The organism is Nocardiopsis alba DSM 43377 (genome assembly GCF_000341225.1).
Lineage (GTDB): Bacteria > Actinomycetota > Actinomycetes > Streptosporangiales > Streptosporangiaceae > Nocardiopsis > Nocardiopsis alba.
Genome location: NZ_ANAC01000023.1, coordinates 1 through 115,343 on the forward strand (window position 1 = coordinate 1; position 115,343 = coordinate 115,343).

Annotated in this window: 98 protein-coding genes (1 of these 98 running past the window's edge); 66 read left to right on the forward strand and 32 right to left on the reverse strand. The window is 71.0% G+C overall.

Annotation, left to right across the window (positions count from 1 at the left end; all coding sequences use genetic code 11):
• Nucleotides 1-96: 96 nt before the first annotated feature.
• A complete protein-coding gene (locus D451_RS27485) occupies nt 97-276 on the reverse strand; it encodes a DUF397 domain-containing protein (RefSeq protein ID WP_017535952.1) in 180 nt (59 codons plus the stop codon).
• The gene (locus D451_RS0121720) at nt 273-1,079 is read right to left on the reverse strand and encodes a helix-turn-helix domain-containing protein (RefSeq protein ID WP_081616114.1); all 807 of its coding nucleotides are present in this window, start codon (nt 1,077-1,079) and stop codon (nt 273-275) included. The genes D451_RS27485 and D451_RS0121720 overlap by 4 nt, the downstream gene beginning before the upstream one ends.
• Before the next feature lie 677 nt (nt 1,080-1,756).
• Between D451_RS0121720 and D451_RS0121725 the strand changes: the two genes are divergently transcribed.
• The 6 genes from D451_RS0121725 (at nt 1,757) to D451_RS0121750 (ending at nt 4,914) form a co-directional block, all read left to right on the forward strand.
• Nucleotides 1,757-1,957: a hypothetical protein gene (locus D451_RS0121725; protein WP_017535954.1), complete on the forward strand. Its 201-nt coding sequence runs from the start codon at nt 1,757-1,759 to the stop codon at nt 1,955-1,957.
• A gap of 377 nt (nt 1,958-2,334) precedes the next feature.
• Nucleotides 2,335-2,592, forward strand: coding sequence for a hypothetical protein (locus D451_RS27490; protein WP_026125260.1), 258 nt, complete (start codon nt 2,335-2,337; stop codon nt 2,590-2,592).
• On the forward strand, nt 2,577-3,611 hold the full coding sequence (locus D451_RS0121735) for a helix-turn-helix domain-containing protein (protein WP_017535955.1): 1,035 nt from the start codon (nt 2,577-2,579) through the stop codon (nt 3,609-3,611). Before D451_RS27490 ends, D451_RS0121735 begins: the two co-directional genes overlap by 16 nt.
• A gap of 136 nt (nt 3,612-3,747) precedes the next feature.
• Complete coding sequence (locus tag D451_RS0121740; protein WP_017535956.1) at nt 3,748-3,954, forward strand: DUF397 domain-containing protein; 207 nt, start codon at nt 3,748-3,750, stop codon at nt 3,952-3,954.
• A gap of 193 nt (nt 3,955-4,147) precedes the next feature.
• A complete protein-coding gene (locus D451_RS0121745) occupies nt 4,148-4,669 on the forward strand; it encodes a helix-turn-helix domain-containing protein (protein ID WP_026125261.1) in 522 nt (173 codons plus the stop codon).
• A 77-nt stretch (nt 4,670-4,746) separates the two neighbouring features.
• Nucleotides 4,747-4,914 carry a BldC family transcriptional regulator gene (locus D451_RS0121750; protein WP_014910824.1) on the forward strand — a complete coding sequence of 56 codons (168 nt, stop codon included), beginning with the start codon at nt 4,747-4,749 and terminating at the stop codon, nt 4,912-4,914.
• A gap of 548 nt (nt 4,915-5,462) precedes the next feature.
• Here the strand turns inward: D451_RS0121750 and D451_RS0121755 are convergent.
• From D451_RS0121755 to D451_RS0121770, 4 genes are all read right to left on the reverse strand, one after another.
• On the reverse strand, nt 5,463-6,782 hold the full coding sequence (locus D451_RS0121755; protein ID WP_017535957.1) for a YjiH family protein: 1,320 nt from the start codon (nt 6,780-6,782) through the stop codon (nt 5,463-5,465).
• Nucleotides 6,783-6,954: 172 nt separating this feature from the next.
• The gene (locus tag D451_RS0121760; protein ID WP_014913437.1) at nt 6,955-7,980 is read right to left on the reverse strand and encodes an ABC transporter substrate-binding protein; all 1,026 of its coding nucleotides are present in this window, start codon (nt 7,978-7,980) and stop codon (nt 6,955-6,957) included.
• The gene (locus D451_RS0121765) at nt 7,980-8,762 is read right to left on the reverse strand and encodes an ABC transporter ATP-binding protein (RefSeq protein WP_014910666.1); all 783 of its coding nucleotides are present in this window, start codon (nt 8,760-8,762) and stop codon (nt 7,980-7,982) included. The genes D451_RS0121760 and D451_RS0121765 overlap by 1 nt, the downstream gene beginning before the upstream one ends.
• Nucleotides 8,762-9,892, reverse strand: a complete 1,131-nt coding sequence (locus D451_RS0121770; RefSeq protein ID WP_014911873.1) for a FecCD family ABC transporter permease — start codon at nt 9,890-9,892, stop codon at nt 8,762-8,764. The genes D451_RS0121765 and D451_RS0121770 overlap by 1 nt, the downstream gene beginning before the upstream one ends.
• A gap of 47 nt (nt 9,893-9,939) precedes the next feature.
• Between D451_RS0121770 and D451_RS0121775 the strand changes: the two genes are divergently transcribed.
• The 5 genes from D451_RS0121775 (at nt 9,940) to D451_RS0121795 (ending at nt 15,037) form a co-directional block, all read left to right on the forward strand.
• Nucleotides 9,940-10,794 (forward strand): helix-turn-helix domain-containing protein, encoded by an 855-nt coding sequence (locus tag D451_RS0121775; RefSeq protein ID WP_014909377.1) that lies wholly within the window; start codon nt 9,940-9,942, stop codon nt 10,792-10,794.
• A gap of 307 nt (nt 10,795-11,101) precedes the next feature.
• Nucleotides 11,102-12,127, forward strand: coding sequence for an iron-siderophore ABC transporter substrate-binding protein (locus tag D451_RS0121780; RefSeq protein ID WP_026125263.1), 1,026 nt, complete (start codon nt 11,102-11,104; stop codon nt 12,125-12,127).
• Complete coding sequence (locus D451_RS0121785; RefSeq protein WP_017535959.1) at nt 12,124-13,173, forward strand: FecCD family ABC transporter permease; 1,050 nt, start codon at nt 12,124-12,126, stop codon at nt 13,171-13,173. The genes D451_RS0121780 and D451_RS0121785 overlap by 4 nt, the downstream gene beginning before the upstream one ends.
• Nucleotides 13,170-14,228, forward strand: a complete 1,059-nt coding sequence (locus tag D451_RS0121790) for a FecCD family ABC transporter permease (RefSeq protein WP_017535960.1) — start codon at nt 13,170-13,172, stop codon at nt 14,226-14,228. The genes D451_RS0121785 and D451_RS0121790 overlap by 4 nt, the downstream gene beginning before the upstream one ends.
• Complete coding sequence (locus D451_RS0121795) at nt 14,225-15,037, forward strand: ABC transporter ATP-binding protein (protein WP_017535961.1); 813 nt, start codon at nt 14,225-14,227, stop codon at nt 15,035-15,037. Before D451_RS0121790 ends, D451_RS0121795 begins: the two co-directional genes overlap by 4 nt.
• Nucleotides 15,038-15,105: 68 nt before the next feature.
• Here D451_RS0121795 and D451_RS0121800 read toward each other — a convergent pair whose 3' ends face one another.
• Nucleotides 15,106-16,101: an ABC transporter substrate-binding protein gene (locus D451_RS0121800; protein ID WP_017535962.1), complete on the reverse strand. Its 996-nt coding sequence runs from the start codon at nt 16,099-16,101 to the stop codon at nt 15,106-15,108.
• A gap of 107 nt (nt 16,102-16,208) precedes the next feature.
• On the reverse strand, nt 16,209-16,976 hold the full coding sequence (locus D451_RS0121805) for a siderophore-interacting protein (protein ID WP_026125264.1): 768 nt from the start codon (nt 16,974-16,976) through the stop codon (nt 16,209-16,211).
• A 232-nt stretch (nt 16,977-17,208) separates the two neighbouring features.
• On the opposite strand from D451_RS0121805, the gene D451_RS0121810 reads away from it, so the two are divergent.
• From D451_RS0121810 to D451_RS0121830, 5 genes are all read left to right on the forward strand, one after another.
• Nucleotides 17,209-18,960, forward strand: a complete 1,752-nt coding sequence (locus D451_RS0121810; protein WP_017535963.1) for an ABC transporter ATP-binding protein — start codon at nt 17,209-17,211, stop codon at nt 18,958-18,960.
• The gene (locus tag D451_RS0121815) at nt 18,957-20,753 is read left to right on the forward strand and encodes an ABC transporter ATP-binding protein (protein WP_017535964.1); all 1,797 of its coding nucleotides are present in this window, start codon (nt 18,957-18,959) and stop codon (nt 20,751-20,753) included. Before D451_RS0121810 ends, D451_RS0121815 begins: the two co-directional genes overlap by 4 nt.
• A gap of 144 nt (nt 20,754-20,897) precedes the next feature.
• Nucleotides 20,898-21,581: a GntR family transcriptional regulator gene (locus D451_RS0121820; RefSeq protein ID WP_017535965.1), complete on the forward strand. Its 684-nt coding sequence runs from the start codon at nt 20,898-20,900 to the stop codon at nt 21,579-21,581.
• An 88-nt stretch (nt 21,582-21,669) separates the two neighbouring features.
• Nucleotides 21,670-22,941 carry an MFS transporter gene (locus D451_RS26800; protein ID WP_051067486.1) on the forward strand — a complete coding sequence of 424 codons (1,272 nt, stop codon included), beginning with the start codon at nt 21,670-21,672 and terminating at the stop codon, nt 22,939-22,941.
• A 68-nt stretch (nt 22,942-23,009) separates the two neighbouring features.
• Nucleotides 23,010-24,089 (forward strand): TIGR04222 domain-containing membrane protein, encoded by a 1,080-nt coding sequence (locus tag D451_RS0121830; protein ID WP_017535967.1) that lies wholly within the window; start codon nt 23,010-23,012, stop codon nt 24,087-24,089.
• 86 nt (nt 24,090-24,175) lie between these two features.
• Here the strand turns inward: D451_RS0121830 and D451_RS0121835 are convergent, their stop codons facing one another.
• Nucleotides 24,176-24,727, reverse strand: coding sequence for a hypothetical protein (locus D451_RS0121835; RefSeq protein ID WP_017535968.1), 552 nt, complete (start codon nt 24,725-24,727; stop codon nt 24,176-24,178).
• A 332-nt stretch (nt 24,728-25,059) separates the two neighbouring features.
• Between D451_RS0121835 and D451_RS0121840 the strand changes: the two genes are divergently transcribed.
• The 3 genes from D451_RS0121840 to D451_RS0121850 are packed head-to-tail and all read left to right on the forward strand — an operon-like array spanning nt 25,060 to nt 28,147.
• Entirely contained in the window at nt 25,060-26,319 is a 1,260-nt protein-coding gene (locus D451_RS0121840; RefSeq protein WP_017535969.1) for an ABC transporter substrate-binding protein, read from the forward strand.
• Nucleotides 26,316-27,296 (forward strand): carbohydrate ABC transporter permease, encoded by a 981-nt coding sequence (locus D451_RS0121845; protein ID WP_017535970.1) that lies wholly within the window; start codon nt 26,316-26,318, stop codon nt 27,294-27,296. The genes D451_RS0121840 and D451_RS0121845 overlap by 4 nt, the downstream gene beginning before the upstream one ends.
• Entirely contained in the window at nt 27,293-28,147 is an 855-nt protein-coding gene (locus D451_RS0121850; protein WP_017535971.1) for a carbohydrate ABC transporter permease, read from the forward strand. Before D451_RS0121845 ends, D451_RS0121850 begins: the two co-directional genes overlap by 4 nt.
• Here D451_RS0121850 and D451_RS0121855 read toward each other — a convergent pair.
• Entirely contained in the window at nt 28,137-29,087 is a 951-nt protein-coding gene (locus D451_RS0121855; protein ID WP_241463364.1) for a ketopantoate reductase family protein, read from the reverse strand. The genes D451_RS0121850 and D451_RS0121855 overlap by 11 nt on opposite strands.
• Before the next feature lie 371 nt (nt 29,088-29,458).
• Between D451_RS0121855 and D451_RS0121860 the strand changes: the two genes are divergently transcribed.
• From D451_RS0121860 to D451_RS0121935, 16 genes are all read left to right on the forward strand, one after another.
• Nucleotides 29,459-29,767, forward strand: a complete 309-nt coding sequence (locus D451_RS0121860) for a hypothetical protein (protein WP_017535973.1) — start codon at nt 29,459-29,461, stop codon at nt 29,765-29,767.
• Nucleotides 29,768-30,002: 235 nt separating this feature from the next.
• Nucleotides 30,003-31,016 (forward strand): Gfo/Idh/MocA family oxidoreductase, encoded by a 1,014-nt coding sequence (locus tag D451_RS0121865; RefSeq protein WP_017535974.1) that lies wholly within the window; start codon nt 30,003-30,005, stop codon nt 31,014-31,016.
• On the forward strand, nt 31,009-31,878 hold the full coding sequence (locus D451_RS0121870) for a sugar phosphate isomerase/epimerase family protein (RefSeq protein ID WP_241463365.1): 870 nt from the start codon (nt 31,009-31,011) through the stop codon (nt 31,876-31,878). Before D451_RS0121865 ends, D451_RS0121870 begins: the two co-directional genes overlap by 8 nt.
• Nucleotides 31,875-33,164, forward strand: coding sequence for a M20/M25/M40 family metallo-hydrolase (locus D451_RS0121875; protein WP_026125266.1), 1,290 nt, complete (start codon nt 31,875-31,877; stop codon nt 33,162-33,164). The genes D451_RS0121870 and D451_RS0121875 overlap by 4 nt, the downstream gene beginning before the upstream one ends.
• Entirely contained in the window at nt 33,161-34,300 is a 1,140-nt protein-coding gene (locus tag D451_RS0121880; protein ID WP_014912624.1) for an Ldh family oxidoreductase, read from the forward strand. The genes D451_RS0121875 and D451_RS0121880 overlap by 4 nt, the downstream gene beginning before the upstream one ends.
• Nucleotides 34,297-35,226 (forward strand): Gfo/Idh/MocA family protein, encoded by a 930-nt coding sequence (locus D451_RS0121885; protein WP_017535976.1) that lies wholly within the window; start codon nt 34,297-34,299, stop codon nt 35,224-35,226. Before D451_RS0121880 ends, D451_RS0121885 begins: the two co-directional genes overlap by 4 nt.
• The gene (locus D451_RS0121890) at nt 35,223-35,693 is read left to right on the forward strand and encodes a DUF6917 domain-containing protein (protein WP_014911186.1); all 471 of its coding nucleotides are present in this window, start codon (nt 35,223-35,225) and stop codon (nt 35,691-35,693) included. The genes D451_RS0121885 and D451_RS0121890 overlap by 4 nt, the downstream gene beginning before the upstream one ends.
• A 159-nt stretch (nt 35,694-35,852) precedes the next feature.
• Nucleotides 35,853-36,380 carry an EF-hand domain-containing protein gene (locus tag D451_RS0121895; RefSeq protein WP_017535977.1) on the forward strand — a complete coding sequence of 176 codons (528 nt, stop codon included), beginning with the start codon at nt 35,853-35,855 and terminating at the stop codon, nt 36,378-36,380.
• A gap of 85 nt (nt 36,381-36,465) precedes the next feature.
• Nucleotides 36,466-37,671, forward strand: coding sequence for a DegT/DnrJ/EryC1/StrS family aminotransferase (locus D451_RS0121900; protein ID WP_017535978.1), 1,206 nt, complete (start codon nt 36,466-36,468; stop codon nt 37,669-37,671).
• Nucleotides 37,668-38,813, forward strand: coding sequence for a DegT/DnrJ/EryC1/StrS family aminotransferase (locus tag D451_RS0121905; protein ID WP_017535979.1), 1,146 nt, complete (start codon nt 37,668-37,670; stop codon nt 38,811-38,813). The genes D451_RS0121900 and D451_RS0121905 overlap by 4 nt, the downstream gene beginning before the upstream one ends.
• Nucleotides 38,810-39,796 (forward strand): UbiA family prenyltransferase, encoded by a 987-nt coding sequence (locus tag D451_RS0121910; protein ID WP_017535980.1) that lies wholly within the window; start codon nt 38,810-38,812, stop codon nt 39,794-39,796. The genes D451_RS0121905 and D451_RS0121910 overlap by 4 nt, the downstream gene beginning before the upstream one ends.
• A complete protein-coding gene (locus D451_RS0121915) occupies nt 39,793-41,142 on the forward strand; it encodes a protoporphyrinogen/coproporphyrinogen oxidase (RefSeq protein ID WP_017535981.1) in 1,350 nt (449 codons plus the stop codon). The genes D451_RS0121910 and D451_RS0121915 overlap by 4 nt, the downstream gene beginning before the upstream one ends.
• Nucleotides 41,139-42,746 carry a class I adenylate-forming enzyme family protein gene (locus D451_RS0121920; RefSeq protein ID WP_017535982.1) on the forward strand — a complete coding sequence of 536 codons (1,608 nt, stop codon included), beginning with the start codon at nt 41,139-41,141 and terminating at the stop codon, nt 42,744-42,746. The genes D451_RS0121915 and D451_RS0121920 overlap by 4 nt, the downstream gene beginning before the upstream one ends.
• Nucleotides 42,743-44,389, forward strand: coding sequence for a CoA transferase (locus D451_RS26805; RefSeq protein ID WP_051067487.1), 1,647 nt, complete (start codon nt 42,743-42,745; stop codon nt 44,387-44,389). Before D451_RS0121920 ends, D451_RS26805 begins: the two co-directional genes overlap by 4 nt.
• On the forward strand, nt 44,386-46,005 hold the full coding sequence (locus D451_RS0121930; RefSeq protein ID WP_017535983.1) for a class I adenylate-forming enzyme family protein: 1,620 nt from the start codon (nt 44,386-44,388) through the stop codon (nt 46,003-46,005). Before D451_RS26805 ends, D451_RS0121930 begins: the two co-directional genes overlap by 4 nt.
• Nucleotides 46,002-46,802, forward strand: a complete 801-nt coding sequence (locus D451_RS0121935) for a class I SAM-dependent methyltransferase (RefSeq protein ID WP_014909436.1) — start codon at nt 46,002-46,004, stop codon at nt 46,800-46,802. Before D451_RS0121930 ends, D451_RS0121935 begins: the two co-directional genes overlap by 4 nt.
• Before the next feature lie 57 nt (nt 46,803-46,859).
• Here D451_RS0121935 and D451_RS0121940 read toward each other — a convergent pair whose 3' ends face one another.
• Nucleotides 46,860-47,306, reverse strand: a complete 447-nt coding sequence (locus D451_RS0121940; protein WP_017535984.1) for a carboxymuconolactone decarboxylase family protein — start codon at nt 47,304-47,306, stop codon at nt 46,860-46,862.
• Between the two features lie 236 nt (nt 47,307-47,542).
• Here D451_RS0121940 and D451_RS0121945 point away from each other — a divergent pair, with 236 nt between their 5' ends.
• The 5 genes from D451_RS0121945 to D451_RS0121965 all read left to right on the forward strand — a co-directional run bounded on the left by D451_RS0121945 (nt 47,543) and on the right by D451_RS0121965 (nt 52,811).
• Complete coding sequence (locus tag D451_RS0121945; protein WP_017535985.1) at nt 47,543-49,069, forward strand: acyl-CoA synthetase; 1,527 nt, start codon at nt 47,543-47,545, stop codon at nt 49,067-49,069.
• 112 nt (nt 49,070-49,181) lie between these two features.
• On the forward strand, nt 49,182-50,108 hold the full coding sequence (locus tag D451_RS0121950) for a cation diffusion facilitator family transporter (RefSeq protein WP_026125267.1): 927 nt from the start codon (nt 49,182-49,184) through the stop codon (nt 50,106-50,108).
• Between the two features lie 102 nt (nt 50,109-50,210).
• Nucleotides 50,211-50,888 (forward strand): sulfotransferase family protein, encoded by a 678-nt coding sequence (locus D451_RS0121955; protein ID WP_017535987.1) that lies wholly within the window; start codon nt 50,211-50,213, stop codon nt 50,886-50,888.
• A gap of 220 nt (nt 50,889-51,108) precedes the next feature.
• On the forward strand, nt 51,109-51,852 hold the full coding sequence (locus D451_RS0121960; protein WP_026125268.1) for a YqjF family protein: 744 nt from the start codon (nt 51,109-51,111) through the stop codon (nt 51,850-51,852).
• 101 nt (nt 51,853-51,953) lie between these two features.
• Nucleotides 51,954-52,811 carry a Rieske 2Fe-2S domain-containing protein gene (locus D451_RS0121965; protein ID WP_017535989.1) on the forward strand — a complete coding sequence of 286 codons (858 nt, stop codon included), beginning with the start codon at nt 51,954-51,956 and terminating at the stop codon, nt 52,809-52,811.
• Between the two features lie 53 nt (nt 52,812-52,864).
• Here the strand turns inward: D451_RS0121965 and D451_RS0121970 are convergent, their stop codons facing one another.
• From D451_RS0121970 to D451_RS0121980, 3 genes are all read right to left on the reverse strand, one after another.
• A complete protein-coding gene (locus tag D451_RS0121970; protein WP_026125269.1) occupies nt 52,865-53,872 on the reverse strand; it encodes a MerR family transcriptional regulator in 1,008 nt (335 codons plus the stop codon).
• Nucleotides 53,873-53,951: 79 nt separating this feature from the next.
• Nucleotides 53,952-56,339: a glycoside hydrolase family 65 protein gene (locus D451_RS0121975; RefSeq protein ID WP_017535990.1), complete on the reverse strand. Its 2,388-nt coding sequence runs from the start codon at nt 56,337-56,339 to the stop codon at nt 53,952-53,954.
• A 220-nt stretch (nt 56,340-56,559) separates the two neighbouring features.
• Nucleotides 56,560-57,414 (reverse strand): universal stress protein, encoded by an 855-nt coding sequence (locus D451_RS0121980; RefSeq protein WP_234305938.1) that lies wholly within the window; start codon nt 57,412-57,414, stop codon nt 56,560-56,562.
• Between the two features lie 159 nt (nt 57,415-57,573).
• Between D451_RS0121980 and D451_RS0121985 the strand changes: the two genes are divergently transcribed.
• Nucleotides 57,574-58,584, forward strand: coding sequence for a zinc-binding alcohol dehydrogenase family protein (locus D451_RS0121985; protein WP_017535992.1), 1,011 nt, complete (start codon nt 57,574-57,576; stop codon nt 58,582-58,584).
• A gap of 3 nt (nt 58,585-58,587) precedes the next feature.
• A complete protein-coding gene (locus tag D451_RS0121990) occupies nt 58,588-59,370 on the forward strand; it encodes an HAD family hydrolase (protein ID WP_017535993.1) in 783 nt (260 codons plus the stop codon).
• Nucleotides 59,371-59,384: 14 nt separating this feature from the next.
• On the opposite strand, the gene D451_RS0121995 is transcribed toward D451_RS0121990, so the two are convergent.
• The 6 genes from D451_RS0121995 to D451_RS28115 all read right to left on the reverse strand — a co-directional run bounded on the left by D451_RS0121995 (nt 59,385) and on the right by D451_RS28115 (nt 63,293).
• Entirely contained in the window at nt 59,385-60,275 is an 891-nt protein-coding gene (locus D451_RS0121995; RefSeq protein WP_017535994.1) for a universal stress protein, read from the reverse strand.
• Between the two features lie 52 nt (nt 60,276-60,327).
• The gene (locus D451_RS0122000; protein WP_017535995.1) at nt 60,328-60,999 is read right to left on the reverse strand and encodes a response regulator transcription factor; all 672 of its coding nucleotides are present in this window, start codon (nt 60,997-60,999) and stop codon (nt 60,328-60,330) included.
• Nucleotides 61,000-61,098: 99 nt separating this feature from the next.
• A complete protein-coding gene (locus tag D451_RS0122005; RefSeq protein ID WP_017535996.1) occupies nt 61,099-61,803 on the reverse strand; it encodes a helix-turn-helix domain-containing protein in 705 nt (234 codons plus the stop codon).
• A 118-nt stretch (nt 61,804-61,921) separates the two neighbouring features.
• The gene (locus tag D451_RS0122010; RefSeq protein ID WP_017535997.1) at nt 61,922-62,590 is read right to left on the reverse strand and encodes a DNA alkylation repair protein; all 669 of its coding nucleotides are present in this window, start codon (nt 62,588-62,590) and stop codon (nt 61,922-61,924) included.
• 98 nt (nt 62,591-62,688) lie between these two features.
• On the reverse strand, nt 62,689-62,856 hold the full coding sequence (locus D451_RS28330) for a hypothetical protein (RefSeq protein WP_014912257.1): 168 nt from the start codon (nt 62,854-62,856) through the stop codon (nt 62,689-62,691).
• A gap of 266 nt (nt 62,857-63,122) precedes the next feature.
• On the reverse strand, nt 63,123-63,293 hold the full coding sequence (locus tag D451_RS28115) for a hypothetical protein (protein WP_017535998.1): 171 nt from the start codon (nt 63,291-63,293) through the stop codon (nt 63,123-63,125).
• Nucleotides 63,294-63,398: 105 nt separating this feature from the next.
• Here D451_RS28115 and D451_RS0122025 point away from each other — a divergent pair, with 105 nt between their 5' ends.
• The gene (locus D451_RS0122025) at nt 63,399-63,968 is read left to right on the forward strand and encodes a TetR/AcrR family transcriptional regulator (protein WP_017535999.1); all 570 of its coding nucleotides are present in this window, start codon (nt 63,399-63,401) and stop codon (nt 63,966-63,968) included.
• A gap of 88 nt (nt 63,969-64,056) precedes the next feature.
• Nucleotides 64,057-65,091 carry a medium chain dehydrogenase/reductase family protein gene (locus D451_RS0122030; RefSeq protein WP_017536000.1) on the forward strand — a complete coding sequence of 345 codons (1,035 nt, stop codon included), beginning with the start codon at nt 64,057-64,059 and terminating at the stop codon, nt 65,089-65,091.
• A 58-nt stretch (nt 65,092-65,149) separates the two neighbouring features.
• Here D451_RS0122030 and D451_RS0122035 read toward each other — a convergent pair whose 3' ends face one another.
• Nucleotides 65,150-65,545 carry a VOC family protein gene (locus D451_RS0122035; RefSeq protein ID WP_026125270.1) on the reverse strand — a complete coding sequence of 132 codons (396 nt, stop codon included), beginning with the start codon at nt 65,543-65,545 and terminating at the stop codon, nt 65,150-65,152.
• A 105-nt stretch (nt 65,546-65,650) separates the two neighbouring features.
• On the opposite strand from D451_RS0122035, the gene D451_RS0122040 reads away from it, so the two are divergent.
• The 4 genes from D451_RS0122040 (at nt 65,651) to D451_RS0122055 (ending at nt 72,198) form a co-directional block, all read left to right on the forward strand.
• The gene (locus D451_RS0122040; protein ID WP_017536002.1) at nt 65,651-66,343 is read left to right on the forward strand and encodes a haloacid dehalogenase-like hydrolase; all 693 of its coding nucleotides are present in this window, start codon (nt 65,651-65,653) and stop codon (nt 66,341-66,343) included.
• Between the two features lie 101 nt (nt 66,344-66,444).
• Nucleotides 66,445-69,015 (forward strand): M14 family zinc carboxypeptidase, encoded by a 2,571-nt coding sequence (locus D451_RS0122045; protein ID WP_017536003.1) that lies wholly within the window; start codon nt 66,445-66,447, stop codon nt 69,013-69,015.
• 106 nt (nt 69,016-69,121) lie between these two features.
• Nucleotides 69,122-69,601, forward strand: coding sequence for a GNAT family N-acetyltransferase (locus D451_RS0122050; RefSeq protein ID WP_017536004.1), 480 nt, complete (start codon nt 69,122-69,124; stop codon nt 69,599-69,601).
• Nucleotides 69,602-69,714: 113 nt separating this feature from the next.
• Nucleotides 69,715-72,198, forward strand: a complete 2,484-nt coding sequence (locus D451_RS0122055) for an SEL1-like repeat protein (RefSeq protein ID WP_017536005.1) — start codon at nt 69,715-69,717, stop codon at nt 72,196-72,198.
• A gap of 51 nt (nt 72,199-72,249) precedes the next feature.
• Here D451_RS0122055 and D451_RS0122060 read toward each other — a convergent pair whose 3' ends face one another.
• From D451_RS0122060 to D451_RS0122070, 3 genes are all read right to left on the reverse strand, one after another.
• Nucleotides 72,250-72,882: an MBL fold metallo-hydrolase gene (locus D451_RS0122060; protein ID WP_017536006.1), complete on the reverse strand. Its 633-nt coding sequence runs from the start codon at nt 72,880-72,882 to the stop codon at nt 72,250-72,252.
• Entirely contained in the window at nt 72,879-73,964 is a 1,086-nt protein-coding gene (locus D451_RS0122065) for an S-(hydroxymethyl)mycothiol dehydrogenase (RefSeq protein ID WP_017536007.1), read from the reverse strand. Before D451_RS0122065 ends, D451_RS0122060 begins: the two co-directional genes overlap by 4 nt.
• A 195-nt stretch (nt 73,965-74,159) precedes the next feature.
• Nucleotides 74,160-75,641: a peptide deformylase gene (locus D451_RS0122070; RefSeq protein ID WP_051067488.1), complete on the reverse strand. Its 1,482-nt coding sequence runs from the start codon at nt 75,639-75,641 to the stop codon at nt 74,160-74,162.
• A gap of 45 nt (nt 75,642-75,686) precedes the next feature.
• On the opposite strand from D451_RS0122070, the gene D451_RS27495 reads away from it, so the two are divergent.
• The 3 genes from D451_RS27495 to D451_RS0122080 all read left to right on the forward strand — a co-directional run bounded on the left by D451_RS27495 (nt 75,687) and on the right by D451_RS0122080 (nt 79,339).
• Complete coding sequence (locus D451_RS27495) at nt 75,687-77,171, forward strand: hypothetical protein (RefSeq protein WP_206539091.1); 1,485 nt, start codon at nt 75,687-75,689, stop codon at nt 77,169-77,171.
• Between the two features lie 8 nt (nt 77,172-77,179).
• A complete protein-coding gene (cyaB, locus tag D451_RS0122075) occupies nt 77,180-77,773 on the forward strand; it encodes a class IV adenylate cyclase (protein ID WP_234305936.1) in 594 nt (197 codons plus the stop codon).
• Nucleotides 77,774-78,049: 276 nt separating this feature from the next.
• Nucleotides 78,050-79,339, forward strand: a complete 1,290-nt coding sequence (locus D451_RS0122080; RefSeq protein WP_042285332.1) for an MFS transporter — start codon at nt 78,050-78,052, stop codon at nt 79,337-79,339.
• Between the two features lie 88 nt (nt 79,340-79,427).
• On the opposite strand, the gene D451_RS0122085 is transcribed toward D451_RS0122080, so the two are convergent.
• Nucleotides 79,428-80,231, reverse strand: coding sequence for a peptidoglycan recognition protein family protein (locus D451_RS0122085; RefSeq protein WP_014912403.1), 804 nt, complete (start codon nt 80,229-80,231; stop codon nt 79,428-79,430).
• Nucleotides 80,232-80,503: 272 nt separating this feature from the next.
• On the reverse strand, nt 80,504-80,860 hold the full coding sequence (locus D451_RS0122090; RefSeq protein ID WP_014909596.1) for a DUF3817 domain-containing protein: 357 nt from the start codon (nt 80,858-80,860) through the stop codon (nt 80,504-80,506).
• A 450-nt stretch (nt 80,861-81,310) separates the two neighbouring features.
• On the opposite strand from D451_RS0122090, the gene D451_RS0122095 reads away from it, so the two are divergent.
• From D451_RS0122095 to D451_RS0122160, 14 genes are all read left to right on the forward strand, one after another.
• Nucleotides 81,311-82,078, forward strand: a complete 768-nt coding sequence (locus D451_RS0122095) for a 2,3-dihydro-2,3-dihydroxybenzoate dehydrogenase (RefSeq protein WP_017536011.1) — start codon at nt 81,311-81,313, stop codon at nt 82,076-82,078.
• Between the two features lie 70 nt (nt 82,079-82,148).
• Entirely contained in the window at nt 82,149-83,312 is a 1,164-nt protein-coding gene (locus tag D451_RS0122100; RefSeq protein WP_017536012.1) for an isochorismate synthase, read from the forward strand.
• 3 nt (nt 83,313-83,315) lie between these two features.
• Nucleotides 83,316-84,980, forward strand: coding sequence for a (2,3-dihydroxybenzoyl)adenylate synthase (locus D451_RS0122105; protein ID WP_017536013.1), 1,665 nt, complete (start codon nt 83,316-83,318; stop codon nt 84,978-84,980).
• Nucleotides 84,981-84,983: 3 nt separating this feature from the next.
• Nucleotides 84,984-85,649: an isochorismatase family protein gene (locus D451_RS0122110; protein ID WP_017536014.1), complete on the forward strand. Its 666-nt coding sequence runs from the start codon at nt 84,984-84,986 to the stop codon at nt 85,647-85,649.
• 23 nt (nt 85,650-85,672) lie between these two features.
• The gene (locus D451_RS0122115) at nt 85,673-87,232 is read left to right on the forward strand and encodes a SidA/IucD/PvdA family monooxygenase (RefSeq protein ID WP_435825284.1); all 1,560 of its coding nucleotides are present in this window, start codon (nt 85,673-85,675) and stop codon (nt 87,230-87,232) included.
• Nucleotides 87,233-87,299: 67 nt separating this feature from the next.
• Nucleotides 87,300-98,213 (forward strand): non-ribosomal peptide synthetase, encoded by a 10,914-nt coding sequence (locus tag D451_RS0122120; RefSeq protein ID WP_026125272.1) that lies wholly within the window; start codon nt 87,300-87,302, stop codon nt 98,211-98,213.
• Nucleotides 98,210-101,536 carry a non-ribosomal peptide synthetase gene (locus D451_RS0122125; protein ID WP_017536016.1) on the forward strand — a complete coding sequence of 1,109 codons (3,327 nt, stop codon included), beginning with the start codon at nt 98,210-98,212 and terminating at the stop codon, nt 101,534-101,536. Before D451_RS0122120 ends, D451_RS0122125 begins: the two co-directional genes overlap by 4 nt.
• 59 nt (nt 101,537-101,595) lie before the next feature.
• Nucleotides 101,596-105,609, forward strand: coding sequence for an amino acid adenylation domain-containing protein (locus D451_RS0122130; protein WP_026125273.1), 4,014 nt, complete (start codon nt 101,596-101,598; stop codon nt 105,607-105,609).
• A 177-nt stretch (nt 105,610-105,786) separates the two neighbouring features.
• Entirely contained in the window at nt 105,787-106,764 is a 978-nt protein-coding gene (locus tag D451_RS0122135; protein ID WP_241463367.1) for an ABC transporter substrate-binding protein, read from the forward strand.
• A gap of 27 nt (nt 106,765-106,791) precedes the next feature.
• Nucleotides 106,792-106,998 carry an MbtH family protein gene (locus D451_RS0122140; protein WP_014911161.1) on the forward strand — a complete coding sequence of 69 codons (207 nt, stop codon included), beginning with the start codon at nt 106,792-106,794 and terminating at the stop codon, nt 106,996-106,998.
• Nucleotides 106,999-107,016: 18 nt separating this feature from the next.
• On the forward strand, nt 107,017-108,411 hold the full coding sequence (gene entS, locus D451_RS0122145) for an enterobactin transporter EntS (protein ID WP_017536019.1): 1,395 nt from the start codon (nt 107,017-107,019) through the stop codon (nt 108,409-108,411).
• Nucleotides 108,408-109,214 (forward strand): siderophore-interacting protein, encoded by an 807-nt coding sequence (locus tag D451_RS0122150; protein ID WP_017536020.1) that lies wholly within the window; start codon nt 108,408-108,410, stop codon nt 109,212-109,214. Before entS ends, D451_RS0122150 begins: the two co-directional genes overlap by 4 nt.
• Before the next feature lie 144 nt (nt 109,215-109,358).
• Entirely contained in the window at nt 109,359-110,105 is a 747-nt protein-coding gene (locus tag D451_RS0122155) for an ABC transporter ATP-binding protein (protein WP_017536021.1), read from the forward strand.
• On the forward strand, nt 110,102-110,833 hold the full coding sequence (locus D451_RS0122160; RefSeq protein WP_017536022.1) for an ABC transporter permease: 732 nt from the start codon (nt 110,102-110,104) through the stop codon (nt 110,831-110,833). The genes D451_RS0122155 and D451_RS0122160 overlap by 4 nt, the downstream gene beginning before the upstream one ends.
• A gap of 1 nt (nt 110,834) precedes the next feature.
• Here D451_RS0122160 and D451_RS0122165 read toward each other — a convergent pair whose 3' ends face one another.
• From D451_RS0122165 to rpmG, 4 genes are all read right to left on the reverse strand, one after another.
• On the reverse strand, nt 110,835-111,416 hold the full coding sequence (locus D451_RS0122165) for a hypothetical protein (RefSeq protein WP_017536023.1): 582 nt from the start codon (nt 111,414-111,416) through the stop codon (nt 110,835-110,837).
• Between the two features lie 413 nt (nt 111,417-111,829).
• Nucleotides 111,830-112,000: a 50S ribosomal protein L32 gene (rpmF, locus tag D451_RS0122170; RefSeq protein ID WP_017536024.1), complete on the reverse strand. Its 171-nt coding sequence runs from the start codon at nt 111,998-112,000 to the stop codon at nt 111,830-111,832.
• A 73-nt stretch (nt 112,001-112,073) separates the two neighbouring features.
• A complete protein-coding gene (locus tag D451_RS0122175) occupies nt 112,074-112,319 on the reverse strand; it encodes a type B 50S ribosomal protein L31 (protein ID WP_014908653.1) in 246 nt (81 codons plus the stop codon).
• Between the two features lie 31 nt (nt 112,320-112,350).
• Nucleotides 112,351-112,515 carry a 50S ribosomal protein L33 gene (gene rpmG, locus D451_RS0122180; protein WP_014908751.1) on the reverse strand — a complete coding sequence of 55 codons (165 nt, stop codon included), beginning with the start codon at nt 112,513-112,515 and terminating at the stop codon, nt 112,351-112,353.
• A 908-nt stretch (nt 112,516-113,423) separates the two neighbouring features.
• Here rpmG and D451_RS0122185 point away from each other — a divergent pair.
• Nucleotides 113,424-114,344 carry a S1 family peptidase gene (locus D451_RS0122185; RefSeq protein WP_017536025.1) on the forward strand — a complete coding sequence of 307 codons (921 nt, stop codon included), beginning with the start codon at nt 113,424-113,426 and terminating at the stop codon, nt 114,342-114,344.
• A gap of 148 nt (nt 114,345-114,492) precedes the next feature.
• Here D451_RS0122185 and D451_RS0122190 read toward each other — a convergent pair whose 3' ends face one another.
• Nucleotides 114,493-115,236 carry an aspartate racemase/maleate isomerase family protein gene (locus D451_RS0122190; protein ID WP_014913187.1) on the reverse strand — a complete coding sequence of 248 codons (744 nt, stop codon included), beginning with the start codon at nt 115,234-115,236 and terminating at the stop codon, nt 114,493-114,495.
• Nucleotides 115,233-115,343 carry the final stretch of an MFS transporter gene (locus D451_RS0122195; RefSeq protein WP_014909513.1) on the reverse strand. The gene runs 1,287 nt beyond the window's last position, so the window shows 111 of its 1,398 coding nt (coding positions 1,288-1,398); its start codon lies off the right edge, out of view; the stop codon is at nt 115,233-115,235. The genes D451_RS0122190 and D451_RS0122195 overlap by 4 nt, the downstream gene beginning before the upstream one ends.

The window sequence follows — 115,343 nt, forward strand, 5'->3', positions numbered from 1 at the left end:
TGGAAGTCGTTCATCGCACCCCTTCAGAGATGGGGTGTTGCAACGACCGTTAGAACCTAAGGAGCCTGGCGGGGGTCGGTCTATGAGCAGCCTCGGTTACCTAGATGATGTCGCCCGAAGGAGCGCGCTCCACTCGACTGCGGGGAAGGAAAGATGGCCGCTCTCCCTGTTCTTGGTGTCGCGGACGTGAGTCTCACATCCCTCCGCGACCTCCACGCAGTCACCACCGCGACCGTCACTGTGGGATGACGTGTGCCAGGCCCACTGTTCGTTCATTTCAAGCCCTTCATGATGTCCTGGATTAGCTCAACGGAACGGATGGGGGACAGGGCCTCTGCTTGCAGTGCCCCGAACAACTCCGCCATCTCCTCAATCTCACCATCCTTGTCGAAGGCAGTGCCTCCCAGGGTGTGTTCCATACGGACGATCTTGCGGTTGTCGTTCATCGTCATCAGGCGAAACGGTCCGCAGAGACCACAGTGCCTTCGCACTTCGCCCGGGATCACCTGGAACCGGATCTTATCGTCCTTGGCCAGCTTGACGATGTGGTGAAGCTGCTTGTACATGATCTCCTCATCGCCGACGATCCTGTCAACGACGATTTGGTCCACTACGAACCACAGCAGAGGGCGCTGGGTAAGGTTCGGCAGCCTGTTCACGCGGAGTTCAACAACCTCCTCGATCTCCTCCTGAGTCTTCCGCACCTGCCGAGCCGTGACGAGTACACGGGTGTACTCGGGGGTCTGGAGTAGCCCTGGGATCAGGATGGGGTGGTACTCGCAGATCTTCCTGGAGCGGAGTTCGGATTCCAGCGCATCCTTGAACCATGGCAGGACATCTTTCCCCTCAACGACATCCAGCCATTGTTGTAACAGCTCGCCATCGGTAGCGAACATCTCGTCCAGTTTGCGAACATGAGCCTTGATTGGGGCCCTTGTCGCCCTCTCTAGGTGGCCGACCATCCCCCCGCTCAGGGACAGTCCTTTGCCGACCTCGGCAAGTGAAAAACCAGCTCTCTTGCGGTGTCGCCGAAGTAGTTCACCAAACCCACGCCATTCGGGTAGCACCTTGTCTCCCATGGAACTAGCTAACTACGGATGGTTACTTTTTACAACCCCTATGAAACATTGAATCCCTGATTGGTTGTATCACTGGCCCTCTGACCTGCGGCTTGGCATAGTCATCATCAGGTGCCTGCGGCACCCCCTTTGGTTCAAGAGAAACCAAGGGGAGGTTTCAGGTCAGATGCTCCCTTGCTGAGGGATTTGAGGGTTTCTGGGGCAAAGGTTCTCGTGAGCGCGATAGATCACGGGGTGACCTCCTTGGCTCTCACCCTTGGTGAGGGAGGACGATATTGGTTCGTTTCGAACAGAAGGCGCGAATCGAACTCTGAACAACAAGAACCCCGGGGGCCGAAGTCGAAGGCGGCCGCCCGGGGTTGTGACCCACCCCGATATGCCCGAGGTGAGATGCCATGAAGTGTACTGCTCTGAGGCCGCGCCACGACAGGCCTTTGTCCTTTGCCTACCAAGTGCTCCACTACCCCGATCCCGACAGGCTGGGCCTGCGGGTTCGGCACACGGTCGCGGCTCGTGCTGCCGCGCAGCGTTGGGTGCGTCGGCATGCTGCTCGGGGGATCGCCAACCCGATGGCGGCTGCTGAGATCGCGAACCGGGCGTCGTTGATCGCGTGGGAGTTGATGGACAACGCCCATCGTCATTCTCACTCGGGTGCTCCTGATCAGACGCTCACGCTGATGTTGGAACGTTCGCGGTATCTGTTGTCGATCATGGTCACCGACGCCGGACCCACCCCGGGCCGTAAGAAGCTCTCGTTCCCGGAGCAGAAGAGCCACGGCGGTGGTCTGGGGCGGGTGGCTTCACTCTCCTTCTATTGGGACTGGGACGGATGCGCAGGCCTACCGGTGACGGTCAAGGCCCGGATCGAACTTCCCTGACCAGAAGCAAGGAGCAGAACGCCATGAGCATGATCCCGACACAGGTCCGACGCACCCTCCCACCCACCACGTTCACCCCACCGGCGCAGCGGGGCACGCACGCCCAGCCGTCTCGGAGGGGCACGTATGCCCCGACAGCCCGGACGGAAACCCTCACCCCACCCAAAACCACCGACACCACCGCCGCCGCTACTAGCCCGGTCATCCCAAAGGTGCGGAAGAGCTGGTTCGGTCTTCGGCGCCGGTTCGCTCATTGGGCCGGGTTTCTTCCGACCTCCGGCGATCCTGAGCGGCCCGCTCCGCCGAAGCCTCCGGTCCCTCTTCCCCGGCGCACCCCGCGTCCCCCGTCCACCTCGCCGGCTCCTGCTTCGCGTTCGGTGGAGCAGAACGCGGCCGCGGAGTTGAGCGCGTTGCGGTTGTTGGGTCGGTTGAGTGTCCAGCAGCGGTTGGCTCGGGTCGATCACCGGTTGAGTCTGGCTCGGCTGTTGGTCGACGGGATTTTGGACGAACGCTCCCGCGTGGAACGGCAACTGCGCGAAGCCGAGCGGGCCGAGCAGGACGCCGGCACCCAAGAACTCGGCGTGGCCATACGCCGATACCTGGCGCAAGGGGGTCGGACATGGACGACCTCTTGACCCCTGGCCAGGCCGCCTCGGAGTGGGGGGTGTCGTATGCGACCGCAGCCCGCTGGGCCCGCGAAGGCGTGATCCCGGCTCTGCATGTGGGCCGTCGTTACTACTACCTCCAGGGCATCGTCGACCAGGTCCGACGCGCCAGGGCCACAGGCACCGCCCCTTACCCGAACCACGACGCGAGCGCGGGGGTAGCGATGACGATGACCTGGGGCGCGGCCCGCAGTGGAACTTTGTTGGATCGTGAGGAATGGGCGTTGACCAACGCGGCCCGGACGTTCGATTACCTGGACTACGGCAAGGACTCCTGGAGCCAGGACCGCCATGTCGCCGTCAAGATGGCCGAGGCCTCACCCGGTCTGGCGGGGCAGATGTTGGTGCACCGCAAAGCCCGCGAAGGTGTGGTCGACGCGGTCTGCCGCTCCTTCCCCCAAGTCGTGGATCTGGGCTGCGGGCTACCGACGATGCGCCGCGCCCCGCACGAGCGGGGTCGGGTGTTGTGGGGACCTCAGGCTCGGACGGTCTATGTCGACCACGATCTCGCCGCCTTGGCCGCCGCTCGGGCGTGGTGGGAGCATCCGGCTCAGGTTCGGGGGTACAACGTGCGGGTCTTGGACCTGGACCTGCGTTACCCGGGGGGCCTGACCGCCGCGTTGGGTGAGCATCTGGATCTGTCGGTGCCGGTGGGGGTGCTCTCCACCCTGACCCTGGACCACCTCGAAGACGAAGAACTGGCCGGGTTGGTGGAGGCGTTGGCCTCCCGGCTGGCTCCGGGCAGCGGCTGGGGGATCACCCATCTGTCCGGGATGAACGGCGCCGCCGATGTCTATACCGGCCAAGCCGTGGAACAGGGGGCGGATACCCGGTTGGTGGCACGCGAGCCGGAGGGGCTGCGGAAGGTCTTCGAGACCGCAGGGTGGCGGTGGCGGGCCTCGCCGCCGGATGACCCGGGCCGGGGAGAGCCGCCGATCGCCGCCCTGACCACCCTCGCCCGGCCTGACGGCTGCGTCGAGACCGGCTGATCGGGTCGTGAAAAGACTCGGTGCCCTCACCGTACGAGTGAGGGCACCGTAGAGCCCGCGTGGGCTCGTTCCCGGGGGCGGTTGCCGCCGCTTCCCGGGGTTTCAAGCGAAAACCAAAGCAGATCGAGGATATTTCATGAAGATCGTCGAGACCCAGGGCCGTAGGTCCCTGACCGCCGGGGTGTGGCACAAGGCCGAAGCCTCTCAGGGCGCTTCCAACTGCGCCGCCGCCAAGCTCATCGACGACGGGAACGTGTTGATGGGCGACACCCAGAACCCCGACCAGGTCCGACTGACCCTGCCGGGCAGCGCTTGGGACGCGCTGGTGCGCACCCTGGCCTAGCAACTCCCACCAAGACGACGGGGCACTTGCGGCCTGGCAGCAGCAACGCGTGGCCCGTCCGGTGTCCCAGGAGGCGCGCCCTCACCGGCGCCCTCCTGGGGCCCACCCCTGCTCGGAAGCACAGAGAAGCTCTCGCACCTCTTGTCCACCCGGCCCCGAACAGCCCGAACACCGTATGAACGATGACCGGCCCATGTCGGCGAAGAGCAAGGAGACCCAGGTGGATCAGGACGCGGACTCCCTGTGCACCGAGTCCAAGAAAGCATTGGGCGTCCACCTGAAACGGCTGCGCAAGAGGGCCGGGTTGAGCGGCTACCGACTCTCGGGGGTGGATCAGTCGACGGTCTCGCGGATCGAGACCGGACGCATCCGCCCCTCCCACGAGCTCCTGACCAGGCTTCTCGACTCGTACGAAGCCGATCAAGAGGGTCGGGAGCAGGCCTACCTGCTGTGGGACCAGGCCCAACTGCCGCTTCAGACCCGGCGTCGGCAGGTCGAGGGGACCCGTCCGGCGTGGGACCAGGCCGCCCGCCCGGCCTGCGGCCCCACCTTGTTGGCCGGGGCCAGCGCCGCGGAGGACGCCGCCCGCTATCTCACCCGTGCGCAGTGGGCGGGTAACAGCCCGGCCCGACGTAGCGCGCTGTTGGACGACGCCGAGGGGCGCCTGGTGCAGGTCTTGGCCGCGCTGCACGCCGCCCGGACACGGACACGTTGAACGACCACGTTTTTCCACGACCCCTGATAACGACCCCCTTTTGAGAGAAGAACATGACGCAGCCGGATGTCGACCCCATGGACCTGCTCACCCCACAGGAGGTCGCGCAGGCCTTCCGGGTGGATCCCAAGACCGTCCGTCTGTGGGCCCAGGAAGGCAGACTGCGCTGGGTTCGCACCCTGGGCGGACACCGTCGCTACTTCAAGTCCGACGTTCAACGCCTGCTCACCGAACCCGGACGATGACCCGCCGACGGACCGCGACAGCGGTGTGAAAGCCGGCGCGGCGGCGCGGTCGACCTCGGACGACACGGACCACCCCTCCGCGAACTCCGTCAAGGTCCCGTACCGCCGCGCCCACCAAGCCCCGCCGCCTTCGGGTGGCGAAGGCCTCGCCCGGACCTGGATCCGGGTGGGGTCGTGGGGGAGCGGGCCGGGGGTGTCACCACCACCTCCGGCCCCTCCACGAACCTTCGCGCAACGATGCGAAGAAGACCGCTCCGCACTCGACGGGTCGGAGCAGCCATAGATCGTGAGGGCCGGCTGGATATCGGAGCCGCGGGACTGGAGACCCGGCGGCTCCGATCGGGACCCTCCGCAGGGGGCCGCACCCGAAGCGCACTTCGGGTGCGGCCCCCGACCAACGACCACCCCACCACCGGAACGCCCCGGACGAACCCTCTTCCACGAACCCCCGGCGCATAGGGGAGGGGCCTCTTCGAAAAGAGACCGGTTCCGGCCGGAGCACGCCCCTCTTCCCCGGTGAAGCCCCACCCGCTACCGCGTGCCGAGCCTCAGGAGCCGACCAGCAGGTAGGCCAGAGGGGTGGTGATGAGGACGCTCAGGGCCACCCGCTGGAACCAGATCACCACCAGGTTCCACACCGTCAACGGGATGCTCGTGGCCAGGACGCAGGGGACCAGAGCGGAGAAGAAGACGATGGCCGACACCGACACCACCCCCACGACCAGGCGCAGGACCGCGTCCTCCGCGCCCGCGGTCATGGTCGCGGGCAGGAACACCTCGGCGATACCGGCGGAGAGGGCCTTGGCGGTCTCGGCCGGTTCGGGGAGACGGACCAGCCAGGTGAAGGGCAGGAGGAGGTAGCCCATCAGGTCGAAGACGGGGGTGTACCGGGCCAGGATCAGGCCGAATGTTCCGACCGACATGATCGACGGCAGGATGGACATCGACATCCGCACGCCCTCGACGAGGTTGGTCCGCACGCCCCGGGCCAGGGGAGGCGCCGCGCGCAGCGCCCTGCGGGCCTCCGCCCAGGCGGCCTGGAGGCGTCGTTCGTCGATCCTCTCCTCGGGATGGGCCGTCGCCCCGGGGAACGGGGTGTCGGGGATCCGGCTCAGCGGCGGGACGCGGACGAGGATCGCCGTGACCGCGTAGGTGACGAACAGCGACAGCAGGAAGTAGGTCGTCCACATCCCCATCAGGTCGAGGGTGTTGGCGATGACCACCATGAACGTCACCGAGACGGTGGAGAAGCCGACGGCGATGATGGCCGCCTCCCGACCGGTGTACCGGCCGGAGCGGTACACGCGGTCGGTGATCAGCAGTCCGAGCGAGTAGCTTCCGACGAACGAGGCGGCGGCGTCGACGGCGGACCGTCCGGGGACACGCCACAGGGGTCGCATGACGCGTTGCATGAGCACGCCGACGAACTCCAGCAGGCCGTAGCCGACCAGGAGGGCGAGGAAGACCGCCCCGACGGGGACGAGCAGGCCGACGTTGACGGCGACGGAGTCGAACAGGAACGGGGCCAGGTCCTCCTGCAGGAACCAGGCCGGGCCGACCTCCAGGACCACCATGGTGGCGGCGACCAGGCCGACGACGTTCAGGAGGGCGAACACCGTCCGGACCCGGTCGCGCCGCCACGCGCCGGTGGCGAAGGGGACCACCGTGCCCGCCGCGATGATCAGCCAGATGACGTAGGGCAGGGTCGGACCGAGGCCTTTCTGGACGAGGCCGACCAGATGGTCCAGGGGGATGGCGTTACGGTCGCCGATGGTCAAGGGCACGAAGAACATGAAGATCCCGATGCCGCTGTAGACCACCAGACGCCAGACCCCGGGCGTCCTCTCGACGGTGGTTCCCTCGCTCACCCGCGCTCCTCTCGTCGTTCCGAAACGCACGGTCCCGGCAGTGAACCAGGAGGTGACCCAGGTCACCCAGGGGGTGCGAGAGGGAAGGGTCTGATATCTCGGACGTTTCCCTTCGGAACGTGTCGCTCCGGACGCGGAGGGTGGTGGGAGGGGTGGTCGCCCGCCCCTCGGGTCAGGCCGGGTCCTCCTCCAGTGCGCGCAGGTAGTCGGCGAACCTCTCCAGCCCGTCGATGTTCCGCGGCCCGGAGATGCCCTCGTTGTAGTCCAGGACGAAGAAGTTCTCCTCCACCACCGCCGGTACCTCGGCCAGCGCGGGGAAGGAGGTGAGGAAGTCGATCTTGTCCTCGGCCGACTGCTCGCCGTAGTCCAGCACGATGATCACCTCGGGGTCGGCGTCGACCACGGCCTCCCAGCCGACCCGGGTCCAGCGTTCGTCCAGGTCACCGAAGACGTTCTCGCCCCCGGCGTGGGAGATGATGTCCTGTGGTGGCACCTGGGATCCGGCGGTGAACGCCTGGTCGGTGCCGGAGTCGTAGAGGAAGACCGACACGGGGTCGCCCTCCGGGGCCCGTTCGACCACCCGGTCCACCCGTTCGCGGTACCCCTCGACCAGCTCCTCGGCGCGTTCGGGCACCCCGAAGATCGCGCCGAGTCGTTCCAGGTCGGTGTAGAGCCCCTCGAAGGGCGTCTCCCGTTCGGGGAAGCCCGGATAGTTGTAACAGGACTCGGTGTGCATGAAGCTCTGGATGCCGAGCCCGTCCAGGATCCGCGGGGTGATCCCGCGCTCGTCGCTGAAACCGGACCGCCAGCCGGCCACCACCAGGTCGGCCTCGGCCTCCACGACCAGCTCCCGGTTGAGCAGGTCGTCGCCGAGGAACTCCACCCGGGCGTAGTCCTCGGCCCAGGGCGACTCCTCCACCGGAGGGTTGGCCGGGGGCATCACGTAACCGTGCACGTGGTCGGCCAGGCCGAGGGCGAACAGTTTGTCGGCGCTGCCGCCCTCGTAGGCGACCGCCCGCCGGGGCATGGTGTACTCCACCTCCTCTCCACAACGAAGGACGGTGGTGGTGGAGGCGGCCGTCCCGTCCTCCTCGATGCGGGCCCCGCAGGCGGTGGACAGGACGGTGAGCGCGAGCGCCGCGCAGGCGAAGGGGACGGCGGGGCGGGGGATTCTGGTGGTGGGGGAGGGGAGGGACATCAGGCTTCCTTTCGTGCGGTGGGCAGGTGGTAGAGCAGCTGGGTACGGCCGGTCCGGGGGTGGGCGACGACGGTGGCCTCGACCCCGAAGACCGTGTGGAGGAGCTCCTCGGTCAGGACCTCCTCGGGCGTTCCGACGGCCACGAGCGCGCCCTCGGAGAGCACGCCGATGACGTCGCAGGCCGCGGCGGCCAGGTTGAGGTCGTGCAGGACCACGAGCGCGGTCACGCCCGACTCGCGGACCAGGGCGAGCAGTTCGAGGCGGTGGTGCACGTCGAGGTGGTTGGTGGGCTCGTCCAGGACCAGCACCCGGGGTTCCTGGACCAGGGCGCGGGCCACGAGGACGCGTTGACGTTCGCCGCCGGAGAGTTCGAGCACCCCGCGCCCGGCCAGGTGGGACACGCCCATCCGGGCCATCGCCCACCGGCACAGCTCGCGTTCGCGGGCGTCGAGCCGCCGGCCGCCGGGCAGGTGCGGGGTGCGCCCCAGGGCGACCAGCTCCTCGACGGTGAAGTCGAGGTCGACGCCGCCCTCCTGGGTGAGCGCGGCGATCCGTCGTGCCGAGTCGCGCATGCTCATCGCGGCGAGGTCGTCCCCGTCGACCAGCACCTGTCCCTCATCGGGGGACAGGGCCCGGTAGACGCAGCGCAGGGCGGTCGACTTCCCCGATCCGTTGGGGCCGACGAGGCCGACCACCCGGCCGTCGGGCACGTCGAGGGTGAGCCGCCGTACGATCCGCCGCCCGTCCAGGTCGACGGAGAGGCCGTCCAGACGCAGTTCCATCAGCGACCTCCGAACAGGTAGCCGCGCCGGCGCATCAGGGTGATGAAGACCGGAACGCCGACCAGGGCGGTGATCACGCCCAGGGGCAGTTCGCGCGGGGCGGCGACGACCCGGGCCACCAGGTCGACCCAGACCATGAGGACGGCCCCGGCCAAGGGGGCGACGGCCAGGACGCGGCGATGGTCGGCGCCCACGAGGATGCGGACGATGTGGGGGACGACCAGGCCGACGAATCCGATCGCCCCGCTGACCGCGACCATCGCGCCGGTCATGACGGCGGTGAGCAGGAACAGGCGTCGGCGCAGGCGCGGGGCGTCCACGCCCAGCCCGGCGGCGGCCTCGTCGCCCAGGGCCATGACGTCCAGAGGGCGGGACATACGGCGCAGGAGGAGGACGCCGATCAGGATCGTGGCGGCGGCCGGGGGCAGGGTGCCCCAGGTGGCGCCGCCGAAGCCGCCCATGGTCCAGTACAGGACGGTGCCGGTGGCCTCGTTGCCGGGGGCCAGGTAGACGATCACGCTCATGATCGCCTGGAAGCCGAAGGACAGGGCGACCCCGGTCAGGACCAGACGCAGGGGGGTGACCCCTCGACGATCGTGGGCGATGGCGTAGACGAGCAGGGTGGCGGCCAGGGCGCCGAGGAAGGCCCCGACGGAGACGGCGTAGACGCCCAGGGCGGCCAGACCACCGACCACGCCGACCAGGACCGCGCCCACCGAGGCCCCGGAGGAGACGCCGAGGATGTAGGGGTCGGCCAGGGGGTTGCGGACCATCGCCTGGACGGCGACGCCCACCGCGCCCAGGCCCGCGCCGACCACGGCGGCCAGGAGGACCCTCGGGGCGCGGATCTCCCAGACGACCTGGTGACGGGTGACCTCGTCGGCCGAGATGACGCCGCCGGTCAACGCCGCCCAGAGGTGGCGGAGGGTCTCCAGGGGCGGGATCACGGCCGATCCGAGGCCGATCGCCAGGACCGCGGACAGGAGGAGGAACAGGGCCAGGAACGTCGCCGCGACGGCGGTTCCGGCGGGGGTGGCCAGGCGGCGCGGTCGGTGTTCGGGGGCCGGCGCGGGGGCGGGCGGGCTCTGGAGGGGGGCTTCGGGGTCGGGGGGAGCGGTGGTGTTCCGCATCCGACCTCCCTTCCGATTTAGGAATGAAAACGGTTTTCATTCTAGACATGGTGGGGGAGCGCGCGGGCCCTCGGGCGGTGCGTAACCTGGACGACGTGCGTGTCTCAGAGCTCGAAGGGCCTCGTCGGGAGGGGGTCGACAGCCGGCGGCTGCCGTCCTACGCCGCCGGTGAGATCGACGTGCCCTTCGTCGTCCTGGGCAGCGACGAGGTGATCGGCCGCGACACCTATTGGGAGGAGCACTCCCACCCCACGCACGAGCTGCTCTGGAATCTGCGGGGCGCCTCCTCGGCGACGGTCGGCTCCCGCGTGTGGTCCATCACCCCGTCGATCGGTCTGTGGATCCCTGCCGGGGTGCCGCATTCGGGGTGGACGCCCGCGGGCACCTGGCACCACGCGGTCCAGTTCAGCGTCCGCGAGGTCGCCCCGCTGTCCGAGCGTCCGGTCTCCGTCGAGATCACGCCCCTGTTGAGGCTTCTGCTCGGAAGGCTGGAGGAGGGGGAGCTCTCCGCCGAATCGCGCGCCAGGACCGAGGCGATGGTGCTCGACCTCCTCGCCCCGGCCCAGGGCGAACTCCTGCTGGACTACCCCGAGTCGCCCCTGCTGCGGCCCATCGTCGAGACGTTGCGCGAGGACCCGGCCGACACCACCACCCTGGCCGTGTGGGCGGCGCGGCTCGGGGTGAGCGCGAGGACCATCACACGCGCCTTCCACGAGGCGACCGGGCTCGGTTTCAGCCGTTGGACGGCGGCCGCGCGGGTGCAGCACGCGATCACGATGCTCGCGCGGGGCGACGGTATCGACGAGGTCGCCGAGCGGGTCGGTTATCGCTCGGCCAGTTCGTTCAGTACGGCCTTCCGGCGGGTGACGGGGATGAGTCCGGGGCGTTTTCGCGCGGGCTGACGCCGGTGTCCCAGGGGTCTGGTGAGGGAACATTCGTGCGCTGAATGTCCGTTTCGCGAATAACGGTGTCACATCTGAGTGATTGCACGGTCGAGTGCGGCGCTCTAGGTTTGGTTAGGCAATCCTTACTTCGATGTGCGGCCCGGTCCGGCGTCGTGCCATCCCCCTGTGTCGTCGTCGAAGGGTCCCGCTCCGCTCTCATGTGGTCACCCACGGTGTTCATTTCCTCGCCCCGGGTGCCCGAGCGCGGCCGGGCGGGACGGGAACGCGCCGGACGGGGCCGACGCCCCACGAACGAAAGGAAGACATGCGCCGAGTGACGAGGTCGGTCGTCCCCCTCACCGCCGTACTGATGACCGCCGGACTCGTGGCCTGCTCCCCGGGCGGGACCGAAGAGGCCTCCGAGACCTCCGGGGACTGGGAACCCATCACCATCGAGCACGCCCTGGGCACCACCACCATCGAGAACCGCCCCGAACGGGTGGCCACCGTCAACTGGGCCAACCACGAGGTCCCCCTCGCCCTGGGGGTCGTCCCCGTGGGCATGGCCTCCGCCGACTTCGGCGACGACGATGGCGACGGCGTCCTCCCCTGGGTCGACGAACGACTGGAGGAACTGGACGCCGAGACCCCGGTGCTGTTCGACGAGACCGACGGCATCGACTTCGAGGCGGTCGCCGACACCGCCCCCGACGTCATCCTGGCCGCCTACTCCGGCCTCACCCAGGAGGACTACGACACCCTGAGCGAGATCGCCCCCGTCGTCGCCTACCCCGAGACCGCCTGGGGCACCCCGTGGCGGGAGATGATCGAGATCAACAGCCGGGCCCTGGGCCTGGAGGAGGAGGGGCGGGAGCTCGTCACCGAACTGGAGGGCGAGATCGAGGAGGCGGTCGCCGACCACCCGGAGATCGAGGGCCGCTCCACCATGTTCCTGACCCACGTGGACACCACCGACCTCAGCGAGGTCGGCTTCTACACCACGCACGACACCCGGGCCCTGTTCTTCGAGGACCTGGGGATGAGCACCCCCGAGAGCGTCGCCGAGGTCTCGGCCGAGACCGACCTCTTCGCGCTCACCCGCGCCGCCGAGCAGGCCGACGTCTTCGACGACGTCGACATCATCGTCACCTACGGCGGCGAAGAGACCGTCGAGGCCCTCGAAGGCGACCCGCTCCTGTCCCAGATGCCCGCCGTGGAGAAGGGGGCAGTGGTGAGCCTGCCGGGCGACGCGCCGCTGGGCACCGCCGCCAACCCCACACCCCTGTCGATCTCCTGGGTCCTGGACGACTACCTGTCGCTCCTGGCCGAGGCCGCGGAAGGGGACCGGTGACCACGACGGACACCCGTCCCGCCGAACCCGCCGGGATCGGCGCCGTGCGACGCCCACGACGCCTGCGCGTCCTGGGGCTCGCGGCGCTGGTCCTGGTGGTCCTCGGCCTGATGTGCGTCTCCGTGGCCGTCGGCACGCGCGACGTCGGCCGGGACGCCATCGTGGCGGCGCTGGGCGGCTCGGTGGAGGGGTTCGACGAGGCGGCCGTGGCCAAACGCGTCCCCCGCACCCTGCTCGCGGTCCTGGCCGGCGCGGCCCTGGGCGTGGCCGGGGCGGTCATGCAGGGCGTGACCCGCAACCCCATCGCCGACCCCGGCATCCTCGGCGTGAACATGGGAGCCTCGCTCGCCGTGGTCGTGGGGATGGCCTCCTTCGGCCTGGCCTCGGCCACCCACTTCGTCTGGGCGGCCGTCGTCGGAGGCGGGATCACCGCCGTCTTCGTCTACATCATCGGCTCCCTGGGCCGGGGCGGCGCCACCCCGCTCAAACTCGCGCTGGCGGGCACGGCCGTCTCGGCCGCCCTGTCCTCGTTCATCAGCGCCATCGTCCTGCCGCGCAACGACATCGCCGGCGGGGTCCGCTCCTGGCAGATCGGCGGGGTGGGCGGCGCGACCTACGACTCGCTGACGCAGATCCTGCCCTTCCTGGTCGTGGGCTTCGCGCTGTGCCTGGCGTGCGCGCGCGGACTCGACATGCTGGCCCTGGGCGACGACCTGGCCGCCGGCCTGGGGGAGAGGGTGGCCCTGGCCCGAGGCGGGGCCTCGCTGGGCGCGGTGACCCTGTGCGGCGCCGCCACCGCCGTCACCGGGCCGATCGCCTTCGTCGGGCTGGTCGTACCGCACGTGTGCCGGCTCCTGACCGGCCCCGGTCACCGATGGCTGATCCCCTTCTCCGCCCTGGGCGGGGCCGCGCTGCTCACCGCGGCGGACGTGGTCGGCCGGATCGTGGCCCGCCCGGCCCAGATCGACGTCGGGATCGTGACCGCCCTCATCGGCGCCCCCTTCTTCATCCACATCGTCCGCCGTCAGAAGGTCCGCTCGCTGTGAACCCGTCCCTGTCCACCGCCCCGTCCACGGCCACTCTCCGGGCCGTGACCCGGGGGCGCGTCCGCCGGACACGGCGTAGACGCACCGTCATCGTGGCCCTGGCCGTCCTCATCGTCGTCGTGTTCGCCCTCACCCTGATGGTGGGCCGGACCTTCTACCCGCCCGGGGATGTGCTGCGGGTCGTCCTGGGTCACGACGTGCCGGGCGCCTCCTTCACCGTGGGCCGGCTGCGCCTGCCGCGCGCCGCCCTCGCGGTCGCGGCCGGACTGTGCTTCGGGCTCGCCGGGTCCACCTTCCAGACCATGCTGCGCAACCCCCTGGCCAGCCCGGACATCATCGGGATCAGCTCGGGGGCGAGCGCTGCTGCGACCTTCGCGATCGTCGTCCTGGGGCTGAGCGGCCCCACGGTCTCGGTGGTGGCGATCGTCTCCGGTCTGGCGATCTCCACCCTCGTGTACGCGCTCGCTTACAAGGGAGGCGTGGCCGGGACCCGGCTCATCCTCATCGGCATCGGGGTCGCGGCGATGTTGGACAGCGTCACCTCCTACGTCCTCGACCGAGCCCCCGAATGGGACCTCCAGGAGGCGCTGCGGTGGCTGACCGGCAGCCTCAACGGCACCGACTGGAACAGGGTCGTCCCCGTCGTGATCGCCCTGGCCCTCATCGCCCCCGTACTGCTGTCCCGGGCGAACGACCTCTCGCTGTTCCAGCTGGGGGACGACACCGCCTCGGCCCTGGGCGTGCGCGCGAACCTCACCCGGCTGATCGCGGTCACCGCGGCGGTCGCGCTCATCGCCTTCGCCACCGCCGCGGCCGGACCGATCGCCTTCGTGGCCTTCCTGTGCGGGCCGATCGCGGCCCGGCTGGTGGGGCCGGACGGCTCCCTCCTGCTCCCCTCGGCCCTGGTCGGCGCGCTCCTGGTGCTCGTCGCCGACCTGGTCGGCCAGTTCCTCCTGGGCACCCGCTACCCGGTCGGCGTGGTCACCGGCGTGCTCGGCGCCCCCTATCTCGTGTATCTCATCGTTCGCACCCACCGCGCGGGAGGCTCCCTGTGACCACGGACCGCACACTGCTCGTCGAGGACCTCACCCTCGGATACCGGGACCGGACCGTCATCGACTCCTTGGACCTGGGCGTCCCGCCGGGGCGGATCACCGCGATCGTGGGCGCCAACGCCTGCGGCAAGTCGACCCTGCTGCGTTCGATGTCCCGGCTCCTGTCGCCCAAGGAGGGTCGGGTGCTCCTGGACGGCCGCGAGGTCCACCGGATGCCCTCCAAGGAGCTCGCCCGCACGCTCGGCCTGCTCCCGCAGTCGCCGATCGCCCCCGAGGGCATCACCGTCGGCGACCTGGTCGGCCGCGGACGCCACCCCCACCAGCGGGTCCTGTCCCGCTGGAGCCGGGAGGACGACGAGGCGGTCGCCGCCGCCCTCGACTCCACCGGGACGGCCGATCTCGTGGACCGGGCCGTCGACGAGCTCTCCGGCGGGCAGCGTCAACGGGTGTGGATCGCGATGGCCCTGGCTCAGCGCACCGACCTGCTCCTGCTCGACGAACCCACCACGTTCCTCGACGTCAGCCACCAGGTGGAGGTCCTGGACCTGCTCACCGACCTCAACCGCACGCTGGGCACCACCATCGTGCTGGTCCTGCACGACCTGAACCTGGCCGCCCGCTACGCCGACCACCTCGTCGCCCTCGCCGACGGGCGTCTGTACGCCGAGGGGGAGCCGGAGCGGGTGCTCACCCCGGAGACGGTCGAGGCCGTGTTCGGTCTGCGCAGTCGGATCATCACCGACCCCACCTCGGGGCGGCCCATGATGCTGCCGATCGGCCGGTACCACGCCTCCGTCGAGACCGTCTGAGGACCCGACGCGAGAGAAAGGGGGCGCCCCGCCGTACGGCGGGGCGCCCCCTTCGGAGTACCGAGGCCTCAGCCCTCCAGGGTCCCCTCGATGAGGGGGATGATCTCGTCCAAGGCGTGGTGGATGCCCAGAGTGGAACCGCTGGAGAACGCGTTGACCGTCTCCGGGTCGTCCAGGATGAGCAGACGACCGTCCTCGGCGGAGGGGATGTTCTGTAGCACCGGGTCCTCGTGCAGGAGGTCGGCGGTGTCCCCGATCGGGAAGATCACCGTCAGGTCGGCGTCCAGCGTCTCCACGAGCTCGGGGCTCAGGTCGAGGTAGAAGGCGCCGTCGGCCTTCTCCACCAGATCGGGGTCGTACTCGAAACCGAGCTCGGTGAGCACGTCCACCCGGGTGTCACCGGGGACGTAGGCCCCGTACTGGCCGTCGAAGTAGGCGCCCACCGCGATGGTCGTGTCGGCGAACTCCGGGTTCTCCTCCCGCAGGCTCTCGAACCGCTCCTCCAGCTCGGTGACGAGCTCCTCGCCGCGAGCCTCCTCGCCCAGGGCCGCCGCGACCTGGCGGGTCTGCTGCCGCCAGGTGGTGCCGTAGGTGACCTCGACCTCGGGCGGAGGTCCGACCACCGGGCCGACCGGTTCGAGCAGATCGTCACGCTCCGCGGAGTTGTCGGAGCGGGTGTCCAGGACCACGTCCGGGTCCAGGGAGGCGATCGCCTCCAGGTTCGGCTCCATCGTGCCCAGCTCGACCGGTTCGGAGTCGAGCAGGTCGGCCGCCCACGGGCCGACGTAGGGGGCGCCGTAGCCCTGCCAGTCGGCCACGCCCACCGGCTGGACCCCGAGGGCCAGAGCGGTCTCGGCGTCCGACCAGCCCAGGGCGACGACGTTCTCGGGACGATCCTCGACGGTCACGTCGCCGAACAGGGTCTCGACGGTGACGGGGAAGCCCTCGGCGCTCGCACCGGAGTCCTCGGAATCGGAGGTGCCGCCACCACAGGCGGAGAGCAGGACGGTGGACAGGGCGCCGACGGCGAGCAGGCCGAGACGGCGGGAAGGGCCGGTGTTCATGGGACCTCGGTGAAGGGACGGCGCGCCCGGAGTGGACGCGGTCATGGGAACGGAGAACAGGGGGCGGCCGGGCCCGAAGGACCCGGCGTGGGGGATCGCGGCCGGATTCAGGCGATCGCGGCCACACCCTGGCGCCAGTAGCCCAGGAAGGTGATGTCGGACTTGGGCACGCCGTGTTCACGGACCAGGGCCCGTCGCAGCCCGGTGGGCAGACCGTTCTCCCCGGCCACCCAGCAGTAGGGGCGGCCCTTGGGGAGCGTCGCCGAACGCACGGTCTCCAGGGCCAGACGCCCCGGGGTCGCGTGCGGGTCCTGACGCGGCAGCCAGTGCACCCGCACCCCCGGAGGGGCGTTCACGGTGCGCACGTCCTGCTGGGAGGGGACCTCCAGGTAGACCTGCGCGCGCAGGTCCTCGGACGCACCCTCGACGATGGAGAGCAGGGCGGGGACCGCGCTCTCGTCGCCGACCAGGAGCTGCCAGTCGGTGTCGGCCGGGGGCAGGTAGTAGATCCCCTCGGGGAACAGTCCGACCTCGTCCCCGGGCCGAGCGGAGAGCGCCCAGCCGGAGGCGGGGCTCTCGTCGCCGTGGGCGACGAACTCGATGTCCAGTTCCAGGGCGTCGGGGTCGAAACGGCGCATCGTGTAGTTGCGCACGTAGGGGCGGACCTCGTCCGGCATCTCGCGGTACTCGGGGTACCAGCGCTCGTCGGCGGACTCGGGCATGGTGAGCCGGTCCTGTCCGGGGCGGGCGAGGAAGACCCGCACGCACTGGTCCAGTCCGAGGAACTCGAAGCGGGCCAGGTCGGGGCCGCCGACGGTCACGGTGATGAAGTTGGCGGTGGTCCGCTCGGTACGCACGACCCGGGCACGGAGCATCTGACGGTGACTCGGGAACTGGATGCGCAACGCGAGACCCTTCGACCGACGGTGGATAGTGAGGTTAGGCTAACCAATATCATGCCGAAGGGGAACAGGGCATCCCCGGATGAGACGGTCATCCCAGCGCGAGAGTGTTCGAACCCCCCGGATACCCTTGCGCGGGGCCCGCTCCGGAACAGGCCCTCCCACAGGTGAAAGTCCAGGACAGCGACGGAGGACGAGCGACCACATGACCGCAGCCGAGGGTCGGACCGCCCCCGACGAACCACCCCCGACCGACGCGGCGGCCCTGCGCTCGCGCACTCTGCGTCGCCACCGCGGCCCCATCGCCCTCGGGGCCTTCTTCCTCTCCCTCCACCAACTCTGCGAGGTGCTCGTCCCGGTCGCGATCGGGCTCACCATCGACCTGGCCGTGGCCACCGGCGACGTCGTCGCCCTGGCGTGGTGCGTGGGAGGGCTGGCCCTCCTCTTCACCGTCCTGGCACTGGCCTATCGCACCGGAGCCCGCCTCACCCTCGGCGTCGCCGAACGCGAGGCCCACCTGCTGCGGCTGGAATCGGCCCACCGGGTCCTGCACCCGCACGGTGAACGCAGCGGCCTGCGCTCCGGGGAGATCCTGGCCGTGGCCACCTCCGACGCCGACCAGGCCGCCTCCTACGCGCGGGCCTGGGCGATCGGCATCGGCCAGGTCACCGCGATCGTCGCCACCACCGTCGTCCTGCTGAGCATCGACGTCCCCCTGGGGCTCGGGGTGCTCGTGGGACTGCCCCTGATGCTCCTGGCCCTGCGCTTTCCCGCCGCCCGGATCACCCGACGCACCGAGGACAAGCAGGCCACCGCGGCCCGCGCCGCCGCTGTGGCCACCGACCTGGTCGGCGGGCTGCGCGTCCTCATGGGCATCGGCGCGCGGCGCGACGCGGCCCTGCGCTACCGCGAGGTCAGCGACCGCGCCCTGACGGCCTCGGTCGGCGCCGCCGCCAGCAACGGCGTCTACACCGGCCTGGTCACCGCCGCCGGAGCCGTCTTCCTGGCCTGCGTGGCCGGGGCCTCCGGCTGGATGGCGCTCCAGGGACGCCTCACCGTCGGAGAGCTCGTCATCGTGGTGGGGCTGGCCCAGTTCCTCGCCGAACCCATCAAGGGGCTGGGGATGGTCGGCCAACTGTTCGCCATCGCCAAGGCCTCCGCCCGACGCATGGTCCGACTGCTCGGCGCCCCCGACGCCGTCACCCCCGGCGACCGGGTGCTCCCCCTCTCGGCCGCGGAGGAGGACCCGTCGGACGAACCGATCCTCGCGTTGCGCGGGGCCGGCCACCGCACCCTGGACGACGTCGACCTGACGCTGCGCCGCGGCGAACTCGTCGGGGTGCTCACCACCGACCCGCGCGACGCCGAGGCCCTGGTCGACCTGCTCTCCGGACGGGCGAACGAAGCCCGAGGGGCCACCACGGTCGGAGGGATCCCCATCGAGGAGCTCGATCTGGCCTCCCTGCGCCGTACCGTCCTGGTGGAGGAGCACGGCGTCTCCCTGTTCGAGGGCACCCTGCGCTCCAACCTGGTCACCGGCCCCGACCACGACGAGACCCGCCTGATGACCGCCCTGGAGGCGGCGGCCGCCACCGAACTGGTCGACGGCCACCCCGACGGCCTCGACCGGCCCGTGCGCGACCGCGCCACCGACCTCTCCGGAGGCCAACGTCAACGGGTCGCCCTGGCCCGGGCACTGGCCGCCGACCCACCGGTCCTGGTCCTGCACGACCCCACCACCGCCGTCGACGCCGTCACCGAGGAGGCCATCGCCCAGGGCGTGGCCACCCTGAGGGCGGCCCGAGGCGGGGCCACGCTCGTCATCGCGAGCAGCCCGGCCCTGCTGGCCAGGGCCGACCGGGTCCTGGTCCTGCGCGAAGGCCGGATCCACGCCGAGGGGACCCACACCCGGCTGGTCGAGGACGACCCCCACTATCGCGAGGCGGTTCTACGTTGAGCACCGACACCACCCGGCCCGCCGACAGCCGCGCGGAAGGGGCACCCGCCGGTCCCGACCTGCTGCCCACCGCCGGGGCCCGACGCACCTGGGGGGTGCTCGGCGAAGGTCTGCGCTCCATCCCCGGGAGCACCGCCCTGGCCCTCCTCACGGTCCTGGCCGGCAGCGCCGCCGGTCTCGTGGCGCCCTGGGCGCTGGGCACGATGGTCGACGACATCTCCTCGGGCGCCGGACCGGAGGCCATCCTCCGCTCCGCCCTGCTCATCGCCGGGGCCGCCCTCGTCGGCGGTATCCTCGTCGGCCTGGGGGCCTGGCAGGTCAGCCGAGTGGGCGAGACCGTCCTGGCCCGGCTGCGCGAACGGGTCATGGAGCGGATCCTGCACATGCCCGCCGCCCGGCTGGAACGGGTGCGCATCGGTGACCTGCTCTCCCGCGTGGGCGACGACGTCGCCGTGGTCACCACCGCCATCGCCCGCAACGGCCCCGAGGTCGTCACCGCGCTGGCCACCGTCGTGCTCACCACGGCGGGCATGACCGCCCTCGACTGGCGCCTGGGGCTGGCCGGTCTGGCCGCCCTGCCCTTCTACACCTGGGCCGTGCGCTGGTACATGCCGCGTTCGGCCCCCTACTACGCACGCGAACGCGTCGCCATGGGCGAGCGTTCCCACGCCCTGATGGGCGCCCTCCGAGGCCGCGACACCGTGCGCGCCTACCGGTTGGAGGACGTGCACGAGGAGTGCATCGCCGAACGCTCCCTGACCGCCATGAACCTGACCCTGGACGTGTTCCGCCTGTTCACCCGGCTCGGCGCCAGGATGAACGGTTCCGAACTGGTCGGCCTGGGCGCGGTCCTGGTGGTGGGCTTCTGGCTGGTGCGCGACGACCTGGTCACCGTGGGCATGGTCACCGCCGCGGCCCTGTACTTCCACCGGCTCTTCGGGCCGATCGGCTTCCTGGTCATGAACTTCAACGACGTTCAGCAGGCCGGGGCGAGCCTGGCCCGGCTCGCCGGGGTGGTCGACCTGCCGGCGGCGGAGGACCCCGGGGCGCAGGAGGGGCCGGCCGGATCCTCCCTGCGGGTGGAGGAGGTCGCCCACGCCTACGCGCCCGGAGCGCCCAAGGCCCTGGACGGGGTCTCCCTGGAGGTCGCCCCGGGCGAACGGGTGGCGCTGGTCGGGGCCAGCGGGGCGGGCAAGACCACGCTGGCCGCCGTGGTCGCGGGCCTGATCACCCCGGCCTCCGGCACGGTCTACCTGGGCGGGATCCCCTTGGACGAGCTCGGTGAACGCCGGGTGCGCGAACACGTCTTCCTGGTCAGCCAGGAGACGCACGTCTTCTCGGGCACCCTCCTGGAGGACCTGCGTCTGGCCCGCTCCGACGCCGACCGGGGCGAGGTGGAGGACGCGCTGGAGACCGTCGGCGCCCTCGACCTGGTCCGGTCCCTGCCCGAGGGGCTCGACACCGTCGTGGGCGAGGGCGGGCACGAACTCACCGCCGAACAGGCCCAGCACCTGGCGCTGGCCCGACTGGCGCTGGCCGACCCCGACCTGGCGGTGCTCGACGAGGCCACGGCCGAGGCCGGGAGCTCGGGCGCCCGGCTGTTGGAGGAGGCCGCGTCGGCCGCCACCAAGGGGCGCACCACCCTGGTGGTCGCCCATCGCCTGACCCAGGCCCGTACCGCCGACCGGATCGTGGTCATGGACCAGGGGCGCGTCGTGGAGGAGGGGCCCCACGACGAACTGGTCGCCCTCGACGGTCGTTACGCCCGCCTGTGGCGGAGCTGGCGGCGCTGAGACGTCCCCTCGCCGGCCCGGTCGTCCCCTCGGACGGCCGGGCCGCTCCGTGCCACCCCCAAGGGGCCCGATGTGCTCCGTCTCTCGTCCGGACCGGCCTGGTGTACAACTAGTATCTATGTTGTATCCAAGCTTGGAGGCACGATGAACGGCATCGGTACGGACGGCCCGGGCGTCGAGGTCGCGGCCGCCACGACACCGGAGTCCTCGGCGGGTCGGGCCTACACGGTGGTGCGGGACCGCATCCTCGACGGCGAGTACGAGGGCGGGACCATGCTCAGCGAAGGGCGGATCGCCACCGAGCTGGGGATGAGCCGCACCCCCGTGCGCGAGGCCTTCCTCCAGCTCCAGGCCGAAGGGTGGATGCGCCTGTACCCCAAGCGCGGAGCCCTGGTCCGGCCGGTGCCGCCGCACGAGTCGCGCGAGGTGCTCGAAGCGCGTCGGATGATCGAGACGACGGCGGTCGAGACCGTGTGCGCCTCCGCGGGCGGATCGCAACGGCTGGTCAGGCGTCTGCGCGAGGTGATCGACGAACAGCGTCGGGCCTGGGAGGAGAACGACCTGGCCGCCTTCAGCCGGGCCGACGTCGAGTTCCACCGCGAGGTGGTCGCCGCCGGCGGGAACTCGATCCTCCAGGGGTTCCACCGCCTGCTCCAGGACCGCCACCGCCGTATGACCACCCAGTCGATCAGCGACGACGCCACCCGGGCCGAGCGGGTCCTGGCCCAGCACACCGAACTCGCCCGGCTCATCGCCGAGGGCGACGCCGAGGGCTTCGCGCGAGCCACCGTCGAACACCTCGACGACATCCACGGCTCCAACGTGTGACCCCGGGTGGCACGACCGCCCTCATAAGGACACACCCCCCGTACCCCCCTCTTTTTTCGTACGTCACGCAGAGAAGGAAGCGATATCCATGGCCACCCTCGTGGCGCGCGGTCCTCGAAGAGGGGGGACCCCGGAGTCCGGACACCGCCGAAGATCCCTCCCCGGATGGCTCGCGGTGTGCGGCATGCTCTTCGCCGTCGCCTGGGGCGGGAACGAGTTCACGCCCCTGCTCGTCATGTACCGCCTGGAGAGCGGCATGAGCGCCCAGGTCGTCAACCTCCTGCTCGGTGCCTACGTGCTGGGCATCGTGCCCGCGCTGCTCGTCGGCGGTCCGCTGTCGGACCGCTACGGGCGCCGTCCCCTCATGTTCCCGGCGCCGTTCCTGTGCGTGGCGGGAAGCGTCCTGCTGGCCCTGGGCTCCGAGACCGCGGCCCTGCTGTTCGCCGGGCGCGTCCTGTCGGGGCTGGCGCTCGGCCTGGTGATGGCGGTGGGCACCAGCTGGGTCAAGGAGTTGTCCCAGGCGCCGTTCGACCCGAAGGCCTCGGCGGGCGCCGGCGCCTCTCGGGCCTCGCTGGCCCTGACCCTGGGGTTCCTGCTGGGAGCGGTGGTGGCGGCCTCGCTGGCCCAGTTCGCCCCGATGGCGGCGATCCTGCCCTACACGGTCAACGTCGTGATCACCCTTCTGCTCGCGGTGGCGATGTTCGGCGCCCCCGAGACCCTGGAGCGCGGGGGAGGGGCGCGACGTCTGGTGGACGACCTGAAGGTCCCGAGCGCGCTGCACCGCCGCTTCCTCCAGGTGGTCGTGCCGATGGCCCCCTGGGTCTTCGGTGCCTCCGCCAGCGCCTACGCCGTCCTGCCCAACCTGTTGGCCGGTCGGGTGCCCGGTCAGGAGATCGGTTTCTCCGGACTGATGTGTCTGATCGCCCTGGCCTGCGGCGTGGTCGCGCAGCGGCTGATCGGGCGTCCGGCCGTCACGGACTCCGTGCGTCCGGTGATCGTCGCCCTGGCCGTCACCGCCGTCGGTATGGCCCTGGCGGCCTGGGCGACGGCCACGTCGAGCGTCCCGGCCGCGATGGTGGCCGCCGCCGTGTTGGGCGCCGGGTACGGGACGTTGTTGGTCACCGGGCTCCGGGAGGTCCAACGGGTGGCCGGCCCCGACGGTCTGGCGGGGCTGACCGCCGTCTTCTACTCGATCAGCTACCTGGGCTTCTTCGTTCCGGCGGTGTTGGAGGCCCTCACCCCCTGGTTCGACCACCAGGTCATGTTCGGGGCCGGTGCGCTGCTCGCCCTCGTCTGCGTCGTGGTGGTGGCCCTGTGCCCGAAGACCCTTTCGAAGGGTTCGGCGCGAAGGTCCGGTTGAGGGCCACCGGCGCATACCTTCGGTGCCTTCGGGTACACGCCGTTCCAGCGGAGTGAGAGGGTGGTCTCGTGGCCCAGGTGATGGTCTCCCTGGTCGTGGTGGTGTCGGTGGTGTACGCGGCCCTGTTCGCGGCCGGGGCCCACGCGGTGCGAAGACTGGAACGGGCCCGGGACGGTTCGGTCGGAAGGGTGGACGCCGCGTTCACCGAGCCGGTTCCTCCGTCGGTGGAGGAACTGGCCCTCTTGGCCGGGGGACCCGCGCGGCTGCTCCAGGTGTGCGCCCTCGATCTGCATCTGGGCGGTCTTCTCTACCATGGGAGCAGCTCTTCGGGTGCGTGGGCGGAACCGACGGACCGGGCCCGCCGCGACGTCGATCTCGACGCTCTGGAACCCGTCCGTCGTTCCCTGATACGCGAGCTCGCGGACGGGAGACGCTCCCCGAGCGAACTTCTGGGGAAGGTGGTCTCTCACTCCGAGGTGCGTGGGGCGTTGGAGAGGTTGCGCGAGCGTGGGCTGTGCACCGATGCCGAGGGGATCCACCGCCTCTGGCGACGGGCCGATCTCTTGAGCCGGATCACAGGGGCGGGGTTCTCGTTGCCCGCCGTGGTGGCGTGTATGTGCCTGTTCCTGGTGGCGCTCTACGGTGAATCCCCCCTCCTTCTCCTTCTCACGCCGCCCATGGTGGTGGCGACCTGGGCCTGCGTGGCGCTCTCACGAAGATGGGAACAGGAGATCGGCCCCAGGACCCCGGAGGGGGAGAGGCTCCTGAACCGGATCCGCGAGCATCTTCGGAGCCCTGTGGAAGGGGAGGACCACCGCCTCCACCGAGAGACGGTGCTGCGCAGGGTCGCGGCCTTCGGCAGGTTGGGCCTGCGTCTGTCCTCGGAGGAGTATCGGCGGACCGGGCACATGCCGCCTGCCGACGCGCGCGGCCCCGTGATCGAGCACGACGAGGTACGCTCCCCGGCTCTGCTCTGGGACTTCGTCAATGCCTTTCAGCCTGATCCGAGATCGCCTTTGTGGGTGGTGGTGGACGGTGGGGGAGTGGAGCGGGCTCCTCGGGAGTGGTCGCCTCGGATGTGGCAGGGGGAAGCCGAGATGAGCGGATGGTCGTACGCCCGCCACCGTCCACCGGTCGATCACGGCTGAAGGGGCATGACCGAGGCGCCGCCAATCGGACATGTCGCCCTTATATGGATCTACCACGTAAAGGTGGTGGCTCTTCTTCCTCCGGATCAACATTCCGGAGGGAAGGCGGCCCGATCGACGAGGGAACCCTGGTCGTCCTGGTGGGTTCCCACGTACACCCCGTCGTCGCCGGCCAGGGTCTCGGTGTCGAAGCGCAACGAGGCGATGTCGTTCTCGTTCTCGCCCTCCACCCCGGCCTCCGAGGTCACGCCCAACAGGTACTCCAGATCGGGGGAGCCCGGCGCGATCCGATAGGCGGGCGCCCCCGAACCGTCCGTGATGGTCCAGTCCTCGCCGGGCGCGGCCAGGTTCACCTCCAACGGCTGCTCGGAGAACTCCCTGGTGGCGGTCAACCGCCACTCGTGCTCCTCGGAGGACAGATCGATCCGGGCCGGAGGGCTGTCGCCGCACCAGGAGACCATGATCACGGGGAAGTGGTGGCGCGCCGAGAAGTGCCCGGTGGCGATGGCCCCCACGGCGCCGCCTTCGGGGGCGCACGCGGACAGCAGGAGGCAGGCCAAGGGCAGAGCGACCAGGAGCGAGGCCGCCGACGGTCGGGAGATCGACCTTCGGGCGGTGGAGCGTTGGAGGATGGACATGCCGTGATTGTGCCAAGCCCCGTGCCCGTCCATGGGCGGTCCCGCGTGCCGTCGGGGTCTCGGAGAACCGGAGAACACAGGTCAGGGTGGGCCTGGGTGCCGATCCTCCTCGAGGGGCGGCTCCGGCGTGTCATGTGCCGCGCGGAGGGGCGGCGTCTCTCCGGACCCGGAACGCCCATGGGCCACGGGAATCCCGTCCGGAAACAACGGACATCCCCCCTTGACGGGGGACACGTGTGAGCGAAGGATGGCACGGCAGTCGAATGGGTGATCTGGGACACGCGAGGTGATGTGCCGTCTCGGAAGGGGCGGCCATCCGAGAAGGGACGCGCATGCGTGTACGGCGGCGGTCGGTCGCGGCGGGGACGTTGGGGCTGGTGCTCCTGGCCTCCGGGTGCGGAGGCGGAGGTGGGGGAGCCGACCAGGTCGAGGTCTTCTCCTGGTGGACCGGTGGTGGTGAGGAGGCCGGGCTGGAGGCGCTCATCGAGCGCTTCGAGGAGGACAACCCCGGGGTCGAGTTCGTCAACGCGGCCGTGGCCGGAGGGTCGGGGACCAACGCCCAGGCCGTCCTGGAGGGGCGGTTGCAGAGTCAGGATCCGCCCGACTCCTTCCAGGGGCACGCCGGGGCCGAACTCCAGGACTACATCGAGGCGGGCTACCTCCAACCGCTGGACGACTTCTACGACGAGCAGGGGTTGCGCGAGGCCCTGCCGGACCAGTTGATCGAGCAGATCTCCTATGAGGGCGAGGTCTACTCGGTCCCGGTCAACATCCACCGTTCCAACGTGCTGTGGTTCAACCCCTCGCTGTTGGAGGAGGCCGGGGTGGAGGGCCCGCCCGAGACCCTCGACGAGTTGGTGGAGGCCCTGGAGGCGGTCGCGGAGGAGACCGACGCCATCCCCATGGCGGTGGGTGCGCAGTGGACCGTCTCGCACCTGTTGGAGTCGGTGCTGTTGGGTTCCCTGGGTCCCGACGCCTACAACGGTCTGTGGGAGCCGGGGGCCGATTGGGGCACCCCGGAGGTGGCCGAGGCGCTGGAGACCTTCGAGGTGATCCTGGACCACACCCAGGAGGAGTCCGCGGCCGAGGACTGGCAGGAGGCGTCGCGTCGGGTCGCCGACGGCGAGGCGGCCTTCAACATCATGGGCGACTGGGCGGCCGGGTACTTCGACGAAGTGGGAGCGCTCCCCGGAGAGGATTACGACTGGGTGGCCTCGCCCGGGACCGACGGCACCTACATGTGGTTGTCGGACAGTTTCACCCTGCCGGTGGGGGCTCCCAACGAGGAGGCGGCGCTGAGCTGGCTCGAACTGGTCGCCGGTCGTGAGGGGCAGGACGTCTTCAACCCGCTCAAGGGGTCCATCCCCGCGCGTGAGGACGCCGATCCGGCCCACTACGCCGACAGTCCCTATCTGGAGTCGGCCCTGGCCGAGTGGCAGGCGGGTCCCGAGCTGGCGGGGTCGTTCTGGCACGGGGTGGCCGTGGGCAACCGGTGGAAGAACGACGTCGACACCGCCGTCGGGCTGTATCTGGGCGACGGTGACCTGGAGGCGTTCAACGACGCGTTGCACGAGGCCGCGCGGTCCGAATGAGCGTCTCCGAGAAAAGGGCGGGCGGCGCGGTCGGGTCCGGTCCGGGCCGCGTCCCCGCCCAGATGTCACCGTGGCGCCGTGCGCTGGTCCGTTCCCGCTCGTGGCTGCCCGGGCTCCTGTTGGTCTCCCCGTCGATCCTGCTCATCGGGGTGTTCGTCTACGGCATGATCGGCTGGAACACCCGGCTGGCGTTGAGCGACCGGCATCGGCCGGTGCAGGAGGGGGAGTTCGTCGGTCTGACGAACTTCGTGTCCTTGTGGCAGGAGGCCCGTTGGCCGGCGGCGGTGGGCAACGCGGTCGTGTTCACGGTGGTCTTCGTCGGTGGAGCGCTGCTGCTGGGGTGGTTCCTGGGGCTGTTGTTGGACAAGGGGATACGGGGAGAGGCGGTCTTCCGCACCCTGTTCCTGGCGCCGATGGCGGTCTCCTTCATCGCGACCGGTGTGGTGTGGCGGTGGTTGATGAACCCCGCCCCGGCGGAGCGGGCGACCGGGCTCAACGCCCTGTTCGTCCATCTGAACCTGGACTTCCTGGTCAACGATTGGTGGACCGCTCCGGATCTGGGGATGGCGGCGATGGCCCTGCCTGCGATCTGGCAGTTGGCCGGGTACGTCATGGCTCTGTTCCTGGCGGGCTTTCGCGGGGTTCCGGAGGAGTTGCGCGAGGCGGCCCGGGTGGACGGTTGTTCGGAGTGGGGCGTGTACCGGCATGTGGTGATGCCGCAGTTGAGGCCGGTGTTATTGAGCTCGGTGATCATTCTGGGGCACATGTCGCTGAAGGTGTTCGATCTGATCATCGCGATCGCGGGGCAGCAGATCGTGGCGGACGTGCCCGCCGTGTACATGTGGGCGATGGTCTTCGAGGTCCGTGATCCGGCCAAGGGCGCCACGATCGCCTCCTATCTGTTGATCGCGGTGGCGTTGTTCGTCGTCCCCTATCTGGTGTGGAGTGTGCGCAAGGAACGGAGCGAGGGCCGATGAGCACGCGAGCGACCGCGGTCGGCGAGAGGACGGGCCGGGCGCGGAGCGGGCGTATGGTCCGGTTCGTCCTGCTGTTCGCCCTGGCGGTGTTGTTCATGCTGCCGATGTACGTGCTGTTGGTGACGGGGTTCAAGCCCTTCGACGAGGCCACCGCGGCCCGGGCCTGGCTGCCTCCGCAGACCTGGAGCGTGGAGGGGTGGGCGGCCGCCTGGCAGGCCTTGGCCCCGGGGTTGCGCAACAGTGTGATGGTGGCGGTGCCCAGCGCGGTGCTCTCCGCGGTGTTGGGGTCGATGAACGGGTACGTGATGGCGCGTTGGCGCTTTCCGGGCGCGGACACGGTGTTCACGCTGTTCCTGTTCGGGATGTTCATCCCCTATCAGGCGGTGATGATCCCGCTCCAGCAGATGTTGGTGGGCGCGAACCTGATGGGCGGGTTGTTCCCGTTGATCCTGGCGCACACCGTGTACGGGATCCCGATCTGCACGTTGATCTTCCGGAACTACTACGCGAGTATTCCGCCGGCGTTGGTGGAGGCGGCCCGGGTGGACGGCGCGGGCATGCTGCGCACCTACGCCTCGGTGGTGTTGCCGGTGTCGGCGCCGGCGTTCGCGGTCACGTTGATCTGGCAGTTCACCTCGGCCTGGAACGATTTCCTGTTCGCGGTGTTCCTGACCGGGCCGAACAGTTGGCCGGTGACGGTGCAGTTGAACAACGTGGCCGGGTCGATGGTGGTGCCCTACAACCAGCAGATGGCGGCGGCGGTGTTGGCGTCGTTGCCGACGTTGGTCGTCTATCTGGTGTTGGGGCGGTTCTTCATGAGGGGGTTGATGGCGGGCGCGCTCAAGGGGTGACGGGGGCGGTCGCGGGCGGGTTCTCGCGGCCGGCCGTGTAGACGCTCAGGTGGGTGTGGGCCAGGGAGAGCAGGGGTGTGGGCACTCCGAGTTCCCGGCCTCGGGCGACCAGGTCGCCGACGATGTGGTCGCCCTCCACCGGGTTGTCGTGGGTCAGGTCCCAGTACATGGAGGTGGAGGTCTCGCGTTCGGTGTCGCCGATGATCCGGTCGGCGAGGGCGCGGATGCGTTCGCCCGGGGGGTATCCGGCGGCGGTGGCCACGGCCATGGCCTCGGCGAACATCGCCGCGCTGAACTCGGAGCCGCCGGGGGCCCGGTTGACGCGGCCGATGGGGGCGCGCATCAGGCAGGTGGCGGCTCCCAGGCTCGCGAGGAAGACCCACTTGTCCCACATCTCCTGGCGGATGTCCTCGGCGGTGCGGGCGGTGAAGGCGGCGCCGTGCAGAGCCTTGTGCACTTGTTCGGGTGCGAGGACCGGGGTGCGGCTCACGGGTCCGTAGACGAGTTCGCCCATCTTGCCGACCTCGATGATCTCTCCGGAGTCGCCGAGGCGGGTCATCACCATGCTCACGCCGCCGTAGACGCGGTCGAGGCCGAAGCGGTCGACGAGTACGTCCAGGTGGCGCATGCCGTTGAGGAAGGGGACGACCACGGTGTTCGGGCCCATGGCGGGGGTCAGGTCGGCGACGGCGCCCTCCAGTCCGTAGGACTTCACGGCGAGGACGACGAGGTCGTATTCGGGGCGCAGGAGGTCGGCGGTGACGGGGCGTACGGGGATCCGTTCGGTCGCGCCGTCGACGGTGCGCAGGTTCAGGCCTCGTTCGCGCAGGAGTTCGGCGCGTGGGGGGCGGACCAGGAAGTCGACGTCACGTCCGGCCTGGACGAGTCGGGCGCCGAAGTATCCGCCGACCGCTCCGGCTCCCACGACAAGGATTCTCATGCTGCTCCCACCCGATGGTTCGTGATCACCGCAAAACGTACGGCTCCGGGAGGGAGGTCGGCAAGGCCCGGTGGTGTTCGGGGGCCGGTCGTCGGGGTGTGATCGGGTCGGGGAGCGGATGGGGCGGGTGGGGACGACTCGCCCTTAGCGGTCGCGTGTGTTCGGTGGCCGAAGAATGAGATGTCGGATTATTGGTGTTATGTTCCTGCGGTTTTATGGGTCCGGAAATCGAGGTCCGAAAAGGTTTTCCGGGATATCGGGGTTGCGCTCCCCCTCGGGTTCGGAGAGGATCCTTCCGAAACCCTCCGTGTTATCGGTTAAAAAGAGGGTTGTTTTCATGAAACGTACATGAGATGAGAAAGGATGGTGGAATGAAGGCGTTGTCCACCGTGGCCGCCCTTGTCCTCGGCGGTGTGCTTTTGGGGGCCTCCCCGGCGCACGCGGCGACCGGCGAGGTCGTGGTCTTCAAGACCGAGCTCGAAGACCTGGAGCGCTACACCGATCCGGCCTCGGGAGGCTGTCACCGGCTCCCCGCGACCGCGCACGTGCTGTTCAACATGACCGACACGGAGGTGCGCATCCACCCGGGCACCACCTGCTTCGCCCCCGGTGTCCCGGTCGCCCCTGACCGCGGATGGCACGCTCCGCCCAGCGGCCTCTTCAGCTTCTCGGTGGCCTGACCCCTCCGGAGCGCAAAAGGGATGAACTCCGCTAATCGTTGATCTCTCCCTTTCTTGTCTCTTTCTTCCTGATTGAGGAATGCCCTCCGTCGGGTTTTGGGGTGTGAGAACCGGTTCTATTCTTTGACTCCGTTCCGCGGTCGCAAGAGGATGAGTGCCCGTTCATGGCTCCGCGTGTCCGACAGGAACGCCGAGCGGTACGGGTACCAGAGAACCGGAAAGGTGTCGGCCCTTCATGCTGCACACCCTCATCGTCGGCTTGGGTAGATCCGGACAAGGGCTGCACGCGCCGTCGCTCGCCAAGGCGCGGGCGGCGGCACCCGACCTCTTCGCCCCGGGGCCGATCCTGGGCTACGATCCTCTGCACGAGAGGGCCGACGGGATACACGTGGTCGACTCCCCGGAGGAGGCGGCGCGGCTGTACCCGTCGGAGCGGACGGTCGTCCACCTGTGCACCCCGCCGCGGCTGCGCGTGGAGATGCTGGGACACCTGGCCGATCTGGGCTACCGCCGGATCATCGTGGAGAAGCCCCTGGCCCTGGACCTGGTGGAGCTCGCCGGCATCGCGCGTCTGCGCCGCTCCCGGGGGCTGGACCTGAACGTGGCGACGCCGTGGTCGGCCAGCTCCCTGACCCGGCGGCTGGTCGCGGTCCGACGTTCCGGGGTCTTCGGCGGGCTGCGCGCCATCACGGTGATCCAGAACAAACCCCGGTTCACCCGGAGCCTGGAGTCCACCTCCCACCCCACGGCCTTCGACGTCGAGGTCCCGCACGCCCTGGCCGCGGCCGTCTCCCTGGCGGGCGACGCCGACGTGGTCTCGGCCGATCTGTCGGACATGACCGTCGAGGGGCTGCGGATGCCCGGTCTGGGCGGGGCCCGGATGGAGCTGGCGCACCGGAGTGGAACCCTCACCCGGATCGAGTCCGACCTGACCTGTCCGACCCGGGAACGCCGGATCGTGCTGGAGTTCGACACGGCCGTCCTGACCGGCCACTACCCGTGCAGCGAGGCGGACCACACCGCGCAGCTCTCGGTGACCGTCGCGGGGCGCGAGCCCGCCCGTTCGGTCTTTCCCGACGACGCCCTGACCGCGCTCCTGCGCTCCTGCTACGGCCGCTACTCCCGCCCTTGGGGCGGTGGCGGCGACCTTCCCACGCAGATCGAGGCGGTCCGTCTGCTGGCCGAGGCCAAGCGTCTATGCGCGCCCACGACCGTGGAGAGGGAGGTCGACAGTGCCGTCGGTGCCTGAGTCCTCACCTCTGGCCGGGATCGGTGACGAGGCCGCCCCCGACCTGGCGGGCCAACTCGACGCGGTGCGCGAGCTGGGCTGGAACCTTCTGGAGCTGCGCACCCTGGACGGGGTGCCCGTCGCCGAGCTGGGGGAGGAGGAGTTCGCGCGGGCGGCGGACCGGATCGGGGAGGCCGGGGTCGAGGTGGTCGCCGTGGCCGCCAAGATCGGTGACTGGTCCCGCCCGGTGACCGGGGACTTCGCCGTCGATCTTGCCGAACTCGACGTTCTGGCCCGACGCTGCGCCCGTCTGGGGACGCGCATGGTGCGGATCATGTCCTTCCCGTCCGGGGGGACGGCCGAGCCGGAGTGGGGGCGGATCGCGCGGTCCCGGGTGCGCGAACTGGCGCGCAGGGCCGAGGACGCCGGTCTGCTGTTGGTCCACGAGAACTGCGCCGGTTGGGCCGGGGACGACGCCGACCGGGCGCTGGCGTTGGTGGCCGAGGCCGACAGTCCGGCGCTGCGGCTGCTGTTCGACACCGGTAACGGGATCGCCCACGGCTACGACGCTCCGGCGCTGCTCGCGCCCTTGGCGGAGTACGTGGCCCACGTCCACGTCAAGGACGCGGTCGCCGTACCCGGAGGCGAGACGGCCTACGTGTCGCCGGGCGAGGGAGAGGCCGGCGTCGAGGAGTGTCTGCGGATCCTGGAGGACCACGGCTATCGGGGGGCGCTGTCCATCGAACCCCACCTGCACCTGCGCCCCCACCTGCGGGCGTCCGGGGCCGACCCGGGCCGGGGGGACCGGGCCGCGTTCGTCGAGTACGGGCGGGCCACGGAGGAGCTCGTCCGTCGGGTCCGGAACGAGGGGGCGCTTCGATGAGGGCCGCCCTGAACCCCTCCGACCACGCCCTGCTGCTCAGGTCGATGGAGATCCCCACCGCCGGCCCCCTGGAGGTCGGCGCGGACGGGCCCGCGCCCCGGCTGTGGGAGGCCCAACGGGAGTACGCGAAGGCCGCCGGGGAGCTCGGCTTCCGGGTGGTACGCCACGCCCCGGCCGACCCGGCCGACCTGGACCGTCCCGGGGTCCCCGAGACCGTGCGCGCGGCTGCGACGGCCGACCCCCGGTTCCTGGAGGAACAGCCGAGCCTGGTCCTGCGTCTGGGGCCGGACGAGGTGCCGCGCGAGCGCACCGTGATGTTCAACGTGCACCTGGACACCGTGGCCGGGAACCCTCCGGTCTCCTTCGACGGGAAGGTCTTTCGCGGACGCGGCGCCATCGACGCCAAGGGGCCCGCGGTGGCCCTGCTGGCCGGGGCGCGCGCCGCCCTGGAGCGGTCCGAGCGGGTCGGCCGCGACAGCGCGGTGATCGTCCAGGCCGTCGCGGGCGAAGAGGGCGGCGCCATGGGCGTCCTGGGCACCCGGCCCCTGGTGGAGCGCGGGTACGTGGGGCGGCTCAACGTGTTCTGCGAACCCACCTCCGGACGCTTCTCGACCCGGAGCACGGCGTCGATGACCGCCCGGGTGTCGGTGCGCGGCGACGACGCGATCGACGACCGTCCGCACACCGGCCACAACGCCTCCGTCCTGTCGGGGTTCCTGGCCCAACGGATGGGTCGGCTCCTGGACTCCTACGCCGGAAGCGGAGCGGTGTGCGTGGCCGGCCTGTGGACCGGCACCCTGCACAACCGGGTCTACGGCGGCGGAGATCTGCTGTTCAACCTCTCCTACGGCGACGCGGAGACCGGCCGTGTCCTGGAGGCGGCGGTGACCGAGGCCTTCGAGACCGCGTTGACGGAGTTCGTCGCCGAGTTCTCCGACACGACCCTGTTCGCCCGTACCGCGCGGGACGCACGCCGGATCACCCGACTGGACTGGCCCAAGCGCGGACTGCCGGTGCTGGACGATCACGACACCCGGGGCCACGACCTGCTGCGGCGGGCCGGGGTGCCCGAGTGGCCCGCGGACGAGCCGGCCTTCACCTGCGACGCCATCTGGGCGGCGGGGATCCCCGACACGTGCTCGGTCGTCCTGGGCCCCGGTGACCTGGCCGCCCACGGGGCGCACGGCGACGACGAGTCCGCCCGCCTGTCCGACCTCGACGGGTTCGCCGAGACGGTGGCCCGTCTACTGACCGCCTTCACCCAAGAGACGAACGGAGGATCGTGACCACCCTCTCCTCGGAGTCACCGAGAACCGCCCCGTCGGGGTCGACCGTCCTGGTCGACCCCGACGAACTGAACCTCTTCGTCACGGAGATGTTCGTCCACCGCGGAATGCCCCGGGACCGTGCCGTCGAGTCGGCGCGCGCCCTGTGCCACGGCGACCTGACCGGGATGGACTCGCACGGCGTGGCCAACCTGGCGGGCCTGTACCTGCCCCTGCTCGACGAGGGCCGGGCCGACCCCCGGGCCGAGCCGTCGATCGTGACCGACCTGGGCGCCGCCCTGCTGGTCGACGCGCGGCGCTCCCTGGGATTGTGGTCGGCCTCCTGGGCGATGGATCTGGCCGTGGAGCGGGCCGAACGGCACGGGGTGGGGATGGTGTCGGTCCGTGACGCCACCCACCTGGGCTGCGCCGGGTTCCACGCGCTGCGCGCGGCCGAGCGGGGCATGATCGGCGTGGTCTCCAGCAACTGCGGCGGGCAGCGGATCGCCCGCCCGCCGGGCGGCGCGGTGGCGATGTTGGGGACCAACCCGCTGGCCGTCTCGGCCCCGGCGGGAGGGCATCCGCCCTTCCTGTTGGACATGAGCACCACCGCGGCCCCGACCGGGAGGGTCCGGCAGGCGGCCCGGGAGGGGCGCGTGCTGCCGGAGGGGTTGCTGTGCGACGACCGGGGTGCTCCGGTCACCGATCCGGCCGCCTTCGACGCCGGGGACGCGCATCTGATGTGGCTGGGCGGTCATGTGGGCCGGTTCAAGGGCTTCGGGCTGGGGCTGGTGGTCGAGGTGCTCTCGGCTCTGGTCTCGGGTTCGGGGCGCGGTCCGCACGAGGACGCGTTGGAGGGGGACGGCGGTCCGAGCGGGCGCGACGACGACATCGGTCTGCTGTTGCTGGCCATCGCCCCCGATGCCCTGAGGCAGGGGGCGGAGGCCGACGCCGAGGGCCTGTTCGGCGCGCTGCTGGACTGCCCGCCCACCGACCCGGATCTGCCGGTGCGCTATCCCGGATGGCACGAACACCACTACGCCCGTGAGCGGGCCGAGCACGGTGTGCCGCTGCCCGCCGCCCTGTACGCGGTTCTGGTGGAGCAGGGCCAACGGGCCGGGGTCCGGGTGCCCGAGGTACGAGGAGGGGCACGATGAACGAGGGACCGTTGCGCGTGGGGGTCGTGGGGCTGGGCTTCATCTCCCGCTTCTACCTGGCGGCGTTGGAGGCCTCCCCGGCCTGGCGGACGGTGGCGGTGTGCGACCTGGACCCCGCCAAGGTCGCCGATCCGCCCGAGGGGGCGGTGGGCCACACCGACCACACCACGATGTTGGACGAGGTGGAGCTGGACGCGGTCGTGGTCACCGCGCCCAACGACGCCCACGCCCGGATCTGCGCGGACGCCCTCGAACGGGGGGTCGCGGTCTGTGTGGAGAAGCCCCTGGCCCTGACCCCGGCCGAGGGAGAGCCCTTGGTGGCTCTGGCCCGGGAGCGCGGGGCGGCGCTGTTCACCGCCTTCCACCGCAGGTACAACTCCGAGTTCCTGGCCCTGCGGGAACGGTTGGAGGGGAGCGTTCCGGCGGAGGTGACCGTGCGCTACCTGGAACGGATCGAGGAGCACACGGGGGACGACACCTGGTACCTGGACCCGGCACGGTGCGGCGGCGGATGCGTGGCCGACAACGGACCCAACGCCTTCGATCTGGTGGAGGCACTGGTGGGGCGGGTCGAGGTGGACACAGCGAGGGTGGACTACGACTCCTCGGGTGTGGACCGTCGAGCGGACATCGGCCTGGTCGCCACGGGGGCCCGGGCCAGGGTCCTGCTCGATTGGTCCCACCCGGGGGAACGCAAGGACGTCGAGGTGCGCACGGTCGACGGTCGGGTCCTGAGCGCCGACATGTTGGCCGGCCGCCCGGCGTTCAAGGAGTCGCTGTGGCACGAGTACGAGGGCATTGTGGCCGACTTCGAACGTCGGGTGCGCGAGGGCGCGCAGGACGGCGCGGGGACGTCGGCGCTGCGCCTGGTCGAGGACGTCTACCGCGAGGCGCGGGAGAACGAGGGGGAGAGGGTGGGCTCGTGAACCCGTGTGAGGACGGGCCCAAGCGGAACGTCACCGGGAGCCTGGTCAAGGTGCTGGTGCACCGCAGGACCGAGCGCGGGATGCGGTTGGAGCCGTTCGCGAGCCGGTGCGTGCGCGCGGGCGAGGTCCACGAGCTGGTCGCCACCGATCACACCGAGACCGAGGAGGGCGCCCGGATCGACCGGGTGGGCTTCCTCGGCTTCGCCGAGATCACCTCGGCGGGGGTCGTGGATCGAGGGGATCGGGTGTGGATCGGGGGGCGCCTGGTGGGCGTGGTCCTGGGCTTCGACGCCTGCCACACGCCCAACCACTACAACGTGTTGATCCACGCCGCCCCCATCCCCACCGGAGCCTCTCTGGGGTTGGCTCCCGAGGAGGGTCTGGTCTTCGAACAGGGGAGTGCGGACACGCCCGGGGACGACCCTTTCGCGAGGGTCGAAGAAAATGTCGAAGAATGTCCGATATAAAAGTCGCATTCATCTCTCCATTTTTCTCTGTTCTGGTTTTAGCGGGTGTCTTGAGGCTGTAATCTTTTCGTGGGTTGAGGGAGATCGACCGATCACCCGAGCGACTCATTCTATTTATTGAATTCGCTTTTTCCATACGGTGATCCGAGGGAGAAACATATGACGACCGCTACCAAGGCCGAGAACCGTCTCGAAGAGCGTTTCCGTCTGTGGGACCACGACGGCAACGGCACCATCGAGCGCTCGGACTTCGTGGCCGAGGCCGAGGGCATCCTGGAGCGTCTGGGTGCCGCGGGCACGCCCAAGGGCGACGCCCTGCGCGACAGCTACCTGGCCATGTTCGACCTCCTCGCGGAGGCCGCCGGCACCGACCGGATGAGCCAGGACAAGTTCGTCGAGGTCGCCGAGCAGGAGATCGTCAGCAAGGGCGACGCCGGCTTCAAGCGGGTCGTCGAGCCGACCATCCAGGCCATCGTCGACGTGCTCGACACCGACGGTGGCGGCGAGGTCAGCCCGTCCGAGATGGAGAAGTGGTTCGCCGCCATCGGTCTCAGCGGCGCGCAGGCCGACGACGCCTTCAGGCAGATCGACGTCGACGGCAGTGGCGACCTGTCCACCGCCGAGCTGGTCGCCGCCGTGCGCGACTACCACCTCGGCAAGAACGACATCCCCCTCCTGGGCGCCTGACGACTTCTCGACGTCCCCCTTCCGGCCCGGCCGCGGCTCCCCCCGCGGCCGGGCCCCGCCCCCTTTTCCTCGGGAAACGGAACACGTGAATCCAGTACTCTCCTCCTCTGCTCGAGAAAAGCAGAGCGAAAATAATTCCGAAATACCTTTCTTCGATCAGTCGGAGACTTTTCGAAGACTGTGGCCGGAGATCAGAGAGAACTGTGGCCGCGTCCTGGACGACGGTAAGTTCTCTCATGGCTCCATGGTTGAAGAATTCGAACGCGAACTCGAACGTTGGACCGGCGCCCGGCACGTGGTCGGCGTCAATTCCGGAACCGACGCGCTCGTTCTCCTGCTCCGCGCCGCCGGTCTGCGCCCCGGCGACGAGGTGATCGTCCCCGCCTACACCTTCGTGGCCACCGCGACCGCCGTCGTACACGCCGGCGGGGTCCCGGTCTTCGCCGACATCGAGCCGCACGGTCACGGCATCGACCCGCGTTCGGTGGAGCGGGCGATCACCGAACGCACCCGCGCGGTCATGCCCGTCCACCTCTTCGACCGTCTCGCCGACATGGAGGGCGTGGGGGAGGTCGCCCGCGCCCACGGGCTCACGGTCCTGGAGGACAGCGCCGAGGCGATCGGCATGCGATCGGACGGCAGGCACGCGGGCCTGCTCGGAGCGGGCGGTGTGCTCTCCTTCTTCCCCGCCAAGACCCTGGGCGCCGTCGGTGACGCCGGAGCGCTGCTCACCGACGACGACGCCATGGCCGAGACCGCGCGGATGATCCGCCACCACGGCAGGTCGGGCCGCACTCTGGCCGACTTCCCCGGCATCTCCAACCCGACGGTGGTCACCGGCTGCAACAGCAAGATGGACGACCTCCAGGCCGCCGTCCTGCTCGCCAAGCTCGCCCACCTGGACGCCGACATCGAACGCCGCGCCGAACTGTCGCGACGTTACGACGAGCGTCTGCGCGGCCTTCCCGGTGTCCGCGCCGTCCCCGGGGACGCCCCGCGGGTCCCGCGCCAGGAACGGGTGATCTACGTCCACCTCATCGAGGTCGACGGCCGCGACGCCCTCGCCGCGCACCTGGCCGCCGCCGGGATCGGGACCGAGGTCTACTACCCGCGTCCCCTGCACCTTCAGCCCTGCTTCTCCCACCTGGGTCACCGGCCCGGCGACCTCCCCCGCGCGGAGGAGGTCTGCCGTTCGGCGCTCGCGCTGCCCCTGCACGCCGACCTCACCGACGCCCAGGTCGATCGCGTCTGCGACGAGATCGAACGCTTCCTCACCGGGGGGATCCGATGACCGTGACCGTCGAGCACGCCGTCCCGTTCTTCGCGCCCGATCTGTTCGAGGCCGACAGGGACGTCCTCCTGGACCTGCTGTACGAGGTCGGCACCTGTCCCGAGCAGAGGTTCATCCTCGGCCGCCGCACCGCCCGCTTCGAAGAGGCCCTGCGCGCCGAGACCAACGCCGCCGAGGCCGTGGCCTGCTCCAGCGGAACCTCCGCGCTCACCCTGATCCTGGCCGCCATGGGCATCGGGCCCGGCGACGAGGTGATCGTGCCCGCCTTCGGTTGCGCGCCCCTGGCGAGCACCGTCCTGTCGAGCGGGGCCCGACCGGTCTTCGCCGACATCGACCCCGTGACGCTGACGATGGACCCCGGCCACGCCGAGGCGCTGATCACCGACCGGACGCGGGCCCTGATGCCGGCGCACATGTTCTCGGTGATGGCGGACATGCCGCGCCTGCGGGACCTGGCCGACGAGCGGGGTCTGCGGCTGATCGAGGACTCCGCGCTGGCCCAGGGCGGGTCCCTGGAAGGTCGCCCGGCCGGTCTGTGGGGAGACGCCGGGGTCCACTCCTTCGTGCAGGTCAAGATCTTCGGCATGCCCGGCGAGGGCGGCGTGGTGCTCACCGACGACACGGCGCTGGGCGAGAGGGTGCGCATGCTGCGCAACCACGGCCAGGACGGGCGCAACCGGTTCCTGCACCACCACATCGGCCACAACAGCCGTTTCGACGAGGTGATGGCCGCCTTCCAGCTCCACCGGATGGAGGGTCTGGCCGCGCGGACGGCCCGCCGTACCGAGATCTGCTCGTACTACTCCGAGCGCCTGTCCGGCCTGGTCGAGGCCGGGATCACGGCGCCTCCGGTCGGCGGCGACGGCCGCTTCCCCTACGTCTACACGCTGCTGTGCGAGGACCGCGACGGCCTGCGCGCGCACCTGGCGAAGACGGGGATCGACGCTCACGTGTACTACCCGCGGATCCTGCCCGAGCAGCCGGCCTTCGCGCCGCACGCCCGCCCCGACGGCCACTGGCCCCGGGCGCGGGAGGCGGCTCGCCTCAACATCTCCCTGCCCCTGTATCCGCACCTGACCGACGCTCAGGTGGAACGGGTGGTCGACGACGTACGCGCGTTCGCGCTCCGGAGGACCCGATGACCGATCAGATGACCGCGCCCGTCGCGGCGCCCGCGCCGGGCCCCCGTACACGGCGCGCCACCCTGGCGGCCTACGCCCGCCTGGCCAAGCTCGACATCGTCGACTACTACATCGGCCTGCCGCTGGTGTTCGTCATGACGCTGCCCCTGTTGGGCTGGCGCGCGGACACCCTCGGCCTGCTCCTGCTGATCCTGGTGGCGGAGATCGCCGTGGTGGCCGCCATGGTCGCCTTCGACGACGTCACCGGTTACCGGGACGGCAGCGACGCCGCCAACTACGGTTCGGACGCGGCCCGTCGACGGCTGGCCCGCAAACCGCTCGTGGCCGGGACCCTGACCGAACCCCAGGCGCTGTCCTTCGGTCGGGCGGCGACCGTGGCGAGCGTCGCCCTGTGGACCCTGGTCATCGCGCTGGCCCCGCACCGTCCGATGTGGGCGATCGTGGGCGCGGCCCTGTGCCTGGTCGCCTCCGTCCAGTACTCCTGGGGGCTGAAGATCAGCTACCGGGGTTTCCAGGAGCTCTTCCTCGTCGGTCTCGGCGTGGGCTGGGTCCTGGTGCCCTATGGTCTGCTCACCGGCGGGATCGACGGGTTCGTCATCGTCCAGGCGCTGGTGTTCGGCGGCGGTCCGATGCTGTTCGGGCTCTACTCCAACACCAACGACGCCGACGGCGATCGGGCCGCGGGGCGGATCACCGTCGCGGCCAAGGTCTCTCCGAGGACCAACGCCGGCTTCATCATCGTGCTCACCGCCGCGGAGACCCTGCTGGTCACCGGCTCCTATCTGGCCGGGATCTCGCCGTGGTGGTTCCCCGTGGCGCTCCTGCCGGTGGCGCTCATGCGCCTGGCCCAGCTCTTCATCGGTTTCGTGCGCGGCGACATCCTGCGTGCGCGTCGTCTGGCGATCCACACCCACCGCGTCACGGTGGTCCTGTTGATCGGCGCCAACCTGGTCGCCGCCCTGCTCTGGGGGAGCGCGGCGTGACCGGACCGATCGACGTGGCGGTGGTGGGGGCGGGCCCGGCCGGACTGGCGACGGCGCACGCCCTGACCGCCGCCGGACGTTCGGTGCGGGTCCTGGAGGCGGCCGAGGCCGTGGGCGGGCGGATGCGCACGCTGCGCGTCGACGGCCACCTGGTGGACACCGGGGCGGAGATGATCCCGTCCGCGAACGCCTACCCGGCGACCTGGCGGCTGATCCGAGAGCTCGGACTGGACGCCGACCCCTCGGCGATCCCCCGGGTGCGCGGCGCTCTGTCGGTGTGGTGGGCGGGGCGCGCGCGTCGGAACGCGGGGCGCCCTCTGGGCCTGCTCACCGGTATGGGGCTCGCTCCGGCGGCCCGACTGGACCTGGCGCGACTGCTGGGCCGGCTGGGCGGCGCCGACCTGGACCCCGAACATCCGGAGCGGGGCGATCTGACGGACGTGAGCGTCGCCGACCTCCTGGAGTCGGCGCACCCCCAGGTACGCGAACGCCTTCTGGGGCCGCTGGCCTCGGGCTTCTTCGGGTGGCCGCTGGAGCGGGCGGCGGCCGCCCCCTTCGCGGCCCATCTGGTCGCCTCGGGCAGCACCGCCCACTGGCGCACCTATCGGGACGGGATGGACACCCTGCCCCGTGCCCTGGCCGACCGGCTCGACGTGCGCACCGACCATCCGGTGACCCGGGTGGTCGAGGAGGAGGACGGCGTGCGTCTGGAGTCGCCCCGGGGCGACCTCACCGCCCGTGCGGTGGTCCTGGCGGTGCCGGCCCCCGTCGCGATGGAGCTGTACCCCGGGGCCGCGGGTGTGGAACGGGCCTACCTGGAGGCCTGCGAGTACGCGCCGATGCTCCGACTGTCCCTGTTCCTGGACACGCCGATGGCCCCGCGCGGCAGGGGGCGCGGGTTCGCCGTCCTGGTCTCCGACGACCCCCTGCTGAGCGTGGTCACCGTCGACCACGACAAACATCCCGGCCGGGCGCCCCGAGGGCGTGGGCTGCTCTCCCTGGTCGCCTCTCCCCGAGGGGCCCGGGAGCTGGCCGAGGCCCCCGACCACGAGGTGGCGCGCCGGCTGACCGAGAGCGCCGAACGTCTCCTGCCCGGCCTGGGCGGGCACGTCCGTGGAGCGGTCGCGCACCGCTTCCGACACGGACTGCCCCTGCCCGGCCCGAAGGCGTTGGCGGCGCGCTCCGCCTTCGTCGCCCGCCCGCCCGCCGCCGTCGACTACGCCGGCGACTGGATCTCGCTGCGCCCGTGCAGCGAAGGCGCGGTGGCGTCGGCGACCACGGCCACCGAACGGGTCACGGCCTTCCTGGCCGCCGCCCGTGAACCGATCCGCATCGAGGAGACATGAAGCCACTGAGTCGTCCCCTGGACCTGGGGACCCTCTTCGACGACATGGCCGCACGCGGTACCAGTACCGTCGTTCACCTGAGCAGGCCTTTGGACGTCGCCCCCGAGGCGGGGTGGGAACTGGAGATCCCGGAGGCGGCCGCCCTGGTCCGCGGGCTCTCGGGCCGGATGGCCCGGGCCGGTGTGGGGCCGGGCGACCGGGTCGCGATCGCCAAGCGCAACCACTGGGACTACGTCCTGCTGTCCTGCGCGGCGGCGCGTCTGGGCGCCGTTCCGGCCTCCCTGTCCGCCCATTTGGAGCCGCGGGTCCTGGAGGAGCTCCTCAAACGGCTGGAACCGGCCCTGCTGGTCACCGACACCGCGCTGTTGGGCGCGGCCGCCGAGGAGGCCTGCGACCCCCGGGTCCACGCCCGCCGGACCCTGGTGGTCGACGGTCGGGCCGAGGGCGCCCTGACCATGGACGACCTCGCCGGAGCCGAGGTGCCGCCGCCCTGCCGTCCCCATCTGGACGCGCCCCTGGCGATCATGCACACCTCCGGGACCACCGGGACGCCGAAGCTGGTCGTGCACTCCACCCGCACCATCATGCGCCGTCTGGCCGGTTTCGAGGCCCACCGGTGGCCGGTCCTGGGCAGCCGACCGGACGACACGGTCGTCTCCTCCTACTCCTACGCGCACGGCCGCGCCCTGGCCTGGACGGCGAGCGTCCTGCGTCTGGCCCCGAAGACGATGTCGGTGATCACCTCCCCGGACTGGGCGGAGGCCGGGCCCGCTCTGGAGGCCCACCGGCCCACGATCCTGGAGGCCCAACCCTCCACGCTGGGCCGATGGCAGCGGCACACCGAAGGGGAGGACACCCCCTTCGACCGGGTGCGGCTGTTCGTCAGCACCTTCGACGCGATGCACCCGTCCACGGTCCGCTCCTTCCTGAACGCCACCGCGCACCGGCGACCGGTGTGGATGCAGGGCTGGGGACAGAGCGAGACCGGGCCGCTGACCTTCCGCTTCTTCACCCGACGCTCCCTGGAACGTGACCAGGGGACCACGCCCACCACCCGTGACCTGGGTCGACCGATCCCCGGCCGGACCCGGCTGCGCGCGGTGGACCCCGAGACCCTGCGGCCCGTGCCCACGGGGACGCCGGGGCTCCTGTTCTGCCGCACCGACGCCCTGTGCCTGGGATACGTGGGGGAGGAGGGCCGGTGGCGCTCCAAGTTGGTGGGCCAGTGGTGGAGCACCGGCGACATCGGCTCCATCGGGCGTACCGGCTCGGTCCGTCTGGTGGACCGGGAGGTGGACGCCCTCGCCGAGGGCGGCTGTCTGGAGATCGAGGACGTCGTCGACGAACGGCTGCCCGAGGTCCTGGAGTGCGTCGTGCTCGGTGTCCCCGACGGGGACCCGGTGCCGGTCGTGGCGACCGGGTCCGGGGAGTTGGACCACCAGGGGTGGCGGGCCGCGGTCGCCGACCTGCCCGCGATGGCCGACCCCGTGGTGCTCACCTGGGACGAGCTTCCGCGTACGGGCACCGGCAAGGTCCGCCGCGGGGAACTGCGCGACCTGCTGGGCCTGCACCCCGGGACCCGGGGCACGGGGCGGTGGACGTGATCACGGACGGAACCCCGATGGCCCCCTTGGCGGGGGTCGTCGTACGCGCGATCGGCGACACGACACCGGTGCGGGTCGCCCTCGACCGGCTGCGGGCGGCCGGATGCGACGTCGTCCGCGGCGAGGGTCCTCCCCCCGCCGCGGCGCCGGCCGGTCGGATCGAACTGCTCGCCACACCCGAGGGGGGACCCGTCGAGGGCGGCTGCGACCTGACGTGGGCCCCGCCGGGGAGCACGGTGGCGCCGGAGGACGAACAGGACGTCCAGGCCCTGTGCGGCCTGGCCCACCTGCACGGCCGTTCCCTGGGCGGGGCACGTCCGCTCCCGATCGACTACGCGTCGGTGTGCGCGGGGGTGCTGGCCTCCCAGGCGGTGATGGCCGCGGTGTCGGCCGGTCCGGCGGGGACACGGTCGACGGTCTCGGTGGCCGGCGCCGCGCTATCGGCGGCCGCGCCCTACATCGCCGAGGCCGCCGCCTCGGAGGGAGGCCCGTCGACGGTCGTCGACGGGCCCCGTCCGCCCTTCCGCTCCCTCGACGGGGTCGTCTTCGAGATCGAGACCCTGGACCCCGAGGCGTGGCTGCGGTTCTGGACCCGCCTGGGGGCGCCCACGGCCGCGATCGCCTCGGGGTGGCCGCTCTTCCAGCGGCGTTTCGCCACGGCGGTGTGCCCGCTGCCGGACGAACTCTCCGGGATCCTCGCCTCGACGCGGTTCGACCGCACGCGCGCGGTCGGTCTGGACACCGGGGTGGGGGTCGTGGCGCTGCGCCCGCCGGAGTCGGTCCCCGACGCCCGGCCGAACTCGCCGTGGCGGCTGCGCGGGGTCGGCGGCCCCGCCGACCTCCGACCGCGATGGGCCCCTCGAGAGGGGGCGCCTCTGGCCGGGCTGCGGGTCGTGGAGGCCACCAACCGGATCCAGGGGCCGCTCGCCGGGCTGCTGCTGTCGTTCCTGGGGGCCGACGTGGTGCGGATGGAGCCGCCCGGCGGGGACCCCATGCGCGGTGTACCGCCCCTGGCCGGCGGTGTCTCGGCCCGCTTCACCGCCCTGAACCGGGGCAAGGACGCGGTGGAGATCGACCTGGCCTCGTGGGAGGGGCGAGAGAGCGCGACCGCGCTGGTGGCCGAGGCCGACGTCCTGCTCTACAACTGGCCTCCGGGGCGCGCCGAACGCTTCGGTCTGGGCATGGAGGACCTGGCCGAGAGGGCACCCGGCCTGGTGCACGCGCACGTCGACGGGTGGGTGGACGAGGGTCCCGAGGACCCGGTGCCGGCCACCGACTTCCCCGTCCAGGCCTATGGAGGGATCGCCCACCTGCTCGCGGAGGGCGGACGGCCCGCCCCGTCCCTGCTCACCCTCACCGACGTCCTCGGCGGGATCATCGCGGCCGAGGCGGTGACGGCGGCCCTGGCGCTGCGCTCCCGTCTGGGCACCGGGGTCGGCGCCCGGACCGGTCTGGTCGACGCGGCCCGGCTCCTGCGCGAGGTCGGCCGTGCCACCGGCCGCGAGGAGCCCTCCGTGCTCGTCCCGGTCGAGGATCCGCGTTGCGTGGTCGACCTCTTCCCGGACTCCTTCACGACGATCGACGGGGTGCCCCACCCCCGATCGCCCTGGACGTCCACCCCGATGGAGGTGGGGCGACGATGACCTCCTGGACCTCCGCGGCGGGGCTCGTCCTGACCGACCGTGTACCGGCCGCCCTGCGCGCCCGGTGGGTGGAGCGGGGATGGTGCCCCGACCAGGACCTGTACACGCTCTTCCTGGAGCGGGTCCGTTCCCACCCCGCGCGGGACGCGGTCGTCGACGACCAGGGCACCCTCGACTACGCCGCCCTGGACGAGCGGGCGCGCCGGACCGCCGCGCTCCTGGCCGGACACGGTGTGCGCGAACGCGACGTGGTCGCGGTCCTGCTCCCCGACGGGCGGGACACCGTCGCCCTCGACCTGGCCATCGCCGCCCTGGGCGCCGTCGCGCTGCCCGTCCCGCCCGGCCGCTCCGACGCCGACGTGCTCGGCCTGGTGGAGCGGGCGCGCGCCGCGCTCCTGGTCACCGACGCCTCTCGAGCCGAGAGGATCGAAAGGTCGGGGGCGCCCGCCCCGGTCCTGGCGATCGACGGCCCGGGCGCCCGGCGGCCGAGGCCGTACGTACCCGAGCGGCGTCGACCCGACCCGGAGTCGCCGGCCCGTGTCCTCCTCTCCTCGGGGTCGGAGGGGGAGCCGACCATGGTCGCCTACTCCCACAACGCGATGGCCGGAGGCCGCGGCAACTACGTGGGCGCCCTGCACGAGGGCGGGGGACCCCCGCGCGTGCTGCTCCTGGTCTCCTCGGCCTCCTCCTTCGGATCCCTGGGCATCGTCGCCCTGATCCGGCACGGGGCCACCCTGGTGACCACGCGCCGCTTCGACCCGGGCGAGGCGCTGGAGGCGATCGAACGGCACCGGCCCACCCTGCTGGTGGGGGTGCCCACCATGCTGCGGCGGATGGCGTTGCACGACCGCGAGGTCGACACCTCGTCGCTGACGACCGTCGTCGCCAGCGGGGCGCCGCTGCACCGTGAGGTGTACGACCTGTGCGTCCGTCGTTTCCGGCGGCCGGTCGTCAACGTCTACGGCTCCACCGACGGGGTCAACTGCCACACCGCGCGGGACACCGGGGAGTGGGGGCCCGGCCGCGCCGGCCGCCCCGACCCGGCGGTGGCCGAGATCAGCGTGCGCGACCCCGAAGGGCGGCCCCTGCCCCCGGGCGAGACCGGCGAGATCTGGGCACTGGGCCCGATGACACCGCTGTGCCACGTGGCCGCGCCCGAACTGGACCGGGAACGCCGGCCAGCGGGCGGCTGGGTGCGCACCGGAGACCTCGGACGCCTGGGCGGCGACGGCGTCCTGTGGGTGATCGACCGGCTGCGTCGGACGGTGATCCGGGGCGGGGTCACCCTCTACCCCGCGCAGGTCGAACACGCCCTGTCCGCGCATCCGGGCGTGGACGAGGTGCACTGCGTCCCGGTGCCCGACCCCGACCTGGGAGAACGCATGTGCGCCTGTGTCCGGCCCACGCCGGGGAGGACCACCCCCTCGGGGGAGGAACTGCTCGCCCACCTGCGCGATCGGCACGGCATGGACACCCGGGCCCTGCCCGAACACGTCCTGTTCCTCCCCTCCCTGCCGCTCGGCCCGACCGGGAAGGTGTGCGCCGGCACCCTGACCCGGATGGCGACCGAAGCGGTCCGAGCCCGAACGACCGTCCTGTCAGGAGATCCACGATGACCGACACCGCCACCGAACCCGGCTACCTCTTCGACAACCACAGCGAGCACGCCCACGACCAGCACAGCTTCCTGGCCGCGGCCTACGACCCGCTGACCACCCGCAGGCTGGAGGAGACCGGCGTCGGCCCGGGGTGGAACTGCCTGGAGGTGGGGGCCGGGGGCGGCTCCGTGGCCCACTGGCTGGCGCGGCGGGTGGCGCCCGGCGGGCGGGTGCTCGCCACCGACATCAAGCCCGAGCGGATCGACCCCGTCGAAGGGCTGGAGGTGATCCGGCACGACGTCACCCGCGACCCGCTGCCGGAGGCCTCCTTCGACCTGATCCACTCCCGGCTGGTCCTGCTGCACCTGCCCGAGCGCGAGCGGGTGCTGGAGCGTCTGGTGCGCGCCCTCAAGCCGGGCGGGGTGCTCCAGTTGGACGAGTTCGACATCACCTACGGGCCGTCCCTGCTCATGCCGGACGCCGAGGCCCGCGAGGTGTACGAGGGGTTCCTGGACGCCAAGATCAGGATGATGGAACGGGCCGGCGCGGATCCGGCCTGGGGGAGTCGTGCGCCCGAGGCGATGCGCCGGGCCGGTCTGGTGGACATCGACCCGCGACCGCACGTGGAGCGGTGGAGTTCGGAGTCGCCGGGCGTCCACCTGATCTCCCACCACACGCGCCACCTGCGGGAGGCGTTCCTGCGCGAGGGGATGACGGACGAGGGCCTGGCGCGGGTGCGCGAACTGCTCGCCGACCCCTCGTTCCGGTCCTGCTCCTGCCTGATCTACTCGATCCAGGGACGTCGACCCGAGTGAGACCGTGAGGGATCGTGGCCGCGTCCCGGGGTCCGCTCGGGACGCGGCCGTCGCCGTTCAGCGCAGGGGCGGGGTCATGCCGGTGGCGATCCCGAGCCGGTTGTAGAGGTTGATCAGCCCGATGGCGGTGATGAGGGCGACCACCTCCCGGTCGGGGAAGTGGGCGGCCACCGCGGCGTAGACGTGGTCGGGGACCCCGCGTTCACCGATCGCGGTCACGGTGTCCACCAGCTCCAGGACGGCGCGCTCGGCCTCGGTGAAGTGGTCGCCGGCCTCGCGCCAGGTCGCCACAAGGGCGAGCCGTCGCGTGTCGACCCCGGCGGCGAGGGCCTCGTGCGAGTGCATGTCGAGGCAGAAGGCACAGCCGTTCAGGACCGAGGCGCGGAGCTTGACCAGCAGGTGGGTCCTCGCGTCGAGGACCCCGTCCAGGATCCCGCTCAGGTCGGCCAGTTCGGCGTAGGCCTCGGGAAGGTGTTCTCCCACCTGTGCGCGAGCGCTGCCCATGGGTCGGTCCTCTCTCGACTCGTCCTTGAGGGTCCGTCGACGGTGTGACGGCCTCCGAGAGCACGAAAGCTACCAGGGGTGAGTCGCCCATAACGTTGAGCTTTCGGTTTTCCTGCTTTTGCGCCTGGATCGCCTTATATAGGCCGAATGCCTTGTCAGTGGAGGGCGGTCACAGCAGGATGGGCGTGTTCGACGCCCCGTGGTCGGGGCGTACCGGCGAGTAGGGGGAGCGACCTTTGAGTCCCATCACATCCAGCACCGTCGACGGCGTCCTGCACCGCAGCGCGACGCGCACCCCGGAGCGCACCGCGCTGATCTTCGAGGGACGTTCCTGGACCTACGCCGAACTGGACGACGCGGTCACCCGGGCCGCCGCACGCCTGCTCTCCCTGGGCGCGACCAAGGGCGACCGGATCGCCGCCTACGGCCGCAACTCCGACGCCTACCTCATCGGCTACCTGGCCTGCGCCCGCGCCGGACTGGTGCACGTGCCCGTCAACTTCGCCCTCCAGGGCGAGGAACTGGCCTACCTGCTCGAACAGTCCGGAAGCACCATGGCGCTGGTCGACCCCGCCCTGAGATCGGCGGTCGACGCCCTGCGCTCGCGCACCGGCGTGGAACAGGTGCTGGAGCTGCGCGAGGGCCCCGGGTCGCTCCTGGCCCAGGCGCTGGAGGGGCCCGTCCCCGAACTGGACGTGGAGGTCGCCGACACCGACCTGGTCCAGTTGCTCTACACCTCCGGGACCACCTCCCGGCCCAAGGGCGCCATGATGACGCACCGCGCCCTGGTCCACGAGTACCTGTCGTGCCTGGCCGCCCTGGACCTGAAGGCCGACGACCACCCGCTCCACGCGATGCCGCTCTACCACTCGGCCCAGATGCACGTCTTCCTCATGCCGTGGCTGGCGGTGGGCGCCACCAACACCCTGGTGGAGACCCCCGACCCCGCCGACGTACTGCGCCGGATCGAGGCCGACCGGCACGGGGCGTTCTTCGCCGCCCCCACCCTGTGGGTCGCCATGGCCGGCCGACCCGAGTTCGACGACCGCGACCTGACCAGCCTGCGCAAGGCCTACTACGGGGCCTCGATCATGCCCGGCCCGATCCTGGAGCGCCTCCGGACCGCCCTGCCCGAATTGGGGTTCTACAACTGCTTCGGCCAGAGCGAGATCGGCCCGCTGGCCACCGTGCTGCGCCCCGAGGAGCACGCCGACCGCCCCTCCTCGGCCGGACGCTCCGTCCTGTTCGTGGAGATGCGCGTGGTGGACGACCAGGGACGGGAGGTCGCACCCGGCGAACCGGGCGAGGTGGTCTACCGCTCCCCGCAGCTGTGCGAGGGCTACTGGGACAAGCCCGAGGAGACCGCCGAGGCCTTCAGGGACGGCTGGTTCCACTCCGGTGACCTGGTGCGCGCCGACGCCGAGGGCTACATCGAGGTGGTCGACCGGATCAAGGACGCCATCAACACCGGCGGTGTGCTGGTGGCCTCCCGCGAGATCGAGGACGTGCTCTTCGCCCACCCCGACGTGGCCGAGGCCGCCGTGGTCGGGATGCCCGACGCCAAGTGGATCGAGGCGGTGACGGCGTTCGTGATCCCCACCGCCGAGGCCGACGCCGACACGCTCCCCGACCGGCTGGTCGCGCACGTCAAGGAGCGTCTGGCCCCGTTCAAGGTGCCCAAGGAGGTGCGCCTGGTGACGGAGCTGCCCCGCAACGCCTCGGGCAAGATCCTCAAGCGCGAACTCCGCGAACGGGACGCCTGAGCCGCTCCGCCGGCGCCCTCCCGCGAGGGCGCCGGCCGTCCCGCCGTCGATAGGACCCCGACACGGTGGCGGGGTGCTTGCGCGGGCGCGGGGCGCCCCGCAACCTGGGGCGATGAGCAGCGAGGACAGTACGAAGGCCGTGGTCATGGCGTTGGCGGCCAACCTCGGGATCGCCGTGACCAAGTTCGTCGCCTACCTCCTGACCGCCTCGTCGGCCATGCTTGCCGAAGCGGTGCACTCGGTGGCCGACTCCGGCAACCAGCTCCTGCTCCTGTTCGGTGGACGCCGGTCGCGACGCACGGCCACCCCGGAGCACCCCTTCGGCTACGGCCACGAACGCTACTTCTACGCCTTCCTGGTGGCGATCGTGCTGTTCACCCTCGGCGGACTGTTCGCCCTGTACGAGGCGTGGGAGAAGATCCGCGACCCCCACCCGATCACCTCCTGGCAGTGGGTCCCCGTCGCGGTGCTGCTGGTGGCCGTCGTCATGGAGGCGACGGCGCTGCGCACCGCGCTGCGCCAGTCCAGGACGGCGCGCTCCCGCGTGGGCTGGTTCGGGTTCATCCGTCGGAGCAAGGCCCCGGAACTGCCGGTGATCCTGCTGGAGGACACCGGCGCCCTCATCGGCCTGGCCTTCGCCCTGATCGGCGTGAGCATGACTCTGATCACCGGAAACGGCGTCTGGGACGGCCTGGGCTCGGGGGCCATCGGCCTGCTGCTCGTGGTGTTCGCGGTGGTCCTGGCCGTGGAGATGAAGAGCCTGCTCATCGGGGAGTCGGCCACCGAGGAGAACATCCGTCTCATCCGCACGGCCATCCTGGACTGCGCGGACATCGACGCGATCATCCACATGCGCACGATGCACCTGGGCCCCGACGAGCTGCTGGTCGCGGTCAAGGTGGCCGTGGACGCCGAGGACGACGCCCGCCGGGTCACCGCCGCCATCGACGAGGCGGAACGACGTATCCGCGCGGCGGTGCCCATCGCCGAGGTCATCTACATCGAGCCCGACCTGCTCCGCCCCCGGCCCGCGAACTGAGTCGTTCACGATTCGCCCCGAACGCCCATCGTGACCGTGTTACAACGGAGGGTGCGCGGGGTGCGCGTCCGCGTGCGGGCCCCGAGAACATGAAGGAGGACGATGGTGGACGTGATCGGGGCGGGTTTCCCGCGTACGGGGACGACGTCGATGAAGGCGGCGCTGGAACGGCTCGGCCTCGGCCCCTGCCACCACATGTCCGAGGTGCTCGAATCCTCCTCCCTCGCCGACCGGTGGGCCGCGATCGCGAGTACGCCCGCCGGCGAGGTGGACTGGGGCCGTCTGATGGAGGGATGGCGCTCGGGGGTGGACTGGCCCCTGTCGTTCTTCTGGCGGGAGCTGGCCGACGCCTTCCCCGACGCGAGGATCCTGCTCACCGTCCGTGATCCGTACCGGTGGTACGCGAGCATGCACGCGACCATCTTCGAGGCGATCCGGGAGAGCGTGCGCGCCCCCGACGATCAGCTGCTCCCCGAGGAACTGACCACGATCCTGCCCCTGCTGGACCGCATGTGGAACGCGCACTTCGGGGTGGGCCCCGGCGAGGTGCCGGACGAGGCGACCGCGGTGGCGGCCTTCGAACGGCACACGGCCCGGGTGAGGGCCGAGGTCCCCGCCGACCGGCTGCTGGTGTACCGGGTGGGGCAGGGGTGGGAGCCCCTGTGCGCGTTCCTGGGCGTGGACGTCCCGGACGAGCCCTTCCCCCGCCTCAACGACACCGAGGCGATGCTCGCCAAGCAGGAGGAGTGGCGGCGCGACGCCTCCATCGGCCGACCGTAGCCGCCCGACGAACGCGGAACGGCCCAGGACCCCCAGGACCGTGTACCCACAGTCCTCCCGCCGGACGCGCCTCCGGTCCTGCACTGGACGCCTGTCCTGCGGGGCCTTCGTCGGCGGGTGGGCGCATGTGGGCCGGGCCCACGGGTAGTCGTGATGAAGAGGGACGATCCTGGACGGAGCCCGAAGGAGGGGCCCGTTCTCCGTCGGAAGGGAGGCCGACGTGGACGGAGAAGAGGAACGCGGGTCGCGGGCGCCTCCCGTGATCGCGCCTCCGCTTCCCGGCCCCGCTCTGGTGCGGCAAGGGTGGTCGGGGGTGGTGTTCCTGCACTGGCCGGTCGAGCCCGAGCGGGTGGCGCACCTGTTCCCCGCGGGGACTCGCCCCGACCTGTTCGACGGCACGACCTACGTGGGGCTCGTGGCCTTCCACATCCCCTTCACCCGAGTCCTGGGGCCGAGCCCGATCGGCGCGTTCGACGAGGTGAACGTGCGCCTGTACTCCGTCGACGGGCGGGGACGTCGCGGCGTGGTGTTCCTGAGCATGGACGCCGACTCCCTCCCCGCCGTACTGGCCACCAGAGCCGTGCCGGGGTTGCCCTATATGTGGTCCGACATCGCCCTGCGACAACGCGGCTTCGGGCGGTGCGCGGGAGCGGTCGTGCGTCGTCGGCCTCAACGGGGGGCGTGGGGGCGCTGGAGTCTGCGGGTGGAGGAGCCTCGGGCCGATCCGACCCCGCTGGAGCACTTCCTCACCGCGCGCTGGGGACTGCACACCCCATGGGCGGGGGCCACCCGGTGGATCCGCGTCTCCCACGAGCCCTGGGGGCTCCACCGCGCGACGGACGTCTCCTATGAGGGCGACCTCCTGACCAGGGCCGGGGTCGTAGCGCAGTCTGGGGCTCCGATCTCGGCGCTGTGGTCGCCCGGCGTGGTGGCGGAGGTGACACCGACGCTTCCGCCCGCGTAGCGGAACGGGACGGTGATGGGCCGGTCAAGGACGGGCCAGGTTCCCGGCGCGAGCGCCGTCGGGACGACTGCCGCGCGCGGTTCGGGGGTAGCCGAGCAGACATGAGACTCGGTGAACGGATCCGCGCGATCGAAGACGATGAAAGGCTCGACCCGGCGGTCTCCCGACTGAAGGCGATCGCCGAACGGCTCCCCGAGGGCCCGGTGCGGGACTTCCTGTACGGGGTCTGGACGGGGCACCCGTTGCACCCGATCATGGTGCACCTGCCCCTGGGCTCGTGGGTCGGCGCGGTCGTGCTCGACACCCTGCCCGGAGACCATCGGCGCAGCGCCGCGGCGCTGGTCGACCTCGGACTGCTCGGTGTCCTGCCCACGGCGGTCAGCGGACTGGCGGACTGGTCCCGTCAGCACGAACGACAGCAGCGGGTCGGGGTGGTGCACGCGTCGATCAACGGGGTGGGCACCGTGTTGTTCGGCGCCTCCTGCGCGGCCAGGCGAACGGGACGTCATGGCTGGGGGAGGGCCTTCGCATTGGCGGGGCTGGGCGCGGTCGGTCTGGGCGGCGCGCTCGGCGGTCACATCGCCTACTACCGGGCGGGCGGGGCCAACAGCGCCGACGCGCTGATCGACCTGACGCCCGACGGGTGGCACGACCTCGGTGCTCTGGAGGACTTCCCCGAGGAGGGGCTCGGTCAGGGCGACATCGAAGGGGTGCCCGTCGTGGTGACGCGTACGGGCGGTTCGGTGTTCGCGGGGTTGGGCGCCTGCCCGCACATGGGCGCCCCCCTGGCCGAGGGGGAGCTGGTGGACGGATGCGTGCGCTGCCCTTGGCACGGGAGCGAGTTCCGCGTGGACGGCGGGACCGTCGTCCACGGCCCGGCGACCGCCGCCCTGGAGACGTTCGAGACCTCCGTCGTGGACGGACGGTTGATGGTGCGTCTGCTCCGCCCGGGAGGCTGACCCGGTATCGGCGGCCGGCCCGGGGCGCGTCCCGGGCCGGCCGATCGCGTCCTTCACTCGTGGTCGGACGGGGCACGCATGGCCTCGGAGATCCACTCGTAGGGCATCGTGTCCTCCTCCGGCCCGGTCCCGTTGATGATCGCGACCAGGGACAGGTACCGGCCGTGGGTGTCGTCGTGGACGGGGTCCTCGGAGGCGGCGTCCTCCTCGGCCATCTCGCGTTCGAGTTCGGGGATCACCCGGTAGCCCTCGGACATCCGGTCGCGGAGTTCGTCGGTGAGCGGGGTGTCGGACAGGCCCACGGCCGCCTCCATGAAGCGGACCACGACCTCCTGCGCGCGAGGGGACCGCGGAGACTCACCGGCGCGGTGCACGGCCAGGAGCTCCTTGATGAGCGCGGTGCCGCTCCCGTAGATGAACTCCTGGAACGGCGCGCTCGCGATGCTCCGACCCGGATCCGTCGAGTAGGTGTCGCGCAGGTATACGCGGACCGCGTCGCGAAAGGCCGGGTCCCGCACCAGGTCGGCCAGTTCGATCCACGCCTCCAGCTGGGCGGCGGTGGGGTCGGCGGGAAGGACCGGGCGCATCTCGCGCAGCCGGTCGACGAAGCCGTCGGGAACGTCGAGATCCGCGCCGACGTCGTTCCAGAACTCGTCGACGACCCGTTCGCGTTCCTCGTCGGTCATCGACACGAGTCGGTGCATCAGGGCGACCCGCTCGGCCGTGGCACCCTGCCTGATCAGGGTCCGCAGCACCGCCCTCCGGGCCCGAAGGGTGCGCTCCCGGCGTTCCACGACCTCCAGGTGGGTGGTGAGCAGGTCGTGCAGGGTCGTACCGCCTTCCAGCAGGCGGCGGATCTCGCCCAGGTCGGTGTCCAGTTCGCGCAGGGTGCGGACCAGTTCCAGGCGGGCGATGGCGTCGATGTCGTACAGGCGGTGGCCGGCCTCGGACAGACACGTGGGCTCGACGATTCCGGCGTCGGCGTAGAAGCGGACGGCGCTGACGCTCAGTCCGCTGCGGCGCGCGGCGTCTCCGATGGGGTAGGGCTCGTGGTGATCCATGGGGACACTGTGGCGCCTCAAGCCACTTGAGACGCAAGCCCTCCGTGGCCTTCCCGCTGTCCCCGTCTTCGAGACCCGCTCAGGTCCGGTCGGGAGGGGGGTCGTGGAGCGGCAGGGTACGGGACGAACCCGGGGGGACCTCGATCTCGCTCCCCTGGATCCGGACCCGGAGCGCGGCCCCCTCCGCGTGCGGCAGGGTGACGCGCACGTGGTCGTGCGTCACCTCCACGCACACCTTCCAGTGGCCGGGAAGACGCAGGTCGTAGGAGAAGGCGCTCTGCTCCTCCGGTACCACCGGGTCCAGGCTCAGGACGTCGTCGTAGGTGGACAGGCCGCCGTAGCACCGGGTGAGGAGGTCGAGGGCGCCCGCCATGGCGCCCAGGTGGATCCCCTCGGCGGTGGTACCGCCCTGGACGTCCTCGGCGTCCGCCTTCAGGGCCTCGCGGAAGAACTCCCACGACGCCTTGCGGTCGATCCGCGCCAGGACCCGGGCGTGCACCACCGCGCTGAGGGTGGACCCGTGCGCGGTGCGCGCCAGGTAGTACTCCACGGTGCGGGGGACGAGATCGGGATCGACGGTGAGGCCGAGCCGTCGGAGGACGTCGGCGACCTCTTCGGGCGAGAGGAGGAAGAACAGCATGAGGACGTCGGCCTGCTTGGCGGCCTTGTACCGGTTGACGCTGTCGCCCTCGGCCTGGAGGATCCGGTCCAGACGGCGGGCCCCGCGGCGGGTCTCCCAGTCGAGTTCCGCGAGTCTCTCGTAGCCGGAGAACTGGGAGATCACCCCCTCGTGGAAGGGGACGCGCAGCTTACGGGAGACGGTCTCGAACCGTTCGATCTCGTCCGAGCCCAGTCCGATGGCCTCCTGGAGCCCTCTACGCCGTGGTCCGGGCAGCGCGCGCAGGACGTCCAGGGCGCGCGCGAGCACCCACGCGGTCATGACGTTGGTGTAGGCGTTGTCGTCCAGCCCGGGGGAGTCCTCTCCCGGGTAGGCGTCGTGGTACTCGTCGGGCCCCATGACGCCGTGGATCCCGTAGCGGTCCGAGGCCCGGTCGTGCACGGCCATGTCGGAGAAGGCCCGGGCGATCTCCAGGAGGAGCTCGGCCCCGAAATCGCACAGGAACGCGAGGTCCCGGGTGGTCCGATAGTGCCGCCAGACGTTGTGGGCGATCGCCAGACCCACGTGACGTTGGAGGTGGGAGTGGTCGGGGAGCCACTCCCCGGATCGAGGGTTCAGGTGTGTGCTCTGGGACTCCTCACGGCCGTCGCTCGCGCTCTGCCAGGGGAAGAGCGCGCCTCGGAGCCCGGCGGCGCGAGCGGCCGAACGGGCCCGGGGCAGCCGCCGCCACCGGTAGCGCAGGAGGCCGCGGGAGACCTCGGGCAGACGGGCGTCGAGGAACGGCAGGACGAACAACTCGTCCCAGAACACATGCCCTCGGTAGGCCTCACCGTGCAGTCCCCGGGCGGGGACCCCCACGTCGAGGTCGGCGGTGTGCGGGGACAACGTCTGTAGGAGATGGAAGAGGCACAGGTCGAGGAGGCGCTGCTCCTCCTCGTCCGCCACCCTCACGGCGCAGGCGTCCCACAGACGATGCCAGGCCCGGGTGTGCCGGGACAGGAGTCCGTCGAGACCACCGCAGGCGTCCAGGGCGTCGCGGGCGGCCCCGAGGGCGTCGCCGATGGCCCGGTCGCGTGAGGTGTACAGGGCCACGGTCTTCTCCACGACGCTCCGCTCACCGCGCCCCAGCTCCAGGGTGAGGTCGGTGGCCACGTGGTCCTCCCTCATGGGGGACCTGACCGACGAGGGCCCGGGGCCCGAGGCGACCCGGGTCCGGGAGGCCAGGACGATCTCGACGCCCGAGGTGAGGGTACGAGAGCGCAGCCAGGTGACACCGGAGGTGTCGGCGCCGACCCCGGCCGGGCGCAGGTGACGTCCGTTCAGATCGCGGTAGCGGGGCACACCGGCGTTGGCGACCCCGCCGTCCAGCGCCGAGCGGACGATCACGGTCCCGCTCCAGTTCTCGGGGGTCAGGGCGGTCTCCAGGACGGCCAGATGGGGGTCGTCCATCGACACCAGGCGACGTTGGGTCACCCGGGTCCTCCTGCCCTCGTCCACCACGTGGAAGGTCCGGGTCAGCACGCCGTCGCCCATGTCCAGCTCCACGCGCTCGGGTGGATCGGGGGCGGGGGCCTCGAACCAGTGCCCGTCCTCGTGGCGGAAGGTCAAGGGCGTCCAGTCGGGGACGTTGACCAGGTCCTCGTTCTCCACCCGGTGTCCCTCCACCAGGGAGGCGAGGCGGTCGTAGCAGCCGGCGACGTAGGTCCCCGGATAGTGGACCCCGTCGGCACGGGCCTCGGGAGGGGCGCCGCGGGTGGCGAAGTAGCCGTTTCCCAGGGTGCACAGGGTCTCGCGAACGCCGATGGGGGTCGGGTCCGTCGCCTCGTACACCAGCGTCCGGCGATTCATACGATCGCCTCTCCGAGCACCGGAGCTCCGTCTCCCATGGAAGCCTCCACCAGACCCTTCCGTCCTCCTCCGGGCCTGCCCGGGACGGGTCCGTTCCGTACCGGGCCCCCGGGCCCTCAGGCGGGGACCTTCGGTCCGGGCGCGCGGTCCGGGACGGCCCTCGGATGGAGCGTGCCGCTCCCCGACGACACCGCCTGAGGGAACCGGGACGCCGTGTCCCTCAGACGTCGGGGTGGTGGACCACCATGACGGGGATGTCGGAGTGGTACAGGACCCCGCGGGCCACCCCGCCCAAGGGCAAGGGGGAGAACCCCTGCGCGCCTCGTGCCCCGACCACGATCAGACGGACACGGGGCACCCCCGTGAGCAGGGCGCGCGCCGGCGGATCGCGGACGACCTCGTGGACGATGTCGGCGTTCGGGTGCCGCTTCAGTACCGGCCTCAGCGCCTTGTCCAGATCCGCCCGCCGCCACCTTCGCAGCTGCTCCTCCTCCGGGGAGCCGATCGGCACCATCGCCTCCGGAGCGGACCAGGCCCAGAGGGCGTGGACACGACCGCCGCTCGCCGCGGTGAACTCCAGGGCCGCCTCCACCGAGACCTCGGCCCCGGGCGAGCCGTCCACGCCCACCACGACGTCGCGCGCGTCCGTCTCCGTCGGCACGTGCGGCACCACGACCACCGGGACCCGGGAGTGGGCCGCCACCTGGTCGGCCACGGTGCCCAACCGGGTCCCGTGGAGGAGACCGGTACCGTACGAACCGATCACGACCAACGTCGCGGACTCGGAGCGGAGTATCAGCTCCCGCGCGGGCGAGGGCCCCTCGACCACCTCTCCGACGGCGTCGACCACCGGCGCGACCTCCGCCATGCGCGCGATCGTGGTGGTCACGGCCCGCTCCGCCTCGCGTTCGGCGAGGTCCTTGGGACGCACCAGCCGGCGGTGGAACGCGTTCGCGTCGTAGACGCCGACGACGGTGACCCCGACACCGCGATCCTCCGCCTCCAGAGCGGCCCACTCGGCCGCGGACAAGGCCACCTTCGACCCGTCGGTCCCGACGAGGATGTGTTCGCTCATGGGAACCCCCTCGATCCGCGCTCCCTTCACCTTCGAGTGTCGTCCCGAGGGAGGCGAGGCCGCCACGGCCCAATGTCCGGGGCGGGCGGGGACAAGGCCCCGACCGGCCGGGACGGTGGGTCCCTGGGAGGCGGACGCCCGAGGTGGTGGGATCGGTGTATGGAACCGACGATGGACGCCTGGGCGGTCACCCGCCCCGGGCCGATCGAGACCGGCCCCCTGGAGCGGGTGGTCCGGCCGGTTCCCCGGCCGCGGGGACACGAAGTGGAGATCGAGGTCCTGGCCTGCGCGGTGTGCCGCACCGACCTGCACCTGGCCGAGGGGGACCTGGCGCCCCGCCGTCCGGGCACCGTGCCCGGCCACGAGGTGGTGGGCCGGGTCGTCTCCCAAGGCCCGGACGCGGAGCTGTACGCGCCGGGGGACCGGGTGGGCGTGGCCTGGCTCGTCTCCACCTGCGGGGTCTGCGCCTACTGTCGGCGCGGCGACGAGAACCTGTGCCCGTACTCCACCTACACCGGCTGGGACCGCGACGGCGGGTTCGCCCGCCGGCTGACCGCCGACGAACGCTACGTGCACCCGCTCCCCGAGACCCTGCCGGTGACGACGACGGCGCCGCTGCTGTGCGCCGGCGTCATCGGATACCGGGCCCTCCAACGCGCCGAACCACCGGAGCGGGGCGTGCTCGGCCTCTACGGGTTCGGTGCCTCGGCCCACCTGGCCGCCCAGGTCGCACTCGCCCGAGGCGCGACCGTCCACGTGATGACGCGTTCCCGAGAGGCGCGGGAACCGGCCCTGGAACTGGGCTGCCACTCGGCGACCGGGGCCTACGATCCACCGCCCGAGCCGCTCTCCTCCGCCATCCTCTTCGCGCCCGTCGGGGATCTGGTCCCCACGGCTCTCAGGGCCCTGGACCGCGGCGGGACGCTCGCTGTGGCGGGCATCCACTTGACCGACATCCCCTCCCTGGACTACCGGAAGGACCTCTTCCAAGAGCGTTCGCTGCGCAGCGTGACGGCCAATACCCGAAAGGACGCGCGCGCGTTCCTCGACTTCGTCGCCGAACACCCGTTGACCGTGACGGTGACCCCGTATCCGTTCGACGCCGCGGACCGTGCCCTGGCCGACCTGGCGGCGGACAGGGTACGGGGCGCGGCCGTCCTGCTCCCCTGACCGATGGTGTCCGAGACGACCGGGGGAGTGGCCCGCGACCGGGTACGGGCGGCGGTCCTCGACACCGACGGGGTCGTCACCGACACGGCCTCCGTGCACGCGGCCGCCTGGAAGTACGCGTTCGACGACCTTTCGCGCCGGCTCTCCCGCACCGAGGGTGCCCGTTTCCGCCCCTTCGACCCGCGTGAGGACTACCTGCGCCATGTGGACGGCCGGCCGCGTGAGGACGGCGTACGCGCGTTCCTCGCCTCACGAGGGATCCGCCTGCCGGAGGGACCGGTGCCGGGAGATCCGGAGGCGATGACGGTGGCGTGGATCGCCGACCGCAAGGACCGCCGCTTCCTGGACCTCGTGCGCCGAGACGGGGTGCGGGCCTTTCCCGGAACCGTGTCGTTCGTGCGCGCGCTGCGTTCGGCCGGGGCGCCGGTGGCCGTGGTCTCGGCGAGCCGTCACTGCGCCATGGTGCTGCGCGCCGCCGGTGTGGACGACCTCTTCGACGTCCGGGTGGACGGTCGGGACGCGGCCCGTCTCGGACTCCCCGGGAAACCCGACCCGGCGCTGTTCCTGGAGGCGGCTCGGCGCCTGGACACGAACCCGACCGAGACCGCCGTGGTCGAGGACGCCCTGGTCGGGGTGGAGGCGGGAGGACGCGGAGGCTTCGGTCTGGTGATCGGGGTGGACCGCGTCGGTACCGGCGCGCGGATGCGCGAACGCGGAGCCCACGTCGTGGTGTCCGACCTGTCAGAACTCCTCCCCTGGCCGGGGGCGGCGGGCGCGGTCCCCTGACGTGGGCCCGCGCCTCAACGTCGCTCGGCGCGTACCACCGCGACCGGACGAGGGGAGTGGGACAGGACGCTTCGGCTCACCGAGCCCAGCAGGGTACCGACCAGGCCCCCTCTGCCGCGGGAGCCCACCACCGTCAGGTCGCACCCTTCGGCCAGGGAGCGCAGCACCCCGGCCGCGTCCCCCACCTCGACGATCTCCTCGACCCGTACGTCCGGCCGGAGTTCGCGTTCACCCGCGATCGACTCCGACAGCAGGCGGTGCGATTCGGCCACCGAGGCCGCCACCAGAGCGTCGTCGCCGGGAAGCTCGAACCCCTCGGAGACGGGGACGTCCCCCTCCGGCGTACCGAGGTCCTCTCGTGGGACCCCTCCGCTCGCCGACACCACGAGCAGATCGGCTCCCCGGGCCTCGGCCTCGGCGAACGCCCACTCGGCGGCGCTCCGGGCGCTCTCCGACCCGTCGACCCCGACCATGACGCGGCCGGTGCGAGGGGCCGGCCCGGTCTCGGGGACCACCACGACGGGGCAGGACGAGGAGGCCGTCAACGCCAGGGTGGTGGCCCCCGGCGCCATCTCGCCCGTCGCCGACATGCGACGTGCCCCCAGGACCAGCGCGCGGGCCGAACGGCTCTCCCGAGAGAGGACCGGTTCGCGGTCCCTGGTGAGGCTCACCGCCTCCACCGGGAGATCCGGGGCGCGCTCCGACGCCCGACGACGGGCCTCCTCCACGACGCGGGGCCCGACCCCGTCCGGGGCCGGCCGGTGGGTCGGTGGGCCCGAGGCGTGGACGAGGCGCAGGTCGAGGCCTCGGCGCCGTGCCTCGTCGGCGGCCCAATCGAGGGCCCGATCGCTCGCGGGCGATCCGTCGACCGCGGCCACGACGGGTCCGCGGGTGTTTCCGATCATGGTCTCCCCCTCCCCGGGAGCGTGTCCGTCGTCCCTCCTTCGAGAGGCCGCCTCAGTCGGACCCTCCCCGTTCGGAACGGGCTCTGAGCCGGGCGGCGTGCGCCGCCGCCTGGGAGCGGCGCCGCATACCCAGCTTGGACAACACGCTGGAGACGTGGTTCTTCACCGTCTTCTCCGCGAGGAAGATCCGCTCGCCGATCTGCCGGTTGGTCAGCCCCTCTCCGATCAGCTCGAAGACGAGCCGCTCCTTGTCGGAGAACCCCGGCAGCGGGTCCTCGGTCTCGGAACCCTCTCGCAGCCGCCGCAGGATGCGCGCGGTGCTGTGCGGATCCAGTAACGACTCCCCGGACGCCACCGTGCGGATCGCGCCGACCAGGTCGGAGCCGTGGATCTGTTTGAGCACGTAGCCCGCCGCGCCCGCCATGACGGAGGCGTAGAGGGCCTCGTCGTCGGAGTAGGACGTCAACATCAGACAGACGGGTGCGTCGGGGTGGCTCTGTAACTCCCTACAGACCTCCACCCCGTTACCGTCGGGGAGGCGGACGTCGAGCACCGCCACGTCGGGGCGTGCGGCCGGTATACGGCCGAGGGCCTCGGACGCGGTGGCCGCCTCGCCGACCACCTCGATGTCCTCCTCGTCCTGGAGCAGGGCCATGATCCCCTGCCGCACCACGTCGTGGTCGTCGAGCAGGAAGACACGGGTCGCCCCGTTCTCCTTCGACATCGGCCGTCATCCCCTCCCAGGACGAGAGCGCTCCGCGACGACCTCCGCCCCCGGAACGTCGCACGGTGTTCATACCCGGCAGGGCGCCGTCGGTATCCGTCACCGTTCGGGCGGACCGACCTCGCGCGCGTGGGGTACACGGCCGCTCACCTCACGGCCGCCGATCTCCTCGGGAACGACACGGACGAAGAGGTCGCGCTCCCCTCCGGCCCAGGGTCGGACCGGGGCATGGGCGCGGAGCTCCTCCTCCAGGGCCCGGTCGGTGACGGCCTCGGCCCTGCCCCGGACCAGGACGCTCCACCCCTGGCTCATCGCGTCATCGACCCGGTCGACCTCGAAGGCGATGTCCTGGGGGAGCCGCTCGCCGATCACCCCGTCATCCTTGGTCCGGAACACGATGGCCCCCTCGTGGAAGAGGTAGTTCACCGGAAGGATGACGGGCGCGGACTCTCCGGTCACCAGGCCGACCCGCCCCACGCCGCCCGGTTCGATCAGTTCCAGGCACCTGCGGGACGAGAGCACCGTCGTTCGGGGGAGGGGGACCTCCGTGGCCATCGCGCCCGGAGGCAGATCGGTGTCCGTCCCCAGCAGATGGTCCTGGGTGGTGTTCAGCGCCTCGGCCAGACGGTACAGCGCCGGTCTGGTCATCCTGGGGGTGTGCTCCTCCAGGTAGGCCACGTAGCCGGGGTCCATGTCGGCCCGCTCCGCGACCTGCTCCCTCGTCAGGCCGAGTTCCCTTCGACGAGCGGCGGCCCGGTGCCCGAGGTCGCCCCCATCGGGGATCGCGGCTCCTTGATGTCCCATCGAGCGGCTCCTCGGTGACGGCGAGTGCTCACGGAATCCCTCCACCCTCACTCTTGCCGCTCCCCATGACCGAGGATCGGACCTTCGGTCCCGGGTACAGGACCGAAGGTCCCGGAGTTCAGGCCTTCTCGCGGCGGCGGACGATCTCGGAGATCCAGATCGGCGCGAACGGGGAGGTGCAGTTCGGGGGTGTCGGATAGTCCTTGAGCACCTCCAGCCGCTCGCCGATCTCCATCGCCCGGGCGCGGTGCTCGGGGTGGTGGATCCCGATCCGGGCCAGGCAGTGGTTCATCTCCCACTGGAGACGGTCCGGAGCGTCCTTCATCCGCGTCTCGATCACGTCCAACAGCCCCGGAAGGTCGAGGCCCTCGGGCGAACGGTCCACCCGTTCGGCGGTCAACGCCCATCCGGCGCTCGCCACCACCGGGTCAGGGTCGGCGAGCCAGGCCCGGCGCAGCTCCTCGGCGTGCGGTCCCTTCGCGACCACGTAGCCGACGAGCCAGGCGTGCGTCTTGGGCGCCCGCGCCTCGCGCAGCATGGCGTCCAGGTCCGCGGCCTCGAACCCCCGGGGGCGACAGATCAGGAGCGACAGGAGCCGCGCCGCCGTATCGCCGCCGGCCCAGAGTTCGCGCGCCAGGTCCTGCCGTTTCCCGACCCTCTTGGCGATCTCACGCAGCCGGGACAGCTTCACCCCGTGGTCGTCGCCGCGCCTCTCGTTCACCCGACGCGTCTTCGGGTCCTCCAGCGCGGCCAGTTCGGCCCTGAGCCCCTCGACCGTCTCGGCCATCTCCGCCCCTGTGCCTCGTCCACCGATCCGGCCGCCCACTGTACGCGTGACCTCCGACGATTCACGTCACCGTCCGGGGCCGTGACGACCCTCGGCCCTCAGTGGTCGGGGGAGGGGTCCGGCGTCGATCCGTTCGGCTCTCCCCGGCCGTTCCGGGCGAGGGTGGCCAGGCTGCCGCCCCAGAGCAGGAAGAGGGCGACCATGCCCCAGCGGGAGGCGGGCGGGTTCTCGGTGATGGTGTAGGTCTCGCCTCGGGATTCGATCACCCAGACGCAGGTACGGCCGGGTGGGCTCCCGGGAGTGTTTTTGTGGATGCTTTCGCCGGGCATCGGCGGAGCCGATCCGTGGCGAGCGGCCGCCGGGCGATCTCTCGCCAGACGACGAGCGAGGGGCAGCCCGGGTTTGGCTGTCCGAGCGATGTCGGCGCCGCGAGAGGAAGCCCGGCCCCGTGTGAAGCACCGCGCGCGTCAGCGCGACCGTTGAGGGTGGTGGTGGGTGACGGCGTGGGAGGAATGATCCACAAAAGCACGACCTAGTTCCAGGTGCCGGTGCCCTGGACGGAGGAGTCGCCGGTCAGGGGACAGCCCGAGGCGTCGCTCGCGTACCACTCGACCGCGAGAAGGGCGCTCCACAGGAGAACGGAGAGTATCCAGATCCCGGCCCGGACGTGGAGCGGGGAGACCCTCTTCGAAGCGTTCGTCATACACGCTTCCTACCTGCGAGGACATCGATCGAAACGGGGTCGTGGGCCGGTGTGGGAGGGGTGCTCGGCTTGACTTCTCCGGTTTGTGAGTGTGTACTCACAAACATGAGTAGGGAAGAGAGCACGCGGTCCACCGCCGAAGCCCGTCGCGCCGTCATCCTGAACGAGGCGCTGCACGTCTTCGCCCGTTCCGGCTACCACGCGACCCCCGTGACGGAGGTCGCCGAGGCGGCGGGCATCTCGCAGGCCTACGTCCTGCGCCTGTTCGGTACCAAGCTGGGCCTGTTCACGGCGACCCTGGAGCGGTGCTTCGAACGCGTGGAGGAGGCCCTTCGCGAGGGTGCGCTCGGTGCGGACGGGGCCCCGGCGCCCCAGGTGCTGGAGGCGATGGGCGACGCCTACGCCGAACTCATCGCCGACCGCGACCTGCTCATGATCCAGGTCCACGCCCAGAGCGCCTCCGCCGTCCCCGAGGTCCGCGAGGCCCTGCGGCGCGGCTACGCCGACGTGGTCACCCTCGCCCACGCGCTCTCGGGGGGCGATCGCGACCAGGTTCAGCGCTTCATGGCGATGGGGCTGCTCTGCCACCTGGTCACCGCGTTGGACCTGGAGGAGGTCGACGCCCCCTGGACGCGCACGCTCACCAAGGGGATGACCCACGCCCCTCGGGGGTAGTCGGTCCCGGAGTTCGACCCGCGCCGTTCGCGGCGCTTTTCTCGGCCCATTTTTGTAAGTGATCACTCACAAACATAGGAGTCTCGACATGACCGAGCGGCACACCCTGGAGATCGTCCTGCCCGACGAGGTGGAACCGGAGGGCCTGCTGACCCGTCGCCGCCCCATCGGCCCGCCCGGCCCGGGGGAGGTCCTGGTCCGGACCGAGGCCACGGGCGTCTCCTTCGCCGAACAGCAGATGCGTCGGGGCAAGTACTTCGACCAGCCGCCCTTCCCCTTCGTACCGGGATACGACCTGGTGGGAACGGTGGAGGAGGTCGGCCCCGACACGGACGCGGCACTGGTGGGACGGCGCGTGGCCGCGATCACCAAGATCGGGGCCTGGGCCGAGCGGGTCGTCCTGCCGGCGGCCGACCTGGTCCCGGTGCCCGCCGGGCTCGACCCGGCCGAGGCGGAGGCCGTCGTGGTCAACGGGGTCACCGCCCTGCGCATGCTGCGCGGTGCGGGCCCGGTCGGCGCGGGGGACACGGTCCTGGTACTGGGCGCCAACGGCGGCGTCGGTACCCTGCTCGTCCAGATGGCACGACGGGCCGGGGCCGAGGTCGTCGGCACCGCGTCGGCCCGCCACCTGGAGGCCGTCCGTGAGATGGGCGCGATCCCCGTCGACCGCCGTTCCCCCGATCTACGCGCCGCGATCCGCGCGGCGGCCCCGAACGGGGTGCGCGCGGCCTTCGATCACGTGGGCGGGCCGGGCATCGTCGACACCTTCTCCCACGTGGTGCGCGGGGGCGCCCTGGTCTCCTACGGCACGGCGGCCACGCGCGACGTTCCGGGGAACCCGATGCTCCCCGTGCTGCTCCTGTTCGCCCGACTGGGCTGGTGGAACGCCCTGCCCGACGGGCGGCGCGCGTACTTCTTCAACCTCTGGAAGGGGCACCGGAACCGGGAACGTCACCGGCGCGAACTCGCCCGTGACCTGGGCGAGGTGTTCGATCTGCTGGGCCACGGGGACATCAGCCCCACGATCGCGGCCCGGATGCCCCTGGGCGAGGCCGGGGCGGCGATGGCCCTGGCCGAGTCGGGGACCGTCGTCGGCAAGGTCGTGCTCGTACCCGAAGGGTGAGTGTCACGAGGCCGTGGGGGCGGAACGGGTGCGGTCGTGAACCGCACCCGGGCGACGGTCAGAACTCGCGCTGGTCCTTGCGCAGCGGATGGTCGGCGGGGACCTCCACCAGGACGATGCGCACCCCGTCCGGATCGGCGATCCAGGCCTCCACCAGGCCCCAGAACTCCTTCTGCGGCGGCCGGATACCGCGTCCGCCCAGCGCGGTGACGCGGGCGTATTCGGCGCGGGCGTCGCGCACCTGCAACCACAGGGCGGTCGAGGGCGTCCCGGAGGGCTCCTCGGAGTGGCCGGAGACCTCCAAAAGCCCGTTGCCGAGGAAGAACACGGTGCCGGGGGCGTCCGGCGGACCGAACTCACGGTGGACGGCGAGCCCGAGGACGTCACGGTAGAAGGAACGGCTGCGCACCGGATCGCGCGGGTGTATCAGGACACGGCTACTGAGAACATCCATGTCCGACATCCTGCACTCTCTCGGGCCCGACGGCACACTCGGCGCCCCGTTCGACCCTCCCCCGGAAGGCGCCGACTACGCTCTCGGGGACCGAAGGGATCCTACGTGAACCGAGCGCTGTTCGACCTCGACGACACCCTGATCGACCACGACTCGTTCACGAGATTCACGTTCTCCCTGTTCAAGCGCTCGCCTCTGCGCATGATCGGCGCCGTCCTGACCGTGCCGGCGCTCCTCGTCCTGCTCTCCCGGGGCTCGTGGCGGGTCCACGCCGGCTCGATCCTGCTGTGGCTGGGAACGGTCGGTGTGGCCGACTCCGGCCTGGAACGGCTCGTCCGAGAGCACGTGGCCGCCCTCGGTGTGGGGGAGCGGATCAGACCGGACGCGGGGCGGGCCGTGGCCGCGCATCTGGACGCGGGCGAGGAGGTCGTGGTCGTGACCGGCTGCGCCGAACGTCTGGCCGTCCCCCTCTGCCGGGAGATCGACCCCCGGATCCGCGTGGTCGGCTCCACCCTTCGGCGTCGAGCCGGAGGGTGGGTCGCCCTGCGGCACTGTCGTGGGCGGGGCAAGGTCGAGATGCTCGTCGAGGCCGGACTCGCCGAGGACGTCGTGGCGGCCTACGGGGACGGTCTCTCCGACGTTCCGATGCTGGACCTGGCCCGTACCGCCGTCCTGGTCGGTCTTTCCGAGAGCGTCGAGAGGAAGGCGCGGGCACGGCTCGTGGGCCCCGATCGGGTGCTGTCGGTCCGTTGGCCCGCTCGCGGGGAACCGTCGCGGGGCCGAGGCGACCCCGTCTGAGCGGGCCCTTCGAGCGACGGAAGAAGGGTGTGTCGCGCGGCCGTCTTGTCCAGAAAGGCCCGGGAGGGTAGGAACGACGGAGACCACAGGAGGAGACCCCCGTGCCACCATCCCCCGCCTCCGGGCCGGCCGCCGGTCGCGCCCGCCGCTCCATCGCCCTGGTCGGAACCCTCACGGCGCTGGTCATGGCCGGGGCGACGGCCCTGCCCTCGCCCTCCCTCGCCGAGCCGAGGGAGGAGGCCAACGGCCCCGAACGCAACGAGACGGCGGCCGGACCCGAGGCCCTGTCCATGACGGCCGCCACGGCCGCGGCCTCCGCGACGGGCGTCGATCCGTCCGCCGCCTACCCGCGCCGGACCGAGCTGCCGGTTTCCCCCGAGAACCCCGACGACCGTTCGATCAGGCTGGGTCTGACCGCCTACCACGACATCGCGCCCGCCCTCAACGATCTTCAGGAGACCTCCGACCGGGTCAGTGTGGAGATCGTCGGCGAGTCCGTCGAGGGACGCGACCTCTACCTGGTCACCCTCACCGCGCCGGAGACGCGCGCCGAGGCCGGACACCAGCGGCGCATGCGCGAGCTCATCGAGGAGGATCCCGAACGGGCCGCGCGGGACAGCACGCTGCCCGAGCGCTACAAGACCCCCGTGCACGTCAACGCCAACATCCACGGCGACGAGTGGGAGGGCACCGACGCCTCGCTGCGGATCATCGAGGAGCTGGCGACCGCCGAGGACGAGTGGACCGAGGAACTGCTGGGCTCCTCGCGGCTGTACTTCACCGTGACCGCCAACCCCGACGGGCGGGTGGCGGGCACCCGGGTCAACAGCGCCGGGTTCGACCTCAACCGCGACTTCGTCACGGTCTCCCAGCCGGAGACGGCGGCGATCCGTCAGGTCATGATCGACACCCAGCCGCTGGTCATGGTCGACCAGCACGGTTACGTCAACGGCACCCTGATCGAGCCGACCACGCCCCCGCACGGCCAGAACTACGAGTACGACCTGTTCATCGCCAACACCTACGCCAACGGGCTCGCGATGGAACAGGCCGTCCTCGACCTGGGGTACACGGCCGAGGACGACGGGGTTCTGCCCCCGCAGATCCCCTTCCGCGACTGGCAGGACGGCTGGGACGACTGGCCGCCGATCTTCACCCCGATGTACGCCCCCTACCAGGGCGCGGTCGCCTCGGCCACCGTCGAGTTCCCGCTGCGGGTGAACCGGGCCGACTACGACCTGCCCGTGGAGGAGCTGCACCGCCGCACCGCCATCAACACCGACATCTCCGCCGCCACCATCGAGGCCACCCTGGAGTTCGCCTCGGAGCATCGGGAGAAGCTCATCGGCGACCAGATCGAGGTGTTCCGGCGCGGATCGGCCGGTGAGGAACAGGTCGTGCCCCCGGAGGGGTGGGTGCCCGGCTTCGGTCCCGAGGACGTGTACACGACCGACTTCCCCCGCGCCTACGTGATCCCCGCCGGAGAGGAACAGAGGTCGGCCCCGGCCGCCGCGCGCCTGGTGGACACGCTGGTCGCCCACGACGTGCGGGTGAACAGAGCGGAGGAGGCCTTCGAACTCGACGGCACCTCCTACCCCGCGGGCTCCTACCTGGTCGACATGCATCAGTCCAAACGCGGTATGGCCAACGTCCTGTTGGAGGACGGACGGGACATCAGCGACGACGTCGAGGCCATGTACGACATCTCCGGTTGGAGCCACGGACGCCTGTGGGGCGCCACGGTGACGGCCACCGAGTCCACGCCCCCGGACGGAGCGCCGGTCGACATCGCCGCCCCCACCGGTGCGGTCGAGGGGGAGGGGGACTGGGTCCTGCGCCTGGACGACGCCGCCGACGTGGCGGCGCTCCACGACCTCATCGAGGCCGGGGCCGAACCCGCGTGGGCGGACCGGGGCTCGGTGCTGATCTCCGCCGACCACGCCGACGCGGTCGTCGAGGTGGCCGACCGGCGCGGAGCGGTCTTCACCACCGTCGACCGCGAGGCCGAGGGCCCGGTCGTGGGCGGGGTCCGGCTGGCCGCGGCCGCCGCCGCGGACGAGGTCCTCACTCTGGGCGAACTCGGGTTCGACGTGGAGACGGTCTCCACCGCGGTACTCGACGACGGTTTCGACTGGTCCGGGATCGACGTGCTGTACGTGTCCAGCGGCCTGGTCTACGACGACCTCGGTGAACGGGCGCGTGCGGACCTGGACGCCTTCCTCGAACGGGGCGGGGTCGTGGCGCGCGGATCGGCCGGGGCCCGGTTCAACGCCCAGGCCGGTCTGTTGGACGCCACCCGCCGCGAGGGGCGGTCCGACGTCAACGGCGTGGTCCGGGTCGAGGACGGCGACGGCGCGCTCGCCGGGACCGGCGGGTACGGGTTCGTGTACTCGCCCGGCTGGTTCACCGACCTGGGGCCGGAGGTGACCGTGGAGCAGACCTACGCCGACGGGGATCCGCTGGTGGCCGGGCACTGGCGCCCCGACGCCGATGGCGCCGGCGGCCGGGACGAGGCCGCCGGACGGCCCTCCGTGGTCGGTGGGGTCTCCGAACGCGGAGCCGCGGTGGTGCTCTTCGGTACCGAACCGCTCTTCCGTAACCACCCCAAGGGGTCGTTCGGCCAGGTGGCCCAGGCCGTCCACTGGAGCGCGATCTCCGGCGGGAACGCCTGACCCGTCGTCTTCGCGTGTGACCGCCCCGGACCCTTCGGGGCGGTCACACGCGGGCGCCCGAAAAACCCCTGGCCTCCGCCGAAGACGGCGGTCTAGGCTCTGCCGGATGAACCATCCCTCTCTCCACGCCGTGGAGATCTCCCCCGACAACATCGACGCCGCCCTCAAGGTGAAGGTCCGCGAGGACCAGAACACCTTCGTCGCCCCCGTCGACCGCTCGCTCGCCGAGGCCTACGCCTCCCGGAACACCGCCTGGCCCCGCCTGATCATGGACGGCGACCGACCGGTCGGCTTCGTGATGGCCTCCTTCGACCCCGATGAGAAGGACGTCGACTTCCGCTGCGCGATCTGGCGCCTCAACGTCGCCGAGGGGGAGCAGGGCAAGGGGTACGGCCGCTTCGCCGTCGAGATGGTCCTGGCCGAGGCCCGCCGTCGGGGCGACAAGCGGATCACGGTCTCCTGGGTCCCCGGTGAGGGCTCCCCCGAGGGCTTCTACCTGGGGCTGGGCTTTCGCACGACGGGCCGTGTGGACGACGGCGAGATCATCGCCGAACTGTTCCTGGACCAGGAGGCGGCCGAGGCCTGAGCGACCCCGTGACAGCCCGGGACGCTCGGGAGGTATGACTCCGGCCGGGTGGGGAAGGGGGATCGCGGAACGGTCGTGGCCCCTCCTCCTCCCCCGAAAGGAGCCACATCCACATGACGAGAAGACGTCGGCACTTCACCGGCATCGTCCTGGGCATCGTGATCCTCGGAACCCTCATGTCGGGGATCTCCCTCATCCCGGACCCCTCGGGGATCTGGCCCTACGTGATCGCCGGGGCGGCGTTCCTCGTCGCCCTGCTGACCCAACCCCTGAGCGGCCTGTTCCAGGGGTGGGTGGAACGCCGGCGCAAGGCGATCGAGGTCGAACGCAAATCCGAACGGGCCCCCGAACGCGACCGTGTCCGCGACTGGACGGACGGCCGGGAACTCGGGGTGCGCAAGGCGAAACGGTCCGAGGACGGAGAGGACGCGCCGATCCCCGTCTACGTTCCGCGTGCCTTCGACGACGCGCTCGACCGCGCGATCCTGGCGGGCGGACTGGTCGTCCTCGAAGGCGAGTCCGTGTCGGGGAAGACGAGGTCGGCCTATGAGGCGATCCGGCGGACCGTCCCCGGCCGCCGGTTGATCGTCCCCAGCGACGAACGGTCTCTGACGGCCATAGCGGACCTTCCCACCACCCCGAGGAACGCGGTGGTGTGGCTCGACGGGATCGACCGGTACCTCGCCGCCGGGACCCTCAACGAGGGCGTCCTGGATCGACTGTGCCCACCCGACCGCACGGACGTCTGTCTCATCGGGACCCTGGACTCCCGAGTACGGGGCGACCTTCCGAAACAGTCGGAGCCCACCGTCAGCAGGATCCTGGAGGATCGGGCGGAGCACTTCTTCGTCGAGCGCCGCCTGAAGGAGACGGAACTGAGGACGGCGCTCGAACTCGAGGACGATTGGCGGATCTCCCAGGCTCTGGCCGACCGGAACAAGGGCGGATTCGCCGCGGATATCGCGGACTCCCACACGACCCTGCGGCGCTGGCGTTCCGCGGTCCACGGGCACAACCCCCGAGCGGGGGCGATCATCTCGGCGGCGGTGGACGCGCGCAGGCTCGGTTACCGTGCCCCTCTGCCTCGGGGTCTGCTGGAGGATCTGCATCGGCACTACCTCGGACCGAGCGTCCACCACGACCCGGGGGCGTCGACCTTCGACGAGGCGCTCCGTTGGGCCACCGACCCGGCACGCGGGGCCAGCGGCTGTCTGTCCCCGGTGGGGAAGGAGACCTATGAGCCCTTCCACCACCTGGTCTCCCACGCGCTCCAAGAGGAGGAAGGGTCCGAGGTCCCCGACGCGGTGTGGAACCTGATCTCGCATCGGATCCCGGTGGAGTACCTGCCGACCTTCGGCTTCGCCGCCTACGAGACCGACCGATTCACCGTCGCCGGTCACGCCTGGACACGCTTCCTCGAACGTTTCCCGGAGCACCCGGGGGCCAACCTGGGTACGGCGCTCCTCCTTCTGCGGGCCGAGGACCGCTCGGGGGCCCTGCCCTTCCTCCGGCGCGCGGTCGAGGACGAGGACCCCCGCGCCATGGAACGCCTGGGATCGGTGCTGGCCCTGTCCGCGTTGACGGGGGAGGACCCGTCCGGGGCGGACGAGGCCGGCCGCTGGCTCCGTAGGGCCTACGACGGTGGTGAGAGGGGAGGGGCCCACCTCGCCGGGCTCCTGCGCTACCGGGCGGGGGACGAGGACGGCGCGCTGTTCTGGCTCTCCGTGGCGGCCGACGACGGCGATGAGAGGGCGATGTTCCTGCACGCCTGCCTGGAGACCTGGGGGATCGGTGAGGCCCGGCTCCGGCGTCTGTTCGACGAGGTGGCGGTTCCGGAGAGGGAGGTCGACCGGGAGAGGGTCTCCCGGACCGTCGAGGACCTGCCCCACTACAGGGCAGACCGGACACGGGGACGCCCCGCCTTCAGGGAGAGCCTGTGGGGCCGGAAGGCCGCCGCCGGGGAGAACGTGCACGCCAAGTATCTGCTGGGGCGCTCCCTGGAGGCCGGAGGCCGATGGCGGGACGCGCTCACCCAGCACCAGGAGGCGACGGCACGGGGCTCCCTGGCCTCGGCCGGGCGTGTGCCCTCCGTCTACAGGGCGCTGAACCAACGTCGGCGCGCCCGTGCCTGGAAACAGGCCGTCGGGCGTATCTCCACCACGAGCGCGGCGATCGCCGGTGTGGGGGCGATGGCCGAGCGTCTCCTCCGTGAGCAGCAGAAGGACGAATCCAAGGACGAAGGGAAGGGGAACGAGGCCGCCGGCACTACGAGGACGGCCTCGGAGGAACGGTCGTCCGAGACCACGAGCCGTGAAAGCGGGTTCCCGCCGGAGCGGACCTCCTGGACCCCGAAGAGTTCCTCGTACTCCGATGATCAGCCCGGCCGACACAGGGCGTCCTCGTACGGATCCTCATCGTCCTCCGGTGGTTCCTCCTCCGGTTCCTCCTCGTACAGTTCGTCCTACTCCTCCTACTCCTCGTCCTCCGACGACGATGACGACTCCTCCTCGTACGGTTCTTCCTCCTACGGAGGCTCTTCGTCCTCCTCGTCCTCCTACGGAGGCTCTTCGTCCTACGACGACGATGACGATCGCTGACACGAAGGTGCCCCGCGCCGACCTCGACGCGGGGCACCTCCACGACCGATCTCAGTGGCCCCGGTCGATCCACTCCTGGAGATGGGGCGCCTCGGCGCCGATCGTGGTGGGATCTCCGTGCCCGGTGCGCACCACGGTGTCCCCGGGAAGGGTGAGCAACCGGTCCCTGATGGAGGCGATGATGGTCGGGAAGTCCGAGTAGGACCTTCCGGTCGCCCCCGGACCGCCCTGGAACAGGGTGTCCCCGCTGAACAGGGCGCCGAGTTCGGGCGAGTACAGGCACACCGCCCCGGGCGCGTGGCCCGGGGTGTGGATCACCCGCAGCTCGATCCCGGCCACCGTGATGACCTGCCCGTCGGCCAGCGCGCCGTCGGGCACCCGCTCGGGGTTGGTCATGTTCCACAGCACCCGGTCGTCGGGGTGGAGCAGGACCGGACCGTGGACCGCGTCGGACACCTCCAGGGCCGCGTTGACGTGGTCGTTGTGCCCGTGGGTGCACACGATCGCCACGACCCGTCGACCGTTCACCGCGTCGATGATCGCCTGCGCCTCATGAGGGGCGTCGATGACGACGACCTCCTCGTCGTCGCCCACCAGCCAGACGTTGTTGTCCACCTTCCAGGAACCTCCGTCCAGGGAGAAGACCCCGGAGGTGGTCAGGTGTTCCACACGCGCGTTACTCACAGCAGCACCACCGATCGCAGAACCTCGCCTCGTTCCATCCGGCCGAAGGCCTCCTCGACGTCGCCGATCCCGATCGTCTCGGTGACGAACCCGTCCAGGTCCAGCCGGCCCTGGGTGTACAGGTCGATGAGCATCGGGAAGTCGCGTGAGGGCAGACAGTCGCCGTACCAAGAGGATTTCAGGGCGCCGCCCCGGCCGAACACGTCCAGTAGGGGCAGCTCCAGCCGCATCTCCGGGGTGGGAACCCCCACCAGCACCACGGTGCCCGCCAGGTCGCGGGCGTAGAACGCCTGTTCATAGGTCTTCGGTAGGCCGACGGCGTCGATGACCACGTCCGCGCCGAAGCCGTCGGTCAGATCGCGGATCGCCTCGACCGGGTCGGAGACGCGGGCGTCGACGGTGTGGGTGGCGCCGAAGCCGCGCGCCCACTCCAGCTTGCGCTCCTCCAGGTCCACGGCGATGATCCGGTTCGCCCCGGCCAGGCGGGCCCCGGCCACCGCCGCGTTGCCCACGCCGCCACAGCCGATGACGGCCACCGAGTCGCCGCGGGTGACCCCTCCGGTGTTGATGGCGGCGCCGATCCCGGCCATGATCCCGCAGCCGAGCAGGCCCGCCGCCGCGGGCGAGGCGGTCGGGTCGACCTTGGTGCACTGTCCGGCGGCCACGAGGGTCTTCTCGGCGAAGGCGCCGATGCCCAGGGCCGGGGTCAGTTCGGTGCCGTCCTCCAGGGTCATGCTCTGTTCGGCGTTGTGGGTGTCGAAACAGTACTGGGGGCGGCCGCGCCTACAGGCCCGACAGTGGCCGCACACCGCCCGCCAGTTGAGGACGACGTGGTCGCCGGGGACGATCTCGGTGACGTTCGGGCCCACGGATTCGACGATGCCCGCCGCCTCGTGGCCGAGCAGGAACGGGTACTCGTCGTTGATGCCGCCCTCGCGATAGTGCAGGTCGGTGTGGCAGACCCCGCACGCCAGGACCCGGACCACCGCCTCGCCCGGGCCGGGGTCGGGGACGACGATGGTGGTGAGTTCGACCGGCGCGCCCTTGGCGCGTGAGATCACACCCTGGACCTGTTGGGACATGCGAAGTCCTCCCTGACGATCGTGGACGCCGTTCGAGGAGGAACATGCCCCACCCGCCCCCTCCGTACCCCGAACTCTCGCCCCGAGCCTGCCCGCGGAGGTTCTACTCATCGTCGAGCGTTCGGTTTTCGACAAGGGGTCCTGTGGACACCTGATGGTTTTGTGAAGATCATGCTATGTGTCTTTATACGTTCTCTATTTACTCTTGCTCTGTGCCGGGTCAGAGCTGTAACTCCAAGATTTTCCGGTCCCGCGATACTCTTCTACGGGGATGGGAGAGACCCCTTCGGTCATTCGGTTCTTATACGTCAAACCGTGTAGGTGGTCCACCTCGTGCGCGACCAGACGGGCCAAGGCATCCGTGAAAACCGTGATCTTCGTAGATCCGTCTGCTTGTGTGTGTTCGACCTCGATACGGCGTGAGCGAGGGACGAGCCCACGCACATCGAAGAAGCTCAGGCATCCCTCGTATTGGGTGTCGGTCTCATCGGATTCACTGATGATCACAGGGTTGAGCAAGAGCACTACAGCGGCGTCAGGGTCAGGAGGGATCACTATGGCCGCGGCCTGGTCGATACCGATCTGAGGTGCGGCCAGCCCCATGCCTTTCCCGAAATGGTGGTGGTCGCGTACGCGCTGGATGGCTCGGTGCAATTGATCAACGACATCTTCGGCCTGCTTCGCTTGTTCAGGTAGCTGGAAAGGCTTCGCGGTCCGTTCGAGGATCTCCTCCCCCTCTTGTGTGATCCCCGCGGCGCGCATCCGATCCCCAGCAGTATGAAGCGTCGGGCTTGTTTCGGTATCACGCTCGGGACTGTTCCTCCAACGCCACTCCAACCTGTATCGGGCGCCGATCGGAGGGTCGTTCGTGTGCCAGGTGAAGGAGACCTGATCTTCTTCTTCTCGACGCTGTACGGCTGAGCGCAGCGGTACGGTCGCGGTCGTGGTCGAGGTCTCGGTGCCCCAGACCCCGGGTTCCAGAGAGGTGGGGAAGAGAAGCTCCACACTCACAGCACGAGTCGGTAGTCGAATGGCGCGTTGGAACCACTGCCCCCACTGGTCCGACCCCACGACATAGGAGTATTCGAGCAAGGCGGACTGCCCCGGGTAGAGGGGGAACATCGAGTCTTCGTTCTCGAAGCTCAGCCAGATCTCCTTGAAGGAGTCCCGGTCGTGCTTGGCCACCCATGTCATGGGCTCACCATCACAGGTGGCGGTCAGCTCCAAACGTTCCCACGTGAGCGGATGCTTGCGATAGAGCTCGTTCGACAGTTCCGGCCGGCCTGGGTGGCGGTCGACGCTGATACGTATCAGGTAGCGAGTGACGGGTTCGTTGCCACCGTTGACCACACGGCGTCGCATGGACGCGATGTAAGTGCCTTCGTGGTAGCGCAGTTCGGCATGGTCAAGGTCGACGAACAAATCCCCGTTTCCGGCGGGAGCGGGTCGTGTTTCGGATGTTTTCTGCCAGGATCGCCAGAGCTCCCCAGAGCTGGTCAGCTTCTGTTCGGCCAGCCGTGCGAACTCTTCACTGGCCGGGTAACGTCCGGATTCCACGTGGCTGATGTAGGAAGGATCGAAGCCCATCGCCTCCGCGAGGGCTTTCTTCGTCAGGCGGCGCAGCTTGCGCCAGCGAGTGAGTGCTGTCCGGAAGTCGGTAGGGGGAGAGGGAGCCATACGGCTGATTATCGCCCACATGAAGCGTGATCGTGTGAGTGAATCGTGACTGAACCTGTCTCATCATGGCTTCATCTGGACGTCATCGGTTCTCCTGGGAGCAGTGCCACCACCGGCAGAGAGGGTGGTGCCTTGAACAGGAGGCGCTCATTGTCCTCGTTCGCTATCGAACACAAGTCCTGTCCTGAGTATCTCGATATCGCAGCGAACACCCATGGTGAAGAAAAAGGTTTCTTTGTGCTGAGGGCGCTGGAGCAGACTCGTGCTCGGCGCCCCCATGTGGTGGAGATAGGTCCTGGCGGAGGGGCCGCGGTGAAGTTTCTGGCCTCCAGCCTGAGCGAAGAACATCGCGGAATCGCTCCAGTGGATCTGACTCTGGTCGAGGTTCCCGGAGTCGCATCGAGTTCCTTGTCCCGGGCCATGTCCGAGTTCAACGAGGTCGGTAACTGCGAACTCGCTCATGGTTTTGCTCAAGATCTGAACAAGCTTCTGCCGCGTCGGGCCGACGTGGTCAGTGCTTCGGCCCTAGTGCATGAGATCTACTCTTACGGTGGTGGTTACAGTGGGCTTCAATCACTTATACGCGTGCTCGGATCAGTGATCGTCCCCTACGGATACTTCGTCTATAGGGATGTGTACTCCGTACAGGGCAGAAATTTGCATGATCGAGTTATGCACACTTGCGATGCGCCCTCTTGGTTGCGATTCATTCGAATGTTCACTCCGAACTATCTGGAGCGTGGGAGGCATCCTTACCACAATATTCATGACCAGGTGATGGTTCGCCAGAACTCGTGTCAGGTGGACATGGCGGACTTGCAGGTGGGGACATGTGCTGTGATCAGTGCTCCTGTCGGTTTATTCCGCGAGATACAGCGTCATTACATCACTTTCCGTGACCACGTTTGGCGCTCTGGGGCTCTGGGCTTCACTCCAGTGCTGGATGGTGAACTATCGATGAAGTGGTTGGACATGCGTGCCGGACACAAGTTGGTGCACTATGTCCTCGCCAGTACAGAATGGTTGCCCAAGAAGTTTCAGGGCATGATGGATGCTCTCAGTGAGTCAAATTCCGAATATCGGACTGTCGATGGCGATGTTTTTGATACATGTACGGACCTGGCGCTGAACTCCTTCCTTGCCGCTGTGGAGGAGGGGGACGATGAATGCTCTCGAGTGTGGGAGGAGTGGAGTGCTCGAGAGGGGCGTGAAACTTATGCCTATCTGACGGTCGACGAGTTGCTCACTGAGTTTGCGGTCCATTCGACTCGATCGTCTTCTACTCGTCCGACTATTCTTATTCCTTCTGGGGGTGAAGATATAGTGGTCAGGCAGCGCCATTACTATAATCGGTACTTGACAAGAAAGCTTTCTAATCCCCTGTGGGACGCTAAGCAGCTTGTTCTATTTCGTAACATTCCGGTTTCGGATTCTCTGGCGCTCTCCGAAGCCCTGGCCTGCACTAGAGAATCATTCAGCAACCACAATCTTGCCCGCGTGTACGCGGCTCTCGCCCACGAAGGGGGATGAACGTCTCGATGGCACCGATCGAGGTCGAACGCAAGCGTGCGCTGGAGGATCGCGCGGCCTTGGAGCGGCGGCTCGAAACGGCGGGTCTCGTCGCCGCGGGGTCGATCGTGGAGGTCGACACCTACTACAGCAGGCCCGACGTCGATTTCATGGAGACGGTCGAGTGCCTGCGGGTCCGTGAGCGGGAGGGCGGGTGCGAGATCACCTACAAGCCCGCCTCCGACGCCACTACCCGCAGCGCGGCGGGGGTCATCGCCAAGAAGGAGACCGACGTGGCGCTGGCGGACGCCGACCAGGCCGCGCGCGCCCATGATCTTCTGGAGGCGCTGGGCATGGTCCGTCTGGCCAGGGTGGAGAAGAGGCGCGTCTGCTATCGCGATTCCGGCCGACCGGGGTTGTCGGTGGTGGTGGACACGGTCGTGGGCGCGGGCTCGTTCATCGAGACCGAGATCCTCTCCGAGGGTCCCTCCCAGGAGGCCGTGCGACGGTTGGAGGAGGCCGAGCGACTCTTGGGGGTGGACACCCTCCCCGTGGTGACCTCGCCCTACCGGGATCTGGTGATGGGGGGCGGGGCCTCCGTTCCTCTCGACGCCTCGGGGTGAGGGATTTCCCGAAAAGGCTCCGGGCTGTTGTCGAGAGAGCGCTCATCCGGTTTCGATAACGGTATTCCGTGAATTCTCCGCTATGTCTTTCATGTCCACCGTGGTGAGAATGTCCTTGTGGTGGTGAAGGGTTCCCACTTCCTCGTGGGCGCTCTCCTCTGGCCGGTCACGGTCGTCCCTTTCCCTGGAAAGGGACGGGGAAGGCCACTACGGTGGATCGGGGTTCGCCCGGTCCCGGTACCGATGGCGACCCGGTCCCCCTTCCCCGATGTGAATATGAGCGCGGTGTCCTCCACTTCCTCGCCCCCGTCCGACTCCGGGCGGCGGGCCGCCCCTCTGGGCCGTGACTTCTCCCTGCTGTGGGGTGCCTCGGCGAGCGCGAACCTGGCGGACGGGCTGGTCCGGGTGGCGCTCCCGCTGGTGGCGGTCGAGCTGACCCGGTCCCCGATCCTGGTCTCGGGGGTCGCGGTCACCGGCACCCTGGCCTGGCTCCTGGTGGGGCTGCCCGCCGGAGCGCTCGGAGATCGTCTGAACCGGCGCGTGCTCGCTCTGGGCGCGGCCCTGACACGAACGGTCCTCCTGGGAGGTGTCGGCCTTCTCCTGCTCACCGACCACCTCACCGTGGGAGCGCTGTTCGCCGCGGCCTTCCTCCTCGGGGTCGGCGAGGCCTTCTTCGACACCTCCACCCCGGCCATGGTCCCCGGGCTGGTGCCTCGGCGAGAGCTCTCCCGGGCGCACGGCCGTCGGCACGCCGCCTCGATGGCGGGAGACGATCTGGTGGGGCCTGCGGCGGGCGGAACCCTGTTCGCGTTCTCCAAGGCCGCGCCGTTGCTGGTATCGACCGTCTGCCACGCGTTGTCGGCGATCCTGCTCTGGCGTGTGCGCTACGAACCGGGACCGGCCCCCTCGGAGGCGGCGGAGCGGCGTGTCTCGCTGTGGGGTGAGATCCTGCGGGGCCCGGCCCTGCTGTTCCGCGAGCGCCGTATCGCCGTCCTCGCCCTCTGGGGCGCGGGGGCGAACTTCGCCGGGAGCCTCACCTTCTCCGTCCTGGCCCTGTATCTGGTCGCCCCCGGACCGGTGGGGCTGGACACCTGGGGGTTCGGTCTCCTCATGGCCTCGTTGGGCGTCGGCGGTATCGTCGGGGCCTCGTACGCGGGCCGGCTCGCCGCGAGGATGGGGGAGTTGCGGCTCCTCACGCTCTCGTGCCTGCTCATGGCGGTGGACAGCGTCGTCCTGGCCCTGACCACCCGGGTCTGGGCGATCTCCGCCGGTCTGGTGGTGGGCGCGGCCGCCGCCGCGGTCTTCGGGGTCATGACGATCACCGCCCTGCAACGCCGCACACCGGACGGTCACCTGTCCCGGGTCTCGGCGGGCAATCGGTTGATCATGATGGGCGGTACCGCGCTGGGCGGTCTGACAGCGGGTGTCCTGGGCGAGTCCACCGGCGATCTGCGGGTCGGGTTCGCGGTGGCGGCGGTGCTCTTCGTGTCGTTGTGCGCGATGCGTCTGGCGGTGCCCGAGGCGGGTGACGAGGTCGGGCCGCCACCTTCGGAGCGAACTCCGTAGGGGGAGGCGGTGTCCCTTTCGGTGAAAGGGACACCGCCTCGATGGTCACCGGTAGGAGGACGATGAGCGGGGAACCGTCCTCAACGGGTCAGCGGCTGAAATCGTCGGGGCCGCGCGCCGGGCCGTGCAGGAACTCGCCCTCGGGCTCGTTCTCGGGGACCTCGGGGTAGGTGGGCCGGTCCTCGGCCGACACCGTGCGCGTGCCGATCTCCATCCCCTGGGCGAGCATCAGGGAGCTCACCGCGTTACGCAGATCCGGCAGCATCGCGTACAGCACGTCGCCCGGGCAGGCGGTGGCGTTGAAGTCGCGGTGCCCCAGGATGGCGGTCTGGGGGTCGAGTCCGTAGGAGCCGCACAGCCAGGCGAGGGTCTCGACCAGGCGGTCGACCAACTCCTGGGTGGGCCCCTCCTCCATATAGGTGCCCTCGTTCTCGATGCCCACGCACGTGTTGTTGTTGTTCGCCACGTGCGTGCCGACGCAGTGGACACCCTCGCGTACGGCGGGAACGGCGCGGTCGCGGCCCTCGACGAGGTGACCGCCCCGGCTGATGGTGAACTGCTGGCCGACGTCGATCCACCCGTTGGTGTCCATGTGGAAGTTCTGGATGGAGCGTGACAGCGCCAGCGCGTGGTCGAGCGAGTGGTCGGTGCTGTTGGCGGTCGCGGTGTGGTGGACCACGACGTGGGTCGGCGGGGTCTGAAGGATCTGGACGGGGCTCGACGGGGGCCGGGCGTTCCAGTCGGCGCGGAAGGACATCGGGGGTTCGGCGGCCGAGGTCGTGGGGGAGGCGCCGGCGGGGGAGGCGGCGGAGGCGCCGATCACGGCCGCGCCGGAGGCGACGGCCGCTCCTCTCAGGAGGGTGCGACGGTCGGGGCCCTGGTTCTGCTCCATGTGGGGTGTCCCTTTCGGGTTGTTCGGGCGGTTTACGGTTCCCCACTGAACATGGCTCGGTCCGCGTACGCAAAGGGTCGAGCGAAAGTTTTCTTTGTTCGTTACCGGTCAGGACGAAAACGATTTACCCCCCTTTCAGGGCGCCCTCGAGTCAGGTACTCTCCGCCCTTTTCGTTGCCCTTGGGATTCATGTGGCGGATGGGTTCTCGGGCATAAGGAAACGGGTCGCACAAAGGAGTGCGACCCGTTCGAAAGAGGGTTTCCGAAGGTACTCAGGACACCGGTTCGGGGCTGCGGTCCCGGTCGTTCTTCGTGTTCGCTCCGGGGGCGAGTCGGCCGGTCCGGTGCAGCCACCAGTCGGCCGGAAGGGTGCCCAGGGGCGGGATCGACGCGGCCAGGGCGACCAGGGTCGGCCACACGCCCCAGCGCAGGCGGACGGCGGCGAACAGGGTGACCGCGACGTAGACCATGAACGCGCCGCCGTGCAGCGGGCCGAAGATCTGCACGCCCAGTTCGCTGCCGTTGCCGAGGTACTTGAAGTACATGCCGACCAGGAGTCCGGCCCAGGTGAAGGCCTCGAAGACGGCCACCACACGGAAGGCCGGGGCGGTCAGGGAGTTCAGGCTCAACGCGGTTCCTCGGGTCGTCGCTGCAAGGGGTGCCCTCGAAAGATCCTCTCGGGGCTCCAACAGGTTAGGTCACCCTTTCGGTCGTCCCTTTTCGGGGTGGGCGCGATCGACGTTCCGGGCGTGAAGGTGACCGGACGTGACAACCGCCTCACCTTTGGTGGGTTTGGAAAGTGCGCCTCGGTGGCGGAGGCCTGTTCCGGTGGGGTCTCCTAGGCTCCTCGCGTGCCCGCTTCGACCTGCGCGAACGCGGTCGTTTCGCGGCTTTCGGTCGGGTCGCTCCCCGGGGGTGTGGGTGAAATCGAGTGACCCAGGTCTCACTCGCTCTCCGGTTGACACGGCGCCGGCTTCCGGCCGAGACTTGCCGCGAACTTCTTAGGTAAGGATTACCTAATTGAGGCTAGCTTTACCTAACTTCTTGCAGGTCAGCGGGTCCGGAAGGGGACAACGAACGTGAACGGGATCGACGGTGCCGTCGCCATGGTCACCGGAGCGGCCGGTGGTGTGGGCCGGGCCGTGGCCCTCGACCTGGCCGGGCACGGGGCCCGGGTCGCGGCCGTCGACGTCGACGCCGACGGGCTCGACCGGACCCTGTGCCTCCTGCGGGAACGGGGACACCGGGCGGACGCGTTCATCGCCGACGTCACCGACACGACCCGCGTCGAGGGACTCTTCGATGAGATCGAGGCCGACCTCGGCCCGGTGACCCTCGCCGTCAACGCCGCCGGAACCCTGGTCACCGGCCCCGTCGCCGACTGCGACGAACGCGACTGGCACCGCGTCATGGCGGTCAACGCCACCGGGGTCTTCGCCGTCGGCCGGGCCGTCGCCCGACGCATGGGGCCGCGCGGACACGGCGCCCTGGTCACCGTCGCCTCCAACGCGGCCGGGATCCCCCGCTCCGGCATGGCCGCCTACGCCGCCTCCAAGGCCGCCGCCGTGGCCCTGACCAAATCCCTCGGCCTGGAACTGGCACCGCTGGGCGTGCGCTGCAACGTCGTCTCGCCCGGATCGACCGATACCCCCATGCTCCGGGCCATGACCCCCGACCCCGACGCCCTGGTCCACGGCGACCTCGGACGGTTCAAGGTCGGCATCCCCCTGGGCCGGATCGGCAGCCCCGAGGACGTGGCCGAGGCGGTGCGCTTCCTGCTCTCCGACGCCGCGCGCCACATCACCATGCACGAGCTCTACGTGGACGGCGGCGCCACGCTCCGCTGAACCCCGCCCCTCCCTCGCACGGCCCCACCCCGGCCGTTCCGCGCGCCTGATCACGAGAAAGGCCACACCCATGCCCGAACAGCGCACCGCCGCCCCCGCGGCCTCGGCGGGCGAGCTCCTGACGGCCTACCGGCCCAGGGACGCGTTCTTCTCCACCGGCTCCCACGCCCTGCACGGGACCGGGACCCTGACCACCCTGGACCGGGCCGAGAACCTGACCTCGGTCCTGGCCGAGGCAGGGGAGGGCGCCGTCGCCGTGGGCGCCATCCCCTTCGACGTCGCCCGCCCCGCTCACCTGGTGGTCCCCGAGACCGTGCGCTGGTCGCCGCCGGCCGCGAACACCGCCCCGGCCGAGCGGCGCTGGAGCCCTCTGGCCGGGGAGTGGCGGATCACCCCGGTCCCGGCACCGGAGGCGCACGTGGCCGCGGTCGAACGCGCCGTCAAGCTCATGGCCGAGGACGCCGACCTGGGCAAGGTGGTCCTGGCCCGCACCCTGCGCGTCCATGGCGATCGGGAGGTGGACGTGGCCACCGTCCTGGCCAACCTGTTGTGGCGTGACCCTTCCGCTTTCGTGTTCGCCACCGACCTGCCCGCACGCGGGACCGGCACTCGCTCGCTCATCGGGGCCAGCCCCGAGCTGCTGGTCTCCAAGCGCGGACGACGGGTGCTGTCCAACCCGCTGGCCGGGTCCGCCCCGCGCAGCGCCGATCCCACCAAGGACCAGAAGCGCGCGGTCGACCTGCTCACCTCGACCAAGGACCGGCACGAGCACGCCGTGGTGGTGGAGGCGGTCGCCGAAGGCCTGCGCCCCTACTGCCGCAGGCTCGCGGTCCCCGACGAACCGGAGTTGGTCAAGACCGCCACCATGTGGCATCTGTCCACCCGGGTGACCGGCGAGGCCATCGACCCCGACCTGCCCGCCCACGTGCCGGCGATGGCCCTGCACCCCACCCCCGCGGTCTGCGGCACCCCTCGAAGCAGGGCGTTCGACACCATCGTCGACCTGGAGCCCTTCGACCGCGGTTTCTACACCGGCGCGGTCGGTCACACCGATGTCTCCGGTGATGGTGAGTGGGTGGTGACCATCCGCTGCGCCGACGTGGAGGGCGACACCCTCGACCTGTACGCGGGCGGCGGCGTCATGCCCGAGTCCGACCCCGACGCGGAGCTGGCCGAGACCTCGGCCAAGCTGCGCACCCTCCTGCTCGCCCTCGGCGTGGACGGAGCCGCCTGAACCATGAACGACCGCCCCGGCCCCCGCGCCGTCGACCCCGCCGACTGGACCCCCTGGCCCCGCGAGTACGCCGACGCCTATCGGGCCGCCGGTCTCTGGACCGGCGAGACCTTCCCCGCCTTCCTGAGGGACCGCGCCGCCCGTTTCGGCGAGCGGACCGCCGTCGTGGACGGCGACCTGCGCTGGACCTACGCCGAACTGGACCGGCGCGCCGACGCCCTGGCCGCCGGTCTGTCCCGCCTGGGCGTGCGCGCGGGGGAGCGGGTCGTGGTGCACCTGCCCAACGTCGCGTCCCTGTTCGAGGTGGTGTTCGCGCTGTTCAGGCTGGGCGCGCTGCCCGTCTACGCGCTGCCCGCCCATCGCCGCAGCGAACTGCTGCACCTGGCGGGCACCGCCGAGGCCGTCGCCCTGATCACCACCGACCTCCAGGGCGCCTTCGACTGCCGACCCATGGCGGCGCGGGTCCGCGCGGAGGTCCCCTCGCTGGAACACGTCGTCGTGGTGGGCGAGGCCGGTGACGAGGAGGGGTTCACCGCCCTGGAGGCGCTGCGCGCCGAACCCGACACCGCGATCCTCGCCGAACCCGACCCCGGATCGGTCGCCTTCTTCCAGCTCTCCGGCGGTACCACCGGGCTGCCCAAGCTCATCCCCCGGACCCACGACGACTATCTGTACTCGGTGCGGGCCAGCGCCGACATCTGCGGCCTGGACACCGACACCGTCTACCTGACCGCGCTGCCGGCCGTCCACAACTTCCCGATGAGCTCACCCGGGTTCCTCGGCGTGCTGCACGCGGGCGGCACCGTGGTCACCGCGCCCGACCCCTCCCCGGCGACCTGTCTGCCCCTGATCGAACGCGAGCACGTCACGCACACGGCGGTCGTCCCGCCCGTGGCCATGCTGTGGATGGACGCGGTCGAACACGGCTCCCAGGGCGAACGCGACCTGTCCGACCTGCGCGTCCTCCAGGTCGGCGGCGCCACCTTCCCACCGGAGGCGGCCCGCCGGGTCGCCCCGGTGCTGGGCTGCGCCCTCCAACAGGTCTTCGGGATGGCCGAGGGGCTGGTCAACTACACCAGGGACGGCGACCCCGACGAGGTCGTCACCGGTACCCAGGGCCGCCCGATCAGCGACCACGACGAGATCCTCATCGTCGACGACCGGGACCACCCGGTCCCCGACGGCGAACCCGGCCATCTGCTGACCCGGGGGCCCTACACGATCCGGGGCTACTACCGGGCGCCCGAGCACAACGCCGTCGCCTTCACCGACGACGGCTTCTACCGCACCGGCGACATCGTGCGCCGCCACCCCTCCGGCGCCCTCGTCGTCGCCGGACGCGCCAAGGACCAGATCAACCGGGGCGGGGAGAAGATCGGCGCCGAGGAGATCGAGAACCACCTCCTGGCCCACCCGGCGGTCCACGACGCCTCCCTCGTCGCCCTCCCCGACCCCTACCTGGGCGAACGCACCCACGCCTACGTCATCGCCCGGGGCGAGGCGCCCACACGGAGCGAACTGCTCGCCTTCCTGCGCGAGCGGGGCCTGGCCGCCTACAAGATCCCCGACCGCGTCAGCTTCGTGGACGCCTTCCCGGCCACGGCCGTCGGCAAGACCTCCAAGCGCGACCTGCGCGCGGCACGCACCACCTCCGGAACGGACCACTGATCGATGTCCCTGCCCACGATCGCCCCCTACCCACTGCCCACCTCCGAGGAGCTGCCCGAGAACCGGGCGCACTGGCCCCTGGAACCGGAACGCGCGCTCCTGCTCGTCCACGACATGCAGCGCTACTTCGTCCGCCCCTACGCCGAGGGCAGCCAGCCCATCGCCGGGGCCGTGGCCAATATCGCGGCCCTGCGTTCGGCCTGCCGGGCCGCCGGGGTCCCGGTCGTCTACACGGCCAAGCCCGGCGACATGACCTCCGAACAGCGGGGTCTGGAACGCGACTTCTGGGGCGCGGGCATGAAGGCCGTCGCCGAGCACACCGACATCGTCCCCGAACTGGCCCCCGACGGTGAGGACCTCCTGCTCACCAAATGGCGTTACAGCGCCTTCGCCCAGACCGACCTGGCCGAACGCATGGCCGCCCAGGGACGCGACCAGATCGTGGTGACCGGCGTCTACGCCCACATCGGCTGCCAGCTCACAGCCGCCGACGCGTTCATGCGCGACATCCGCCCGTTCCTGATCGCCGACGCCCTGGCCGACTTCAGCGCCGACCACCACCGCTCCGCCCTGAGCTACGCCGCCGGACGCTGCGCGACCGTGCTGTCCACCCGGGACGCCCTGGACTTCCTGGACCAGGGCGCGGACTCGACCGGAGCCCGCCCGTGACCGACCTCCACGAAGGGACCACCGTGGCACCCGACGCAGACCCGACCACCGTCCACGACCTGGTCGGGGTGGGTTTCGGCCCCTCCAACCTGGGCCTGGCCATCGCCTTGGCCGAACGCCGTGATCAGGGCGTCGAGCCCGCCCTGAGCGGGGTGTTCCTGGAACGCCAGGAGTCCTTCGGCTGGCATCGCGGCATGCTCATCGACGGCGCCACCATGCAGGTGTCCTTCCTCAAGGACCTGGTCACCACCCGCAACCCCGCCAGCGACTTCGGCTTCCTGTCGTTCCTGCACCAGGCGGGCCGGCTGCACGACTTCATCAACCACAAGACGCTCTTCCCCCTGCGGCGGGAGTTCCACGACTACCTGTCCTGGTGCGCCGACCGTGTCGCCGACCAGGTCCGTTACGGCCACGAGGTCACCGAGGTCCGCCCCGTGTACTCGGGTGAGCGCGTCACCCACCTGGACGTGGTCGCCCGCGATCAGGACGGCGCCACCACCGTGCTGCGCGCCCGCAACGTCGTCTTCGGTCCCGGTCTGCGTCCGCGTATGCCCGAGGGGGTGGAGGAGTCAGCCCGCGTGTGGCACAACGAGTACCTGCTCACCCGGTTGGAGGCGCTGGGTCCGCAGGCCGACCCGCGGTCCTTCGTGGTCGTGGGGGCCGGTCAGAGCGCCGCCGAGGTCACCGACCACCTCCACCGGCGGTTCCCCGAGGCGCGGATCCACGCGGTCCTGTCCCGCTACGGCTACAGCCCCTCCGACGACAGCCCCTTCGCCAACCGGATCTTCGACCCCGAGGCCGTGGACGCCTTCCACGCGGCCCCCGCCGACGTCAAACGTCGCCTCACCGGCTATCACGGCAACACCAACTACTCGGTGGTCGACCCGGACCTGATCGGCGAGCTCTACCGCCGTCACTACGAGGAGAAGGTGCACGGAGAAGAGCGCCTGCACCTGCACAACACCTCGCGCGTCGCCGGACTGACCGAGAGCCCGCGGGGCGTCGCGGTGGTCGTCGAGGACCTGGTCACCGGTAAGCAGACCCCGGTCCCGGCCCACTACGTCGTCTTCGCCACCGGCTACCACCCGGCCGACCCGCGACCGCTGCTGGGCGACCTGGTCGACTCCGTGCTCACCGACCCCGAGGGGCTGCCCGTGGTGGAACGCGACTACCGCGTGGCCACCGACGACACCCTCACCTGCGGCCTCTACCTCCAGGGCGGCACCGAGCACACCCACGGGGTGTCGGCGTCGCTGCTGTCCAACATCGCGACCCGGGTCGCGGAGATCATCGACTCCGTCGCCGCGCGCGCCGGAGCCCCCACCGAAGAGAGGGCACGACCCATGTCCCACGACACCGATCCCGTATTCACCGTCGAACGGGTCCGCGCCGACGCCGCCCGTGCCCTCGCCGAGCCCGTCGAGAGCGTCGACCCGGCCGAGAACCTGTTCGACCGGGGCATGGACTCGGTCCGCGTGATGAGCCTGATGGAGCGGTGGCGCGTGGACGGGGCCGAGGTCGACTTCGCGGACCTGTCGGAGAACCCCACCGTCCACGCCTGGGTCGACCTGCTCAACGGCTGACCCGGCCGCCCCCTCTCACCCCGCCCCACCGGCCCCGACCCCCGTACCCTTCCGAGGAGCCCGACCCATGGCCGACCTTCACGATGCCCCCGTGGGCCTGACCGGCGCCCAGGCCGGTGTCTGGTACGCACAGCGGACGGCACCGGACAGCCCGGTGTTCAACGTCGGCCAGTACACCGACATCCCCACCGACCTGGACGTGGACCGCTTCGTCGAGGCGCTGCGGACGCTGGTCGAGGAGAGCGACGCCCTGCGCGCGCGGGTGGTGGTCGATGGGGACCGGCCCGCGCAGGTGATCGGGTCCGGGCCCCCTCGTGACCCGGACGTCCTCGACCTGCGCGAGGACGACGGGGAGGAGGCGGCGCGCGAGCGGGCCCTGGAGTGGATGCGCGCCGACCGGGAACGGCCGGTCGACCCCGAGGTCGGGCCGCTCCACCGGTTCGCGCTGCTGCGAGTGGGGGACGCGCGCTGGTTCTGGGTCCAGCGCTACCACCACCTGGCGGTGGACGCCTACGCCATCACGATGATGGCCCGACGCGTCGCCGACCTCTACACCCGGCTGGGGCGGGGGGAGGAGGTCCCGGCCTCCCGTTTCGGAAGGCTCGCCGACCTCGTGGCCGACGAGGAGCGGTACGAGGCCTCCGAGCGTCACGAGCGGGACCGGGCCCACTGGGTCGATCTGATGGCCGACCGGCCCGAACCGGCCCTGTGGTCCTCGGCTCCGCCCGCGCCGCACGCCTCGTTCCTGAGGGCGCGCCTCTCCGTGGGAGCCGACGTCGCCGAGGCGCTGGACTCGCTGTCCGCCGCCCACGGCGCGACCTGGGCCGACGCCCTCGTGGGGGCCTTCGCCGCCTACACCCATCGTCTCACCGGGGCCGACGACCTACTGCTCGGCTCCCCGACGATGGGTCGGGTGGGAACGGTGGGGCTGCGCACCCCCGCCATGGTCGTCAACGTGCTGCCGCTGCGCCTGCGCGTGGACTCGACGCTCACCGTCGCCGAGGTCGTCGAGCGCACCGCCGCCGCCCAACGCGACCTGCGCGCCCACGGGCGCTACCGGTCCGAACGGCTCCGCCGCGACCTGGCCGCCGTCGGCGACCGCTTCGGCCTGTACGGACCCGAGATCAACGTCAAGCTCTTCGACTACACGCTCACCTTCGACGGGGCGGCCGCCGCCACCACCAACCTGTCCGAGGGGCCGGTCGACGACATCGCCGTGTCCGTCTACCGTCCGGCCGCGGGCGGTCTGGTCCTGGAGGCCAACGCCAACGACGCCCGCTACGACGAGGCCGGGGCCCGCGCCCTCCTGGCCGGGTTCGCCGACTTCCTCGCGGGGTTCGCCGGCGCGAACGGCACCACCCGCCTGGCCGCGCTGGACACCGTCGCCCCGACCGACCTCCTTCCGGCCACGCCGCCGGCCCCGGGCGAGCGGGCCCCGGTCACCGAGACCCTGTTCCGCTCCGCCGACCTCGCCCCCGACGCCACCGCCCTGGTCCATGGGGATCTCCGACTCACCCGGGCCGACCTCGTCGACCGGATCGACCGCCTGGCCCACCTGCTGCGCGACTCCGGGATCGGCCCCGGCGACACCGTCGCCCTGGCGCTGCCCCGCTCCGTCGACCTGGTGATCGCCCTCTTCGCGGTTCTGCGCGCCGGAGCCGCCTACGCACCCGTGGACCCCGACCACCCCGTCGACCGGATCGCCCGGGTACTGGACAGTGCCCGGCCCGCCCTGGTCCTGGCGGACTCCACCACCTCGCACCGGCTCCCCGAGGACGCCGAGGCGCGGCTCCTCGAACTCGACACCGACGAGGTCCGCGAGGCGCTCGCCGAACAGCGCACCGGCCGGCTTCCGGCGCCCGACCCCCGATCGGCCGCCTACGTCATCCACACCTCGGGCTCCACCGGGCTGCCCAAGGGCGTGGTGGTCGAACACCGCTCCCTGTCAGCCCTGGCCGATACCCAGCGGGACCACCTGTACCGTCATCTGCCCGAGGGCGCGAGGGTCGGCCACACCGGCTCCTTCACCTTCGACGCCTCCTGGGACAGCCTCCTCGGCCTGGTCCACGGCCACGAACTCCACCTGATCGACACCGAGATCCTTCTGGACCACGCCCGGCTCGGCGCCTACGTCGACGAACACCGGATCGAGCACCTGGACCTGACCCCGAGCTACCTGCGGGGGCTGCTGGACTCCGGCGAACTCCACCGGGCCCCCGCCCTGCTCACCTTCGGCGGCGAGGCCTGCCCGCAGGGACTGTGGGACCGGCTGCGCGCCCTGCCCGGTACGCGGGCCCTCAACTTCTACGGCCCCACCGAGAACACCGTCGACGCCCTGGTCTGCGACGTCGCCGACACCCCCGACACCGCGATCGGCCGACCGGTCGCCGGGGTACGCGCCCACCTGCTGGACGCGGCCCTGCGGCCCGTACCGCGCGGGGTCCCCGGAGACCTGTACCTGGCGGGCGAGCTGCTCGCCCGCGGCTACGTCGGCCGTCCCGACCTGACCGCCGAACGCTTCCTCGCCGACCCCTACGGCCCTCCCGGCACCCGCATGTACCGCACCGGCGACCGCGCCCTCGTCCGCGAGGACGGCACCGTCGCCTACCTGGGGCGGGACGACGGCCAGGTCCAGGTGCGCGGATACCGGGTCGAACCCGCCGAGGTGGACGCGGTCGCCGCCGCCCACCCCCGGGTCGCGCAGTGCGCCACGGTGGTCCGCGAGAGCGCGAACGGCACCGCGCGTCTGATCGCCTACGTGGTGGCGACCGAGGGGGAGCGAACCGGCCGCGACCTCGAAGAGGAACTACTCGCCCACCTGGCCGAACGCCTGCCCGACCACATGGTCCCCTCCCGGGCGATGGTCCTGGACCGGCTGCCCCTCAACTCCAGTGGCAAGGTCGACCGCACCGCCCTGCCCGAACCCTCCGCCCCGACCGGCGACCCCGCCGAACCCGCCACCCCCGCCGAACACACCCTGCTCGGCGTGCTGCGCGAGACCCTGGGCACCGACACCGGCCCCCACGACGACTTCTTCCGCCTGGGCGGCGACAGCATCCTCGCCATCCAGGTCGTCAACCGCGCCCGCGCGGCCGGACTGGGCCTGACCGTGCGCGACGTGTTCGAGGCGCCGACCGCCGCGGGCCTGGCCGCCCGCGCCACGACCTCGCCCCTCGCGCCTCGGATCGCCGACGACCCGGTCGGTCCGGTGGAGCCCACCGCCGTGACCATCGAACATCTCGCCCAGGGCGGCCCCGGCACCCGCTTCACCCAGTCCCAGGTGCTGTGGACCCCGGCCGGGCTGACCGAGGAGATCCTCGCCGAGGCGTTGGGCGCCGTCATCGCCCACCACGGCGCCCTGCGCCTGAGGGTCCGCGACGAGGCGATGGAGGTCCTGCCCGCCAAGGACACCCGCGAGCACCGTCCGCTCACCCGGGTGGACGTCGCCGACCGGTCCGAGGACCAGGTGACCGAGGAGATCGTCACCCAGGCCGCCGAGGCCCACACCCGGATCGACCTCTCCGAGGGGCACCCGTTGACCGCCGTCTGGTTCGACGCCGGACCCGACCGGATGGGACGACTGCTCGTCCAGGTCCACCACCTGGCCGTCGACGGGGTGTCCTGGCGGGTGATCGGCCCCGACCTGGCCGAGGCCGTCGCCGCTCTCAGCGCCGGCCGTCCCGTCCGGCTCGCCGGGGCGGGCACCTCGCTGCGCCGTTGGACCCGACTGCTCCACGAGGAGGCCCGCCGGCCCGAACGGCTCGCCGAACTCGACCACTGGCTCGACCAGACCGACCCCGCCCGGCACCGCCGCCTGGGCGCCCGCGACCTGGACCCCGACGTCGACCGGGTCGCCACCCGGCGCTCCCTCGACGTGGAACTCGACCCCGACCTCACCCATCGGGTGCTCACCGGCATCGGCCCGGTCTATCGGGTCGGGCCCGAAGAGGTCCTGCTCGCCGGTCTGACCCTCGCGGTCGGCCGCCGACTGCTGGTCGAACTGGAAGGGCATGGACGGCGCGACCTGCTCACCGCGCCCACCGACCTGTCCCGCACCGTCGGCTGGCTCACCACCTCCCACCCGGTGGCCCTGACCCCCGACGGCGATCCGGCCGGCACCCTCAAGAGGGTCAAGGAGACCCTGCGCGCCACCCCGGGGCACGGCCTCGGCCACGGCCTGCTGCGGCACCTGAACCCCGAGACCGCGCCCCGCCTGGCCGACCGGGCCCGACCCGACGTCCTCTTCAACTACCTGGGCCGCTTCGGTGCCCCCGCCGCACAGCCCTGGGAGTCCGCTCCCGTCTCCACCCGGGTCATGCTCGGCGAGGACCCCGACCGTCCGCTCACCCACGGCCTGGAGATCGGCGCCGTCGCCCAGGAGGGTCCCGAGGGCGTCCGCCTGCACCTGACCCTGCGCTGGGCGCCCGGCGTCCACACCTTCGAGGACGTACGCGGCCTCGCCGACGACCTCACCGCCGCCCTGACCGCCCTCGCCGAGGCCGCAGCCGACCCCGGGCCGCACACGCTCACCCCCTCCGACGTGCCGCTCCTATCGATCGACCGGACCCGCATCGAACAGGTCGAACGCGCCTGGGTCGACACCCACGGCGATCCCCGGGCACGGCTGTCCGACCTGTGGCCCGCCACCGAACTCCAGGCCGGTCTGGTCTTCCACAGCCTCCACGGTCCGGGACACGACGCCTACACGGCGCAGTCCACCACCCGGATCGACGGCGACCTGGACCCCGGACGCCTGCGCCGCGCCGCCGCCCTGCTCATGGAACGGCACCCGAACCTGCGCGCCGGCTTCCACCTCCAGGACGGCGAACTCGTCCAGTTCGTCCCGGCCGAACTCGACCCCCTCTGGCGGGAGGTCGACCTGACCGAGGCCACCGACCCCGAGAACGCGCTGGAACGGCTGCGCTCCGAGGAGATCGCCACCCCCTTCGATCCGTCCCGGCCGCCGCTGATGCGCTTCACCCTGGTCAAGGCGGGCTCCGACCGGCACCACCTGGTGGTCACCGACCACCACACCCTCCTCGACGGCTGGTCGACCCCGCTGTTCCTGCGGGAGCTGTTCGCCCACTACGCCGACCCGGAGACCCCGGCACCCCGCGTCGGCTTCCGCGACCACCTCGCCCACCTGGCCGAACGCGACTACGAGGCCGCCGACCGCGCCTGGGCCGAGGAGCTCGCCGACCTGGACGGACCCACCCTCGTCGCCCCCGACGCCTCGGCCCACGGCGGTGAGGAACAGCGGATCCTGTACGCCTCGCTCACCCCGGCCGAGACCGAACGGCTCACCGGCCTGACCCGCGCGCTGGGCGTCACCGCCAACACCGTCGTCCAGGCCGCCTGGGCGCTGGTCCTGGGCTCGGAGACCGGCCGCGACGACGTCGTCTTCGGCACCACCGTCTCCGGTCGCCCGACCGACCTGCCCGGAGCCGAGAACGCCCTGGGCCTGTTCATCAACACGATCCCCGTCCGGGTACACCCGCGCGCCGACCTGTCCCTGACCGACCTGCTCACCGGACTCCAGAGCCGGCAGGCGGCCCTGGCCGAACACCACCACACCGGCCTGACCCGGACCCAGGAGCTGTCCGGTCATCGGACGCTCTTCGACACGCTCCTGGTCTTCGAGAACTTCCCCGATCGCGACGCGCTGGCCGACCGCGACTACGCGGGCGTCCGCCTCACCGACGTCCGCGTCGAGGACGCCACCCACTATCCGATCTCGATCAACGTCCTGCCCGGCCGCACCCTCGACCTCAGGCTGTGCCACCGCCCCGACGCCGTGGACGCCCGCCGGGCCGGCGCGCTCCTGGAACGGCTGCGCACCGTCCTCGGCCGGATCGTCGAGCGGCCCGGCCTCGGTGTCGCCGAGGTCGACACCCTCACCTCGGCCGAACGCGCCCGGGTGTTGGACGGCTTCAACCGGACCTCGACCGCGATCACCGCGCCGCGCCCCTGCGACGCGGTGGCCGACCAGGCGGGCTGGACCCCCGACGCGATCGCCGTGATCGACGCCGAGGGCGAGCACGACTACGCCGAACTCGACTCCTGGACCTCCGACCTCGCCGCTCTGTTGTACGCCCGCGGTGTGCGCGCCGGACAGGTGGTGGCGGTGGCGTTGCCGAGGTCGGTGGATCTGGTGGCCGCCCTGCTCGCGGTGCAGCGGGTGGGCGCCGTCTACCTGCCGTTGGATCCGGGGTTCCCGGCCGACCGGATCGTCTACATGCTGGACGACTCCGAGGCGGTGCTGTTGCTCACCGGTGGGGGAGTGGAGGCCCCCGCCGGTGTCACCACCCCGGTCCTGGACCTGGACGAGATCGCCTCCCAGGGCGGGACGTTCGAGGGCGCCTACGTCCCTGCCGAGACTCCGCGCCCCGACGCGCCCGCCTACGTGCTGTACACGTCGGGGTCGACCGGACGGCCCAAGGGGGTGCTGATCGACCATCGCAACCTGGCCAACTTCCTCACCGACATGGGACGGCGCCTCCCCTTGGAGGCCGGCGACCGTTGGCTCGCGGTGACCACGGTCGGCTTCGACATCTCCGCCCTGGAGCTGTACCTGCCGCTGCTGTCCGGGGCCACGGTGGTCCTGGCCGACCGGGACACCGTCCGCGACCCCCGGCCGCTCGCCGAACTGATCACCCGCTCGGGATCCACGATCATGCAGGCCACCCCGTCGCTGTGGCGCTCCCTGATCGAGCACGACCCGTCCGCTCTCGCCGGGCTGCGGGTCCTGGTCGGCGGCGAGGCGGTCCCCGAACCCCTGGCCGCCCGGCTCGCCGAACTCTCGATCGAAGCCCACAACGTCTACGGGCCCACCGAGACCACCATCTGGTCCACCACCACACCTTTGGACACCGACGGCCCCGTCACCATCGGCCGACCCATGGCCAACACCCGGGTGTACGTGCTCGACGCCGCGCTGCGCCCCGCCCCCGTGGGCGTGGTCGGCGACCTGTACATCGCCGGCTCCGGTGTGGGCCTGGGCTACCTCGGACGCTTCGGCCTGACGGCGGAGCGGTTCGTGGCCGATCCCTTCTCGGGCGGGCCCGGGTCGCGGATGTACCGCACCGGCGACCTGGCCCGGTGGCGTACGGACGGCACGTTGGACTTCCTGGGCCGGGCCGACTTCCAGGTGAAGGTACGCGGTTTCCGGATCGAGCCCGGAGAGATCGAGAACGCCCTGGAGGCGTCACCCGACGTCGCCCGAGCGGTGGTCACCGCACACGAGGACGCCTCCGGCTCCTCCCACCTGGTCGCCCACGTCGTCCCCACGGGCCCGGCCGGGCCCACCGACCCGAGCCTCGACACGGTGGCCCTGCGCGCCCACCTCGCCGAACGCCTGCCCGACTACATGGTGCCCGGCGCGATCGCCGTCCTCTCCTCCCTCCCGCTCACCGCCAACGGCAAGGTCGATCGCAAGGCCCTGCCCGACCCCGCCGCCTCCGGCCACGTCTTCGGGCACGGACGCGCCCCGGCCGGAGCCGCCGAGGAGATCCTCTGCGGGGTCCTCGCCGAGGTGCTCGGCCGCGACCGGGTCGGTCCCGACGAGGACTTCTTCGCCCTGGGCGGGCACTCCCTCCTGGCCGCCCGGGTGGTCGCCCGCGTCCGCTCGCTGCTCGGCGCCGACGTCGGGGTGCGCGATCTGTTCGAGGCGCCCACCGCCGCGGCCCTGGCCCGAAGGGTCACCGACACGGCCTCCGGGGCCGGGGCCCCGATCGTCCGACTTCCGGAGGGCGAGCCCCGACGCCTGTCCCACGCCCAGCACCGGCTCTGGCTCATCGACCGCGTCCACGAGTCCGGCGGCGCCTACAACGTGCCCCTGGCGGTGCGCGTCCACGATCGGCCGGACCTCGACGCGCTGCGCGCGGCCGTCGTCGACCTGGCCGAGCGCCACGAGGTCCTGCGCACGGTGATCGACGTCGATCCGGACGACCCCGGCACGCCCGTGCCGCGCCTCCTGCCCGCCGACGCCGTCGACGTGGCCGCCGAGCACGTCGACCGTCCCTTCGAGGAGGAACTGGCCCGGATCACCGCCCTCCCCTTCGACCTGGCCGCACGCCCCCCTCTGCGGGTCCGGCTGCTCACCGGCCCCGGGGTGGGAGAGGGCTGCGTCCTGCTGCTCGTCCTGCACCACATCGCCGCCGACGAATGGTCCTTCGGTCCGCTGCTGTCCGACCTGGACCTGGCCTACCGGGCCAGGGCACGAGGGGTCGCGCCCGATCAGGCGCCCCTCCCCTTCCGTTACACCGACTACGCGGCGGCCCGGGCCGAACGCCTGGGCGACGCCGCCGACCCCGACAGCCGGCTCTCCCGCGCCCTCGACCACTGGCGGCGGCACCTGGAGGGGATCCCGGACGAACTCGCCCTGCCCACCGATCGGCCTCGGCCGGCGACCCCCTCGCACAGCGGCGGACTCTCTCAGGTGGAGGTCGCCCCCGAACTGCACGAGTCCCTGCGCGCGCTCGCCACCGAGCACGGCGTCACGGTCTTCATGGTCGTCCAGGCGGCCGTGGCCACCCTGCTGCACCGGATGGGCGCGGGGGAGGACATCCCGTTGGGCAGCCCGGTCGCCGATCGCGCGGACGAGGGGCTCCAGGACGTGGTCGGCTTCTTCCTCGACACCCTGGTGCTGCGGCTGGACCTGTCCGGCCGGCCCACCTTCGCCGAACTCCTCGCCCGGACGCGCGAGGTGGACCTGGCCGGCTTCGCCCACGCCGACGCCCCCTTCGACACGGTGGTCGAGGCGCTGCGTCCGGAACGCTCGGTCAGCAGGCACCCGCTGTTCCAGACGATGGTGTCCTACCAGCGCAGGCCCGAGGGCGTCGACGCCCTGTTCGGTTCGACCACCCACCTGGTCGAGACGCCGCTGGACACCGCCCGCTTCGACCTGGAGTTCGCCTACATCGAGGATCCGAGGCGTGGGACGCGGGTGGCGCTCAACCACTCCGCCGACCTGTTCGAGACGGCCACGGCCGATCGGTTGGCGGCCCGACTCGTCGCCCTGTTGGAGCAGGTCGCGGCCGATCCGCACCGAGCTCTGGGGGCCTTCGACGTGCTCGGCGCCGAGGAGCGCGCCCGGGTGTTGGACGGCTTCAACCGGACCTCGACCGCGATCACCGCGCCGCGCCCCTGCGACGCGGTGGCCGATCGGGCCGCCGACGAGCCCGACGCGGTGGCGGTCGAGGACGGCGAGGGCGCCCACACCTACGCGGACCTTCACGCGCGGGTCGATCGGATCGCCGCTCTGTTGCGCGCCCGTGGGGTGCGCGCCGGGCGGGTGGTGGCGGTGGCGTTGCCGAGGTCGGTGGATCTGGTCGCGGCCCTGCTCGCGGTGCAGCGGGTGGGCGGTGTGTACCTGCCGTTGGATCCGGGGTTCCCGGCCGACCGGATCGTCTACATGCTGGACGACTCCGGAGCGGTCCTTCTGCTCACCGGTGGGGGAGTGGAGGCCCCCGCCGGTGTCACCACCCCGGTCCTGGACCTGGACGCCGTCCCGGCCGAGACGGCGGCCGTACCCCACGACGGCGCGGACGACACCGGGACGGCCGTCCACCCGGCGGCCCCGGCCTACGTGCTGTACACGTCGGGGTCGACCGGACGGCCCAAGGGGGTGCTGATCGACCACCGCAACCTGGCCAACTTCCTCACCGACATGGCCCACCGGGTGCCCCTCGCGTCGGGAGACCGTTGGCTCGCGGTGACCACGGTCGGTTTCGACATCTCCGCCCTGGAGCTGTACCTGCCGCTGCTGTCCGGGGCCACGGTGGTCCTGGCCGACCGGGACACCGTCCGCGACGGGGCGGCCCTGGCCGAACTCCTCCGGAACGGCCGGATCGACGTCATGCAGGCCACCCCCACCCTGTGGCGGATGCTGACGGAGACCGACCCCGAAGCCCTGACCGGCCTGCGGGTCCTGGTCGGTGGCGAGGCCCTGCCGCCGGCGCTCGCCGACACCCTGACCGAGGCGGCCCGGGAGGTCGTCAACGTCTACGGGCCCACCGAGACCACCATCTGGTCCACCGCCGCCCCGGTCCACGCGGACCGTCCGGTCACCATCGGCCGTCCGATGGCCAACACCCGGGTGTACGTGCTCGACGCCGACCTCGGCCCGGTCCCGCCCGGGGTCCCCGGCGACCTGTACATCGCCGGCGCCGGTGTGGGCCTGGGCTACCTCGGCCGCTTCGACCTGACGGCGGAGCGGTTCGTGGCCGATCCGTTCGCCGCCGAACCCGGAGCGCGGATGTACCGCACCGGAGACCTGGCCCGATGGAACCACGACGGAACCCTGGACTTCCTGGGCCGGGCCGACTTCCAGGTGAAGGTACGCGGTTTCCGGATCGAGCTCGGCGAGATCGAGACCGCGCTCGCCGCCGTCGACGGGGTCGGCCAGGCCGTGGTCACCGCCCGCGAGGACGCCGACGGTCACTCACGCCTGGTCGCCCACCTGACCGCCGGCGGAGAGGCGGACGTCTCCTCGCTGCGGGCCGAGCTCTCGACCCGTCTGCCCGGCTACATGGTGCCGAGCTCCTTCGTGATCATGGACGCCCTGCCGCTCACCGCCAACGGCAAGATCGACCGCAACGCCCTGCCCGACCCGGCCACCGTCGAGACCGCCACGGTCCGCGACACCGGACGCGACCCCGCCACCGAAGCCGAACGCGCGCTCTGCGAGGTCTACGCCGAGGTCCTGGGCCTGGACAAGGTCGGCGCCGACGAGGACTTCTTCGCCCTGGGCGGCGACAGCGTCCTCACCCTGCGCCTGGTCGGCGGCGCCCGCCGGGCCGGCTGGGTGGTCACCGGACGGCAGGTCTTCCGCAACCCGGTGGTCGCCGATCTGGCCGCCGTCGCCGACCCCGTGGCACCCGCCGCGCCCACGCCCCTCTCCGAGACGGCCGAGGAACCGCTGATCTCCCTCGCCCCCGGACAGCTCGACCAGATCGAATCGATGTGGAGGAAGCGGCGATGACCCGCCCCACCGACCCCGACACCACCACGCCCTCCCCGGGGGCGATCGCCGACGTCCTGCCGCTCGGCCCCCTCCAAGAGGGGCTGCTGTTCCACCACGCCCTGAGCGGGGGAGCGGGGGACGCCTACGGGATCCAGCTCAGGATGGAACTCCTGGGCCGGGTCGACCCGGAACGGCTGCGCACGGCGGCGTCCGCGCTGCTGACCCGTCACCCCAACCTGCGGGCCGGGTTCCTGTACGAGGAACTCGACCGGCCGGTCCAGTTCGTCCCGGCCGTCACCGAACTCGACTGGACGCACACCGACCTGAGCACGGAGGAGGCCCCCGCACGGGCCGAGGACGGGGTGGCGGAGGAGGAGTTCGGGCGCGGTTTCGACCTGGCCGCCCCGCCACTGGTGCGCTTCCACGCCCTCACCACCGGCCCGGGACGCCTCGTGCTGGTGATCACCGCCCACCACGTCCTGCTCGACGGCTGGTCGTTGCCGATCCTGGCCCGCGACCTGCTCGGACTGTACGCGGCCGACGGCGACGGTAACGCTCTTCCATCAGCACCCCGTTACCGGGACCATCTGGCCTGGATCGGCTCACGCGACCACGAGGCCGGACGTCGGGCCTGGTCCACCGCCCTGGAGGGGCTGACCGAACCCACCCTGATCGCCCCCGCCCACGGCCACCCGACCGAGGAACCGGGATCTCCCGCCGTCCCCCCGCGCCCGACCCGGATCCGGGCACCGTTGGGGGCGGACCTCGATCGGAGGCTGCGCTCCCTGGCCGCCGAGAAGGGCGTCACCGTCAACACCGTCCTCCAGACGGTGTGGGCGCTGGCCCTGTCCACCCACACCGGCCGTCACGACGTCGTCTTCGGCCAACCGGTCTCCGGCCGCGGCTCCGAACTCCCCGGAGCCCAGGACACCGTCGGCCTGTTCACCAACACCCTCCCGGTCCGGATCGCCCTCGACCCGGCCGAGTCGCTCTCCGACCTGCTCACCCGGGTCCACCTCGACCGGGCCGACCTGCTCGACCACCAGTGGACCGGCCTGGCCGAGATCCAACGCGCCACCGGACACGGCACCCTCTTCGACACCCTCCTGGTCGTCGAGAACTACCCATTGGACGAGGCCGTCACCGGACGCGACCACGCGGGTGTGCGCGCCGGACGGATCCGGGTCCGCGACGCCACCCACTATCCGGTCACGCTCACGGTGACGCCGGGAGAGGAGGGGGGAGACGACACCCTCCTGTACCTGGACCACCGGGACGAGGCGGTACCGACCACGATCGCCCGCGGACTCCTCGACCTCGTCCTCCACCTGCTCGATCAGGTCCTCGCCGACCCGGACCGCCCCGTACGCGCCCTCGACCTGATCGCCCCGAGCGCCCGGGCCGCGCTCCCCGGCCCCGACACCTCCCGGCACACCACCGAGCACACCGACGCCCTCGCCCCGCTCACCGAGGCCGAACGCGCCCACCCCGACCGGACGGCGGTCGTCTCCGCCGAACGCTCGCTCACCTACCGAGAACTGCACACCGAGGCGGCACGACTGGCCCGACTGCTCACCGAACACGGCGCCGGCGCCGAGACGGTGGTCGCCGTCGCGCTGCCCCGAGGCGCCGACCTGATCGTCGCCATCGTGGCGGCGCTGCGCTGCGGCGGCACCTATCTGCCGCTGGACCTGGACCATCCGCCCGCCCGCCTGGCCGACATGGCCGAGCGCGCCGGGGCGACCCTGGTCCTGACCACCTCCGAACGGCGTGGGGCGCTCGCCGACCTGCCCGACACCGTGGTCCGGATCGAACTGGACGACCCCGACACCCGGGCCCGCGCGGCCGCGCTCGACCCTCTGCCCTGGGCCGCCCCCCACCCCGAACACCTGGCCTACGTCCTGTTCACCTCCGGTTCCACCGGCCGCCCCAAGGGGGTCGGGGTCTCGCACCGGGCCATCGCCAACCGGATCGAGTGGACCCAGGGCGCCTACCGGCTCACCCCCGAGGACCGGATCGCCCACAAGACCCCGGTCGGCTTCGACGTGTCGGTCTGGGAGTTCCTGTGGCCGCTGAGCACCGGGTCGTCGATCGTCGTCGCCCGCCCCGACGACCACCGCGACCCCGCCCGACTGATCGACCTGTTCGCCCGCGAACGGGTGACGGTCTGCCACTTCGTACCGGCCGTGCTGCGCCTGTTCGTCGACGAACTCGCCACCGCGCCGACCGGTCTGCCCGATCTACGGCTGCTCATCGCCAGTGGGGAGGCCCTCACCCTGGATCTGGCGCGGGACCTCGGCGCGGCCCTGCCCTCCGTTCGCCTGGAGAACCTCTACGGCCCCACCGAGGCCGCCATCGACGTCACCGCCCACGGCGCCACCGGTCCGGGCGCGCCGGACCTCGACCTCGGCGACCCGTCGGGGACGGTGCCCATCGGCCGGCCGGTCTGGAACACCACCGCGCACGTCCTGGACGACTCCCTGCGCCCGGTGCCCCCCGAAGCGCCGGGGGAGCTCTACCTCGGCGGCGTCCAGGTGGCGCGCGGCTACGTCGGACGTCCCGACCTGACCGCCTCCCGCTTCGTCGCCGACCCCTACGGCCCGCCCGGCTCCCGGCTCTATCGCACCGGCGACCTGGTGCGACGGCTGGACGACGGCTCCCTCGTCCACCTCGGCCGCTCGGACGACCAGGTCAAGATCAACGGGGTACGGATCGAACCGGCCGAGACCGAGGCGGTACTGCGGGCCCTGACCGGGGTGGCCGAGGCCGCCGTCACCGTCCGTACCGACGCCGCCGGCGCGGCGACGCTCGCCGGCTACCTGGTCCCGGTCCCGGGAACGCGCCCGGACACCGACGACCTGAGGGGCCGACTCGCCTCGGCGCTCCCGCCGGCCGCCGTGCCCGCCACCCTCACCGTCCTGGACCGGATGCCGTTGAGCGTCAACGGCAAGGTCGACCGCGGGGCCCTCCCCGAACCCGAACCCCTCCCGGTCGGGGGCAGAGGCGCGGCCACCGACGCCGAACGTCTCCTGTGCGCGGCCATCGCCGACCTGCTGGGAAGGGAACCCGAGAGCGTCGGAGCCGACGCCGACTTCTTCGCCCTGGGCGGCGACAGCGTCACCTCCATCCGGCTCGTCGGCCGGGCCAGGGCAAGCGGTCTGGAGTTCACCGTCCGCGACGTGTTCATCCATCGCACCGCCGAACGGCTCGCCGCGCACGCCGCCGGCACCGTCTCCGAACCGGCCGAGCCCGAACCGGGCCCCGAACCCGGCGACGAGTTCGCCGGGCTCCTGGACGCCGGGGAGATGGACGACCTCCAGCGGCTCTGGGAACAGGGATGACCCCGCCCCAGGGGCGCCCGGCCCACCATCCACCACCGTCATCGACCGAGGAGAACCCCATGAACACCGGCGCCGAGGGTCCGGGGCGGATCCAGGACGTGCTCCCGCTGGCCACCCTCCAGGAGGGGCTGCTGTTCCACTCCGTCAAGGACGAGGTGGACCTGGACGTCTACACCGTCCAGAACGTCTTCGAGTTCACCCGCCGCGTCGACGCCACCGCCCTGCGGGCCGCCGCCGACGCCCTCCTGCGACGCCACCCGGCCCTGCGCGCCGGGTTCATGCACGAGGGGGTCGAACGTCCGGTCCAGTTCGTCCCCGAGCGGGTCCCGGCGGCCTGGAACGAGACCGACCTGTCCGACCTGCCCGTGGTCGAGGCGCGCCGCCGCCTGGACCACCTACGGGTCGCCCAGCGCGAACGCCGCTTCGACCTGGCACGCCCGCCCCTGATCCGGCACGTGCTGGTCCACCTGCCCGAGGGGCGGGACGTCCTCCTGCTGACCTTCCACCACATCGTCATGGACGGCTGGTCGGGCGAGCTCTACAACGCCGAGCTGATGGACCTGTACCTGCGCGGCGGGGACGACAGCGGTCTGCCCGAACCCCGCCCCTACCGCGACTACCTGGTGTGGCTCTCCCGTCAGGACCGCCGGAGCTCGGTGGAGGCCTGGCGCTCCGCCCTCGACGGAGTGGACGAGGGCACCCTGATCTCGGCGGGGGAGGGCGGCGACACCACGATCATGCCGCGCACCGTCGACGGGATCGTCGATCCCGCCCTGGCCGACCGGCTCACCACTCTGGCCCGGGAACTCGGCGTCACCCCCAACACCCTCTTCCTCACGGCCTGGGGGCTGGCCCTGCGCTCCCACACCGGCGGCGACGACATCGTCTTCGGCAGCACCGTCTCGGGACGCCCGCCCGAGATCGACGGGGTCGACTCCATCGTCGGCGTCTTCTTCAACACCGTGCCGGTCCGGGTCCGGGTCCGACCCGCCGAGACCGTCCGCGACCTGTTGGTCCGGATCCAGGGGGAACAGGCCGACCTGCTGGCCCACCACCACGTGGGGCTGGCCGACATCCAGGGCGCCGTCGGCGGCCGGCGTCTCTTCGACACCCTCTACGTCCAGCGCAACATCCCGCGCGACGACGAACGCTACCGGGACGTGCGCGAACGCACCGGACTGGAGTCGGTCACCGGCAACGACGCCACCCACTATCCGCTGACCTTCGTCGTCCAGCCCGGCGACGAGCTCCGACTCAGCCTCGCCCACCGCACCGACGTGGTCTCCGCCGAGACCGCCCGCGAACTGTACGACCGGGTGACGCGGCTGCTCGAAGGGATCGCCGACCGCCCCGACGCCCCGGTCTCCGCCCTCGACCCGCTCGACACCCGGACCCGAGAGGCCTGCCTCGCCCTGGGCGAAGGGCGACGGCTCGCCCTGCCCGACACCACCCCGGCCGCGCTCTTCGAGGCCTCCGCGGCCCGCGCACCCGAACGCGTCGCCCTGGTGACCAGGGAGGAGCGCCTCACCTTCGCGGAACTGGACGAGCGCGCCGAACGCCTGGCCCGCCTGCTCGCCGACCTGGGCGTGGGGCCCGAGGCACGGGTCGCGATCGCCCTGCACCGCTCCGCCGACTGGGTGGTGACGCTGTTCGCCGTCCTCAAGCTCGGCGCCGCCTACGTCCCCCTGGACCTGGAGCACCCGGCCGCGCGGCTCGGCCACATGATCGCCGACTCCGCGCCCCTGGTCACCGTCACCACCGCCCGCGCCGCCGAACACCTGCCCGACGAGGCCGAGGGCGACGGCCGACGGTTGTACCTGGACGACCCGGCCACCCGCGCGGATCTGAGGTGGGTGGACCTCACGGTGCCCCGCCCGCCCGTCGAGCACCGGCCCGACCACCTGGCCTACGTCATCTTCACCTCCGGCTCCACCGGTCGCCCCAAGGGGGTGGAGACCCCCTACCAGGGGCTGGTGAACATGCTGGTCAACCACCGCGCCGAGATCTTCGACCCGGTGGTGGCCGAACAGGGCGGCCGCGTCATGCGGGTCGCGCACACCGTCTCGTTCTCCTTCGACATGTCCTGGGAGGAGCTCCTGTGGCTGATCGACGGCCACGAGGTGCACCTGATGGACGAGGAACTGCGTCGCGACTCCGCCGCCCTGGTCTCCTACTGCGCCGAGCACGACATCGACGTCGTCAACGTGACCCCCTCCTACTGCGGTCAGCTCCTCGACGACGGTCTGCTCGGCGACACGACCGGGAGGGAGGAACGGCACCGCCCGCCACTCGTCCTGTTGGGCGGCGAGGCGGTCACCCCCACCGTCTGGGATCGGCTCCGCGACACCGACGGCGTGCTCGGATACAACCTGTACGGGCCCACCGAGTACACGATCAACACCCTCGGCGGCGGCACCGGCGACAGCGCGACCCCCACGGTGGGACGCCCCATCGCCAACACCGACGTGCGCGTCCTCGACACCGCGCTGCGGCCGGTCGCCCCGGGCGTCCCCGGAGAGCTGTACGTGACCGGGGTCGGCCTGGCCCGCGGCTACACCGCGCGCCCCGACCTGACCGCCGAGCGGTTCGTCGCCGACCCCTACGGAGCTCCCGGGGCCCGGATGTACCGCACCGGCGACCTGGTGCGGTGGGACGAGGACGGGCTCATCGACTACCTGGGCCGGATCGACGACCAGGTGAAGATCCGCGGGGTGCGCATCGAACCCGGCGAGGTCGTCTCCGCCTTGGAGGAGCACCCCGACGTCGTTCAGGCGGCCGTGACCGTGCGGGAGGACACCCCCGGCCTCAAGCGGCTGATCGGCTACCTGGTCCCCGGAACCGGGAAGGGGATCGACACCGACGCCCTGCGCCGGGAGCTGCGCGACTCCCTGCCCGACGCCATGGTCCCCGCCGTCCTGGTCACCCTGGACCGGCTGCCCCTGACCGTCAACGGCAAACTCGACCACGCCGCCCTGCCCGCGCCCGCCCACCAGGGGGCGGCGGGACGTCCGCCCCGGGACGACGTCGACCGCGCCCTGGCCGACGACTTCGCCGCCGTCCTCGGCCTGCCGGAGGGGGCGGACAACCCCGTCACCCTCGACGACGACTTCTTCGACCTGGGCGGCCACTCCCTCCTGGCGATGCGCCTGGTGGGGAGGGTCCGCAAGCGCACCGGGCAGCGGCTGCGCGCGGGCGACCTCATCGCGGCGCCCACGGTGGCCCGCCTGCGCGACTACCTGGAGTCCCCGCGTCGTGAGGACCTACTCGCGCCGATCCTGCGCCTGCGCGAGGGCGGACGCCGCCGGCCCCTGTTCTGCCTCCACCCGGCGGCCGGACTGAGCTGGTCCTACGCGGGACTGGCCCCCTACGTCGACAGGGAACGCCCCCTGGTCGGCGTGCAGTTCCCCGGCCTGCGCGAGGACGATCTTCCGCCCACCATGGACGCGCTGGTGGAGCGGTACGCGCGGCTGATCCGCACCGTCCAGCCGAGCGGCCCCTACCACCTGGTGGGCTGGTCCTTCGGCGGTCAGATCGCGCACGGCCTGGCCACCCTCCTCCAGTCCGAGGGGGAGCGGGTCGACTTCCTGGGGATGCTCGACACCTACCCCACCGACTCCGAACCGGTCCGCCGGGCGGGCGGGGCCATGACCGACGACGAGGCCGAACAGGAGGCGCTCGACTTCCTGCTCTCCGGCGCCCGACGCGACCTCCCCTCGTGGCTCACACCGCCCTACCGGCGCGCGGACGTCGTGGAGTTCCTGCGCGACGGCGACGGGGTGTGGTCGGACTTCGACGCCGAGACCATCGAACGCGTGGTGCGCGCCCGCGTGTACACCAACGAGGTCATGTACCGGGCCGACTACCGCGTCTTCCGCGGTGACCTGCACTTCTTCTCCGCCGTCGCGCGACGGGACCCGGGCTCGGGGATCACCGCCGAACTGTGGAAGGAGTACGTCGACGGGCGGGTGATCGACACCCCGGTCGACCACCACCACGACGACCTCACCGGCCCCGCGGCGCTGGCCGTCATCGGTCCGGTCCTGGACCGCGCGCTGCGAGGAGAGCACCGCTGACCCTCTCCTCGGGACGGGGGCGCCCCACCGACCTTCAGGTGTTAAGGTTAGGCTTACCTAATGGAAGTCGGGGGGATTCGGCGGGCCATCGGTCTCCCCCGTCCCACGCCGCCCCCTGCCCCGGGCGGCCCACCCCCACCTCACGCACCCCTCCCCGACGACCCCGAAAGCGAACCCGTGACAGTGTCGACCACCCGCCCCCGAAGCACCGGCATGGCCGCCGGCGCCCTGGCCCTGACCCTCGCCCTCACCTCCTGCGGCGCCGACGACCCCTCCGACGCCGCCGACGCCTCCACCGAGACCACCACCGTCGAGACCGACTACGGACCCGTCGAGATCCCCACCGACCCCCAGAGGATCGTCGCCCTCGAATTCGGCAACGAGATCCTCGTCGAGGCCGGCATCGACCCCGTCGGCGTCATCGACCCCAACCCCGGCCTCTACACCCCCGAGGAACTGGAGATCCTCCAAGGGGCCGACGTGGTCCAGGAGTCCAGCCTGGAGATCAACATCGAGGCCGTCGCCGCCGCCGAACCCGACCTCATCATCGGCGGCGTCCGCGAGGTCAGCCACGACGACTACGAGGAGCACTTCGAGAACCTGTCGCGGATCGCGCCCACCGTCCTGTTCGACTTCGACGGCGCCGGGCCCGAACTGCGCGACATGAGCCTCGAACTCGCCGAGGTCGTCGGCGACGCCGAACGCGCCGAGGCCGAACGCGAACGCTACGAGGAACGCGTCACCGAGCTCCGCGACACCTACGCCGAACAGCTCCAGGACCACACCTTCGCCGTGGTCTTCGGCGTCGACGACCAGTTCGCCGTCGTCAACACCAACGCCTGGGGCGCCTACATCCTCGACGAACTCGGCGCCGAGACCACCTCCGTCATCGAGGAGGCCGGCGGCGACTTCGCCACCTTCCAGTCGTACGAGAACATCGACAAACTCGACGACGCCGACGTCGTCCTCTACGAGACCGACGTCTCCCTCGAACCGGACGCCTTCACCGCCGACCTCCTCGACCAGAACCTCTGGGCGAGCCTGCCCGCCGCGGAGAACGACCGCGTCCACCCCCTGCGCTACAGCTTCTCGCGCACCTGGGGCCAGGCCAACGACGTCCTGGACCAGCTGGAGGAAGTCCTCCAGGACCTGTAGGACCCGCACCCGACGGAAGGAGTCACCATGACCAACCCCTTCGACGACGCCGAGGGCACCTTCCTCGTCCTGGTCAACGAGGAGGAGCAGCACTCGCTCTGGCCCGTCTTCGCTCACGTCCCCGACGGCTGGACCCCCGTCCACGGGCCCTCCTCCCGGGACGAGGCCCTGGACTACGTCAACACCCACTGGACCGACCTGCGCCCGCGAGGCCTGCGCGAGTCCCTGGCCTGACCCCACCGGAACGGCACGGTGGAGCCCTCGTTCGGCTCCACCGGCCGTGCCCCCGGGCCCGACACCCACGCGCCCGTACCCGCCTTCGTGAAGGACCCCGTGAAACTCTCCACGCTGATGGTCGACATCGGCCCCCTGCGCACGAGCCGCGAGTTCAGGATCGTCTTCGTCGCCCGACTCGTGTCCATCTTCGGGCTGGGCTTCGCCGCCGTGGCGCTGCCGATGCAGGTCTACCAGCTCACCGGGTCCTCCCTCGCCGTGGCGACCGTGCACACCACCTCCGCCGTCAGCGTCCTCACCGGCACCATCGTCGCCGGCATGCTCGCCGACCGGGGTGACCGCCGCCGCCTCATCGTCATCGGCCGCGCCTCCGCCGTCATCGGCTTCGGAGCGCTGGCCGTCAACACCCTCACCCCCGGCGAACCCTGGCTGTGGGTGATCTACGCGGCCGCCGCCTTCAACGGCTTCTTCGGCTCCTTCAGCGCCGTCGCCCTCCAGGCCGCCGCCCCCGGCTTCGTCCCCCGCGACAAACTCCCCGCCGCCGGCGCCCTGCTCGCCCTCAACGGCGAACTCGGCTCCGTACTGGCCCCCGCCCTGGGCGGCGGCATCATCGCACTGTGGGGGATGGGCACCAACTTCGTCATCACCGCCCTGCTCTCCCTGTTCACCACCCTCCTGGTGTGGCGTCTGCCCCGACTCGACGCCCCCGAGGACGGCCGACGGCAGTCGATCGCCACCGCCCTGCGCGAAGGCGGACGCTTCGCCGTCGGCCACCGCGTCGTCGGACCGCTCCTGCTGCTGGGGCTGGTCCAGATGCTCTTCGCCGCGCCCCAGGTGCTCATCAACGAGTTCACCGACAAGGTCCTCGGCGGCGGCCCCGGCCTGGTCGGACTGCTCTACACCGCCCCCGCCGTCGGCGCGCTCCTCGGCTCGCTCACCAGCGGCTGGGCCGGACGCGCCCACCGGACCGGAGCGCTTCTGCTCACCGCCGTCGCCCTGTGCGGCCTGGCCGTCCTCGGGCTGGGCGCGAGCACCTGGGCGCCGTTCGCCTTCGTGTTCCTGGCCTTCCTCGGCTTCGGCCAGGTCGTGGAGGAGATCCTGCGCTACGCCCTCCTCCAGTCGCACACCCCCGACCGGCTCCGCGGCCGCGTCAACGCGGTGTGGACCGCCCAGTCCACCGTGGGCGGCTCGGCCGGCGCCCTCACCCTCGGTGGTCTGGCCCCCCTCATCGGCGCGGCCGGAGCCCTCATGGCCGGCGGCGCCCTCACCATCGTGAGCGTCGGTGCCCTGGCCGTGGCCTTCGCCGGCCTGCGCACCGCACGGGTCCTCCGGGACCCCGAGACCCTCGCGTCCGACGGTCCGACCGTCGCCGACGCGGACCGTACGACCCGAACCGACAAGGAGAAGAAGTGACCCACGAACGCCTCCTCGAGATGTACCCGCTCAAGCGACGGGTCCTGGAGGTCGCCGAGGTCGAGCGCGTCACCCCGAGGATGATCCGCGTCCATCTGGAGGGCCCCGACCTGGAAGGCCTGCGCAGCGACCACTTCGCCGACCACGTCAAGCTCTGGTTCCCCAACGAGGACGGCGACCACGTCCTGCCCATCGTCGAGGACGACCGCTGCCTCAACTTCCGCGCCGAGGGCGTGGTCTTTCGCGACTACACCGTCCGCGCCCTGGACACCGACGCCGGGCGGTTGAGCATCGACTTCGTCGCCCACGACCACGGGCCCGCCGGCCGCTGGGCGATCGACGCAGAACCCGGACAGCGGCTCGGGGTGCTCGGCCCGCGCGGCACCGCCTGGATCACCGGCGAGTTCGACCACCACGTGCTCCTGGTCGACGAGACCGCCCTGCCGGCCGCCGCCCGCTACATCGAGGAGCTTCCCGAGGACGCCGAGGTCCACGCGTTCTTCGAGGTCGCCGACGCCGCCGAGGAACAGGAGCTCAAGGCCCCGAAGAACGCCCGGATCACCTGGCTGCACCGGAACGGGGCCGCGCCCGGCTCCACCGACCTGCTGTTGGAGGCCTTCCGTTCCCTGGAGCTTCCCGAAGGCGACGGCTTCGTGTACGCGGCGGGGGAGGCCGGCACCCTCAAGCCCATCCGTCGCCTGCTCAAGGAGCGCGGCTTCGTGCGCAACGAGACCTGCGAGGTCGACGGCTACTGGCGCCGCGGCACCAGCAACCTCGACCACCACGAGGAGGACGAGGACTAGTCTCCTCGATCCTCCCGGAGAACGGGCCCCGCGATCGAAGTCCGATCGCGGGGCCCGCCGTCGTCCGCGCGACCGGTAAGCGAACCGTGAACCCCGCGAGTGGCGCCTTGACCGGGCCGGATCCGCCACCGATGATGCTGCGCCATGAACCAAGGTGCCCACCATGCCCAAGATCCGCCCACACCCGCCGTCATCGTCCGCGACCTGCGGGTACGACGCGGCGGCACCACGGTCTTCGACGGTATCGACCTGGAGATCGCCCGAGGCGGGATCACCGGCCTGACGGGGCCCTCCGGCTGCGGTAAGACCACCCTGATGCGCGCCATCGTCGGGACCCAACGGATCCGTTCGGGCACCGTCACCGTGCTCGACCGGGAGGCCGGAAGCGCGACACTGCGCCGTCGTGTCGCCTACGACACCCAGGCCGCGTCGGTCTACACCGACCTCACCGTCGAACAGAACCTGCGCTACTTCGCCCGCCTGATCGGCGCCTCCCGACACGACATCGAACGCGTCCTCGACCAGGTGAACCTACGCGACCAGGCCGGACGCCGGGTCGACACGCTCAGCGGGGGCCAGGCCGGCCGGGTCTCGCTCGCCGTCGCCATCCTCGGCCGCCCCGAACTCATCGTCCTCGACGAACCCACCGTCGGCCTCGACCCCCTGCTGCGCGAGGAACTGTGGGAGGTCTTCCACACCCTGGTCGCCGAAGGGGCGACCCTCATCGTCTCCAGCCACGTCATGGACGAGGCCCTGCGCTGCGACCGGCTGCTCCTGATGCGCGACGGCCGCGTCATCGCCGACACCACACCCGCGCGGCTGCTCTCCGAGACCGGCGCCGCCGACCCCGACCGCGCCTTCCTGACCCTGATCGAGAGGAAGGCCGGATGAACGTCACCCGCACCTTCGCCACCAGCGGCCGCGTCCTGCGCCAACTCGGCCACGACCCCAGGTCGATCGTCCTGCTGCTCGTTGCGCCGAGCCTGCTCGTCGGCCTCTTCGCCTGGCTCTTCACCGACACCGACGTGTTCGACGGCATCGGCCCGGCGATCCTCGCCCTCTTCCCGTTCGTGGTGATGTTCCTGATCACCAGCGTCACCACCCTGCGCGAACGCCGCTCCGGAACCCTCGAACGCCTGCTGTCCACCCCGATCGGTAGATTCGACCTGATCTTCGGCTACGCGTTCGCCTTCGGTCTCGCCGCCGTCGTCCAGGCCTTCGTCACCGTGCTCTTCGCCGTGTACGTGTGCGGCCTCGACGTCCAGGGCCCGCTCTGGCAGCTGGGCGTGGTCGCGGTCGTCGACGCCCTGCTGGGCACCGCGCTCGGGCTGCTGGCCAGCGCGTTCGCGCGCACCGAGTTCCAGGCGGTGCAGTTCATGCCGGTGCTGGTGTTCCCGCAGATCATCCTCGGCGGCCTCTTCATGCCCCGCGACCGGATGCCCGACGTGCTCTACGCGATCTCGGACTGGCTGCCCCTGAGCCACGCCATCGACGCGGTCAACGCCGTCGCCGCGGGCGACGAGGCCTGGGAGGTGTACCGCCCCCTGCTGATCGTCGCCGCCTTCACCGTGGGCGCCGTCCTTCTCGCCTCCCTCACCCTCCGCCGCCGCACCCCGTGACCTAGAGGTTCTCGGAGCGGGTTCCCGCGCTACGCCAGGCCTGCCAGGCGAGGTAGGAGAACGGCAGGACCAGAAGCAGGTCGGCGAGGTAGGCGATCCAATCCACGCGTAGGACCCTGCCCGCGGGGAAGGCGATGGCCGCGACGCAGATGAAGACGGCCGCCCAGCGGGGCGAGGTCCGGGTCCATCCGATCATCAGACCGAAAACGAACAGGGCGAGAGGGAAGACCGGCCCGGGAAGCCAGAGCACGAGGAGGCTCTGAGGGGGGTATTCGGAGAAGCTGGACAATGCTATTCGATTCACCACCCCCAGGGCCTCCTCGAAGAACCCCTGGAGGCCGAAGGAGATGGTTCCGAACATTCCTGCGAGAAGAACGATCAGCCAGATTCCCGAAATATTGGGGATATGAACACGAAGTCGATCGTATTCCCCGAGAAACCCGTAGACCCAGGGCACCATGGACAGCGCGATCAGCATTCCTCCGGTCACTCCGTAGTGTCCATCGTTCCAGAAGAACGGGGAGGCGGCGAAGGTGACCGGGCCGAGAAAAAGTGCCACGGCCTGTAGTCTCTTGATGAGCATGGCAGTACCCTACGATCCCTGGTCGGTTCTTCGAAGAGGTGACCGGAAAGTCCGGAGCGCCGTGTTCGCTCGTGTCGGGAAAAGGAGGATACCCTTCTCTTCGGCATTTCAGATGTTTTTGCCTGAGGTCTCCCCGGGTCTTCCGGAGAAGGAGCATGCCGGCCGAGGCCTGCTGAATCTTCGGAGCGAGAACCAGAGGAGTTCGTACCGAACCGATCGTCGGTGGCCCGATCGGAACTCCGCGGACGCCGCCGGTCGGCCGCGGTCCTGGTCGGTGTCGGTCGAACACCGACCAGGACCCCGCACCCGCTGATGATTCGGGCGGTGCCGTGTGGATCGTTCCTCTCACCGGCGTCCGCGCGACCGTTGAGGGGACGGGTGACGGTACGGGAGGAAGGCCCGAAGAACGGTGCCTAGTCCGGCGGGGGGAGAAGACCACGCCGGTAGGCGCGCACGAGGTTGCGGGGGACGCGGTACTCACGACCTCGGATGTGGACGGTGATCAGTTCCGGTGTCGTGGCCTTCCACTGGGAACGGCGCGTACGCGTGTTGGATCGGGACATCTTGCGTTTGGGTACTGCCATACCGGTGATTCCTTTCGATTCGGGGTGGTCTCGTGGACGCCTTCTCCGGTGTCGGCGGGGTCGGGCGCCGTGGTCATCCGCGTCGGTATCGGCGCTGGAAGCGCTCCACCCGGCCGGCGGTGTCCACCACACGGGAGGTGCCCGTGTAGAAGGGGTGGCTCGCGCTGGAGATCTCGACGTCGATCACCGGGTAGGTGCGGCCGTCCTCCCACTCGATGGTCTTGTCGCTGCTTCGGGTGGAGCGGGTGAGAAAGGCGAAGTCGGCCGCCTTGTCACGGAAGACGACGTGCTCGTACCTGGGGTGGATGTTCTTCTGCATGGTGTTCTCCGTGGGGTGTGGGCGCGTTCGCTCAGCGTTCCTCGCGGAACTCGACGTGGCGGCGGATCTTGGGGTCGTACTTGCGCAGGACCAGGCGATCGGGGGTGTTGCGACGGTTCTTCCTGGTCACGTAGGTGGTTCCGGTGCCCGCAGTGGAGCGGAGTTTGATGATGGGGCGAACGTCGTTACGAGCCATGGGGTCCCTCCTCGTGGTGGAGCTTGCCAGAAAATGATAACCGTTTTCAATAGTAGGGTGTTCGCGACCCGGAGAGCGCCACCCGTCGAGGCCACTGGGCCGTGTACGTACGCCGGTACGCGCGTGGTCCCCGCCGGAGTGGCTTGAGGACACCCGGCGGCGGGTTCCGGACGCCGGTCGATCCGACCGATTCAGGTGACGGATCGGCGTCTCAGGAACCCGAGTGCCCCAAGAGGCCGTACAGACGTCTTGGGGCGCCGGCGGCTCGGGCCTTCCACCGTGGAGGTCCGGGTGGCCGTGGTCCGGACGTGAGTCCGATGGTGAAGACCCGTTCCACATGCTCGGAGGGTCGAGGAGTTCCCCGTCCGTTCGATCGGCCTGCCCAGCGACGGGTACCGATTCCGTGATCGTCGAAGGCCATCATGGGGCCGTGGTGAATGTCGTTACGTTTCCGGCCGTTGTTTCCTTGGCGATCGCCCTCGTGCTCTTGATGGTGCACAAGGCTCGATATGTGGGGACCGCTTCGGCTCCTTGGTTCGCGAGGGGAGCTTTTCTTTTCTCGCTACTCGCCATCACCCTCGGTTTCTATGGACTGTTCTCTTGATCTCTCTCCCCGGCTCGACCGCCACCGGAGCTCGCCGGTGGGAAACGACGCTCCCCCTCTCGCCTCGCCGGACGCCCCGCCCCACGGGGGCGGACCCCATCGCCCCTCCCCACCTGGAACGATGTCGGGCGCATCCACCATAAGTACGTCCTCCACCCCCTCTTTCGATCCCTTGCCCTTTCCGCGGGGAGTTCCATTGGTCGAGGGTCGTCTGGTCCTCGCGGCCGATGTCCCGTGCCTCTCCGATCCCTAGTTTCGAAGGCGTAGGAGAAAGAAGGAACATTCCACCAGGGAAGAGGAGCGCATGTTCGAAGGCGGCGGGAAGAGGACCGGGTCGTCCCGGAGTCGTGGGCCGGCCTTCGCGGCGGTGGTGGGGGCGGGCGCCCTCTTGGGGGCGATCGTGGCGGCGGCCCCGGCGAGCGCGATCATCGGTGGTGTCGACGCCACCGAGGAGTACGAGTTCATGGCGGCCCTGTTCGACGACAAGGGCGCTCACATGTGCGGGGGCGCTCTGGTCGACGAGGAGTGGGTGCTCACCGCGGGGCACTGCACCTTCCCCGAGGAGATCACCGTGCGCGTGGGCAGTACCGACCACACCCAGGGGGGAAGCGAGCGCGAGATCGTGGAGGTGGTCGAGCACCCCGAATACGAGGTGGAGGACGTGAGCGACGATCCCGACTACGAGCTTTCGGAGTACCTGCTGTGGAACGATCTCGCGCTGGTGAGGTTGGACTCTCCGGTCGAGCAGACCCCGATCGACCTGGGCGAGGTGTCGTCGGTCCCCGACTCGGCGGTGCGCGTCCTCGGGTGGGGGATGGTCGACGAGTTCGGTGAGAAGGACAAACCGGACATGCTCCAGCAGTTGGACACCGAGGTCGTCGACCCGGAACGGTGTGCGGAGATGGACCCCGAGAGCGATCTGTGTTCGGAGCATCCGACCGATGAGGCCCAGGCCTGCATCACCGACTCCGGTGGTCCTCTGATCCGTGGTGAGGAGGGCGATCGGGAGCTGGTCGGCGTGGTCAGCCGTGACGGCGACTTCGACGAGAATCCGCTCTGCGTGGGGCCGATGGTCTTCACCGACCCCGTGGCGCACGCGGACTGGATCACCTCCACCATCGGTGACGAGACCTCGGCGAAGACCCCCGAGCCGGTGCCGGCGAAGGGGGTCGGTCACGTCCGCGGCGCCGACGACCACCGGCCCTCCGACTTCGAACGGGGTTGATCTCCGGGGCGCCGGTACGGCCGGCGGCGTGAACCCCGAACGGACGGCCCCCGGTGACGCATCCCTGCGCCACCGGGGGCCGTCCTCGTGCCCGGTCACAGCGGGCCCGCCGCCCCGAACCTTTCGAACCTCCACGGGCCTCGGTCCATCAGGGGACCGGGGCCGCCCGGGCGACGGAGGCGGCGCGTCTCTCCATGGCGCGCAGGAGGGCCGAGTTCGAGGAGATGACGTTCAGTCTCCGTGACCGGCGCAACCGTTCGGCGGCGGTGAGGCTGGCGAAACCACCACCGGGAACGAGCAGGGTGTCGATGCCCGGTTCCAGCCTCTGGAGGATCTGGCGTTCGAGTTCGTCCTGGTCCACGGCGAAGCGTGCCCCCCGGTCGAAGAGGTCGGGGCGTTCGATGCCGTCCCACTCCGCGGGCAGCTCGTATCGGATGATCTGGCGTACCCGCACCGGCAGGTAGGAGCGGATGGCCTCCAACGTGCCGTCGCTGAACCAGGGCGGGGCCACCACGGCGATCCCGTCGGCCCGGTTCCGGGCCAGTTCCTCCCGGATCGCCTGGCCGGCGGTGACGGTCGGAACACCACCGGACAGCCGCTCGACGTGTGCGCCGAAGGCGGTGTCGAACGCCGTCCCGCCGAACACGCTGCTGCTGGCGAAGCAGTAGCCCAGCGCGTGGACGTCGAGGTCGCCCAGTTGGCGTACGGCGACGTCCATGCCGGTGCCGGAGAGGAGCTCCTCCACGTCCAGGCCGGTGAATTCGGTTCCGAAGGGACGCGGGGTCCAAAAGCGCGCGGTGTGCACGCTCGTGTCGGGCCCGACCGAACGCCAGATCTCCATCTCGGGGACGGGGTCGTTGTGGATGACCAGGAGGCCGAGCCTCGTCCTCATACCCGGACCTCCTCCACGGGCCTCTTCTCCGGACGGCGCAGGATCAGCGGGGAGATGAGCATGCCCGCGGCGGCGAAGGCGGCCGTGAGACCGAACGCCCAGCGGAA

Excerpts from the sequence above, each read along its gene's own strand:
- D451_RS0121950 (WP_026125267.1), top strand. The coding sequence starts at position 49,182 with ATGAGCAGCGAGGACAGTACGAAGGCCGTGGTCATGGCGTTGGCGGCC.
- D451_RS0122155 (WP_017536021.1), top strand. The coding sequence starts at position 109,359 with ATGAACCAAGGTGCCCACCATGCCCAAGATCCGCCCACACCCGCCGTC.
- D451_RS0122110 (WP_017536014.1), top strand. The coding sequence starts at position 84,984 with ATGTCCCTGCCCACGATCGCCCCCTACCCACTGCCCACCTCCGAGGAG.
- D451_RS0122100 (WP_017536012.1), top strand. The coding sequence starts at position 82,149 with ATGCCCGAACAGCGCACCGCCGCCCCCGCGGCCTCGGCGGGCGAGCTC.
- D451_RS0122010 (WP_017535997.1), bottom strand. The coding sequence starts at position 62,590 with ATGGCCGAGACGGTCGAGGGGCTCAGGGCCGAACTGGCCGCGCTGGAG.
- D451_RS0121820 (WP_017535965.1), top strand. The coding sequence starts at position 20,898 with ATGAACGGCATCGGTACGGACGGCCCGGGCGTCGAGGTCGCGGCCGCC.
- D451_RS0122130 (WP_026125273.1), top strand. The coding sequence starts at position 101,596 with ATGAACACCGGCGCCGAGGGTCCGGGGCGGATCCAGGACGTGCTCCCG.
- D451_RS0122085 (WP_014912403.1), bottom strand. The coding sequence starts at position 80,231 with ATGGAGCAGAACCAGGGCCCCGACCGTCGCACCCTCCTGAGAGGAGCG.
- D451_RS0122050 (WP_017536004.1), top strand. The coding sequence starts at position 69,122 with ATGAACCATCCCTCTCTCCACGCCGTGGAGATCTCCCCCGACAACATC.
- D451_RS0122080 (WP_042285332.1), top strand. The coding sequence starts at position 78,050 with ATGAGCGCGGTGTCCTCCACTTCCTCGCCCCCGTCCGACTCCGGGCGG.
- D451_RS0122005 (WP_017535996.1), bottom strand. The coding sequence starts at position 61,803 with ATGGGACATCAAGGAGCCGCGATCCCCGATGGGGGCGACCTCGGGCAC.
- D451_RS0122035 (WP_026125270.1), bottom strand. The coding sequence starts at position 65,545 with ATGGATGTTCTCAGTAGCCGTGTCCTGATACACCCGCGCGATCCGGTG.
- D451_RS0121835 (WP_017535968.1), bottom strand. The coding sequence starts at position 24,727 with ATGTCCATCCTCCAACGCTCCACCGCCCGAAGGTCGATCTCCCGACCG.
- D451_RS0122125 (WP_017536016.1), top strand. The coding sequence starts at position 98,210 with ATGACCCGCCCCACCGACCCCGACACCACCACGCCCTCCCCGGGGGCG.
- D451_RS0122140 (WP_014911161.1), top strand. The coding sequence starts at position 106,792 with ATGACCAACCCCTTCGACGACGCCGAGGGCACCTTCCTCGTCCTGGTC.
- D451_RS0121745 (WP_026125261.1), top strand. The coding sequence starts at position 4,148 with ATGTCGGCGAAGAGCAAGGAGACCCAGGTGGATCAGGACGCGGACTCC.
- D451_RS0121910 (WP_017535980.1), top strand. The coding sequence starts at position 38,810 with ATGACCGATCAGATGACCGCGCCCGTCGCGGCGCCCGCGCCGGGCCCC.
- D451_RS0122030 (WP_017536000.1), top strand. The coding sequence starts at position 64,057 with ATGACCGAGCGGCACACCCTGGAGATCGTCCTGCCCGACGAGGTGGAA.
- D451_RS0122165 (WP_017536023.1), bottom strand. The coding sequence starts at position 111,416 with ATGCTCATCAAGAGACTACAGGCCGTGGCACTTTTTCTCGGCCCGGTC.
- D451_RS0121720 (WP_081616114.1), bottom strand. The coding sequence starts at position 1,079 with ATGGGAGACAAGGTGCTACCCGAATGGCGTGGGTTTGGTGAACTACTT.
- rpmF (WP_017536024.1), bottom strand. The coding sequence starts at position 112,000 with ATGGCAGTACCCAAACGCAAGATGTCCCGATCCAACACGCGTACGCGC.
- D451_RS0121740 (WP_017535956.1), top strand. The coding sequence starts at position 3,748 with ATGAAGATCGTCGAGACCCAGGGCCGTAGGTCCCTGACCGCCGGGGTG.
- D451_RS0121775 (WP_014909377.1), top strand. The coding sequence starts at position 9,940 with ATGGTGGGGGAGCGCGCGGGCCCTCGGGCGGTGCGTAACCTGGACGAC.
- D451_RS0121970 (WP_026125269.1), bottom strand. The coding sequence starts at position 53,872 with ATGGATCACCACGAGCCCTACCCCATCGGAGACGCCGCGCGCCGCAGC.
- D451_RS0121990 (WP_017535993.1), top strand. The coding sequence starts at position 58,588 with ATGGTGTCCGAGACGACCGGGGGAGTGGCCCGCGACCGGGTACGGGCG.
- D451_RS26800 (WP_051067486.1), top strand. The coding sequence starts at position 21,670 with ATGGCCACCCTCGTGGCGCGCGGTCCTCGAAGAGGGGGGACCCCGGAG.
- D451_RS0121750 (WP_014910824.1), top strand. The coding sequence starts at position 4,747 with ATGGACCTGCTCACCCCACAGGAGGTCGCGCAGGCCTTCCGGGTGGAT.
- D451_RS0121770 (WP_014911873.1), bottom strand. The coding sequence starts at position 9,892 with ATGCGGAACACCACCGCTCCCCCCGACCCCGAAGCCCCCCTCCAGAGC.
- D451_RS0121800 (WP_017535962.1), bottom strand. The coding sequence starts at position 16,101 with ATGAACACCGGCCCTTCCCGCCGTCTCGGCCTGCTCGCCGTCGGCGCC.
- D451_RS0121940 (WP_017535984.1), bottom strand. The coding sequence starts at position 47,306 with ATGGGCAGCGCTCGCGCACAGGTGGGAGAACACCTTCCCGAGGCCTAC.
- D451_RS0122185 (WP_017536025.1), top strand. The coding sequence starts at position 113,424 with ATGTTCGAAGGCGGCGGGAAGAGGACCGGGTCGTCCCGGAGTCGTGGG.
- D451_RS0121980 (WP_234305938.1), bottom strand. The coding sequence starts at position 57,414 with ATGAGCGAACACATCCTCGTCGGGACCGACGGGTCGAAGGTGGCCTTG.
- D451_RS0121855 (WP_241463364.1), bottom strand. The coding sequence starts at position 29,087 with ATGAGAATCCTTGTCGTGGGAGCCGGAGCGGTCGGCGGATACTTCGGC.
- D451_RS0122175 (WP_014908653.1), bottom strand. The coding sequence starts at position 112,319 with ATGCAGAAGAACATCCACCCCAGGTACGAGCACGTCGTCTTCCGTGAC.
- D451_RS0122055 (WP_017536005.1), top strand. The coding sequence starts at position 69,715 with ATGACGAGAAGACGTCGGCACTTCACCGGCATCGTCCTGGGCATCGTG.
- D451_RS0121875 (WP_026125266.1), top strand. The coding sequence starts at position 31,875 with ATGAGGGCCGCCCTGAACCCCTCCGACCACGCCCTGCTGCTCAGGTCG.
- D451_RS0121955 (WP_017535987.1), top strand. The coding sequence starts at position 50,211 with ATGGTGGACGTGATCGGGGCGGGTTTCCCGCGTACGGGGACGACGTCG.
- D451_RS0122000 (WP_017535995.1), bottom strand. The coding sequence starts at position 60,999 with ATGTCGAAGGAGAACGGGGCGACCCGTGTCTTCCTGCTCGACGACCAC.
- D451_RS0121840 (WP_017535969.1), top strand. The coding sequence starts at position 25,060 with ATGCGTGTACGGCGGCGGTCGGTCGCGGCGGGGACGTTGGGGCTGGTG.
- D451_RS0122070 (WP_051067488.1), bottom strand. The coding sequence starts at position 75,641 with ATGGCTCCCTCTCCCCCTACCGACTTCCGGACAGCACTCACTCGCTGG.
- D451_RS0122105 (WP_017536013.1), top strand. The coding sequence starts at position 83,316 with ATGAACGACCGCCCCGGCCCCCGCGCCGTCGACCCCGCCGACTGGACC.
- D451_RS27485 (WP_017535952.1), bottom strand. The coding sequence starts at position 276 with ATGAACGAACAGTGGGCCTGGCACACGTCATCCCACAGTGACGGTCGC.
- D451_RS0121810 (WP_017535963.1), top strand. The coding sequence starts at position 17,209 with ATGACCGCAGCCGAGGGTCGGACCGCCCCCGACGAACCACCCCCGACC.
- D451_RS0122120 (WP_026125272.1), top strand. The coding sequence starts at position 87,300 with ATGGCCGACCTTCACGATGCCCCCGTGGGCCTGACCGGCGCCCAGGCC.
- cyaB (WP_234305936.1), top strand. The coding sequence starts at position 77,180 with ATGGCACCGATCGAGGTCGAACGCAAGCGTGCGCTGGAGGATCGCGCG.
- D451_RS0121905 (WP_017535979.1), top strand. The coding sequence starts at position 37,668 with ATGACCGTGACCGTCGAGCACGCCGTCCCGTTCTTCGCGCCCGATCTG.
- D451_RS0121920 (WP_017535982.1), top strand. The coding sequence starts at position 41,139 with ATGAAGCCACTGAGTCGTCCCCTGGACCTGGGGACCCTCTTCGACGAC.
- D451_RS0122160 (WP_017536022.1), top strand. The coding sequence starts at position 110,102 with ATGAACGTCACCCGCACCTTCGCCACCAGCGGCCGCGTCCTGCGCCAA.
- D451_RS0121780 (WP_026125263.1), top strand. The coding sequence starts at position 11,102 with ATGCGCCGAGTGACGAGGTCGGTCGTCCCCCTCACCGCCGTACTGATG.
- D451_RS0122065 (WP_017536007.1), bottom strand. The coding sequence starts at position 73,964 with ATGTCCCAACAGGTCCAGGGTGTGATCTCACGCGCCAAGGGCGCGCCG.
- D451_RS0121760 (WP_014913437.1), bottom strand. The coding sequence starts at position 7,980 with ATGTCCCTCCCCTCCCCCACCACCAGAATCCCCCGCCCCGCCGTCCCC.
- D451_RS0121885 (WP_017535976.1), top strand. The coding sequence starts at position 34,297 with ATGAACGAGGGACCGTTGCGCGTGGGGGTCGTGGGGCTGGGCTTCATC.
- D451_RS0122025 (WP_017535999.1), top strand. The coding sequence starts at position 63,399 with ATGAGTAGGGAAGAGAGCACGCGGTCCACCGCCGAAGCCCGTCGCGCC.
- D451_RS0121995 (WP_017535994.1), bottom strand. The coding sequence starts at position 60,275 with ATGATCGGAAACACCCGCGGACCCGTCGTGGCCGCGGTCGACGGATCG.
- D451_RS0121735 (WP_017535955.1), top strand. The coding sequence starts at position 2,577 with ATGGACGACCTCTTGACCCCTGGCCAGGCCGCCTCGGAGTGGGGGGTG.
- D451_RS0121725 (WP_017535954.1), top strand. The coding sequence starts at position 1,757 with ATGTTGGAACGTTCGCGGTATCTGTTGTCGATCATGGTCACCGACGCC.
- D451_RS0121765 (WP_014910666.1), bottom strand. The coding sequence starts at position 8,762 with ATGGAACTGCGTCTGGACGGCCTCTCCGTCGACCTGGACGGGCGGCGG.
- D451_RS0121895 (WP_017535977.1), top strand. The coding sequence starts at position 35,853 with ATGACGACCGCTACCAAGGCCGAGAACCGTCTCGAAGAGCGTTTCCGT.
- D451_RS0121845 (WP_017535970.1), top strand. The coding sequence starts at position 26,316 with ATGAGCGTCTCCGAGAAAAGGGCGGGCGGCGCGGTCGGGTCCGGTCCG.
- D451_RS0121850 (WP_017535971.1), top strand. The coding sequence starts at position 27,293 with ATGAGCACGCGAGCGACCGCGGTCGGCGAGAGGACGGGCCGGGCGCGG.
- D451_RS0121965 (WP_017535989.1), top strand. The coding sequence starts at position 51,954 with ATGAGACTCGGTGAACGGATCCGCGCGATCGAAGACGATGAAAGGCTC.
- D451_RS28115 (WP_017535998.1), bottom strand. The coding sequence starts at position 63,293 with ATGACGAACGCTTCGAAGAGGGTCTCCCCGCTCCACGTCCGGGCCGGG.
- D451_RS0121930 (WP_017535983.1), top strand. The coding sequence starts at position 44,386 with ATGACCTCCTGGACCTCCGCGGCGGGGCTCGTCCTGACCGACCGTGTA.
- D451_RS0121860 (WP_017535973.1), top strand. The coding sequence starts at position 29,459 with ATGAAGGCGTTGTCCACCGTGGCCGCCCTTGTCCTCGGCGGTGTGCTT.
- D451_RS0121975 (WP_017535990.1), bottom strand. The coding sequence starts at position 56,339 with ATGAATCGCCGGACGCTGGTGTACGAGGCGACGGACCCGACCCCCATC.
- D451_RS0121805 (WP_026125264.1), bottom strand. The coding sequence starts at position 16,976 with ATGCTCCGTGCCCGGGTCGTGCGTACCGAGCGGACCACCGCCAACTTC.
- D451_RS0121935 (WP_014909436.1), top strand. The coding sequence starts at position 46,002 with ATGACCGACACCGCCACCGAACCCGGCTACCTCTTCGACAACCACAGC.
- D451_RS0122190 (WP_014913187.1), bottom strand. The coding sequence starts at position 115,236 with ATGAGGACGAGGCTCGGCCTCCTGGTCATCCACAACGACCCCGTCCCC.
- D451_RS0121865 (WP_017535974.1), top strand. The coding sequence starts at position 30,003 with ATGCTGCACACCCTCATCGTCGGCTTGGGTAGATCCGGACAAGGGCTG.
- rpmG (WP_014908751.1), bottom strand. The coding sequence starts at position 112,515 with ATGGCTCGTAACGACGTTCGCCCCATCATCAAACTCCGCTCCACTGCG.
- D451_RS0121985 (WP_017535992.1), top strand. The coding sequence starts at position 57,574 with ATGGAACCGACGATGGACGCCTGGGCGGTCACCCGCCCCGGGCCGATC.